The sequence below is a fragment of the Acinetobacter sp. 251-1 genome, from assembly GCF_030329305.1.
Lineage (GTDB): Bacteria > Pseudomonadota > Gammaproteobacteria > Pseudomonadales > Moraxellaceae > Acinetobacter > Acinetobacter piscicola_A.
On record NZ_JACANS010000001.1, the window covers coordinates 139139 to 254481 of the forward strand.

Consider the following 115343-nt stretch of genomic DNA (forward strand, 5'->3'; position numbering starts at 1 on the left):
AACTGCTTCAACTGCTTCAACTGCTTCAACTGCTTCAACTGCTTCAACTGCTTCAACTGCTTCAACTGCTTCAACTGCTTCAACTGTTGTACGACTTTCATTTAACAAACGCAATTTAGCAAGCGTAGATTTACGACTCATACGCTTAGACTGAACATGCTGTTCTTCTATCAATTGTGAAGTATAAGAGGTTTTTGTATGTTGTACTTTTTGAGTCGCATTTTTAATATCTAAACGTACAATACAATTGGCGCTCAATTGATCAGCACTTTCTAAAACCGCACATTTAATTCGTTCATTTAACTGAGGCGGAATGTCTGAATTTGGGAAATCAGACAAATGAAAATGAATGATGCGTTGATCTTGAACGAGTTCAATAAAACCCTTCTGTTCTTCAACATCATATTGAACCACGATCCCCTTATAGAACATAAATCAATTCTCTAATTTTTATAATAATTTCCGACAAAAAAGGAAGCTATAAAGCTTCCTTTTTATATTACTAAATTTTAGTCTTTTTGCACACTACCAAAAATTTTATCGCCTGCATCACCTAGACCAGGAACAATATAACCATTTTCATTTAGACCTTTATCAATTGAAGCTGTAAAAATAGTCACATCAGGATGTGCTTCAGTAACTCGTTTTATTCCTTCAGGTGCAGCAACAAGTACCATGACGCGAATATCTTTACAACCACTGGCTTTAAGCACATCAATTGCAGCGACTAAAGATGATCCCGTTGCAAGCATTGGATCAATAATCATCGCCAAACGATTTTGTACATCAGGCACTAGTTTTTTATAGTAAGTGCGTGCTTCCAAAGTTTCTTCATCACGCTCTAAACCGAGTACAGAGACTTTTGCACTTGGAATTAGATTAAGAAAACCATCTAACATGCCAATCCCTGCACGTAAAATAGGGACAACTGTAATTTTTTTACCTGCAATACGATCTACAGTCACTTTACCATTCCAACCATCAATTTCATGATCACATACAGGTAAATCTTTAGTTGCTTCATAAGTAAGCAGCATTGTGACTTCTTGCGCTAATTCACGGAAATTCTTAGTACTAATATCTGCACGACGTAATAAACCTAATTTATGACGAATAAGTGGATGGCGAATTTCTTGAATAGACACGGGAGTACACCTAAAAGGATAAAAGTAAATATTCACTATTATAAATGTTTTTTATATAAGATATAAGAAAAGCCCCCAATGTTTGAGGGCTTTTTTTGTTAAAACAAATCGTATTGATAGATTATTGCTGTTGGCTTAGCATCATATGAATAGGTGATAAAATTTCAGATTTAAGCGCTAAGTCAATCAATGGGTCTGGATAAACACCAATGATCAACACTAAAGCAGCAGCACCTAAAACCATAAGACCACCGACTTTTTGGCCCCAATGATCAACCGCATCAATACGAGGATTTTCAGGTGGGGTCATATACATCACAACCATCACACGTAAATAGTAATATAAACCAATACCACTACCCACAATAATCATTGCAGCTAAGAACCAGTTTTGAGCTGTCACAGCAGACATCACCACAAGGAACTTACCAATGAAGCCCGCAGTTAATGGAATACCTGCAAGAGATAACATCATCACAGTTAAAGTTGCAGTCAATACTGGACGGCGCCAGAATAAACCACGATAGTCTGCAAGTGATTCAGCTTCATCAACATTGTTATATGGGCTGGACATCAAAGCAACTGCACCAAAAGCACCAATCGTTGTTAATGTATAAGTCGCAATATAAACCGTTACACTGCCTAAGCTTGCATAGGTTGTGCTGACTAAAGCAATCAATAAATAACCAAAATGTGCAATCGAAGAATAACCTAAAATACGTTTTAAGTTCACTTGACGTACAGCAAGGAAGTTACCGACCAAGATTGAAAGTACTGCAATTACAGTAATGATTGTCACAATTGAAGGGACTAAAATTGCACCCGAAGTCAAAATGTAACGTACCAATAAACCAATCGTTGCAACTTTTGCCACAGTCGCCAAGAATGTTGCGATTGGCGCAGGTGCACCTTGATAAACATCAGGTGTCCATTTGTGAAATGGTGCAAGAGAAAGCTTAAAGCCAATTGCAAAGATAATGAGACCTAGACCTAAGATCACCATTGGTTGTTGAATGACTTGGAACAATGCAGGTACAGCATCATAGAATGCTAAAGAACCTGTATATGCATAGATATATGCCATACCCATCAACAACATTGCAGACGCAGTTGCAGAAAGAACTAAATATTTAATTCCCGCTTCTAACGATTTTGAACGTTGATGTGTATAAGCCACCAAACCATACATCGGAATCGACATTAACTCTAAGCTAATAAAGAACGATGCAAAGTGCGAACTTGCTACCATTAACATCGCCCCTGCAACAGAGATCAACATCAAGATATAAAGTTCTTCACGATGGTCTTTATAAGTTTCAATATATGCATGTGACAAAGTACAACATGCTAACGCAGCAACAATCGCAAGCAATTGATAGAACAATGTAAATGGGTCAACCATAAACATGCCCATCACATTTGATGGTGCGAACGCACCACCAAACATCATGATTATCAAATCAAGCGCCGCAAGGTTTAAACCAACCACTGAAGCTGTTGCAATCAAATTATGATTACGTTTGATTGCCGTTAAGATCATCACCACGACTGCAGTCAAAGCTACAATCATGACAGGTGCCAAAGGCATGAGATCCGAAAATGACATTGTAAAATTCATGACTATTGGATCCCCGCATTTTGTTGAGAAACAACTTGCTGCGTTGCTTCAACGGCTTCTTGAACAGGAATATAGCTATTTGCAATCCACGCCATGCTTGAGTTTGAAACATCTAAGAATGTTTGTGGATGCATACCTAACCATACCAAACCGATTACACAGATCATCAAAAGACCGATTTCACGTGCGCCAAGATCTTTTAACGGAGCTGTATAATGCTGTTTTTGTGCTTCATTTGGCGTACCAAATAATGCTTTGTGGATCAGGATTAAACCATAAAGACCCGCAAATACTAAACTGATCGCTGCAATGATGGTAAACATTGGGAATTTACCAAATGAACCCATCAAAATCAGGAACTCACCAATAAAGTTACCTAAACCAGGAATACCGACCAATGCAGCAATAAAGAACATTAAGAAGAATGGTAAATATTGGAATTGACCACGAATACCACCCATCAAACGTAAATCACGTGTATGTAAACGCTCATACACTTGACCACACATAATGAACAATGCAGCAGAAGATAAACCATGCGCCAACATCATGATCATCAAACCTTGGAAGGTCAAAATATTACCCGCATAAAGTGCAAGTAACACGAAGCCCATGTGCGAAATAGATGTGTACGCAAGTAAGCGTTTCATATCTGTTTGTTGGAATGCACACCAAGCACCGTAGAAGATACCAATTAAACCAAAGATGATTGCAATATCTGCAAATTGTGCCGATGCTGCAGGGAAGAACGGAATGACGAAACGTAATAAACCGTAAGCCGCAGTTTTAATCAAGATACCCGCTAAGTCGACAGAACCTGCTGTAGGTGCTTGCGCGTGGGCATCGGGTAACCAACCATGTAATGGAAAAACAGGAAGTTTTACCGCAAAACCGATGAACATACAGATCATCAATGCATAAGCAATATGTGGTGCTTGAGCATCTAATGTACGTGCAACAGCCATTAAGTAATAATAGTTGAAGCTGATATTGCCAGACATCATGTAGCCATAGATCACTAGACCTAGGATACCCACAAGCATGATCAGACCTGCAACTTGTGTATAAATGAAGAACTTGGTTGCAGCATATACGCGTGATTTACCATCCGCGCCTTTATGCCCCCAGAGTGCAATCAAGAAATAGATTGGTACAAGCATCATCTCCCAGAAGAAGAAGAACAAGAACAAATCAATTGCAAGGAATACACCAATCACCCCACCTAAAGACCATAAAAGGTTTAAGTGGAAGAAACCAACATTCTTTTGAATTTCACCCCATGAACAACCGACTGCAAGTACACCGAGTAATGCAGTTAAGCCGACCATCAAAAGTGAAAGACCATCTATCGCTAAATGGATATTAATCCCTAAAGATTTAATCCATTCAACTTGAAATTGTGCAGCCCAAGCTGGGACTTGTTGTCCCAACTCATAGGTAAAACCACCTTGACTCCAAAGCACACCTGTTAAGCCCAAAGTAATGAGCATCCCCACGAGTGCAATATAGCGAGGCAAATGTTCATCGAGCTTATCGACTAACCAGCAAATAAAACCTGCAATGAAAGGTACAAGAATTAATGCGGGTAAAATCCAGTTATTTGCTTCCATCTTATTTCCCCACTACCTGAATCACGATCAAGATCATCAGCAATACCACTACACCGAGTGACATACTTGATGCATATTCACGTAATGAACCTGTTTGACGGGTACTTGTAAACTTATTACCACCTTTCACAATCGCAGGTAACATGAGCCATAAACCATCAATTGGGTCACGACCTAAGATTTTTGCAATCAATAAATAAGGTTGAATAAATACAATGTTATATAACGAATCGAAACCAAATGCATTACGGCAGATATTGGCAAGACCTGTACCAAATGATGTTGCAGCAAAGCCTTTTACCGCTTGGTAAGCAAATGCGAACAACACAACACCCACAACTAAACCTGCAAGTGCAATACCGACTGCTGTATATTCAGCAGAATGCATACCGTGCATCAATTCTTCAGTTGGTACATTGAATACAGGAATTTGCGCAGCAGTCAGTGCTTTTTCCACTGGTGCTTTTAAGAAATAAGCCAAACCTGTTGACAGTACAGCAAGGATACCTAAAGGTAACCAATACGTTGCACCTTTGATTTCGTGATAAGGCGTATTTTCTTTGCCAAAGAATACAACCCAGATTAAACGGAATGTATAAATAGACGTTAAGAATGCACCTGCAACACCCACCCAGTACAACCAACCAAATGCTGCATTTGCTTGACCTTGTACCCAAACTGCGCCCAAGATCGCATCTTTAGAGAAGAAGCCAATTGTTACGAATGGAATCGCTGCAAGCGCACCACCACCGATGGCGAAACATGCAAACAAGAATTTGTTTTTGTAGAACAAGCCACCCATTTTGAAGATGTTTTGTTCGTGATGGTAAGCCAAAATCACCGCACCTGAAGACAAGAATAATAATGCCTTGAAGAATGCGTGAGAAAGCATATGGAATAGGCCAGCTTGATAAGCTTCGGCACCCACCGCCATAAACATATAACCGAGCTGACTCATGGTTGAGTAAGCCAAAATACGTTTGATGTCGGTTTGCACCAATGCTGCAAAACCAGCCACCAATAATGTTACTGCGCCTGTAATCGCAATGAATTGCATAATTTCAGGTGTCATTTCAAACACAGTGAACATACGGCAGCACAGGTAAACACCTGCGGTTACCATTGTTGCAGCGTGGATCAATGCAGATACTGGTGTAGGACCAGCCATCGCATCTGCCAACCATGTTTGTAATGGAATTTGTGCAGATTTACCCGCAGCACCTAAGAACAACATGAGTGAAGTCCAAAGCGCAAGGTTATGATCAAGTGCTAAAACTTGTGGTGCATTGGCAACGATTGTACCGATATGCAAAGTACCAAATTGTTGATAAAGCAAGAACATCGCAATGAGTAAGAAAATATCACCCACACGTGTTACGGTAAATGCTTTGATCGCAGCCATACCATTTGACGGGTTTTGATAGTAGTAACCAATCAATAGATAAGAACACAGACCTACGCCTTCCCAACCTAAGAATAACAACGCTAAGTTGTCACCCAATACAAGCACGAGCATGCTTGCTACGAACAGGTTGAAATAAGAGAAGAAACGTGCGAAATCCTCTTCACCACGCATATACCATGTTGCGAAGATATGAATCAGAAAACCTACGCCCGTGATCATGCCCATCATTAACAATGACAAGCCATCTAAACTTAAAGTAATACCTGGCGCAAAACCACCAACGTTAAACCATGTCCATAAATTTTGAACAAATACAGTTTCACCGCTGTTGATAAATGCCATACCGCTGATCAACGCAAACAATGCTGAAAGACCAACTGAACCCGCACCAATAATCGCAGCGACATTTTCAGGAAGTTTATTACGTCCTGCCGCTAAAAGGATAAAACCAATAAGCGGAAATAAAATCGTTAAATATAAAGTACTCATCCGCGCATCTCACTAGCAGCATCTACATCCAAGTGATGGAAGCGATGATAGAACTGAAGGACGATCGCAAGACCGATACACGCCTCTGCTGCTGCAAGCGTCAAAATTAAGATAAACATAATTTGACCGTCTGGTTGTACCCATGCACTACCTGCAACAACGAATGCTAGCGCAGCAGCATTCATCATGATTTCAAGGCTCATTAACATAAATAAAATATTGCGTCGTACCATTACACCGTAAAAACCGAGTGCAAAAAGGATAGATGCAACAATTAAACCATGCTCTAAAGGGATATTGCCCATTATTGTTTATCCTCTTCTGCACTTGGTTCACGTTTGCCTAAGTGGAATGCTGCAACCAATGCTGCAAGCAATAACATCGCGGCTACTTCAACCAATAATAAGTAGTGTGTAAAGAGTGCTTGACCAACTTCTTTAGGACCGACCATTTGTGTCCCTAAAACATGTTGTGTTTGCGTATAGTCTGAACCTAACATCCAAACCAAACACAAACCCATCAAGAAACTCATCAATGCTGGATAAGCCCAAGCATCAGAAGTCAACCATTTACGCTCTTGATCAACAGTATGTTGACCAAGATTGAGCATCATCACCACGAAGACGAACAACACCATGATTGCACCTGCATAGACAATAATTTCTAATGCAGCAGCAAAGGGTGCGCCAATGGTTAAAAAAATCCCTGCAACGGCAAGCAGTGACACGATTAAGCTTAAAAGTGCATGTACAGGATTCGCATTGGTCACAACACGAACTGTAGAAACAATGGCCACGAGAGCCATTAAATAAAATGGCCACATCATGGTAATAAGCTCCGTACGTCAACAGGTGCGCTTTCACGTTGCGCTTGACCTTTTTCTTTACCGTCAATTGCCATACCCGTTACACGATAGAAGTTGTAATCAGGGTATTTACCAGGACCCGAAATGAGTAAGTTTTCTTTCTCATAAACAAGGTCTTGACGTACATATTCACCCAACTCGAAGTCTGGTGTTAACTGAATTGCAGTTGTTGGGCACGCTTCTTCACACATCCCACAGAAGATACAACGTGAGAAGTTAATGCGGAAAAACTCTGGATACCAACGTCCATCTTCTTTTTCAGCTTTCTGTAATGAGATACAGCCCACAGGACATGCAACCGCACATAAGTTACACGCAACACAACGCTCTTCGCCATCAGGATCACGTGTTAATACGATACGACCACGGTAGCGTGGAGGTACGATTTGTTCGGCTGGAACTTCAGGATATAAAATCGTATCACGTGGACGAGTGGCATGGGTAAATACCATCCATAACGAACGAACGATTGATCCTACGCCAGCTAGAATTTTATACATTTTGTACTCCCTGCTGTCCTAGGCTTGATTCATCAGAATCACAGCACCAGTCACCAAAAGGTTAACCAATGCAAGTGGTAAACATACTTTCCAACCAAAGTTCATCACTTGGTCATAACGAGGACGCATTAACGAACCACGTGCCAAGACAAACATCATCACAAAGAATGCTGTTTTTGCAATGAACCAGAACGCATCTGGAATGAATGGAATGTTTAAGTTAAATGGTGCTAACCATCCACCAAAGAATAAAGTCACGATCAAGGCAGAAATTAAGATGATGTTGACGTATTCAGCAACGAAGAACATCCCCCATTTCATACCACCGTACTCGACATGGTAACCTTCTGCCAATTCTTGTTCAGCTTCTGGTTGGTCAAATGGATGACGATGCGTTACCGCAACACCGGCAACCACGAAGATCATGAAACCAATGAATTGTGGAATCACAAACCAAACATCACGTTGTGCTTCTACGATTTCACGTAAGTTGAATGAGCCTGCTATTGCAACTACACCCATCAATGAAATACCCAAGAACACTTCATAAGAAATGGTTTGTGCAGCAGAACGTAAACCACCTAATAATGCATATTTGTTATTTGATGACCAACCACCGAATAACACGGCATACACTGCAATACCCGCCATTGCCATAAAGAACAATAAGCCAATGCTCATGTCTGCAACACCTAAATAAGGTGAAACAGGAATAACCATGAATGACAGTACCGCAGTTGCCATTGCAACTGCTGGTGCTAAACGGAAAGTCAGTTTATCAACAAACTTTGGTGTCCAGTCTTCCTTGAACATGATTTTCAACATGTCGGCAACAATCTGGAACATACCGCCCGGACCTACACGGTTCGGACCATAACGGTCTTGCCATAAACCGAGCAAACGGCGTTCAATGAACGACATTAGTGCTGCAAGCAACACCACAACCAACAAGATCACAATCGCTTGAATCACGCTATATGCGATTGGCCAATCTTGTGCCCATGTCGGGAGGGCGCGTAAAGTTTCGTTCATGAATTACACTCCTACCGCCACAGATACAGGCTCTGCAAGAGAAACGGTCGGCGCTTGTCCAACTGGATATCCGATATAACCTGTAGGTAAATACTCAATCACTTGAACTGGAAGACTGATTGAAGTCTCACCTGCTTTCACAGTAATTTTCTGACCATCTTGTACGTTCAAGCGTGCTGCATCTTGCTCACCCACAGCAAACATTGCTTCAGGAATACGAGATTCCATTGCAGGTGTTTTCACGGTGAATTCACCAGAAGCAAAAATATGGTGCATTGGCACTAAACGGAAGCTATCTGGGTTTGCCACAACTGCTGCTGGTGCAACATAACTCCGTGCTGGACGTTTAGGTAAACGATCGAATAGACGAACGCCAGAATCACCACCTTTTAAGTGACCACCCACTTCATCTTGGTATTTGTTCCAAGACTGTGGAGAGTTCCAACCTGGTGCCCATGCAAATGGAACCAATGCTGCAGGTGTCTGATTCCCCACATAACCTTCCATAGAGAACGTTAATGCTGAGTCGACATCGACTGGTTGTTTTGGCTCATGAACATTAAGTGGCGCACGCATCGCAGTACGACCTGAATAACGACGTGGTTCACGCGCAATTTTCAAACCATGTACACGATAGCCTGCATCAGGTGCAACATCTTGAATCGCTTCAAGTGCAGGTACATTATTCACAACGCTTTCAATTACGTCATCAAGTAATGTCCAAGAAATCGCTTTGCCTTTCACACCGGTTTCAATGGCATGTAACCAGCGCCATGATTCTTTGATTGCAAGTTCTGGTTTGTAGTAGCTTGGGTCATACACTTGATAGAAACGTTGTGCACGTCCTTCTTGTGAAACCACTGTACCATCACCTTCAGCGAAACTCGCAGCAGATAAAACAACATCCGCAGCTTTTACAGTTTCAGTTTCAGAATGGTCGAGTACAATCACGCTTTGCGCTTTATTAAGCGCGGCTTGAACTTGTGCAGCAGGTAAACGACGGAATAAGTCATTTTCCATGATGATGATTGAGTCATAATCTTGTGCAAATGCTTGTTCTAAGCTTAAACCACCAAACAATGCCAAGCCCATTGAATTCACTTCAGGAACAGTCAATGTTAAGCCTGCTGTTGAACCAAGATTCTGTGCAACTTGTGCAGCAGCTTCCATGATGGCAGCATCTTGTAAACTTGTACCCGAGATAATGAGTGGTTTTTTCGCAGCTTTTAATGTGTCAGCAATGGTTTGTGCAAATGCTTTTGCATCGTCATCTAAACCAAGAATCGCTTCACCTTTTACACCCGCAGCAATCGCAAAACCTAAACGCGCAATGTCGTTTGGAGAAGCAACCACTTCACCTGTCGCAACATCAGCAAGACGTGTTTGCGTCGCAGCTAAGATGTAAATTGGAGATTTGGCATCTTGACCAATACGTTTAACAGGCTCTGCTAACCAATCTTGTGTACGACGTTCTGCTGCCATTTCTTTGGCTTTGTTTTTCGCAGCTTGGCGAACAGACAATGCCATACGTGGTGCAGTTTGCGTTAAGTCTTCACCTAAGATCAATACTGCATCGTAGCTTTCAATTTCACGCATACCTGGGTTATAAACACCTTCGGTTTGCATAATAGAAGCAGCCAATTCAACCAGATTTTGTTCTTTCTGAGAAAGACCTGTTGAATAGTGCTCTTGACCCACCAACTCACGTAATGCGAAGTTTGACTCAAGTGATGCACGTGGCGAACCAATACCCAAGACTTTTTTGCCTTGAACATTTGCAATCACAGAATCCAACGCCATATCTACAGAAATTGTTTCTACAGCAGTCCCTTTACGGAATTGTGGTTGACGAGGACGATCTTCACGGTTGACATAACCTGTACCGAAACGACCTTTATCACAGAGGAAATATTGATTTACTTCGCCATTGAAACGGTTTTCTACACGACGTAGTTCACCATAACGTTCACCCGGAGAGATGTTACAACCTGAAGAACAGCCTTGGCATACGCTCGGTGCGTATTGCATGTCCCATTTACGGTTATAACGTGCTGAGTGAGTTTTATCGGTAAATACACCTGTTGGACAGACTTCAGTCAAGTTACCCGAGAATTCAGACTCTAAAGTCCCTGACTCAGGACGACCAAAGTAAACACGTGACGCATTGGCATATACACCAAAGTCAGTACCGCCCGCATAGTCGTTATAGTAACGAACACAACGGTAACATGCGATACAACGGTTCATTTCATGTGCAATGAACGAACCTAATTCTTGGTTGTGATGTGTACGTTTAGTAAAACGATAACGACGACGATCGTGTTGTGTCATCACAGTCATATCTTGTAAATGACAATGACCACCCTCTTCACAGACTGGACAGTCGTGTGGGTGGTTGGTCATCAAGAACTCAACGATCGATTCACGAAACGATGTCGCTTCTTTATCTTCAATTGAGATATAGGTATTGTCAGATGCAGGCGTCATACATGACATGACTAAACGCCCACGCGTATCTTCAGGATTCGCGTATTGCGTCACAGCACATTGACGGCAAGAACCGACAGAACCTAAAGCTGGATGCCAACAAAAATATGGGATGTCGATGCCTAGACTCAAACATGCTTGTAGCAAGTTTTCCGAGCCATTGACTTCATACGATTTTCCATCGACATGAATTGTAGCCATAGTCGAATTCCTTAAGCTTGTTCTACGTTGCGGGTTTGAGCAGCTGCATTGACAACTTTCGCTTCAAACTCGCCACGGAAATGTTTGAGTGCGCCCATAAGTGGTTCCATCGCACCTGGAGCATGGGCACAGAAAGTTTTACCAATCCATAATTTACGGGTCAATTCCTGTAAATGATCGATATCTTCCTGTTTACCTTCACCATTCTCAAGTGCTTTAAGCGCTTTAACCGCCCAAGGTAAACCATCACGGCAAGGTGTACACCAACCACATGACTCACGCGCAAAGAACTCTTCCAAGTTACGTGTAGCTGAAACCATACATTGAGTTTCATCAACCACCATCAGCAAACACGTACCTAAACGTGAACCTGCTTTCATGATGCTTTCAGCATCCATAGGAAGGTCGATATGTTCAGCAGCCAAGAAGTCAGTCGATGCGCCACCTGGTAACCATGCTTTAAGTTTCAAGCCATCACGCATACCACCGGCATGATCTTCAATGACTTCACGTGCAGTTGTACCAAATGGTAATTCCCATAAACCAGGGAATTTCACTTTACCTGATGCACCGTAGATTTTCGTACCTGGATCTTTAGACTTGCCCGCAGACAAACCAATATACCACTCAGGTCCACGCAACATGATTGCGGGTAAGTTGTTGTACGTTTCTACGTTGTTTACAATCGTAGGACGACCCCAAGCCCCTGCAACTTGCGGGAATGGCGGTTTAGTACGTGGATTTGCACGACGACCTTCAAGTGAGTTAATCAATGCGGTTTCTTCACCACAGATATAACGACCTGCACCAGTATGTACGTGTAAATCAAAGCTCCATCCTGAATCCAAGATATTGTCACCCAAATAACCTTTAGCACGAATTTGTTCTAAAGCTTCATTTAAGTATTGTGCAGCTTCGATATACTCACCACGAATGAAGATATAACCTTGCGTTGCTTCAAGGGTATAACCAGCAATCAACATCCCTTCGATCAATTGATGTGGAAGTTTTTCCATCAACAAACGGTCTTTAAATGTACCTGGTTCCATTTCATCGGCATTACAAATCAGGTAACGCGGACCACCATCATTTGGTGCCATCAATGACCATTTAATCCCTGCTGGGAAACCTGCACCACCACGACCCTTTACGGTAGCAGCTTTGATCACTTCAAGCACATCTTTCGGCGGCATAGAAAGTGCTTTTTTAAAGCCTGCATAACCTTCAAGTGCTTCGTAATCATCTGCACTACGAACAGACTCTTGCTTACTCAAACGCCAAGTTAATGGGTGAGTTTCTGGGTTACCGTCGCCATAAATTGGTTTTGGTTCAGTATTCATACATACTTCTCCAATAACTGTTTAATTGATGTCACTTCAACCAAGCCGTGAGTATCTTCATCAATCATCAAGGTAGGACCTTTGTCACAATTTCCTAAGCAGCAAATCGGCAATAAAGTGAAACGACCATCAGCTGTCGTTTGACCATATTGAATACCCAATTCACGCTGGAATGCTTCTGCCAAAGTTTCCGCACCCATCAAGAAACATGCAATTGAATCACATAATAAAATTACGTGACGCCCCACAGGTTGACGGTAAATACGGTTATAGAACGTCGCTACACCTTCCAAATCAGCAACACTAATTGTCAATAATTGAGCAATTGCATGCAACTGTGCATCATCCACCCAACCATTACGGCATTGTACGCACTTTAAGGCATCCAAAGATGCAGCACGTGGGTATGGATAATGACCAATGTGATGTTCAATTTCGTGGATTTCTTCCGCAGTCAAAATCCCTTCAACATTCACACGTGGCTTTTTATCAGTCAAAATCATCATAATGCGTTTACCCCTTAGCGATCCACGTCAGCCATAACGACATCAATCGTCGCTAAATAAATGATCAAGTCAGATACAAGACTGCCGTTAATCACGGAAGGAATTTGCTGTAAATGCGTGAAGGTTGGTGTACGAATACGGGTACGGTAACTCATGGTTGACTTATCAGAAGTCAAATAGTAGTTCGATGCACCTTTTACCACTTCAGCCATCACAGATGCTTCACCTGCAGGCATTACAGGACCCCATGACACGCTCAAGAAGTGCGTAATCAAAGTTTCAATATCTTGTAAAGTCTTGTCTTTTGGTGGTGGAACTGCCAAAGGATGATCCGCTTTATAAGGACCAGATGGCATATTATCCAAGCACTGTTTTATGATTTTTAATGATTCTTCGATTTCACGATAGTGAACCATCACACGCGCATACGCATCGCCTTCATACTCAACAGGAATTTCGAAGTCATAATTTTCGTAACCACTGTATGGACGATATTTACGTACATCGAAATCAATCCCTGTCGCACGTAGACCAGTACCTGTTACACCCCAAGCCAATGCAGATTTCGCATCGTATTGTGCAACATTACGAGTACGACCAATGAACACTGAGTTTTTCAATGCAGCAGTATGGTATTCCTTCAAACGTTTTGGCATCCATTCGAGAATTTCACGAATCAGTTTTTGCCAGTTGTTTGGAAGATCATGCGCTGTACCACCGATACGGAACCATGCTGGGTGCATACGGAAACCTGTGATCGCTTCAATCGCGTCATAGATTTTTTGACGGTCAGCAAACATATAGAATACTGGGGTCATACCACCCGCATCCTGAATCGCAGTACCGATATACAACAAGTGGTTATTGATACGGAACAGTTCAGACATCATGACACGGATACATTGTGCACGGTCAGGAACAGTGATTCCCGCCATTTGCTCCACACCCATCACATAAGGCATGTTTTGCGCACAACCACCTAAGTAGTCCACACGGTCTGTATAGGGAATGAATGAATGCCAAGTTTGACGCTCAGCCATCTTTTCCACACCACGGTGGTGATAACCAATATCAGGCACACAATCTTTCACTTCTTCACCGTCCAACTGCAAGATCACACGGAACGCACCATGTGCAGATGGATGGTTAGGACCCAAGTTCAAGAACATGAAATCTTCGTCGTCATTACCACGAGTTAGACCCCAATCTTCAGGTACAAAACGAAGATGTTCTTGTTCGAAATCTTGTTTAGCCTTGTCTTGCATGTACGGCGTATATTCAGTCGCACGTGCAGAATATTCTTTACGTAATGGATGACCTTCCCAATACGTTGGTAACAAAATACGACGGAGCATTGGATGCCCTTCGAAATTGATCCCAAACATATCGTAAGCTTCACGTTCGTACCAGTTGGCATTCGGCCAAATATTGGTCGCTGTTGGAATGTTAATATCATTCTCATTCAACGCAACTTTAATACGAATATCACTATTGCGTTCTAACGATAACAAGTGGTAAAACACTGTAAAGTCAGATGCAGGCAATCCATCACGGTGTGTACGTAAACGCTCATCTACTGCAGACAAGTCAAATAGCATCACGTATGGACGTGATACTGTACGCAAGTACATTAAAACTTCTTGTACACGTGCGCGCTCAACCCAGACCGTTGGAAAATCTTCAAACGTTGGTTGCACGTAAAAGTTCTCACCAAATTTGGTTTTGAGATCTTCTACAATCGCAAATGCTGGGCGTGAATCAACAGGAGTCGATTCTGGCATAGCAATTTCAGTTTCAGCCATTGGCTTGGCTTCCTATTTAATACAAATTCTGTCAAATTTCCCGATGATCACAGCCTTCAGCTATGTCAAACATTCATCAGAAAAAATTACTCAATTTCATCCATAGAGCGTAAGTTTTTCACTGCAATACGTTCAGCGTTCTTACGGTCGCGTTCTGGCATCATCTTTGGCTTATACACTGGCTGAAGATCATCACCGATTACCGCTGAAAGCGGACGACGTTCTAATTGAATTTGGTCTTGCAATAACATCAGCGCTTGAATCAATGCTTCTGGACGCGGTGGGCAACCTGGCACATAAACGTCGACAGGAATGATCTTATCCACACCTTGTACAACTGAATAGATATCGTACATACCACCAGAGTTTGCACATGCACCCATTGAGATCACCCATTTAGGTTCAAGCATTTGCTCGTACAAACGCTGAATTACAGGTGCCATTTTAACAAAGCATGTTCCTGCAACGATCATCAAGTCTGCCTGACGTGGTGAAGCACGAATAACCTCAGCACCGAAACGTGACAAGTCGTGCACACCTGTTAAGGTAGTTGCATACTCTACATAACAGCAAGAAGTACCAAAGTTAAAAGGCCATAATGAATTTTTACGGCCCCAGTTCACAGCTGTATGTGCCAAATCCTCTAAACGAGTCATAAACACATTTTTATTCACTTCTTCTTCAAGCGGATCTGTAACAATCTGACGATCTTGAAGTGGATATTGATCAGCTTCTGGATTCGCACGGGTTAATGTATATTTCATTCCCGACTTACTCCTTATTCAGTGACATAGTCGGTGTTTTCGATTTAACACGACCAGATGATTGAGCTGGAATCGTACCAGTAGGATCAACAACCAACTCTTCAATAGAATTGAAGCGTGTGATTTCAGCAAGATCCATATTTGGCGAACCTATCTTAGCTTTAATTCCTGCTGCCTTGCGCTTATCAGAAGGTGACCAATTTAAAGCCCCTGTAGATAATTCATAAATCAAACCAACAAGTAAAACTAAAATAAACACAGCAGCCGCTGCAAATCCTATCCAACCTACTTCACGAACAGAGTTTGCCCATGCATATAGATAAAGTGCTTCTAAGTCGAACACGACAAAGAAGATTGCAACCAAATAGAATTTTGCAGATAAGCGGATACGTGCACCACCAGCACCTACCACACCTGATTCAAATTGCTCTTGCTTCGCACGCCCCCATGCTTTACCCCCAAGGAGTAAAGGGACTGTGAGCATAAAGACACATAGAAATGTAACGCCGATCACGAAGGCAATGATTGCCCAATCGTATGGAGTAATGGCACTCATGCGGGGATAACTCCTGGCAGGCCTATTATTAACAAAGAATGTATGTATTGGCCTAAAAATACACCAAACACAAAATAAATCTGAACAATTGTACCCGATTGGTATCATCTCTTGCTAGTTTATAACTATAAGTCTTTTGGATGATTTTTTAGTCTTTTGGGGTATTGACATATATTTCAGACTCATACAATGCCTAATAATCGTATTATTAAATCAACAATACAAAAATAATAAGTTTTTCCAAACACATACCCTTTTTTTTGATTTTTTATCTTAAATCATTTACTTAATTTTAAACTCTATCTAATTTTTATGTCTAATTTTCCATATTTTCACAATTTCATGCGTTTTTTATAGCAAAAATTAACCACAAAGATATTTAAAATATTTTGTTACATTCTTCAAAAAAAACCAAATGCAAAACCAATTAAAAATCTTAAAATTATCAAATAAAGATAATATATATAAAATTAAATACAAATCATTAAATTAAAAACCATTAAATTATCAAAAATATTTTACAATCGACACAGCTGACCAACACTTTACGATTACATAAAGAAATATTGCCTACTTCTCACCTACCTTAAGGACAACGCACCACAAAAGACACGACTCAAAAATGATAAAATTTAAGCAAGTTTTATTTTTCAATTCAATAACAACCCATTAATAAAGTTTATACAATTCATTAAGTTGTTCTGTGTATGCTAGAAAATAATAATAAGGAGTACAACACATGAGCATGAACTTTGCACACAAACCCAATTATTTTTTATTTGCTCAATTATTAGTTCGTCATATTGAGGGGTATATCAAAAAACATCCCGATGCCAATAATGCAATCTTCGATTTACGTGATATTTATGAGCTTTTTCGTCAAGATTTAGCATCAACCACCACCAATTTAGAGGGTATTTTAAATATTGCAGACGAATATACGATTGACACCCTAAATGGTGATCAAAAAATTATTAGCGAATATAAAATTGATGCTGAACAAAATAGTTTATTGATTGATTTTAATCCTGATGCGCTACAAGCTTTACGTGCTGGTAAACCGATCATTGCACCTGATGCAACCTTACACCAATAAGTTAAATGCCTCTCAATGAAAAACTCGCAATGAAAACTAAAAAAGCACCGAAATCGGTGCTTTTTTACAACAGGACTTAAACAAGCCCTATCACTAATTACTTCACTTTAAGTTTATTTCTATGCGCAGGCCAAGACATTTTAAAACGTGCACCACCTAAACTTGGGCTTCCATCGACCTCAATCGTCCCACCAAACCAATAGGCGATTCGACTGACAATTGACAACCCTAAACCATAACCACCAGAAGCACGTGTACGACTGTCATCTAAACGAGCAAAGGCTTCAAAAATACGTTTACGATCTTCCTCAGGAATGCCCGGTCCATCATCTTCAACACAAACATAAGCCATACCTGTATCCGCATCGATACCACCACTAATATAAATACGATCATCGCAATAACGAATCGCATTACCGACTAAGTTTTGTACCACACGATGTAAATAACGGCGTTCTGCTTCCACGACTACATCATTAGACAATGGAACAAGATGTATTTCTTTTTGAGTTTTCAAGGCTTCTGTTTCAACAGCAACCTGATCTAACACATCGACCAAAATAATTTTTTCAAAATTAAGAGATGGCGTACCCTGCTCAAGCTTAGCATAGGTCATGATTTCATCAATTAACGTATTTAAAGCTTCAATATCTTTATCAATCATTTCCATCTGTTGCAAACGATATTCATAATCGTCTTCGTCTGCCAACATTTCCATACCAAAACGGATTCGAGCAACAGGGGTTCGCAATTCATGCGAAACTGCACGCATCAACTCCCTTTGTGCTTCGATCAAGCGTTGAATGTGGTCTGACATACTATTATAGCTTGTGGCTAAGCTTGCTAACTCATCATGCCCTTCTACAGGCACCCGTTGTGACATATCACCTGTCTTCATGACATCCAAGGCATCATTCACCTGTTTCAGTTTACGTTGCATTGGCACAATCAAGCCATAAACCCCCAGACACAGTAAAAACATACTGAGCAAGGTGATACCTGCAGCAAGTTTTACTGGCATCCAATTAAACATGGGTACTGGACCGATCACGAGCGCATCAGTTGGAGAGCTTGGCAAAGGAGAAACTATAGATATAGTTGTACCACGTACGGTTGCACTGTCGCGCCATAAAATAACAGGCTGATCTGAACGCAAACGTCCAAGTTGCTCAGGATCTAAATTAAGCCCCGAAACCTTTTCCACACCCACATGGTAGTAAAAATGTTGCTGAATTTTTTTCAGATACTCCTGCTCTTGTCCTGGATAGTAGACCAAATAATCCATAATAAAGACAGGAAGAGCTTTCATTTGTCGCTCTGCAAACTGATCGACTTTAATATATAAATAATGTTTAGGATCATTACGAATGCCTAAAACTAAATACGCAATACCATGTTCAGCATCATAACGTACAACAGCTTTTTGACTTTCTATACGTTTATTTTCAGTGCGAGAAAGTTCAACTTTACTGGCATCAACATAATGAATAGGAAGTTCTAATAAGTCGGAAGCATCTGAAATCCAATCTATTCTTTGTTGTTCAGTCTGTTGACGTGCCACCCCCTCACTGATGACATAAGAAATACCATCCGTTAGAGATTCACGATATTCTTGCGCACGTTGATAATTAATAATCTGAACAAGCAAATAGCCAAATAAAGCAACTAAGACGACAAGAATAACTAATCCTGCGTAAATACGCAGGAATATGCTGTGTTTGGACACGAAAACAACCTTATATAGAGCTAAATCCCTAACTAGAAAATAGCATTACATCCCATTTGTTTCTTTAACAAATAAGTACCCTTTACTACGTACAGTTTTAATGCGTTTTGGATTTTCAGGATCATCACCAATTTTTGGACGAATACGTGAAATACGCACATCAATCGAACGGTCTTGACCATCATATTCAATCCCACGCAGACGTTCAAAAATATCTTCACGTGACAAAATTCGTCCAGCATTAGATGCCAACAACCATAAAAGGTCATATTCTGCACTGGTGAAATCGACTAGCTCGCCGTTTAAAGTTACAGAACGACCACCGTTATCAATCACAAGATCATCAAACTCAATACGTTGTACTACTTCATCTTCTGGCGCTTTGTCTGTACGACGCAGTAAGGCACGAATACGCGCTAAAAGCACACGAGGTTGTACAGGTTTAGCAACATAGTCATCTGCACCCATTTCCAAACCAAGCACTTGATCCATATCTTCCGTACGAGCAGTCAACATCAAAATCGGTTGATGATAATGTGGACGAACTTCACGACAAACGGTTAAACCATCTGCACCTGGTAGCATCACATCTAGCACCACCATATCAGGTTGTTCAGCAATAATACGACGAATTGCACGGTTGCCGTCTGGCTCTACCCCAACCTCTAGCCCATTACGGATTAAATACTCTTGTGTTAAACGGGCTAAACGCTCATCATCTTCTACAATTAAAATTTTTGGTAACTTTTCTTCTTGGCTCATCTATTTGCCCCTGTATTTGACTTTGTGTCTGCTACAAATCTCGCAGATTCAACACACTATGCTTTGCAATATACACACGTTTACATTGTAAACAAGACCCTATTCACCAAACTGATACATGACAGTAGCATTTTGTTATATTTTATTAACTATTGAATTGTAGATAGTTTTCTCTCACACCTTTGATGTTTTTTAAATTTATTCTATTTTTTACTACGCTAAGGCACGTTTTTTATACAATTTATTTCATTGTACACATTCTGTCTTTTTAAACGCACTGTTTTTAGTTATCCACAAGGTTATCTATAAGCAGCTTTTACAGAGTTTGCTATGCTATGCCCTTGTCTAATAAGGCATATATAAAAACTCCACAAGAGACCCTAAATATTGCAATTTTTTTTCAACTTTTTCAGAAAGAAAATTATCGAAATGTCAATATTGATCTCCCCTAATTTTTACCGTATCTTGTGTCCTAATTTACATTAAACCACTAAGTATTGTGTTTAGTCCTCAAACATCTCGACAACATATTTCTTCTATGTTGCTGCGATTCAAATGGTCCATAAACATAACAATGATGACAATGGAGCTACGCTGACAATGAACGCCATTACAACCCCAGGTCTACTTCAAGTGATTAAACGCACTGGTGATGTAGCCGCTTTTGATGCAGATAAAATTTCTGTAGCAATTGGTAAAGCTTTTTTGGCTGTAGAGGGTCAACAAAGTGCAGATTCAAGCCGTATTCATGATCGCATCACTCAGCTCACTGAGATGGTAATGAATACTTTTAATCGTCGTTTACCTTCAGGCGGAACAATTCACATTGAAGAGATTCAAGACCAAGTTGAATTGGCGCTTATGCGTACTGGCGAACAAAAAGTTGCTCGTGCTTATGTGATCTATCGTGAACAACGTTCTGAAGCACGTAAACAAACAGGTGCACATCACCACCCTACTTTACAAATCACAGATGCGAATGGTCAGCTTCAGCCTCTAGATTTGGGCAAACTTCAAGCCACGATTGAAAAAGCAAGTGAAGGCTTAGAAGGCATCAATGTTCAAGCCATTGTCGATGAAACAGTTAAAAATTTATATAACGGTGTAAAACAGTCAGACATCTCAACCACGATGATGATGGCAACACGTACACGTATTGAACAAGAACCAAACTATACTTATGTGACTGCACGTTTACTCCGTGATGATTTGGTTGCAACAGGTCTTAAATTTTTAGGTCTTTCTGAAGAGACCTTAGAAAATGATGCTTTAGAAACATACTTAAACAAAGGTGTTGAGTTAGAGCTGTTATCTGCTGACTTATTGAACTTTGACCTTAAAAAATTGGCAGCAGCGATCAAACCTGAGCGTTCAAACCAATTTACCTATTTAGGCCTGCAAACTTTATTTGACCGTTACTTCATTCACTCAGACGGCGTGCGTTTTGAACTTCCACAATTGTTCTTCATGCGTGTTTCAATGGGACTTGCGTTAAACGAAGAGAATAAAGAACAACGTGCAATCGAATTCTATGACTTATTGTCTAGTTTCGACTATATGGCATCTACACCAACATTATTTAACTCTGGTACTTTACGTCCACAGTTGTCGAGTTGCTACCTCACAACAATCCAAGATGACCTATATGACATCTATGGTGCGATGCGTGACAATGCCCTTCTTTCTAAATGGGCAGGTGGTTTAGGCAATGACTGGACACCAGTACGTGCTTTAAACTCCTACATCAAAGGAACAAATGGTAAATCTCAAGGTGTAGTGCCTTTCCTTAAAGTTGCCAACGATACTGCGGTTGCAGTCAACCAAGGTGGTAAACGTAAAGGTGCGGTATGTGCATACCTTGAAACTTGGCACTTGGACATTGAAGAATTCCTAGAGCTTCGTAAAAACACAGGTGATGACCGTCGTCGTACACACGATATGAATACTGCGAACTGGGTTCCAGACTTGTTCATGCAACGTGTCTTTGAAGATGCTGAATGGACTTTATTCACACCATCTGAAACACCTGACTTACATGATTTGACTGGTGCAGAATTCGCTGAACGCTATGCGTACTACGAAGGCATTGCCAAAGAAAAAAACATGCTTCATAAGAAAATCCGTGCGAAAGACTTATGGCGCAAAATGTTGTCAATGTTGTTTGAAACTGGTCACCCTTGGATCACATTCAAAGACGTATGTAACCTACGTTCACCACAACAACACGTGGGTGTAGTGCATTCATCTAACTTATGTACAGAAATCACTTTAAATACCAATAAAGATGAAATCGCAGTATGTAACTTAGGTTCGATCAACCTTGTTCAACACGTACAAGGTGGCAAACTCGACCGTGAAAAACTAGCACGTACAGTTAAAACTGCGGTTCGCATGTTGGATAACGTAATTGACATCAACTACTACGCAGTTGAACAAGCACGTAATTCAAACTTGAAACACCGTCCAGTGGGTATGGGGATCATGGGCTTCCAAGATGCTTTATATGAAATGAAGCTTGCTTATGGTTCTGATGAAGCTGTCGATTTTGCAGATGAATCGATGGAAGTCATCAGCTACTACGCAATTGAAACTTCAAGCAACTTGGCTGTTGAACGTGGTGTTTATTCAACATTTAAAGGTTCATTGTGGGATCAAGGGATTCTACCAATCGACTCTTTAGACATCGTTGCTAAATCACGTCCTGAACGCATGTTCGAAGTTGACCGTACAACTCGTTTGGATTGGGACACTTTACGTGCCAAAGTTCAAAAAGACGGTATGCGTAACTCAAATGTGATGGCGATTGCACCAACTGCGACTATTTCAAATATTTGTGGTGTATCTCAGTCTATCGAGCCAACATTCCAAAACCTTTATGTAAAATCTAACCTTTCTGGTGAATTTACAGTGATCAACCCGTACTTAGTACGTGCGTTAAAAGATCGTGGTCTTTGGGACTCTGTGATGGTCAATGACTTGAAACATTTCGAAGGTTCAGTACAAAAAATTGCACGTATTCCTGAAGAATTAAAAGCCATTTTTGCCACTGCATTTGAAGTTGAACCACGTTGGATCGTTGATGCTGCGTCACGTCGTCAAAAATGGATCGACCAAGCGCAATCGCTTAACCTTTACATCTCAGGTGCAAATGGTAAGAAACTCGACCTAACTTATAAGATGGCTTGGTTACGCGGTCTTAAAACGACTTACTATCTCCGTGCATTGGGTGCAACTTCTGCTGAAAAATCTACCATCAATACGGGTGCATTGAACGCAGTTAAGCCAACTACGGTTGCAGCTCCTGTTGCTGAAGCTAAACCTGTTGCTCCTGCTGAGGAAGAAGGTTTCGCAAACGCTGCACCTGTGCCGCAAGCATGTTCAATCGATAATCCTGATTGCGAAGCTTGTCAGTAATTTAATTTACCTCCCCTAACCCCTCCTGAAAGGAGGGGGATTTATCGCGATATTTATTTAAGTGCTAAGTTCCCTCTCATCTCAGGAGAGGGTTAGGGAGAGGTCTCTAAAGAGTCCAAGATCATGCTCCATTTAAGTCATAACTATGAGTTAGGCATAATTGTCCTGATCTTAGCCTTTTTAGTTTTTTATGTACCAATGGCATACGCATTCTTTGCCATTCGTAAGCAACAAAAACGTAAGCAAAATAAGTAGTTTAGAAACAGAATTACTTCTTTTGATTATGTAGTAATACAAAATCAAACCTAAGTAGAAGATTACGAAAGATAGAAAGTAATTAGATATTTAGAAAGGATTTGAGAAAAATGTTGGGGATATTGGCGTATCCCCTCCATCAATCTCAGATAACCGAGAATACGGTTGGCTGACAACTTTCGACAAAGAAAGTAACGAAATCTTCGTTCACTTTTGGTTGTTAGTCAACTGTTAATTCACAATTTCAAACTAAGACATTGTTTTTAGGAGTCTTAAAAATGAAATCAGTTTTTCAGTTTTCTCAACTTAAAGCTAAAGGAGCTTTCTATGCACTATATGTGTCTAAGTTACGATCTAAAAAATAAACCACGTTCAAATTATTCTAAGATTTATCAAACTCTTGGATTATATGAACATCAAAGATTACAAAAGTCGATATGGTTATTAAATACAACCAAATCTTCTGATGAAATCATGAATGACTTTAGGCATTGCGTTGATAATGATGACCGTTTTGCGGTTTTCCCAATTGACCAAAATTTGTTAAACATATTAAAGGAGTAAATACCCCAACCATTTATTAATCATAATAAATGGTTTTGAAATAGAGAGAGGTTTATAATCTTTACTCTATTTCAAAATGGGGTTCATTGCTTTTTAAATAAAGTGAGGAGAATCCCATGTCTATCCTAAGTTGGGACGATTTCGAAGATGATGAACCGAAACAAGCTGCACAAGCTCACCAGCCTGCGCCCGTCGAACCGAAAAAAACGACTGATTCGCAAGTGGTATCTGATGCACAGCACGCATCGTCGACTGTGGCAGCTACACAACCCGCTCGAACCTATTCAGCAGGAACAACAAATTCAGCCGATCCATTGGCAAGAGCATCTAACGCTCTAGAAACCTTAGACGTTGCACCAGGCTTAGAAGAGCTTGAAATGGGTGCGCAACGTGTTCAAGTTGATGATAAAGCGATGATCAACTGTCGTGCTGACTTAAATCAACTTGTACCATTCAAATACGAATGGGCTTGGCAAAAATATCTTGACGGATGTGCAAACCACTGGATGCCTCAAGAAGTCAACATGAACCACGACATCGCACTTTGGAAGTCTGAAAATGGCTTAACTGAAGATGAGCGTACCATTGTTATGCGTTCTTTAGGTTTCTTCTCGACTGCTGACTCTTTGGTAGCAAACAACTTAGTATTAGCGATTTACCGTCATATTACTAACCCAGAATGCCGTCAATACATTTTGCGTCAAGCATTTGAAGAAGCAATTCATACCCATGCTTACCAATACTGTATCGAATCTTTAGGTATGGATGAAGGCGAAGTCTTCAACATGTACCGTGAAGTTCCATCAGTAGCGCGTAAAGCAGCTTGGGGCTTGAAATATACGCAGTCTTTAAGTGATCCTACGTTCAAAACAGGCACACCTGAAAATGATCAAATCTTACTTCGTAACTTGATCGCATTCTATTGTGTACTTGAAGGTATTTTCTTCTACTGTGGTTTCAGCCAAATCTTGTCGATGGGTCGTCGTAACAAGATGAATGGTGTTGCTGAGCAATTCCAATACATCTTACGTGATGAGTCTATGCACTTGAATTTTGGTATCGACATGATCAACCAAATCAAGATCGAAAATCCAAACTTATGGACAGCTGAGTTCCAAGAAGAAATTATTCAAATGATTCTTGAAGGTACGATGCTTGAGATTGAATACGCACGTGACACCATGCCACGCGGTGTATTAGGCATGAATGCAGCAATGATGGAAGAATATTTAAAATTCATTGCAAACCGTCGTTTAGCTCAATTAGGCTTACCTGAACAATTCACTGGTGTGAATAACCCATTCCAATGGATGTCTGAAATGATGGACTTACGTAAAGAGAAGAATTTCTTCGAAACACGTGTAACAGACTATCAGACTGGTGGTGCGTTGAGCTGGTAAGCTCGTGCCTCCGTATTCTCATCAATAAAAAAAGGCGCTTTCTAGCGCCTTTTCTTTTACTCAAATATTATGCAGGAATACGTAATACTTGACCTGGAAAAATATCATCCGCATTTTTTAACAATGGACGATTAGCTTCAAAAATTTTGTTGTACTGATTCGCATCACCATAAAATTCTTTCGAAATTTTAGATAAGTTATCACCAGATTTAACTGTATAAAACTTGCTTTCCGGTTCTGGGGTCGCTACGGTCAACTGATCATCTACCTGTGCAACATGGTCGATGTTTCCAACAGCCAAAATAATCTTTTCTTTGTCTGCCTGAGTTTGCACTTGCCCTTTTACGGTTGCCAAATCTGAAGCACCATTATAAGTCACAGATAAACCCGCTACAGGCAAGCCTAATGCTTTGATATGACCCAATAATTTATTTGCAATTTCTTGTGCAGATGGTTCAGCAGGAGTTGCTGGTGCTGCCTGTGGTTCAGCAGGTGCTGTATTTTTTTTACCGATACCTTTTACAAAATCAAAAAGACCCATTATGTTTCTCCGTATAAATTTAAGTTTTATTTAATCAAGGATTATAAAAATTTGTACTCCATTTTTATAACTAAAAAATATACTGAAATCGGTTGTCATTGGTGACAGAAACGTAACGATATGTAAACAATGTTTTTGATTTATAAATAAAAAAGCCACCGTAATGGTGGCTTAATCGCTGATGATGACTCATCAAGCATTCAACAGATTAACCAAGTTTTTTAGTTACATAGTCAATAGCTGATTGAACAGTTGTGATTTCATTTGAATCTTCATCAGGAATCGTGATGTCGAAGTCATTTTCGAAAGACATTACAAGCTCAACTAAGTCTAAAGAGTCAGCACCTAAGTCATCCATGAAAGATGCTTCGTTTTTGATCTCTTCAGCTTTCATACCTAATTGTTCTGCAACAGCTTGTTTAATGCGTTGTTCGATATCGCTCACAGGAATTCTCCTCATTGCTTGTGGCGGCGTTTAATTGCCTATAGTTTAATTGAATATTGAATTTTTTCAAAGTTAATACATGACATTAAGCCATGTATAAACCACCATTTACGTGTAATACTGTACCTGTGATGTAACTTGCACGTTCCGAAGCCAAAAAACTGACCGCATTTGCGATGTCTTGTGGCTCACCAAAACGATTTAACGCTACTTGATCACTCATTTTTTTGCGAATGTCTTCACTCAACTGCTCAGTCATTTCTGTTGCAATAAAGCCTGGTGCAATGCAATTTACAGTGATTTGACGGCTACCCATCTCTTTTGCAAGGCTACGGCTAAATGCTTCAATACCTGCTTTAGCAGCAGAATAGTTTGCCTGCCCCGGATTTGCAAAGTGTGCAACCACAGAACTGATATTAATAATGCGACCAAAACGCGCTTTAGTCATGCCTTTCAGCACACGTTTAGACAAACGGAAAACCGCTTTTAAATGAATATTTAAAATATCATCCCAATCTGCTTCCGACATACGCAGTAACAAATTATCTTTAGTAATCCCTGCATTATTCACCAATACCATCACTGAACCATATTTTTGTTCAATATCTGATACCAATGCATCAATAGCATCGCCATCGCGCACATCTAAAACCGCACCTGCACCATTTTCTGCAAATGTTGCTGTTAATTGTGTCGCGCCTGCTTCAGAAGTCGCCGTACCTACTACAAAATAACCGTCTAAGATAAGTTGCTGAGCAATGGCTGCGCCAATCCCTCTACTTGCGCCTGTCACTAATGCGACTTTGCGTTCTTGTGTCATGCAATTTTTCCTTCTGCCACTAAAATGGCATTCAGCGCATCTTCCATACGACTTTGCGTGTCAATTGGAAATGCTTTTTCAATGTTCGGCAAACGTTTTGCAAGATTCGCTAAGACATTACCTGGACCACATTCAACAACATATTGAATACCTTGGTCTTGCAGATATTGCATGGTGTTCGTCCACTGTACAGACTGATACAATTGTGCCGTCAATGCTTGGCGTAAAGCCGTCACATCACTTGCAATCGCTGCGTTGACATTTTGTATTACAGGAATAGTCGGTAGCTCAATGGCAGTTTGTTCCAAAGCTTGTGCGAACTGCTCTGCCGCAGGCTTCATCAATGAACAATGCGAAGGAACGGATACAGGAAGTGCAATTGCTTTACCTGATTGCTCTTTGGCTTGTGCCATAACGTCTTGCACCAATGCCGCAGACCCTGCGATGACCACCTGACCATTTGCATTGTAGTTTGCAGCTTCGACTGAGCCTTCAGCTGCTTGTGAAGCAGCTTGACACAATGCGACCACTTGGGCATCTTCTAGCCCCAAAATCGCAGCCATTGCACCTGCACCTTGTGGTACAGCAGATTGCATCAATTGACCACGTAAATGCACCAATTTCACAGCATCGACCAATGAAATTGCATTTCCTGCCACCAATGCGCTGTATTCTCCGAGTGAATGCCCTGCAAGGTATTTAGGTGCAACACCACCCAAATCTAACCATACACGCCACATCGCAATACTTGCTGTTAACAAAACAGGCTGAGTATTTTCTGTTTGATTTAAACCTTCACCGCTTTGGGCAATATTCCATAAGTCAAAACCAACAGCCTCTGAAGCTTCTGCAAATGTTTCTGTCACTACAGTAAACTGTTCTGCAAGTTCAGCAAGCATGCCTACTTTTTGTGAGCCTTGACCAGGAAACAAAAATGCAGTTTTCGTTGCTTGAGCTGCTTGCTCCAGTTGTTTAGTAGACATATAAAAGTCCTTTCTTCATACCTAGCTCGTTTCCGATGCGGCAATTTAACACTAAAAAAATAAAAAATTAATTGCTAAATACAACAAAAATTCAAGACAAAAAAAAGGGAGCGAAATGCTCCCAATTTTTTTCACTAAGCTTTCGCTTAATGCATCAACAATTATTCAGCATCAGCTGCTTTAGCGAATAATTGACGACCACGGTAGAAACCATCTTTAGTCACGTGGTGACGACGATGAGTTTCACCTGTAGTTTGGTCTACAGTTAATGCATTCTCGGTTAAAGCGTCATGTGAACGGCGCATGTCACGGCGAGAGCGACTTTTACGGTTTTGCTGAACGGCCATGATGGCTCCTTACAAAGATCGAAAAAATGGATCAGAACAATTCGGTTGTCTTAACTAAACATTATAACACAAAAATTAGTTAAGTTTACCCTTTAAACCTGCTAAAACATCAAACGGATTATCCCGTTTTTCTTCAACAGCGTCCTGATCGACTGGCTGATGTTTATGTTCACAAGCATTATGCTTAGGAGACATTGGCATCAACGTTATCAATTCATCTTCTATTAGAGAAAGTAAATCCGCAGTCGCAGGAGTATTACTTGCATAATCACCCTGTTTTGTGGCTTCACTTTCGCCTAAGACGATGTAATCAGCATCCTCATCCAAGCGCTCTATCAGTGACTCATCATCGATCAAGGCTATATGAAAATCTGAAACAAGTTCAATTTCAACAGGCTCCAAACAACGTTGGCATTCCATTGGAACTTTTGTTTCAGCATGTCCATCTAACCATACGATGCGATGATAGGCATCCATTGATAGTGTACAGTCTATATTGACCAATTGATTATCAATTGATCCAACAGCTTCACGAGCAATACGAACACAGCGAGACAATGGCAGTGTACCTGACCATGTAAAGCCCTGTTCAGCCCATTTAAACGGCTCAATCTGTGCCGGAAAGGTTTTTGCTGACATAATTAAGGCGGCAATTCTACAAATTCATCGGTACTCTGTCAAAGATTAAGATACAATTTTGTACTTATTTAGACAGATCATTTGGGTAATTTAAGTTATGCATCAGTTGCAGCCGCAACCTGAAGTCACCACTTCATTACAGTTAAACACTGATTTAACTTCAATTTCTTCTAAAAAATCAAGCCTTGTGCAACGTTTACAATGGTGTGATTTACAAACTGAAGTTCAACAGGTCGATTGGCTTATCTTACACTTTAATCTTTGGTTTTCCCACTTAAATGTACAACTTGTTCGTGGAGACTTTGAACCTGAGTATTTTCCTGCGACGGCAGACCACCCTGCTCGCATCCAATTTGCCCATGGTTATTTTAATAGTGCGCTACATGAAATTAGCCATTGGACGATTGCAGGCGAACAGCGCCGCTTATTACCCGACTTAGGTTATTGGTATGCGCCTGATGGTCGTACTGCTGAACAACAAGCACTATTTGAACAAGTCGAAGTGAAGCCACAAGCGATTGAATGGTTATTTGCTCAAGCTTTTGGACGAAAATTTCGTGTGTCTTTAGACAATCTCACCGGCGAAGGTGGCGATGGCGCAACATTTAAAGACCGTGTTTTCGCCCAAGTGCAGTGTTATTTTTCAGGAGAAACCGTACTGCCACGAGATGCAAAACGATTTATAGAATGTATCTGCTCTTGCACACGAGGTGGCAAAACATTACAAAGTCACGAGTTTCAACGTGAAATGCTTGATTAATTTACATAAATCAACATAGTAACATTGCAACTGTGCGTTTAAGCAAGTGATAATGAATGAAAAATATTCAGGAGAGAAAAATATGCTGCATTTAAGAGTTCATCCTGACAATCCTCAGCCACGTTTGATTAGCCAAGCGGTAGAACGCATTCGTGCAGGAGATGTGGTGGTCTATCCAACCGATGCGGCTTATGCGATTGGCTGTCAGATTGGGAATAAAAATGCCATGGAACGTATTGCACAAATTCGTGGCTTAGGTCCAAAGCATCAATATGCCATTATCTGTGCAGATTTATCTGACATTGCCACCTATGCCAAAGTCGACAATGCGATGTATCGCCTTCTGAAAGCCAATACCCCTGCGGTAACCACTTATATTTTACCCGCAACCAGTGAGGTACCTCGTCGTTTGATGCATACAAAAAAGAAAACCATTGGTTTACGTGTACCTAGTAATGCAGTATGTCAAATGTTATTGAAAGAATTAGGTGAGCCACTTTTGACTAGTACTTTGATTTTACCGAATCAGGATCAACCTTTGGATGACCCTTTTGATATTGAACAACAGCTCGAAAAGCGTATAGATGTGTTTATCGACAGTGGTTTAGGGACACTAACCACAACCAGTATTGTTGATTTATCAGGGGCAAATCCTGAAATCATCCGTCGTGGTGTGGGGGATGTCAGTGCTTTTGAATAAGCTGTTTTAAGAAATAGTAAGTCTATGGCTTTGTTTTGATCTGAGCCGTTTTAATCTTAGCTAATATTCAAGACTTTCCTGAAGATACAATGATTTACACTGAACAACCTTAGTGTTTACACTCAAATACTAAGGTTATTTAGGATGAAAAAATATTGTCTTCAAATAAAAAATTGAATATTTTAGAAGCGGCTCAAATGGAAGCCTCCTGCTTTTTCAGCCCATATCATTATGCAAGATGATCTAAATTTACCCTCACTTTTATTTGTTATGAAATTTAAGATGCTTTAAATCTAAAGATCTAGATCATTCTCTAGTTTGCAAACGCTTTTTTTGCTGACCTTTTGCATCAAAATTTTCAGGATTGAGCCAATTTTCATAAGCTTTTTGAATACTTTGCCATTCCTCATCAAGCATCGAAAACCAAGCCGTATTACGATTATTGCCTTTAGAAATACGATCTTGACGAAAAATTCCCTCAAATTGAAAGCCAAAACGTAATGCTGCTTGTCTTGAGGGTTCATTTAAGTCATCACATTTCCACTCAACACGTCTAAATCCTTGCTCAAAACACGCTTTTAATAATAAATAGATCGTTTCAGTTGCAGCAGCACTACGTTTCATTTGATGTGAAAAATATACATTACCAATCTCAATGACTGCATGTTCAGAACGTTCATTCATCAATGCAATCCAACCTAAAATCTTTCCGTCAACTTCAATCAAAAAATGTCTTGCCTCTGTAAAACCAAAATTTTTTTCAATGCTTGTTCTAACTGGACTTGAAAACTAAATGTTGAGTACGGCAAATATGTCCAACAAGCGTGATCTGGTTCGCTTTCTATAGCTTTCCAAAGCGCTGAAAAAGCAGATGTTTGTAAAATGTCATTGTGAATAGGAAATAAGCGCACATAGTTTCCTACTAGAATATCTTCTTGAATTTTTTTTGGCTTTTCTCGCACTACAGTTTTACCAATTTTTTGCCCAAATTCATTAATTTGGTATTTTTGATAATTCAGCATTTTGAGTATTTATAGACAGACATGAAGAATAATATGCCTGTTTTTTGCTGTTTTCTCTAGTAAAACACCGCTTATTTGTTAGACAAAAAATTGACCATTATCACGCAAGAAAATATTCCCTATTTATTTTCAGGTTTTTTTCACATTTCTGCATAATAACAATTTATTCCCATCGCATTTTAATTTAGAATATAAGCACTTCTATATTCAATGCAATTCGACTATCACTTCACCTCTCCTATTCTTGAAAAGTGATCTCCCGAATCGCCTAACATGCCTTTGAAAATTCGCGTGGCTAAAAACGGTAATGACTCAATCAGTCCATAACTCAATGGAAAGCATTCCACAAATTCGAGTACTCGATGAGTGGCAAGATTCGATCCCTGAGGATTTATACATTCCACCTGCTGCATTCGAAATTTTGCTTGATCATTTCGAAGGCCCACTCGACTTCCTGATTTACCTGATTCAAAAAAATGGTTTTGATTTACTTCAATTAGACATTGCACCCATTGCAAGTCAGTATCTATCCTATATGGATAACATGAAATCTTTAAATATCGAGCTCACTGCCGATTATATGGTGATGGCTGCACTGTTAGCAGATTTAAAATCTCGTTTATTATTGCCAAAACCAAAATCAGTTACGCTAGAAAAAGACCCTAAACAAGCGTTGATTGATCGATTAGAAACCTATTTAAGAATTAAACAAGCTGCCGAACGTTTGGGGCAAATGCCTGTGTTTGAACGTGATATTTTCCCTACCCATGTTTCTCTTGGACAAACAGCAACTGTATATGAAGGCTATGCAGCTGAAATGCTGCGTGACGCTTTATATTGCATTTTTAATCGTCCTGAGCCTGTCATTCATAAGATTGAACATGAGCCTGTTTTGCTTGAGGAACGTATTGCATATATTGAAAATATGATCACCTCTGGACAGGTTTTAAGCTTTGAAAGTCTGCTTTTGCCCACTCAAGGTCGTATGGGCATGGTTGTTACGTTTATGGCAGTATTAGAACTCACCCGCCAACAAAAAATACAGATTATTTCTAGTGGACTTGATGCGCCGCTTGCAATTCAAGGAGCTGCCGCATGACCATAGATCAAAATAATGTATTCAATGTTGATGAGTTGCATCATGAAGTTTTAATGCAAATAGAAGCCATCATTTTTGCTAGTGATGCACCTGTTTCTCTTGCTCGCTTAAAAGAAGCATTTCAAAATCAATATTCGAAACAACAGTTGCAAAATTATTTACAGCAATTGTCAGTTTTACAACACGGTCGTTCAATTGAATTGGTCGAAGTTGCACAGGGCTTTCGTTTTCAAGTCCGTGCCAAATATCGCAATATCATTAGTCAAGTTTGGCCTGAACGTCCAACTAAATTATCCCCGTCACTGTTAGAAACTATTTCAGTGATTGCTTATCATCAGCCCGTAACCCGAGCTGATATTGAGCAAATTCGTGGAGTGACAAATAATAGTCAGCTACTCCGTACTTTATTTGAATGGAACTGGATTAAAGAATCTGGTTTTCGCGAACTCCCAGGAAGACCTGCGTTGTTAGTTACAACGCCACAATTTTTAAATGCTTTTGGTCTAGCGTCTTTAGATCAATTGCCTCCCCTACAGGATGCCAAGGAAGCTTTTATGGCATTGGATGCGCAAGCACCAAAGTCGTGAATAGGTACACTGTTGATTATTATTTCTAAGGTTATGCTGTCATGAGTGAAAAGTTGCAAAAGGTACTCGCACGAGTAGGATTAGGCTCCCGCCGTTATATGGAAGAAGTCATTGCTGCTGGTCGTGTGAGTGTCAACGGTCAAGTTGCTCAAGTGGGTGAACGTATCGAACCAACCGATGAGCTTCGCATTGATGGTCGTAAAGTTCAGTTCCAAATTGAAGATGAAATTCGTCGTCGCGTGTTGATTTATTACAAACCAGAAGGCGAAATTTGTTCACGTAACGACCCTGAATCACGACCTACTGTATTTGAACATCTACCGCCAATTGCCAATGATCGTTGGGTTATGGTTGGTCGTTTGGACATTAACTCAACAGGTCTATTGTTATTTACCAATGATGGTGAACTTGCAAACCGATTGATGCACCCTTCCAATGAAATTGAACGTGAATATGCTGTACGTGTGATGGGTGAAGTAACGCCTGAATTACGTAAAAACATGCTCAATGGTGTGGTTTTAGATGATGGTCCTGCGAAATTTGAATCATTTACTGAAATTGGTGGCGAAGGAATCAACCGTTGGTATCAAGTGGTGGTGAAAGAAGGTCGTAACCGTGAGGTACGTCGTATTTTTGAATCACAAGGTCTAAAAGTCAGCCGCTTATTACGTACACGTTATGGTACCGTGATTTTACCACGTGAGCTACGTACAGGTCGTTGGGTAGAATTAGATAAACAAGACATCGATAACTTAGCGAAAATTGTTGAGTTAAAACCGCGTCAAGGTACGGGTTTATTTGGTATGGCAAAACGCCGTAACGAACGTATGCAAGACAAACCAATGGCTGCACGCCGTGGTGGTTATCTACGTCAACAACGCCGTGATAGTGATGATGAGCAAGGTCATCATAATCATCACCGTCAGGACAATCGTCAAGATCGTGCTGGTTACGGTAACCGTGATCGCAATGATTTCCGCTCTGAACGTCCTGCACCTGCACGTTTTGAAGGTAATCGCGACCGTAATAGTAATAACTTTAACAGCCAAAACCGTGATGAAAATAAATTTTCACAACGTAAACCATTTGGCTTAAAAAAAGGTTTTAACAAACCCTAATTTAGTTATATAGAACCTTTATTTTATATCCCCATAAGTTAAACACAATTTATGGGGTTTTATTTTTCTTTAAAGCCAACTAATTTTGAGCATCTTGCCAAAGCTGATATAAATGAAAAGGCAGATTCACTTGTCTTTGAGTATAAGATAAGCCTTGTTGCTCATGCGGAGCATCTCTTAAAATTTCCGCAATCTTCGCTGTAGATAAACCAAAAGGTTCGGCATCAGTATTAGAATAGGCATAGACAACTTTTTCGATACCTGCCATCCGTAATGCAGCCAAACACATTGGACATGGTTGTCCGCTCGCATAAACCACGCAGTCTTTCAGCGATGTACTTTTTAGATTTTGTGCAGCCTGACGCAACGCATTAAGTTCTGCGTGTGAGGTTGGATCACCTGTAGTCAAAATTTGATTTACCCCTGTGCTGACGACAACATCATTTTTCACAATGACAGCACCAAATGGACGACCACCTTGCTCAATATTTGCTTTGGCAAGTTGTACAGCTTGGTTCAGGAAATCCATATCATTCATCTATATCAACCATTTTCATCATATTGAATACATTATTCTAATACAGGAATCTCAACCCACTGACAGTGAGGAAAATGTTTTGCCAGATAATTTTTTAAATAGTCAGCAGTATCTTTGGAAATCAGTTCATCTTGCGATTGATCATTTAAATTATAGGCCAAGGCATACAGCTCTAAACCACGACTTTTGAGTGCTTCTAGACTTAAAATGGTATGATTAATACTCCCCAAACGCCCTGAAGTGACCAAAATCACAGGCAGTTTTTTTGCAGCGACATAATCGATCGTCAGTAAATCTGTGGTGAGTGGTACCATCAAACCACCTGCACCTTCGAGCAAGACAATTTCATATTTTTCTGCAAGTTGTGCTGTGGCATTTTCAATTTTCTGAAAATCAATCTCACGACCATCTAGTTTGGTCGCTAAATGTGGCGATGCAGGATAAGTAAAAATTTCAGGCATAGTCAGCTTGCTTTCATCTTCAGGAAACCAGCCCATGCCCATAATCTGACGATGCTGTTCAATATCTTCCGAAATGTCTACATTGCCCGTTTGGATGAGTTTTTGCGTGATGGTTTTCTTGCCTTGTTCATTCCAAAGCCTCGCCAAATAGCCAGTAGTATAGGTTTTGCCAATGCCTGTATCGATTCCACTGATAAAGTAAACTGAACCTGTCATGGCATTCTCCGTGCAATACAATAAATCGGATGATAGGTTAATGGATATAGCATTTGACCTGATTCATCACTGAATAAAAATTGTTGATAATCCTGATAAAAGTTCTGCAAACTTTGCTTTGTCCAACGAAAATTGGAAGCCGTTGCAGTCACTCCTGTGGCTTTTAAATGCTGTAAAACTTGTTTGGGATGCTGAAAATTTAAAGCGGTGATCTGCTCAGAAAGATGTAATATTTCAAAACCATTGTTCTGTAATTTATCCTGAAGATGTTCAAGACTTAAATAATCCAAACCTTGCCCAGTTAAGGCTTTTATTTCCTGTAGATTTTTTTCACCAAAACTCGAAAATGCCAAATAAGCTTGCGGATTTAAACTTTGACAGGCTTTTAAGAAAATATCATCTAAATTCTGTACCCATTGCAAAGCTGAACTTGAGGTAATTAAGTCTAAATGCTGTGGAAACTCAAGCTGTTCAATATCACCTATGAGGTAATCGGTTTTAAAATTGGCTTGAAAATGTTGCTGAATTTCAGGGTACAGGTCATTTAAAATCAAATGATCAATCTGCATATTTTTAAGCAATAAATGACTTAAATTGCCTGAGCCACAACCGATTTCTAAAACATTTTCTACAGCATTTTTAAATAGTTCAGGACAATATTGTTGAGTTAAATCAAATAAATGCTGTGCAATCTGTTTTTGAACAATTGCATGTTCGACATAGCTTTGCCCTGCCTGTGCAAAACGCAAAGCCACTTGTGATTTATCTATTTTTGAATGATTCACGTTATTCATCACATGCTATTTACAATAAATCTATCAACTGACTAAGATCAGTCTGCTGAATTTGTGCGGTCAATGAAATACGCAAACGGGAACTGTTTTGTGGCACAGTCGGTGGGCGTACAGGCATAATATAAAAGCCTGCATTTTGTAAAGCTTTAGCTTTCCCCACAGTTTTTGTAGATTCACCAATAATCACAGGCACAATATGCGAGGTCGAAGGACAATCAAAACCTTTAGCTTGAACAGCTTGCTGTAAATATTGACTAAGCTGTTGTAAATGCTGACGCTCCGCATTTAAATGCAGGACTTTTTTAAATATAAAATCTGTCCATGCCATACAAATCGGTGGTTGTGCAGTACTAAAAATCAGCGGACGCATCGAATTGATCAGATAATCCCGAATGACTTGATGACAAATCAAATAACCGCCAATCGACGCCATTGCCTTGCCAAACGTGCCAACTAAAAAGTCAATCTCATCCACCACGCCATATTGTTCAGCACAGCCTAAACCGTGCTCGCCACGTACACCAATCGCATGCGCTTCATCGACATAGAGCATAACTTTAGAAAATTGCTTTTTAATCCGCACCAACTCAGCCAAATCGGTTTCATTACCATCCATGCTAAAAATGGATTCTGTGACAATGATGATCCGTTCAAATGCATCATCTGCATGATATTTCTGTAAAAGCTGAGTTAAATGTATCAAGTCATTATGACGATAACGCACATATTTCGCAGTCGATAAACGGATGCCATCAATCATACTGGCATGAATCAGTTTATCAGTAAGAATCAAAGTTTTACTGTCTGCAAGCGCAGGTAAAATCCCAATATTCATGTGATAACCACTGTTAAATAACAGCGCAGAGCGACCATGAAATGCCTGACTTAAACTCGCTTCGAGCTGTTCATATTCAGCGAAATTTCCTGTCAATAAACGTGAAGAAGATGAGCTCATCCAACGTGCTGTATTTGGGGTTTCATCAAAAAACTGTTCACGTAGATGAATGTTGGATCCTAAACCCAAATAGTCATTTGAAGCTAAATTCAACATCTTTTGATCATGAATGATGATATAACGATCTTGCTGAATATTGGATGTGAACTGTCGTAGATTGCCTTGTTGCTTTAAAACATCCAATTGCGTTGAAAAATGATCGAGCAGACTCATTGCGGTTGCTCCATATTTTGCACCACTTCGACCAATTGTTCTAATAAAGTTGTTAATTCAACTTCGGAAATAACATAAGGTGGCATCACATAAACCAGTTTTCCAAATGGGCGAATCCAAATGCCACGGCGCACAAACTCCTGTTGTAAGGTTTTCATATCCACATTAAAGCTGAGTTCTACTACACCAATTGCACCGAGTACACGCACATCTTTCACATAATCAAGCTGTGCAAGTGGCTGTAAATGTGTAATGAGCTGCTGTTGAATGCATTGAATATTAGCTTGCCAATCCTGTGAAATCAGCAGTTCGGTACTTTTGGCTGCAACCGCACAGGCAAGCGGATTTGCCATAAAAGTTGGACCATGCATAAACACGCCTGCCTCACCCTGACTGATGGTTTCAGCAATTTTTTGGGTTGTAAGTGTTGCCGACAAGGTCATATAACCGCCTGTCAGACCTTTGCCGATGCACATAATATCAGGCTCAATGCCCGCCCACTCCCATGCAAAGAGCTTGCCTGTACGTCCAAAACCTGTGGCAATTTCATCAAAAATCAGCAGGATATTGTATTTTTCACACAGTAACTTGGCTTGACGTAAATATTCAGGATGGTAAAAGCGCATTCCCCCTGCACCTTGCACAATCGGCTCAAGAATCAATCCTGCAATATTTTCATGCTGTTCTGCCAACGTTTTTTCGAGTTCGGCAATATCAGTTTGATCCCATTCATCATAAAAGCCAACTTGTGGCGCAGGAACAAAGATTCGATTGGGTAAACTTGAACCAAAAATCTGATGCATCCCTGTAACAGGATCACACACGGACATCGCATTCCATGTATCGCCATGATAGCCCGAACGTGGTGTGACAAAATTGTTTTTTGCAGAATGACCCAAAGCAGTCCAATACTGCACCGCCATTTTTAAAGCCACTTCGACTGCAACTGAGCCCGAGTCTGCATAGAAAATTTTATCCAGACTGGGTGGGGTGATTTTTAATAGTAATTTTCCAAGTTGAATCGCAGGATCATGGGTAAAACCACCGAACATAATATGCGACATATTTTGCAGTTGATCCATCACCGCCTCATTCAGTTCAGGATGGTTATAACCATGAATGGCACACCACCAAGACGACATACCATCAATCAACTGACGCCCATCGGCAAGTTCAATGATCGCACCTTGTGCCCTTTTGACTTTAAAGGTCGGCAATGGGTTCGTCATGGATGTATAAGGATGCCAAAGATGTTGTAGATCAAACTGTTGATCTGTTAATTCACTCAATGAATTAGCCAATGCATCGGTCATCCTAAACTCCATTCCATTCGGTACAGCAAAAATCTAATTTACAGATCTTAAACCTGTGCGGTTTAAATTGAAATTGCGATTTTCGCCAGTCATCCTGCAAATTATTCTATTTTTTGTAAATATTGGCAGATTTTGTCAGTTATATCTTCATAATGAAATACAGGACAGCCGTGAGAGCCATTAATCAGCTCTGCTTTTAAAAACTTCGCATCTAATTTTTGCAGATTTTCGCAGACTTTGTAACTAACTAAGTAATCTTGCTTTGCGAGTAAATGATATTGCTTTCCTGTATAATTTTTCAGGATACTGACAAGATTTAATTGTTCCAAAAGTTTTAAACCCGCTTCAAGCAATTCGATTTTTTGTGCTTGAAGCAAACTTTGCAACATGATGAAATCTGCTTTGGCAGTTTCTACACCCTGACAGACCATAAAACCAAATTTTTTTAAAGTCGCAATTGCATTGTGTTCAAAAGACTGCTTAAAGCTTTGAAATGTCGTTTGTGGCATTGCCGTGTGCCATTGTTCATTTTCTACAAAGCAAGGATTGGAGGCTAAAGTGATCAACACTTTTTGTTCTGAATATTGTTTTTCAATACCCTCGACCAACAAAGTTGCCAGTTGTCCACCCAAAGACCAGCCCATGATCACATCAAAATCTTTGGCTTTTTCGACATGCTGTTGCAAAACATACTGATCTAAAGCATTAAAAATATTAATTAATTCAACTGCATGACCTTTATTTTCTAAAGCCTGTTGAAGTGAATTGAGCAGTTTAGTACCACCGCCCCAGCCTGTAATGAGTAGAATTCGTTGGTTCAATTTAACAGCCAAAATAATATTGATACTTCATTAGACCATGCTTAAAATTCAAGGACAATCATCATCACAAAATCTAAATGACTATCGCTTTAATTATTCACAATCCAATCAATGAATTAGAAGAAAGATCAATCCCCATTTCAACTGAATCATTTTTTACTGATGCTTGGCAACCTCTTGCGAAAGTCTTGAATTTAGAATGGATTCCTCTATTTCAAACAGGTGTTTTTATTACGAATGAGGATCAAGATGAAATCTTGGACGAATTAATTTTATTAATCAATAATCTAAACCTTATTCAACTCACCCAAATGGAAACTGATTACTTTAAAACACGATTAGATCTATTAATAAAAGAAATATCTGAGATTTTTGCATTAAGAGATAGAATTACGATTTATATTGGATAATATTATTTTGACTACCTTTCCAAATCGACCAACAAAGTTGCTTTATAACCTCTTTCCCAATTTTGTTTAAAAGCTTTATGCATGGCATCAATGGCAAACTGACTTTCACGTCCAATGTGCTGTGCTTTGGCAATATCTTCGGCACGCATATAAGCAATCAAATAATTCTGACCTTCTAATTCCACATGAAACCACGACTCAGCCACCCCCCTTCTGCTTTTAAGGTTGCAATGGCTTCAGTTTTTCGGGCATTCACCTCTATTTGCCATGCTTCAACATTGTGCATGATATTGGCTTTTAATTTAATCAGTACTGCGCCTACATCTGTCATTTTCAATCTACTTATTGTTTTCACGATTTTAGAGCCGTCATCTTAAAATAAATACCGTCAAACCCCCATTTTTTTACTGAGATAAACATATAATTTTGCTAAGATCAAAATTCGGCTTCTTTTAGGACAGGCATAATGAAAACTGCTCAATATGTTGCAATCACCATACTCGCAAGCTTGTCCATTTTTACAATCCATAGCCAAACCTATGCACAAAGTTCTATCTTTTCATCAACTGAACAAAAACAATGGGTTGGGAAACCTGCGCCTGCATTTAAGCTACAAGATCAAAATGCTAAATGGCACGAACTTAAACAATATAAAGGCAAATGGGTCGTACTGTATTTTTACCCGAAAGATAACTCGCCTGGTTGTACCCAAGAAGCTAATGAATTCAAATCTCTATATCCGCAATTTATTAAAAATAATGCCGTGGTTTTAGGGGTAAGTTTAGATGATGTGCAATCACATCAAAAATTCTCTGAAAAATTAGGCTTAAACTTTCCAATTTTAGCCGATGAAAATCATCAACTTGCTAACCAACTAGGTATTGTGCGTAATCTTGGAATTGTTAAAATAGCGAAAAGAGAAACTTTTTTAATTGATCCGCAAGGTATTGTGACTTATCACTATAGTAGTGTAAATACCCAAACCCATGCAGGGCAAGTTTTAGCGGATATTCAAAAGTTTGCTCAGAAATAATTAGAATGGATAACTTATTAGCAATTTCAGAAAATTATAAGATCATAAACGCACATGAGACCGTCTATTTAATAACACCGAAAAATCCTCATTCTCCTTATGACATCATCATCGGTGATTTTTATGGCAATCCTGAAGTTGCAATCATTGATCACAATGAAAATTGGTGTATATCCGCAGGTTGTGGTTTTATCCTCTATTATTTGAATGAGCCTTTTAAATCATACAGCTACAATACATTCAACAATCAATATGATGAATATTATCGTGATCCACCGAATATGTGGTGGATTGAAAATTTACAACAGATTTCTGATTCTGAAATTTTAATTACCAAAGAATTTGGTGAGCAATATATTTTCAATATACAAACCAAACAGTTTACAGTTCAAAATGGTGAATAAAAAAGCCCTTATACATTCATATAAAGGCTTTTAATATTAATTCATTAAATACGTAGATTTAACTCACATTTGCGATTGAATATAGTTTGGTAAACCAATTAACTGAATTAGACGCATTTGTTTTTCTAGCCAATAAGTATGGTCTTCTTCGGTGTCGGACATTTGCTGACGAAGCATATCACGAGTGACATAATCGCCCTTTTCTTCACACAATTTTACGCCTTGCGCTAATTTTTCACGTACATGATACTCAAGTGCTAAATCAGCTTTTAAACAGGTTATAACATCCGTACCAACTTCAATCTCATCACGGTTCATGTTTGGTGTGCCTTCAAGGAACAAAACACGGCGGATTAACGCATCGGCATGTGCGCCTTCTTCTTGGCTTTCATGATCGATCCGTTCAAAGATTTTACTTAAACCCCAATCTTCATACATACGGGAATGAATTAAATATTGATCACGTGCAGCCAGTTCACCACCGATCAACATGTTTAGATAGTCTATAACTTCTGGATTGCCACGCATTTCAATTACTCCATACCTTTTTCCACATTATGGACAAGTTTCTCTTACAATGCAAAAGATAAAATGTGTAAGTTTATGATTTTTATAAAATTAAAATGAGAAACATACGCATTTACAGTCACATTCATAATTTTTTCAGATAAAAAATAAGCCTTTGCAACATTTTCATAAATAAAAAAATGATAAATTTGAGCCAATAATTCAATTTTAAAATTTGTAACGATTCGCAATAGCACTGATTTGCATAGTGACCAGTGAGAATATTCATCTTTCGTTGATTAAGATGTTATAAACAGGTTTAGCATGGTTTTATTTTATGCTGTGCATTTAATAAAAAATAAAACCCATTTCTCAATATGAAAAATGGGCTGTCTTGCAATTTATGCTAGACCAGATATGACGTAGTAAAGTTTAAATTTTTCATTTAAAAGTCAAAAGTTATTCCTGCTTTATAGGTACGAGCACCACCCACTAAAGCATAATTTTCATTAAACATGCCTTCCCAGTATTTCTGATCTGAGACATTGTCAACATTTACGAGGAAAGTCGTATCTACACCGCCCAATTTTGTCTTATAACGTGCACCTACATCCACAATGGTAAAATCAGGAAGTTCTAAGGTATTGGCATTATTCATATATTGCTTACCTACATAATTGACACGTGTGTTGACATTTAAACCATCAATAAACGGAATGGCATAGTCTAAACCAAGTGATGCAGTCCATTCAGGCACACCAAAGACGCTCTTGCCTTGGTTCGTTACCCCTTTGCTAATACCTGCTTTGGTTAATTCAGCATCGTTATAGGCGACATTAGCCAATAGATTTAAACCGTGGACAACTTCACCTGAAATCGCCCACTCGACACCACGTGAACGCGTTTCAGCATCATCCGTTGTGATCTGATTAATGTCCTTATTGGTTGCACTTGAATACGGCATCACCATGGTACTTGGCTTTTCAATTTGATACAGAGCTAAAGTATTCAACCACTTACCTGATTGATATTTTGCACCCACTTCATATTGCTTCGTTTGAAATGGTGCAAATGTCACACCTGCATTAGCATCATTGCTTAATGTACTATCAACAGTTGACCCTTCTGATAATCCTTCCACATAACTTGCGTATAGAGATAGATTTTTACCAAAAGGTTTCACCACAATGCCTAGGCTAGGTGAAAGTTTGTCCTCACTATAGGCGGTATGTTTCTGTAAGTTTTTCGTGTCAATCTCTTGATAACGTGCACCTAAAATCAGTTGTAAACGGTCATCTAACATTGAGAGCTGATCAGTTAAAGTATAACTCACATAGTGATTATCCCCCATTGGAACAATTTCAGGTCTTAGCAAAGGCATATGACCTTCATTCGATGGCTGATAAATATTGGTGTTAAAGGGTACAGCCGTTGCACCTTGTCCTTTATGCTGATCAAATTTACGATTTAAATAATCTGCTCTTAAACCTAAAGTATGTTTGATTGAACCTGTTTCGAATTTTGCCTCAAAGCCTGCATTGGCTGAAGTATTTTGCTCTTGTGAGCCAACACGATAATATTGTGAAGTTGCATCACCTTGCGCATTTTGCAAAATCATACGTGTACCAAACAAATGCCCTGCATATTGTTTTTCAATATAGCCCACGCCCGCAAAAGCTTTTAGATCTGGAGTAAATTTATACTCCCCAGATAACCCCACAAAATTACTTTCTGTATACCCTTTTAAGTGTGGAAAGTAATTAGAGTCTCCTGCGGGTGCTTTAACAACATGGTCAAGTTTTTGCATGGAGATCATGGCAGGTGAGCCCCCTTTTCGGTCATCCCGCACAGCATAGGAGTCAAAGTTAATTTTGACTTTGTCTGTGGTATAGTCCGCAGCAATTGCACCTGAAATGTGACGATCATCCATTCCATCAATCGTATGTTCACCCTGACCATAAGTACCATTTACCCGTATACCAAACTCTTGGTTTGCACCCAAACGGCGTGAAATATCAAAACCTGATGTGTAAAACCCTTCATCTTCAAAAGCGCCCGACACTTGCGTAACTTCTTTGTCAGCACGTTTAGAGTTCGCAATCACTACGCCGCCAACACTACCTGTCGGTGCGACTCCTGAAACCAAGGCATTTGGGCCTTTCAACACCGTTACACTGTCTAAGAACTCAGTGGGCACACGACCATAAGGTGCCATTCCAAACAGACCGTTAAAGGACATATCTTCATGGTTTAAATCAAAACCACGAATTTTAAAGTTTTCGTTTAAATGCCCTTGGTTACTGGTAATACGGATACCTGGATCATTTTTTAGAACATCCCCAATGGTTGATGCTTGTTGTTCTTCAATCAGTTGTTTGCTGTATGAAGTAAGGCTAAATGGCGTATCAATAATTTTTTTATTTCCTAATGGACCTAAATGGGTCTGTTGTTTGAGTTGGCCATTGGCAAAAGTCTCATTATTTTTTTGTTTTTGTGCTTGTAACACCACCTCAGGTAATGTGGTCACTTCATCTTCTGCTGATACACTTGCGCTAAAAGTGCTGGTAAGCATGGCAAGTCCAATCGAACTGACTAATATTTTTTTTGAAAACATAGAAATAAACACACTATTGATAATGAGAATTATTATTATATTCATAATCAGTTTGTTTAATAATTGTAAAAATTAATCCTAATTTAAGTTTTCATTCAAATAAACAATAATAAATACCATTCTCATTTATATTGTAAGAGTGATTGAAAATTCAACCGAATGATTAAATTTCAATGACGTCTATCGTGCCCTACAGATTTAATATTCAACCTATGAACATTAAAAAGCGAAAGACTGCATAAAATGATTTATTTTTATTTGCGCATATAAAAGGAGAGCCTAAACTCTCCATCATATCACTCAAAACTTATTGATATTGTTGAATAAATGCTAAAAATTCTTGCTCAGTCATTACGGGTACACCCGCTTTTTGTGCTTTTTCTAACTTAGAACCTGCTTTTTCACCCGCAACCACACATTTAGTTTTACTCGAAACACTCCCACTGACGCGTGCCCCTAAAGCTTGTAGCATTTGCGTTGCATCATCACGTCCCATGGTTGCCAATGTTCCCGTAATCACCCAACTTTCACCATTTAAAGGCTGACGGGTCGGTGCTGTTGGTGCATCCCAATGGATGCCTGCTGCCAATAAACGATCAATCACCTCAAGATTATGTGGTGCTTGGAAGAAATCCGCGATCCATTCTGCAGTAATGTCACCTACATCAGGGGTTTTTTTCAATGCATCTACATCCGCTTGACGTAAAGCTTCAAACGTTTGGAATGTCTGTGCCAACATTCTTGACGTATTTTCCCCAACACCACGAATCCCTAAAGCATAAATAAATGCAAATAATGTGGTTTTCTTACTATTTTCAATCGCATCAAATAAATTTTGAACAGATTTCTCACCCATTTTTTCAATGCTAAGCAACTTTTCACGGTGTTCATGTAAATGGTAAATATCTGCAACATCATTCAATAGGTTCAGATGCAATAAAGACTCCACCCAACGCTCGCCCAAACCTTCAATATCCATAGCTTTACGTGAAACAAAGTGGCGAATCGCTTCAATACGCTGTGCTGCACAATACAAACCACCTGAACAACGTGCCAAAGCCTCGCCTTCAGGCATGACCACAGGTGAAGCACAGACAGGACAATTTTCAGGTAAATGTACTTCAACCACGTCATTTGGACGGAATTCTAACCAAACTTTTTCGACCTTTGGAATCACATCACCACTACGATAAACGCTGACCGTATCGCCAACCCGCACATCTAAACGATGAATTTCGCCAATATTATGTAAAGTCACATTAGATACGGTTACACCACCCACTGCCACAGGATTTAAACGTGCTACAGGAGTGAGCGTGCCCGTACGCCCAACTTGCCAATCAATTTGATCAACGGTCGTCAGCGCTGCCACCGCAGGGAATTTATAAGCCGTTGCCCAACGGGGTTCACGACTTAAAAAACCCAGTTGTTGTTGCTGTTTTAGTGAATCAACTTTGACCACCATACCATCGATTTCGACAGATAGATTTGGACGTTGTTGATTGATTTGTTCGTATTTTTCTTGAACTTCTTGAATGCTGCTACAAACAAAATGCTGTTCACCAATAGCAAAACCAAAATTGGTCAACCATTCCAAACTTTCTGACATTTTTTCTAAGCCATGATGCGGTTCACATTGTGCAATGCCATACGCATAAAATGCCAAAGGACGTGCGGCTGCAATATTTGGGTCAAGTTGGCGTAAACTTCCTGCTGCCGCATTACGTGGATTAGCAAAAGTTTTTTCACCTTTGGCTTCATTTTCCGCATTGAGTTTTTCAAAACCTGCTTTCGGCATCAACACTTCACCACGCACTTCGAGTAAGCGCGGTATTGCAACTTTGTCTGATGAAAGCACTTTCGGTAAGTTGCGAATGGTTTTCACATTTTGGGTAATGACCTCACCTGTTTCACCATCCCCACGAGTGACACCACGAACCAAGACGCCATCTTCATACCACAGTGAAATCGCCAAACCGTCAAATTTCAGTTCGACATCATATTCAATTTTTTGATTCGGTAAGCGCTCTTCCACACGTTTTGCAAAAGAAAATAATTCTTCTTTATCAAAGACATTGCCCAAAGATAGCATCGGTACTGTATGGGTAATGCTTTCAAATTTAGACAATGCCTTGCCGCCTACTTTATGGGTCGGGGTATCTGCTTGAACAAGGTCAGGATACTGCTCTTCCAACGCTTTTAATTGGTGAAAGAGTTGATCATATTCACTATCAGCAATGCTCGGTTGATCCATCACATAATAGGCATGATTATGTGTTGCCAAAATTTGAATCAATTGACGCATTTGAGAAATGACGGCAGTGTTATCCATATTGTTTTCACCCTATAAATAGGCGAAAAGTCCGCCCTAATGAAGTTTGATGGCAATTATAAAGGAATTTTGTGGCAGGATATAAGTCAATGCTTTGTGCTTTACGACAAAAATTGTCGTACTTATCTTTCAATAGATGGTATGCGCTATTTGAGTTTTTTATATTTTCCCATCAAAACATTTAAATCGGCATGCATAAAAATAACCCCGTGATCTTGATCACGGGGTTATGCTTCAATTGAGTCTTTTCTTTAAGCTTCTTGTTCAGAGCGATAATCAATCGCTTTATGACGCCAATGCTCTTTTAATTGTGGCGTAAACTCCAAATTATTTTCATCATAGACCGTACCATCCACTTCACGTGCAATCAAACCTGCAATACTTGCCATGGTGTCAAAGCCTTTTTGTACGTTGCTATGTGGTAAAGCGAGGAAAAATGCTAAACCTTTCACTTGCTCAGTTGACAGCGTTTCTAAATCAAAACCAACAGGACCTTCATCCGTCAAACGTAATACAGAGAACATGAGTGGGCTTGGCTCATCGATATTTTCATAACGATGGAAACAAGACAATTCACCATAACGTAAACCATATTTCAGCAACACTTTTAAGGTTTTATCGCCTGACAATGCTTTACGTGGATTTGGATAAACATTCAGTGCAATAATACTTTGCGCATTGGCTAGCGTACTTTCATCATCAAAACGTTGTTGTTCATGCAAATGCACATCCAAAATACTGCTTTCTTCATCAAATTCTTTGATTTCAGCCGTTTCAATATTGGGATTTAAGCTAAATTCATCTACAGGTTTTTCTTCTTTTGCACCAGCAATGGCATCTTTTTGCTCAGGCTCTACATGTGTTGCGGTTTCAGCTGCTGACTGTTCAAGTTCATCAACTTTTGCAACATTTGCTGTTTCAACCACTTTTTCAGCGATCGCGTCTTTATTTTCTACCGACTCAGGCGCAACTTCAGTGCTAACAGCATTTGTTTTGTGTTCAACATTTGCTTCTTCTGTGACCTGTGTCTTCTCTAAAGGATTTAAATCAGGCTCTACACGTACTACTTCTTTGGAACTATCGGCTTGGAGTTGATCACGAACATGACGTGGAATAACAGGCTGATTACTTTCTGAGTTAATGTGTAACTCAGATTCTAAAGAAGGTGCTGCATCATCTGATTTGCGTAAAACCATTCTTAAACCAATAAGAATAATAATGACTGCAACAACAATCCCAACGATTGTGGTGATTTCCATACTATGACTCCGCGGCTAAACCGTATTCTTTTGCCTCTTCCAAATTTACAGTGACGAGTTTTGATGTTCCCGGTTCGGGCATCGTCACACCCAGCAAATCGGTTGCCATCGTCATTGCAACTTTATTATGCGTAATGTAAATGAATTGGACTTGTTCAGAAAGCTCTTTTACCAAATTACAAAATCTTCCTACATTCGCATCATCTAATGGCGCGTCAACCTCATCTAATACACAGAAAGGTGCAGGATTTAATCTAAAAATAGAAAAGACCAAGGCTAATGCAGTGAGTGCTTTTTCCCCCCCTGACAACAGCGCCAATGAACTATTACGTTTTCCTGGTGGACGAGCCATCAATTTAACACCCGATTGCCAGTCATCTTCAAGACTTAAACTCGCCTCGCCACCATTAAATACTTTCGGGAAGAGCTCTTTGAGTTCAGCATTTACTCGATCAAAAGTCGTCATGAAGAGTTTTTTGGTTTCTTGATCAATACTTTTCATGGCATTTTTCAGTTGCTCAACCGTATTTTCCAAGTCTTGCATCTGATGGGTCAGTTCTTCATGGCGTTTTGACACTTCTAAATATTCTTCTGAAGCAGCCAAGTTCACTGCACCTAATTTTTCAAACCGACGTTGCGCTTGTTCTAAGTTCTGTTGATGGCTGAGCAAATCAATAGTTAAACCTTGTTTAACTTTGGCATTTAAATCATTGAGCTGATCTGAATAATGTTGCAAATCAGATTTTGCCACTTGCCAAGCCAAACGCTTTTCTTCTAACTGGGTACGTAACTTTTCATCATTTTGCTGATGTAAATGACGCATTTCCGTCAAAGTTTGCTGCTTAGACTGTACACTATTTAGCTCAACTTGCCAGTCTGCCCACGTTTTCTGTAATTTTTCAGTCAATTGTGATTGTTCAGCATATTGGCTTTGTAGACTTGGTAATTCAAGTTGGATCGGCTCGACAAATTTCTTTGCCTGATCCATTTGCACAATAATTTGTTGGTATTGTACTTTTGAAAATGTTAAATCTTTTTCAAGCAATTCAATTTGTTGCTTATTCTGTTCTGCTAAACGGCGTGTGCCTTCAAAATCTTGCTGTTTGAGTTGCAACTGTTGCTGTTGTTGCTCAACCTGTTCATTTAACTCATCGAGTTTATATTGCAACGTTTTATATTCAGGAAGATTTTGTTCAAGCTTGAGTAAGAGCGAATGTATATCGATTTCAAGGTCATCTTTCTGCATTGCATCTTCTTCAAGTTGCTCATCCAATTGTTGTAATTGACTGTTTAACTGAACTTTTTGCAGTGCAAATGCTTGTGACGTACTTTGCTGTTTGGCAATTTGTACATCAAACTGTTGTACTAACTTTTGCTGATTTTTGAGTGTGTCTTGATCAGCTTGAAGCTGTTTTTGAATATTGCTCATTTGCTGAGTTAAGGTTGGCAAGACACTTTCAGCTTCTAGCAACTTAGGCTGTAAATCTGTCAATAGATTTTCAATTTCTTCGAATCGGATACGATGACTTAATGCACCTTGCGCAGCTTGGCTCGATTCATCATAAAATAAGCCAATCACCCAATCTTGCCCAATATGATAACCATCCAAGCTCAGTAGACTTTGCCCCGTTGTGAGTTGTGCTTGAAGGCTCAAAGCCTGTGCAAGATTTTCGACCATCGCGACTTGATGCCACAAAGAATATTGTGGTGATTCAATCCAATCGGCTAAACAAGGCAAGCCATTGAGTTGAATTTTATCACGTGAATTTGATGCTTTCAGCTGACGGGCTATGCTTTCGCTAAATGTTGAATTTGAATCAATAACCTGCGCAGAAAGCCATTTCGCTAAAAACTTCTCGACCAATGCTGCATGCGCTTTGCCATGTTCATTTAACCTTAATACTTGCATCAATTGCACTGTATGTGCATCGGTTTTGATTGCACTTTTTGCCATCAATTGATTTAAGTTTTTCTGTTCTGACTGCAATACTTGCACTTCAGACTTTAAGCTCGAAATCTGCGTTTTTTGCTGATTGATCTGTTCTTGCAGCTGCTCTAACTGAACCTTCGATTGTGTAATGTTATTTTCCAACAACACAATCTGTTTTTGAGCCGTTGCTTGATCTTGCTCAAGTTGTTGTACATCTTCAGTCTGAAATTGACTTTGTATTTGAATCGCTTGGCTTTTTAAGGTGTCTTTTTGCTGTTCAATTCGAGCGACATTCTTCGCAAGTTGTTCAATCTGTGCCTGCATCTGCGCTTTTTGCTGTTGCTGCTTTTCAACTTGGTTTTTGATCTGCTCAAATTGTTTTTGTGCTTCACCTTGCTGTGCTTTTAAACTTTCACGACTTTGCTGACTCAGCAACATTTCAGACTCTAATGCTTGTAGAGTTTGACCTTGTTCATCGACTTGAGTCAACAAGCCATCAAGTTGTAGTTCAAGCAATTGAATACGTTCTTTGGTTTGGACTTTTTGTTGTTCTAATTGTCTGAGCATGTCCGAATTTTGTTGGAATAAACCTTGCTTTTGCTCTAAGGTCATCTTTAATTCAGACAATTTTTTCTCTGCCTGTTGCCACTCAAGTTGCAATGGCGAGGACTGTTGAATCAAACGCTGGAATAATTCACTCGTCGCAGCAAGGTCATGCTCCAACGTAGTCATATCTGAGCGAACCAATTTAAAATGTTCGCCCAATTCATTCATTTCAACAGAATATTGTTCTTGTAAGCGTGAGCTTTGCTCGCACTGGAACGACAAAATTTCAACTTTTAAAGTACGAATTTGTGTTTCTAAAGTTTTATATTGAACAGCAGACTCAGACTGGCGTTTCAGTGTTTTTAACTGCGCTTGTAATTCACTGGAAATGTCTTCTAAACGTTCTAAGTTTTGTGTGGTGTGTTCTAAATGTTGCAGTGTTTCTTTACGGCGCGCTTGGTAACGAGAAACCCCTGCGGCTTCTTCAATAAAAACACGCATTTCTTCAGGTTTAGCATCGACCAAGCGGTTAATCATACCCTGTTCAATGATTGCATATGAACGTGGGCCTAAACCTGTCCCTAAAAAAATATCGGTAATGTCACGGCGACGGCACTTGGTGCCATTGAGAAAATATTCTGATTTTCCATCTCGGTTCACTTGGCGACGAACTGCTAATTCGGAATAGGCATTATATGCACCACCAAGTTTGCCATAGGTATTTTCAAAACGCAGCTCTACACTTGCCATACCTACAGGTTTACGTTTGCTCGTCCCTGTAAAAATAACATCCTGCATACTGCCGCCGCGTAATTGACGTGCACTTGACTCCCCCATCACCCAACGAATGGCATCAATCACATTGGATTTACCACAACCATTGGGTCCGACTACAGCAGTACGGTTTGCTTTGAATTGTAATGTTGCACTATCGGCAAAAGATTTAAAGCCTGAAAGTTTTAAGCTGCTTAAACGCATAATGTCCTAGTTACTTAGCAACGCCTCTTAGCGACGCGATCGCCTCGCCCATGCGAGTTCAATTTGTTTCATACGTGCCAGCGATTCCAACACGAGATTACGCAAGTGTCGACAAAAATCTTCCATAAATAAAGTAGCTTGTTGTGATTTTCGGATTAAAATTGCATCAATCACGAGTTTTATGAGTTCTAAAGCCTCTTGTAGCTCGCGTCTTGAAGTATTTAAGGTTAAAAAATAACTTCGACGTAAAGATGGAAGTAATTCTTTATAAAACTTCATCAAATAAGGATTTCCAACCATATCTTGCTGTTCTGAAAGAAATTGGAATATGCCATCGTAGAATTTTTCAGTATTGCCTTGTTTCACCTGCTCAATCAGGTGAGTCAGCATTTTTTGCATTGCTTCGGCTTCATGGTTACGCCATGTTTCACTCATACGAGAAACGATTTGCCCAAGCAATAAGGCACTGGTGTCAAATAATGCACGAACTTGTTGCGCTGACATTTCAGACACAATCGCGCCACGACGTGGATAGATTTCGATGAGATGTGTTCTTTCAAGCAACAAAAGTGCTTCACGTACAGAACCTCGACTGACATCGAGTTCTTTGGCGATCCGTAGCTCCTGTATACGCTCACCTTCAACCAATTCACCACTGATAATTTGCTCACTGATGTGCTTGGCAATTTGCTCTGAAAGGCTATCCACTTCTTCCAATTGCATATAAATCCTATCTTTAATTTTTTATTTTTCGACAAGGTTCTAACAATTTCAATTGTCTATATTTTAGTTTTACCTTATTCAACCTGTTTTAAACATGACATTGTCAGACAATATTCATGCATTTTAGGTCAACTTTGTTTTGGGAAAAAGCGCCTTTGGTCGGAAATGAATTTAAACCAGCATGGTCATTTACCGATATTGCACAATAACATTTGATGACAACTGTGACTCACCTCAAGTAATTCAAACCCATTGAATTAAGGAATCTCTCGTTTCAAGATTGATCAAATACATTAAATATAAATCATGTAAAAATGATGATCTTTCTTCACCCTCTAAAAGCGATAAAAGTAATTTAAAATCTACTGCATTCAACTTTTCTAAAATTTCATTCTGCAATCGCATAAATCACAAATTCAATAATAATTTGTTCGACCTTTGAAAACTTTGTTCATAATCGTAGATGAGATGTCCTATAACTGTTTCGAATTCAGCATCACTTTGATGTCCATGATCAATCATTTCTTCATAAAACTCATGTAAAACACCAAGTTTCAGCTTAAATAAATAATAGCCATCAGTGCTTCTCACCTACTTTCAGTCATGAATAACTATTAAAAAAATGGCATTACACCTTTAAAGATAAAGTAACAACCAATCACCGTGAGCAATCCCGCAAAACACTTTTTCAACATTGCTGGTGAAAGCGCATGTGCAACTTTCGCACCAAATTTTGCCGTAATAAAACTCATGATACTAATGCCAATAAAAGCATAAATATGCACAAAACCAATGGTATTCGGCACATTGATTTGCGCTTTAGCTCCAAAGAACATAAAACCGAGTGCACCAGCAATTGCAATGGGTAAACCACATGCTGCTGAAGTCCCGACAGCTTTTTGCATGACCACACCATTTTTATTGAGATACGGTACAGTCAAACTTCCCCCACCAATACCAAAAATTGCAGAAGCAACACCAATACCACCGCCTGCCAAAAGCTGCATGGTGCTTGAAGGTAATTGCTTGGTTTCATCTACTTTGACATTTGCCCCTTTAAACATTTTATAAGCCACCCAAATGGCAAATAGCCCAATAATCAGTTGTAAATTTGCACCCGATAGTAAGCCTGCAACGCCTGCCCCTAAAAATGAGCCTAAAACTAAGCCAGGTGCAAGATTTTTCACAACATTCCAAAGTACCGCACCATTTTTATGATGCGCCATCAATGAACTGATCGAAGTCACCATAATCGTTGCCAATGATGTCCCCAAAGCAAGGTGCATAATCACCGCAGGGTCATAGCCCATTTGGGTAAAAACAATATAAAGAATAGGAACAATAATTAAACCACCGCCCACACCAAATAGCCCTGCAGCAAAACCAGCGATTGCGCCAATCCCTAAATATATGATTAACTCCATAAATATTTTTCCATTCTCTTCTATTCAACATGGACTTAGAAACACGTCATCTACGCGAACTGCTGAGCAACGCACAGCAACTCCCTGAAATTTTGCTGTTAAAACATAGTACTACATCAACCAATGATGATGTACGCGACATCGCATTAAAAGGAATTAAAACGGTATTGGTGTGTAGTGAAATACAGACTCAAGGTCGAGGACAGCATCAACGCGAGTGGGTTTCTCCGATTGGGAATATTTATTTAAGCACATTGCTACAAACGCAAACAACAATAGATGGTCGTTTAGCTTTAGAAATTGCGTTAAATATCTTACAAATGCCAAGTCTTAAAAATTTGCCGCATTTGCAAATCAAATGGCCAAATGATTTATATAGCTCACAAGGGAAATGGGGCGGGATCTTAGTTGAACCCATTTCACCCAATGAAGCCATTGTCGGTGTAGGGATTAACTTACTGCCTTTACCACAAGCGCAACTTGACCAACAAGCCACATCTATTGTGCAGTTGGGCGTAGAATTTCCAAATCGTATTCAAATGATCAGTGAACTTTATCTTGCTATTCATCAAGCAGGACAATGGTTTGACCATGGCTGCTACAACCTTGCTGCTCGCTTCAATCACTATGCTGCATTTATGGATAAGAATGTATATTTTGAACAAATTAAAGGCAATATCGAAGGTACTTTTAAAGGTATCAGTGATGATGGATCTGTTCATTTACAAACAGCACAAGGTTTAATCAATGTCTACCAAGGACGTTTACGTCTCGCAAATCAAGGTGAACTATGAATACTCACGATAAAAAACTTTGGTTAGACATTGGCAATACACGTTTAAAGTATTGGGTCACAGAAGCAGATCAAATCGTTGAACATGCTGCTGAGTTACATCTACAATCTCCTGCTGACTTACTTTTAGGTCTCATTCAACACTTTAAAAATTTAGCCATTACTCGGGTTGGAATCTCTTCTGTTCAAGATAAAAAAAATAATCAACGCATTGAAAAAATTTTAAAGCTTCTTGAGGTCCCTATCCATTTTGCCAAAGTTCATTATGACTATGCTGGGCTCAAATGTGGTTATGATGACCCCAAACAACTTGGAATAGACCGTTGGCTCCAAGTACTCGCTGTGGCAAATCAAGATGAAGATTTATGTGTGATTAGTTGTGGTACTGCTTTAACCATTGACCTCACACAAGGTAAACAACACTTAGGCGGCTATATTGTTCCAAATTTATATTTACAACGTGACTCACTGATTCAAAATACCAAAGGTATTAAAATTCCAGATGCTGCGTTTAATGAACTCTCTCCTGGACGCAATACCATTGATGCTGTACATCACGGGATTTTCTTAGGTCTACTCAGTACTATTCAGCACGTGCTACAACAATCCCCACGCAAATTGATTTTAACAGGTGGTGATGCCCCCTTATTTGCTCAATTTTTAGCAAAATATTCACCTCATGTTGAAGCTGATTTACTGCTCAAAGGTTTACAAATTTATATTGAGTATCAAGCAAAATAAAGCAATAGAATGTCTAGAAAATAAAAATTTAATGCTCAAGCCAATGCAAAAAACAAGGATATTTACATGTCTCAGCTAAAACCATTTTTCAGTGTGAGCTTGGTCAGTATCATACTGATCGGATGTGCCAACTCAGCCCATATGGCACAACAAAAACCACTTGAAATCAATACTCTTAAAATGGAACAGCCGCTCGAACACAAACAAAAAGATCAACCGATTATTGCCTATTTTTCACCCAAAGCTGCCGAAGCATCAGATTTTGAAAATACCACTCACTTAGATACAGTGGGTGCGGGCTACTCTACCACTCCTGTAGAAAATGGTTACTATCGTAAACTGTTAGATCGTGATCAATATGGACGTTACTTGGTGCAAGACTTTTTCCAAAACAGCCATAAAAAACAAACCGATCCTTATTGGATCAAAGAAGTCTCAGCATTAAAAAGTTTTGATGGTATATCTTCTGATGGACTCATGGTGGCTTATTATGAAAATGGCAATATACATATCAAACATCATTATAAAGACTTTAAAAAAGTCGGAAAAAATGAGTATTACTATGAAAATGGGCAACTTGCTTTTGCAGAAGAGATTGTCAGTGATGAATTGATTTTACAAAAAATCTGGTATGACAATGGCAAACTCGCTGCCGATCTAAAAATAAATCCAGCGGATAACAACTGTATTTTTGACAGCAAGGTTTGGGATGAAAAGGGACACTTGGTAACAGACAGTGAAAAAATTGACACGATTTTGGCAAAATTAAATTCGTATTTTTAATGTGTACCCAACCATCCCTCACAATACTGCTTCATATTTACAAATTTATATTGAAAATCAATGATGATGCTGCAAAATAACAGTGCAGCGAATACTCAGCTTTATGTTTAATCTGTTAAAGCATATTTATAACAAGTGTAAAATAAGTGAACTTTATGATGCCAAATTTCAAACAACTTTTTTTGATCAGCCTACTTGGACTTTCAATTACAGGGTGTAGTCAATTACAGACCAATAACTCCACTGCTATTTCTAATGAAATTAAACAACAACTGCAAACAGAAGAACCTATTGTGGCATATTTTGATAAAGATGCCAGTTTAGGTGAAGAATATGACTCAGGTTATTCAGCAACGCCATTAAAAGATGGTTACTACCGTAAGCTTTTGGGACGCGACAAAGATGGACGTTTCTTAGTACAAGATTTTTATCAAAATAGTCATAAAAAACAAACAGCTCCTTTTTGGATCAAAGAACCTTTAGCTTTACGTAGCTTTGATATTATTTTCACGGATGGCCCAATTACCACTTATTTTGAAAATGGGCAAATTGCATCCACAGCAAACTATAATGAAGGTATGGAAGTTGGTCTTTCCAAAACCTTTTATCACAATGGGCAACAAGCTTATGAATATGAAATCGCAGACCCTGACCTTCATTCATACAAAATTAAATTTTGGTATGAAAATGGCAAACCTGCTGTTGAAGGTTTTGCTGCCTATGAAGACGATAAACCCACTTATAATGCAAAAGCATGGGATGAACAAGGACAGCTTGTGACAGACAATACCGAGATCAACAATATTGTTGAAAGTATTTATGAAAAAACCAATGAATAACTATTTTAATCACTAAAATACAAAATTTCGGGCGGTAAATATTCGACTGCCTGATTTTTATCTTGATATTTTCAATATTAGATTGAATTTTACTTGTTTATATTCTGTGGTATCGCAATCAATGGGCTTAATTTGTCCCATAACTGAGGAAATTCAGTAAAGCCATTGTACTGCATAAAATGCCCAGCAGATGGTACTTCAACCAATTGCGCATGGATCGCTTGCCCTAAACGAATACTCAACTGTGCAGCAACATAAGGATCATTATTCGATAAAAATACAAAGCGTTTCTGAATTGCAGTATGAATGACAAATTCATCTATTTTGGCTTGTTGAATAAATTCATTTAATTCAGGCAATGCAGGTAATAATGCTTTAAAAGGTGCTATTAAAAAAATTGCCTTAATTTTCTTCGTTTTGAGTGCTTCTGATAAAAAATCTAAACTACTCAAACAACCTAAACTATGCGCAATCACAATACTATTTTCATCCAAAGGGGAAATTTGCATGTGTAAGCATTCTTTCCACACGGCGTAATTCGGTGCATCTGCATCTTCTAAATGAACAATCTCACACGTAGCCCCAACAGATTGGATTTTCTGTGCAAGCCAAGGAAACCAATGATTTTCTGGTGCTGCACGATAGCCGTGGACAACAAAAACAGTATTCATATTAGATAGTTCTTCTTATCAATTGTTTTAGCAAATATAGCATAATTTAAGTTTAAATTTTTTAAAATATTATCCACAAAAAAGAGCGCTTAAAGCGCTCTTTTCAGATTATCGGTTTGGATTATTTTTTAGGTTCATTATTACCAAATAATGGCCCCATACCACCACCGCCACCAAATTGTTTTTGTAAGCCACTTAATGAACGCATCATTTTTGCCATCCCTGATGGATTGGCAAATTTTTTCATCATTTTGGCCATTTGTGCATGTTGTTTGATCAGTTTATTCACTTCAACAACATCCATACCACAACCCGCTGCAATACGTTTTTTACGGCTTGGATTCATCAAATCTGGATTACGACGCTCTTTGATGGTCATCGACTGGATAATCGCTTCCATCTTTTTCACTTGCTTTTCAGGGTTCGCTTGCGCGATTGCATCTTGAATTCCTGAATTGCTCATGCCAGGCAACTTATCCAAGAAGCCCATCATACCGCCCATCTTATTCATTTGTTCAAATTGCATCAGCATATCTTCAAAGTTGAAGCTGCCGCCTTTTTGCAATTTTTTCGCCATTTTTTCGGCTTTTTCTTTGTCGATTTTACGTTCAACTTCTTCGACTAAAGAAAGTACGTCACCCATACCTAAGATACGTTGTGCAACACGCTCAGGATGGAATGGCTCTAAGGCATCAAGTTTTTCACCCATACCTAAAAATTTGATTGGCTTACCTGTGATTGCACGGACTGAAAGTGCCGCACCACCACGCGCATCACCATCGGTCTTGGTCAGGATCACGCCTGTCAAAGGTAATGCATCGTTGAATGCCTTGGCTGTATTGGCTGCATCCTGCCCCGTCATCGCATCAACGACAAACAAGGTTTCAGTTGGATTGATCGATGCATGTAATGCTTTGATTTCATCCATCATGTCATCATCGACATGTAAACGCCCCGCAGTATCGACAATCAAGACATCATTGAAATTGATCTTCGCTTGTCCAATCGCACGTTGTGCAATTTTGATTGGATCTTCGGATGCTTCAGACTCAATAAAGTCCACACCGACTTCAGCTGCAACAGTTTGCAACTGTTTAATTGCCGCAGGACGATAAACGTCAGCAGAGACCATTGCCACTTTTTTCTTTTGACGTTCTTTTAAGAAACGTGCAAGTTTTGCAGCAGTTGTAGTTTTACCCGCACCTTGCAAACCTGCAAGTAAAATCACCACAGGTGGTTTTGCAGCCAAATCTAAGGTTTCGTTGGCCTCACCCATCATTTTGGTGAGTTCGTCATAGACAATTTTAACGAAAGCTTGACCTGGTGAAAGCTGTGTCATCACTTCCTGACCCAATGCCTCTTCCTTAACTTTCGCGATAAACTCACGAGTTACAGGCAGAGCAACATCGGCCTCGAGCAGTGCCATACGCACTTCACGTAAAGTGTCTTTAATATTGTCTTCGGTCAGTTGTCCTGAGCCAGTAACATTTCTGAGACTCTGCGTGAGTCGTTCTGTTAAGGTATCAAACATTGCGAAATCCGCTTAAAATAGTTGTTGCAAAAAAACTTTCTGAAAAATAGAACTTTTATGCATAAGATGCTATAGGATACTTGAGTTCATATCGAATTTATATCTTATAACATGAATATTTATCATCCCGAAAAAGGTTTGACATGATTAGCCTCCCCTTGGTGTATACCATTTTAGCATTAATTGCCTATACCACATCATTTTGGTATTTATTTATGCATCTAATGTCTAAACGTACGCCAAACCATTGGTTTATTGGCGTTGTCTTAGGCTTAGGGCTATTGTTACATGCCGCTGTACTGTATAACAATATGATCACCCCGTCGGGGATCAATTATGATGTATTTAATTTAATGTCTTTTACATCAGGTTTAATGTTGTTACTGAGTGTATTGTTTAGCACCTATCGACCTGTCATTGCGCTAAATCTATTAGGCATCCCTGTAGCAGCTTTAGGTCTAATCTTAGGCTTTGCTTTTAGTGTCCCTCGTCAGTTTATTGAAATGCATTCTTTAGGTTTAGATACGCATATCATTTTATCTTTATCTGCTTATGCCGTGTTATTGATGGCAACCATCCAAGCTGTACTGATGTGGTTACAAAATAGGGAACTCAAGAAAAAACAAAAAAAACGTGTTTGGGTCAACTTATTACCCCCCTTGCAAGTCATGGAATCCTTGCTGTTCGATATGTTGATCACGGGTTTTGCTTTATTAACGGTCGCACTGGGTTTTGGTTTCTTTACCGTTGAAAACTTCTTTGCACAACATTTAGCACATAAAACAGCGTTTAGTATTATTTCTTGGTTTGTCTATGGCGCATTATTGCTTGGGCATTATAAATTTGGTTGGCGTGGTCAAAAAGCGATTCGCTTTACCATTATTGGATTTTTCTTATTAGCCATTGGTTTTATTGGTTCTAAATTTATTTTGGAAATGATTTTGCATCGTTAAACCTTCATACAAAGACGCAAGAGAGAAAACCGATTCTCTCACTTTTTTGATCCAATATTTGCGCTGAATATCAGAAATAAAAATAAAATCTCACCTTTATGACTTGCGTAAATATACGATTGGATCTAATCTCTTAAAAAAACTATGTGTATATATTTCACCCAAAAGGATTTTAAAATGACAATACCAACACATCCACCATTAGAACAACTCAATACGATGACACCTGAAAGATGTCAACAATGTGATCAAATCTTTTTATTTAAAGATGCAGATCTCAATGATGATGGCGTAGTCTCTACCATTGATGACGACAGCTATTGCACATTTTCATGCGTTACCGAGAAAAAATAGTACGAGATGAGAAAATGTTTTATTTATAGTCAATCTATAAATGAACGTGGTGAATTCAATATCTATATAACTTGATCATGCGCCTTATAAAGTTATAAAGAGGAATCGCTTTGCATTTTGATCATTGGGTACTCGTCTAATTGAATATGCTTAAAATGAATAATTTGACTTTCAAATGACCAAGGAGATTGGCTTTGTTGTACGATCTGTTGCAGCATGGCTAAATCTTCTCCTGCAAGCCCCGATAATTCGCGGCGTTCAGACCATTCTCCTTTGTGCAGATCATTCCTATGATAAAAAACCAAGCCTTCTTTTTGAATTTTTCTGGGCTAATTCATTCTGATTCATTTTAGAATATTCATAGCAATTTGAATCTTCATTAAAGACTCTTTTCAGCTGAGGCGATGTTAAAGGCTGATTTCCCCCTAAGTAAAATGTATCAGGTAAGTTTGAATCAAAGTGAATGATTAATTGCTTTAACTTAGGCTGCATCCGATCTTGATAATCTACCTGGGATAAATCTGAAAATTCTTGAATAATAAATTTGGGATATTTTCACTTGTCCAATGAAATTGAAGCGTATTAGCTTGAATTTCATAGTTTCCAGCTAGAGCAGTAGCATAAGCAATCACCGCAAATTGTCGATGAGGTAATATATAAAGTGCACCGCCTTGTAAAGCATATTCACCTTCAAGCTGTGGGTTTGCCCAAACCATAGGTGTGCTACATAACAAACTGATGAACAGCATTTTATTTTTTTTCATTTTAATTGTCCGATCCGTATAAATTTATATGTACGTTGAAATACTTAATCGTCTGTATGTTTATTCACAGCTTACATTGCTAGACAATCATCTCAAAAAACCGTATAACGCTCCTGTTTAGATTTCGCATTTAGGTAATTCATTGAAACTCGTTCTTGCACCCATGGAAGGCTTAACTGACCCAATTATGCGTGATGTTTTGACATCGGTTGGCAGCTTTGACTGGTGTGTAACTGAGTTTATCCGAGTAACAGACTCTGTATTGCCTGATCATATTTACCACAGCTATTGTCCTGAATTAAATAATGACGGTAAAACAGCGGCAGGTACACCTGTCCATGTACAGTTTTTGGGAAATAATCCTGACATGCTTGCAGCCAATGCAGTGCGAGCTGTTGAACTAGGTGCGCCTGCGATTGATCTAAACTTTGGCTGTCCTGCAAAAACGGTAAATCGTCACCGAGGTGGTTCCGTACTCTTAGATGAACCTGAAGTGGTGCATGAGTTGGTTAAAGCTGTACGTGATGCTGTACCAACACATATTCCTGTCTCAGCAAAAATGCGTTTGGGTTATATGGATCGTAACTTCACTATGGAAAATGCGCATGCCATTGAAGACGCAGGCGCAGCATGGGTAACGGTACATGCGCGTACCAAAGCTGATGGCTATACCCCACCTGCTTTTTGGGATCTTCTTCACCCTATCCGTGAATCACTCAACATCAATGTCATTGCCAATGGTGAAATTTGGACCAATGCCGATGCAAAACAGTGTCAACTTGAATCAGGCTGTGAAGATTTAATGATTGGTCGTGGTGCAGTGACCACACCTGACTTAACCCAATGTATTCGCAAAAATACTGATGAAGCCTTGATTACATGGAACGAATTACTTGGTTTACAGATTCGGTTTTTAAATGGCAGCTATAAAAAAGAAATGAATATGGTTGGGCGTTATAAACAATGGCTCGGCATGATGTCAAAACATTATCCTGAAGCCAAAGCCTTGTGGGATGAAGTCAAGCGTTTGAAAAAAATTGATGAAGTGGTTGAAAAACTTAACCTTTCCCAAAATTGATGAGGTACATTCACACCCTTACTGTTTTAAACCTTTCACCTCTACAATGACCGTCGGCAAACTCCATGCACCCCCTGCAAAACCTTTGCACATGCCTGTCGTTGAGTCTAGGGTTTGTACATAACGCTGACCATTCCACGTCCATTCAGTCTGAGACCAACAATCACCTATACCACGACCTTTATGATTTTCAAAAAGTTGATTGTCTGACTCATCACTGATGGATGTACTGACCAATTGTTTGACTTGTGTCAGTTTTTTATTCATGACCCAAACGCCTGTACCAAAATTATATGCACCTGACCAACAAGGATGATGTACGATGCTTAATTCCGAAGTAATTGGTGTAATGACCACGCGATCTGACTCAAAATAATCTGATTCACCAAATAAAGTCGGGCAATCATCTGTGTTGGTGGTCGGCTTCAACAAGCGAATAATTTTTAATGCTTGTTCGCTTTTTGGCAAAAGTTGGGTTTCTTTGCCTTGCATCACGTCTTGTGCCACCACAATCGGCTTAGCTTCAGCTTGCAGTACATGTTGATTTGTATTTTGCCCTTTTCTAATCAATGCAGAAGATGTTCCAAGCCTTTTTTGAAACTCATCCATTTTCAATAAAACAGCACTCATGCCTTGTCCTGACAATCTAAAATTTTGCTTGCCTGCTTCAAAGATCACCGTTGCATCACGTTGTGCCGTGGCTAATAAGGCTTTAATTTGACTGGGATTGAGCGTACTCGATTCAGTGCTATTATTCACCCAACCATAAGATTTGCCATTTATTTTAAGCTCATATTGAGCATGTACATTTGGGTTATCTTCATTTTCACCAAACTGTACTTCAGCAACTACAGGCATATTTTCACCTGCTTTTCGAGTCAACAATACACTGACAGGAGACTCAAAATCCTCATCAGACTGATACCCTGCTGCGCGGCATGTTCCTGTATTATCACAGCTTAATTCCCAATCTTTATGTTCAAAACTCATTCCTTGTATGGCTGCAAAACTTGTACCATTAAAGAATACAAACAAAATCCCTAAGCTTATTTTTTTAGGTAAATGCGGTGTCATATCAGCATCCTATTTTTTAAATTTGAGTTATATTTAAATCTTATCTTAAACACATCTATTGTTATCTTGTGGAACGATAGACTTGTTAAAATGCCCGACTGTGTACCGTTCCATTAAAATTTAAACAATCTTCGATCCGCACTTTTTGCACAACTGAAAGCTCATCCAAAGTAAACCAACGGTATGCTGAATGCTCAGCACTGAGTTGAATTTCGGCACATCGATCTAACTGACATTTAAAAATAAAAGCATGGGAGTTCACGGCTGAATGAAAATACACACCTGATAAATACTCGATCTGTATCTCACAGCCAATTTCCTCACGACATTCTCGTATTAAAGCCTCATGAATAGTTTCACCAACATCGAGACCACCCCCAGGTAAGCCCCATGCATGATCGGCATAGGTGGCTTTCAACAATAAAATTTGCTGCTGTGCATTACAAATGACAGCATGTGAACTCATTCGGTAAAAATCATGAAAACCCATGGCTTTATTTCCTTAACGCGCCAAATAACATTTTGAAAAAATCAAACGTAATGCATAGACGATTGCCATGATAAAAACGGCATAACCAATCTCTGGCACCACATAAGGAATACTAAGCACAATGATTGTCGTCAATGGATAGAGCCATTTTTTCATGCCCTGTAAATGATGTGCTTCGTGTAATAGCCATAAACTTGCGCTATACATAACCAAAGGAATCGCCACCAACCATCCCCCCCATTGTGCCGAAATTTCGGCTTGATGGGTGCTGATATCTACAGCAGCCGCTAGACTTGCACCCAGCGCCGCAATACTAATAAAAATAAAGAAATGCCCATATCCCCAAGAAAATGCACGTTTACGGCTATTTAGACGATCCGCAATTTCATGATCAAAATATGCCCACCAGATTGTAAACATCATGATCAAACCGCCGATCATTAAGAAAATAAGCTCAGTACTGACATGTTGATGTGCCAATGCGTCACTGATCGCAGCATAACTTCCCACAATCGACTCGCCTAATACAATAATCGTCAGCAGCGAATAACGCTCTGCAATATGATGTGGATGCCACGGTGTCATATTGGCAGATTCTGCCCAAATCGGCACACATAATTCAGCGATGACCAAGATTGCAAAAAGATAAACACTAAAATGAATCGGGCTAAAGTGAAAAAATAACCATCCGATTTGCACAACAACAATCCCACATGCATAACGTAAAGCTGTAGTTTTTCGTGCAGGATCACTGATGGCAACCCGTAACCATTGACTCACTAAAGCAAAGCGCATAATGGCATAACCAATGATAATCACATCAAAGTCTTGCTGTTGAAATGCACTCGGAATACCTGCTGCCAACACCAAAGAACCAATGATTTGGACAAAAGTCATGACGCGATATAAGGCATCATCATTGTCATAGGCAGACGCAAACCAACTAAAGTTCATCCATGCCCACCACAAAGCAAAAAACACCATGCAATACAGTAATATTCCATGTGCAAGATGATTTTCAACAATGGCATGATGGAGTTGCTGCCCTGCTGTTGCAATGGCCACCACAAAAATCAGGTCAAATAATAATTCTAAAGAAGTGGCAACCCGATGTTTTTCATGTGGATCACGAGGAGACAATGGTTTTAACCATTCATACTTTGCAAAAAATGAATTTGACATAGATCAATTTTTCTAAATATTTTGCACTATTTTAGCGAGAAATATGCCAATTTTCTGTTCTATATTTTGCTTTTTTTTCGATATTTCTTCTTTTATCATGCCATCCAAAAGCTGACATATTCCATGTCAATATGCTCATTTATCACTCTTGATCTATAACAGCATGATATTAAAACACTAAAGTTATACCACTAACTTCAATTTTGGTTTAACCTTCAAATCAATTGCTTTTTTCGTCAGTATATTAACGGGGATAGAGATATGTTGATGCAATAAAATCCATTGTTCATCTTTCTTTTGTAAACATAATGTTGTACGACACCACGGCATTTGTAATATTGAACTCAATTGTGGATTTTCCACTTTGGTATAACAATATAAAAATGCAAAATCACCTGAGACATGAATTTTAATATCACGTCTACGAATATCCATACTCGAGGTAAAATATGGACTAACTTTTTCTAATTCTGTTTTGTATTGCTCAAGCCCATTTAGCTGTGAACTCACATCAAATAAACTGATGTCATCGGCATAGTGCTGAGTCATTTTTTCTAAATCATTATTTTTTAGTGCATCGTCCCATTTTTGTATTTGTGTCAGAATGTTTTTTGCAGTAATAGGATCACCATCCACCTCATATTTCATATAATTATTCTCACTAAATATCAATAAGTGTGATTAATTTTACATTTTTAAAAGTAAACCACAATATTAGTTTGATTATTTTTTTAATTATTTTATGTAAAAACAGCAAATTAATTAAAGATATAATTTAAATATACTTAATAAAAAATAGAATCAAATCAAATAAATTCCAACTAATTGCCATTTTATATAATGGCGTTGAAAAATAAATTGAGTTTTACCTTGCGAAAATGTTGGCACAATCACTTGAAAAGTATTTAAAGAAATATACTGTGCTTCAACTTTATTTGGATGGATTGTTATGACATGCTGCTTATCTTTTTCAGATAACCACTGATTTGAGACTTGCTGATTAAGTGGTTTGGTTTCTTGTATCATAACGGCGGTTACATGAGGTATTTTGAGTTGAATCACTTCTTTGAGTGCCTTGCCCTTCATTAAAACCATAATGCTTTCGGGGGTTACAAGTGTCTGTACGACTTGCCTTGTAAGTTGATCACTCACACGCTCACTAAAACGCCCGAACCAAGTATGATTATTTTCCAAACCTAAACGACTGATTATTTTTTGTTGAATTTGTGGTTCTAAACTTGCTTGTACACGAGGATAATCAATGTATTGAGAAATCTTCGCGGCTTGATTATGTTGTATCGCTTGATTGATTTGGTACAACATCCAATAGGGTGAAGCAAACCAAAGAACAAGAGACAACATTACAGAAAAACTCAAAAAATAAGATACTTTTCTCATATGCTGTCTCTTGAATCATATTCTGATTTTTTAATCAGAATATGATGGAATATTTATGCCTTTTTCACAAATTCAGATTTGAGTTTCATACTCCCCACACCCTCAATTTTACAGTCAATATCATGACCATCACTCGCATCGGGCAATAAACGAATATTTTTAACTTTAGTACCGACTTTAACTACAGCAGATGAACCTTTAATTTTTAAATCTTTGACAACCGTAACTGTATCCCCATCATTCAAAATATTGCCAAAGGCATCTTTAATCATATGCTGTTCATCTTGTACGGCCTGCTCTCCTTGTGTCCACTCGTGTGCGCATTCAGGACAAATCAGTAGATCACCATCTTGATAAGTGTACTCAGAACTGCATTTTGGGCAATGGGGTAAAGACATAACAACCTCAAAATAAAGAAAAAATAATGTCCACTATAGCGTAAAAATCATATAAAACCTAAAATCCCATATTTAAACTATGGTTTAATCTGTATCTCCCCTTGTAAAACCTCGCACAGAACCACCACATGATTATGGGTTCGATTTTTTGCAGCCGTTAGCAATGTGATCGTATCATGTTGCGCCAACTGACGACATTCATCAATTTTTGACTGAAACTGAGCTAATTCAATTAAATAACGCTGTTGAAATTGCTCCCAACGCTGCGACATATCTTCGTGATACCATTTTCTGAGTTCATTTGAAGGCGTCAGTTCTTTCGCCCATAGATCAAGTTTTGCTTCTTCCTTTTTCATTCCTCTTGGCCAAAGTCGATCAACCAATATTCTTTTACCATCTGTATTTTCGATAGGATCATAAATTCGTTTTATTTGAATATTCATCTTATTTTCACTTTTGTCTAAATAGACATTTACTGATCAGAAATACTTGGGTTAACCAACAAAGACAGTAACTGCAAAGATTCTTGCCATCCTAAATAGCAGGCTTCCACAGGGATCACATCAGGAATGCCTGATTGGGTAATCGTAACTTCAGTACCCACGATCACCGCTTTGATTTCAATCAGCATTTCAATTTCACCTTGTAAATTTGGATCATCAAATTGGTCGATATAACGGATGCGTTGATTTGGAATCAGTTCTTGATAAGTCCCACCAAACGCATGACAAGTATCTGTCGAAAAGTTGGTAAAAGACATTTTATATGTTCCACCAACACGTGCGTCTAAATGCTGTACATGTGCAGTAAATCCATGTGGTGCCATCCACTTTACTAAGGCACTTGGGTCTAAAAAAGCTTTGTATACTCGTTCAGGTGGTGCACTAAAAATCCGATGTAACTGAATCGTATTTCCCATCTTTGGCATTCCTTGCTGTTATTCTTGTTGATTGAGTGTACTGCTAAGTACGGTCAGATCTGTATTTCTTTAGTATATGCAAACTTAAAAATTCTACTCGTTCAATAAAAAAAAGCATACTGTTGGTATGCTTTTTATTGGATATGTCACTGAAATTTATTTTAATTCACCTAATTCTTCTTCAGTAAAGTCATCTTCATCAAATGCATCATCAAAGACATAAGTAGTACATCCCCAACCATCATATTCACCATTAAATTCTGTCGCAATTTTATTGAACCATTCTTCAAGATCAACAATATCGGTATATTCAGGAAGTAAATTGACAAAAACAGTAATTACCCATTCATTGGGCTCAATTTCTTCATCAAGATACATTGAGACTTTTTGTTCTTCTAGTAATAAATGTAATGCACATTTTTCAGCAAGTGCTTGGGTTTTAAAATACATTGAAAATTCAATTTCATGTACTTCATCTAAATCATCACCATCTTCTTGCATTTGCCACAATAAATTGCCGTTATCATCATCAGGGAATTGTTCAAAATCGCGTGTCATTTTGGTGTCCTTGTTCTGTTTGCCATTTTTCTAGATTTAGATTAACTGAGTTTTATTGCAATTTGGCGATTAAAGTTTTACTGAATATGAAATGAGCAAATAAATTTAAAATTGATTTCCCACATTCAACTCCTGCCACGAACAGCCTTGACCCTTTAGATTAGATCCCTTTTTCAATTAATTTTTCTATATATTTTCGATCTTTAATACTGATTTGTGGTTGCATTTTGATATTTTGAATCGTGAATAATAAATCTTGGTTATTCTCTCGTTTTGCCTGCTCTAAATACTGATTTATCTTTTCTAAATCTTGAGCATCAGCGGGAGTAAAATCATAAATCATGACAATCGCACCCATCATCAGCAAAATATACAACATAAATCTTCGATTTTCCTTTGTAACTTCATAGGGTGACAAACCTTTAATGGTGATATAAATCAACCAAAAAATGATTCCACCCCATGATAAAACTAACAATACAATTAAAATTATTTGAGCAATTGCAGGCTGTATCATTTTATTATTTTCCAATGTTATAAAGAGTGAGATTTATAAAAAATAATGAAAATTCTAATGAATCTTAAAAAGGTACATCTCCCTGAATGATAACTTTTTCACCATTTAAAGGTTGTATAAACTCTAAATAACTTGCATGTAAAGCCATACGTTTTAAAGGGCTTTGCTTTGGATCAGGATGATAAATTTTATCGCCTGTAATCGGATGTCCAATATGCATCATATGCACTCTTAATTGATGTGAACGTCCTGTAATGGGTGTGAGTAAAACCCGTGTAATATCTTGCTGCTCATCATAATTTAAAGCTTGATACAGTGTTTGGGCTGATTTACCTAGCTCAAAATGCACCATTTGACGAGGACGATTTTCCCAATCTGTGATGAGTGGAACATCTACACTGCCCTCACCGTCTAATTTTCCCTGCACCAAAGCAATATAATTTTTCTTCACAGTACGCGCCTGAAACATTTTACTGATCGCGACTTCCGCATCTCTATGTTTCGCAAACATTAAAATTCCAGAGGTTGCCATATCTAAACGGTGGGTGATTTTAGCATTGGGAAATTGCTCTAAGACACGAAAATAAGCACTATCATGATGTTCAGGTAAACGCCCCGGAACGGACAATAATTCTGCAGGCTTATCAATGACGACCAAGTCTGCATCTTCATAGAGGATAGCAAGGGGGTCTTGGGGAGGCATATATACAAAGGTTTGATCTAAAGGCATGTCAAAAAAATCAAAAAAATTGTGAAGATTTTAAGTTTTACAGTACTAAATCGCCAGTAAAAATTAATATACTCATTCAGAGACTCAATTTTATACTCTGATTTATTTTACCTCACCTTAATTCATGATATTTCAGACTAAAAACTCCCGTATTATTGAGCAAATTTAAGCTATATTTCATTGCTATTATCATAAAAAGCAAAATTTTAAATTTAATTTTTACCTTATCCAACGCCTCAACCCTATTTTCAAACTGTCATTATGACTATGCTAGGAGTACATAAAATCATGCATGATTGATAAATCTTTGTACAATACAATGACTCAGTATTGGGATTCAAAGGGTTAAATAAATATGAAATTTCTACATTTAGGATGTATTTTATGCTTCGCAGGATGTACTACAGTAATAGAGCAAACACCTAAACAAACTAATCCTTCCACACAGCACGCCTTACAACAAAGCGTATATCAATACACTCAAGACCAAACCCAATATTTATCAGCTTTTCATGATTTAAATCAAGATGGTCAACCTGATGCTCTAGTATTACTACAAGGTTTAGACTGGTGCGGCTCTGGTGGATGTACCTTATTGATTTATCAAGGTTTACCTAATCAGAAATTTAAATTAATCAATAAAACCACGGTTATAAACCCACCTATTTATGTCAGTCAACAACAAAGTCATGGTTGGAAAAATTTAGTGGTGCAATCTCGCAATCAAGGTGCAGTGCAATTAGCTTATAATGGAATGGCTTATCCAAGTAATCCATCCCTACTTCCTCCCCTAACCACACAACAACAAGCTCAAAAGATGCAGCTTTTAATTGCAAGCAAATAATGCTGCATCGTCTCATTTATTATATCAAGACAGATTATACTGCCTTGATATACCTATTTTTGTTACTGTGCTGCATACCAAGCATTAATATCCTGCTTTTCAATGGCTTTTGCCATCAATTCAGGAAATTGATCGGGGGTACACGCAAAAGTGGGAATGCCTAATGCCGCAAACTTTTGTGCATTTTCACGGTCATAATAAGGTGTGCCCTCATCTGACAGTGCCAATAAAGTAATAATTTGTACACCACTATTGAGCATCTCAGCCACTTGTTTAAAGAGCTGTTGCTCACTGCCCCCTTCACATAAATCTGTGACCAACACAAAAATTGTTTCTTCAGGGCGGGTGATTTTACTACGACAATATTTAATCGCTTTAGCAATGTCCGTACCACCACCGAGTTGCGTTCCAAATAACACATCTACAGGGTCTTCAAGCAATGGCGTTAAATCAACAATTTGCGTATCAAACACCACCATTTGTGTGGTCACAGCCCGAATACTTGCCATCACCGCAGCAAAAATACTCGAATACACCACCGAGGGTGCCATCGAACCGCTCTGATCCACACACAGTACAATATCTTTTAAGGAACTGCGCTGGCGTGGATGTCCATGCAGTTGTTCAGGAATAATAGTTTTGTATTCTTCTTGCCAATGTTTTAAGTTGGCTTGAATGGTGCGGTGCCAATTAATATCTTGAATACGTTTTGGACGGCGCGTATGGGCTGAACGGTTGACTGAACCTTGAATGGCTTGCTCTAAACTTTGTTTTAAACGTCGCTCAATTTCCTCAACTAATTTACGTACCACAATACGGGCAGTTTCTTTGGTTTGATCAGGCATCAAGTGATTTAAGCCAATCAAAGTCGAAACCAAATGAATATCAACTTCGATATTTTCTAATAATTCAGGCTCTAGCAACATTTGTTGCAAGTTCAAACGTTCAAGCGCATCTTTTTGAATGATTTGCACCACAGAACTTGGGAAATACTGACGAATATCGCCCAGCCATTTGGCAATACGTGGACTAGAACGCCCTAAACCACCACGTTGTTGCTGTTGCGTGTTATATAACACATCTAAACACTGGAACATATTTTCATCATCACTCGACCAATACTCAGGTGATGACTGCTCAGGACGTTGACCTAAAATTAAGCGCCAACGTCGTTCTTGTTCTTGGGTATTTTGATTAATTTGTGACATCAGAACCCTCTTTTAAATCAGCTTTTTCAGCGCCATCTACACATGCAAGTTGAGGATGAAGTAAATTTCTTAAATTCAATAAAGTGTTATAACCACGCTCAAGATTAAATTGATGAGGCAGTTGCGCAATATGTACTGTCACCCCTGATGCTGCTTTTTCTGCAATTTTCGCAGATTCACTTGGACTAAAATCACTGGTTGAACGACGTAAAATAGGCAGAATATTGATAAATTGTTCTTCGGGTAAATCGCCTAGCCATGCATTCACCAAGTTCCATAAATTATCTTCATGTAACAATAATAACGCTTGATCACTGATAAAGCCTTCGAACCAACCTGCACTATAATCAACGGTTTGCCCAACCGATAAAGCTTGTGATAAATAATGTTCTATTTCATCTAAATCAAGCAATTGCTGCTGTTTTGCTAACTTGGTAACAGAGCCATGCAAATAACCATTCATATAGGTTTGTTGCAATAATTTGAGTATTAAGTCTTGCCAATATTGATTGAGCGTTGCATTGTCTAAACGCTGTAACAACAAATAAAGGCTATTTAACTGCTGTGCAGTTTGTTTTGCCATATCATCATTAATGGACTGACAATACTGTGGTAATGACAACATTAAACGTATGCTGAGCTGTTGAATAATTTGAAATAATTCATGCTCAGAAAATTGACGGACGCTACCATAACGCAAAGCTGTGACCAAAGGTGTTAAAGTCGCAAGCAATACATCAGGATCTTGGTGCAAGGTTGATAAAGATTGTAAACGCTGTAAAGCCACAGGCAAACTACGGTCTAAACCTGCCAGCAATATTTGCTCAATATATTTAGCAACAGTTGATAGATCATCACTATGCTCAATTTTATCTTGAATATAACTTGCGGCTGCATCAGCAATGGTATAGCCCCAAAGTGACATTTCATTGAGGTATAAACTGCTTTCAGGTTGCCATGACAATTGCCAGTTTTCTTTATAATTTCCTCGACCTGATGAGTAATTTTGTAATTCTGCCCATGCCAAACCCAGCAAATTTACCCGATGAAAAAACTGACTTTTACTTAAATCAAAAGGCTGACGCAAGTCCAGTTCAACCCCACGATGTACCGCTTCAAGCTTTAAACGCAACGACTTACATTGTTTTAAAAAGTCTTGTTGTATTGGTAATTCTGAATAATCTTCAGGTAAATGCCCCAGTTTTTCTGCCAATAGCATCTGATTCATGATCGGCTCAGGCAAATCATAACCATGATGCAGCACACTGCGAATCGCTTCTGTTAAATCATCAAGATCAGGAATACGGCGCTCACGCAATTGTAATAAAGACTGAATTAGTTGCGTTGCATCAATAATTTGCGCACTTGAGGCATCATGTCCTGCCTCACGCAAAGCATTGGCAAACTGACTGAGCCAATCAATACTAATTTTTTCAGCATCGACTTTGCCTGCAAGAGCTTGCTGATAATGCTTCCATAAATGTGCATACCAACCCACCGCTTGAATACCTGCACCATAACCACTATCACGATGTAAACGTCCATGTGTCCATGCAATCCAAGCGGATTCAATCTTGGTTTTTGGCAAACCTTTTAACAGTTGATTATCATCTTTTAAGCTTGTTTTTAAATCCACTAAAACAGGTGCATGCCATGCACCACAAATCACCACGATACGTTCAAAGCCCTGCTTCTGTGCTTGGCGAATGATTTTTCGCATAGACGCTTCGCGGTATTGTTCTATCAACTGATCATCATCAAGTTCAGTATTCGGATTTAAACTGTTTAAATAATCGCGAATTTCAGCCATTGCTTCATTGATCGACTGAAACATATCACCCGCATGGGGTTGCTGTTCAACCAAGTGTTCCCAAAAACGTTCGCTGTCCTGATAACCTGCTTGATGGGCTAAAAGTGCGATGGGATCATGACGATATTGCAAAAATTTGCGTTCTTCATCTGAGATTTCAAACGCATCTTCTTCATCTTCATCAATGCTTTCATTGTTAGCAGCTGATTCATCAGAAGCAGCATCAGCAAGCGTTTCATCAACATGCTCATCTTCAGATTTTTCTTCTTCTGAATCTGTCTGTTGCTCAGCTTCAAGCGCTTGTCGTACCTCTTCAGCCTGTTTTTCCAGTGCAAAACGATGCTGACAGGCTAAATCCATAAATTCAGTATGGATTTGATGTTTTAAAGCAAATTGTAATGCTTGCCATTCGGGTGAAAATTCTGCAAAAGGATAAAATATCGCACGTGGTCGTTCATCTTTTTGTACAGGCGTGTTGATGAGTAATGCAATCGGTGGCTCAATTTCAGCATGGCTGAGCTGTGCAATACGATCATTCGCATCAGGTGGTCCTTCAATGAGAATACAGTCAGGTTGCAACTGCTCTAGTGCATTTAAAACACTTCGAGCAGAGCCAGGACCATGATGACGTACCCCTAAAATATAATGCATGGGCAAATCCTTTGACTGTAATTATTCTAAATCTCGGCAAGCTTGGTAAATCTCATTCCAACCTTCACGTTGTTTAATGACGGTTTCGACATATTCTTTCCAAGGCACCACATCTTGCACAGGGTCTTTGACAATCGCACCTTGTAAACCTGCAACTAAATCATGGGCATTTAAACTGCCATCACCAAAATGCCCTGACATTGCCCAACTATGGCTCATCACTGAAATCGCTTCGGCTGTGGATAATGTCCCTGTAGTGCTTTTCAGTTTTTGCTTACCATCTACTGTTTTACCTTCACGTAATTCACGGAAAATGGTCACAAGGGTTTTAATGTGTTGATCGAGTGGTTGAATTTCAGGTAAAGATAAGCTACGACCAAGCGAGGCAACACGTTGTTGCACAATTTCAATTTCTTCAGCAATAGTGGCAGGTGGTGGTAAAATCACGGTATTAAAACGACGTTTAAGTGCCGATGAAAGTTCATTGACGCCTTTATCACGGTTGTTGGCAGTCGCAATCACACTAAAACCTTGTACCGCTTGATATTCAATGCCTAACTCAGGTACAGGTAGATTTTTTTCAGATAACAATGTAATCAAAGTATCCTGTACATCAGCAGGAATACGGGTCAACTCTTCAATACGAGCAATTTTTCCTGTACGCATCGCACGTAACATTGGGCTTTGTACCAAGGCGTCTTCTGTAGGACCTTTGGCAAGTAACTGTGCATAGTTCCAGCTATAACGTAAAGTATCTTCACTGGTGCCTGCTGTCCCTTGAATGAGCAAAGTACTGTTACCACTAATGGCTGCAGCTAAATGCTCAGAGACCCAAGATTTTGCTGTTCCTGGTACACCAAGTAACAATAAAGCACGGTCAGTGGCTAAAGTTGCAACCGCAATTTCCATCAAACGACGATTACCAATATATTTTGCTGAAATTTCAGTCCCATCAGGTAGCGTCGTCCCCATTAAATAATCGACGACAGCATTTGGTGATAACTCCCATTGTGCAGGACGTTGTTTTTTATCGTGTTCTTTTAAGGCTGTGAGTTCATGGGCATATTGTTGTTCTGCTTTGGCGCGTAAAACTTGACTCATGTCAGTATCCTTTTTTATCTAAAATGAAAGTGAGGTTTATTGTTTATTGAGGATCGCCACTTTTTGTTTGGCAATGCTATTTAAAATATCAAAACGACTAGAATCTAAATCTTTTAATGGGCTAATTTCAGTTGGATAGCCATAGACCACAAGCCATTCATACAATGGATGCAATAAATAGGCATATTCCTGCTCTTCCTGTAGATAGATTTCCGCCAATAAACGCTCAGTCAGTTCTTTGGATAAAACACCTATCTCTGACGCAGGCAATGGTAAGCGTTTCCAAACATCCAATAAAAAATCAGGTTCATGACGTTTACGGGCTTGGCGTAAATGCTGCACCATCAAATGATCACGTTTTTCGATGCTCAGTAGCGGATACAGATATTGCATATTGGAAGCAAAACGGATGCTTTCGAGTTCTTCTTGATCATTTTCATAGAGCCACGTTGCTAAATCGGCACGTTGCTCATGAAAACAACGAAAACAAAATGCATCTAAAATGTGATTTCGCTGATTTTTATATTTCAGCTTCAGTAAACTCTCCCAGGTTGGGAAAATCTGTTGCCAATAGGACAAAGGCATCGCTTTTAAAATAAAATATAAATAGTCTTCAGCTTTACTCGATTGTGAGAATTTTATTAAATTTTCTTCAATATCCAGCTCTTTAATGACCTTACGTTCATTGCCATTTGCAGTGTAATCAATGATATTGAGTTGTTGTAATTGTTCATCCAATTCAATGCTCATTCGCACGATCATACAGCGATTTTTAGCATCAAATTCAATGACATTTTCCAGTAATTGCAGCATTTTTTGCGTATAAGTATGTTCAGAATCATGCAAAAACAAATAGTGTAAACCTTGCCCTAAAGCTTGTTCAGGTTTCTTTTGATGCAATGCAGTTAAATATGCAACATGCGGGGCAAAAAATGAAAATGGCGTATTTTCAATCCAGTCTTTACGCTGTTCTTTATCGATACGTTTCCATAAGGCTTCAAAATTTTGATGAATAAAATCGGCATGTTCAAGTGCAAGGTTTTGAAGTAAACGCTCAGCAGGACCTTTACTTAAACTGGCAAATTTTGCATCTTCTTCATCAATGGGTTGTTGCAAAATCAATGTCTGATGTAAAATTTTAGCCACTTTTAAACGATTATCCTGACGCAAATCCTGCAATTTATAGCTTCGTTCAGGCAATGTTGCCGCTAATAGCACATCATTATTGGCAACATTCAGTACATCTAAAACCAAATGTGGCGCAATCGCCTGTTTCTGCAAACGAATGAGATGCAAGAGATAATTCATCCAAACAGGCTTATCATACTGAAAATTATATTGATTAAGTTGAACAATACTTTTAATTAGGCTATTCATACCCCGTTTACTAGGTGTAAATGGCGTTTCATCGTCAGCTAAGCGAGCAAGTTGTTGCGCTGAACAAGGATAAGCTTGTTGTGCAGACACTTGAAAAAGTGTCCATTGCAGATTTAAATCCAATACATCCTGTTCATCACTGACAAACTCAGAAATGGGCTCAGGTACATGAATCGGTTGTTGATAATGCTGCCCAAGGGTGAGTTTAAGTTCAAGTTGCTTGGTAAATTGTTCTAAAGGTGAGCTTATAGACATTGGTAATGCGCTCCTTGCCAAAGACTAATCAGTTGCAGTTCTAAACCATTCCACTCTAAACCTGCATAAAAAGGTTGATTACTCACCATCATCCATAACGAAGTAAATTGATCAGTACTGAGTGCAATTGGCATCATATGATGTGTCGAATCAATCAAATAATAACGCTCATCTTTTTGACTTAAACGCACAGGATTCATCCACCAAAAACTGGTCAGATGCATCGGATTATGACTGAGCTTTTCTGCATGTTTGGCTAAAGCATCTTCAAAACACACAAAACCTTGCGGCGGTTTATTTTCAATTTTAATAGCGTCAATATCGTTGAGTGTGACTTGCTCTGCAAGTTTCAAACGTTGTTGTTCTACCCCAGGATAACGCTGTGCTTTGAGTTTAAAATGATGCTGACTTGGTAGGGTTAAGCCATAACGTGTATGCGGTGCAATATCAAAATCTAAAATTAAATAATCTGTACATGTTTTCTCGTCCCATAACCATTGACGACGAAAATTCCCTTTGGACTGTTGTAATGCTTGTGTACGAGAAGCAAGTACACTTAACTGTAGCTCTTCTGTACTTTGGCTTGACCAAAAATCATTGGCAAGGTTAATGCCCATCAACTGACGTAATTCTTGCTGTAAATCTAGAGAAAGTTGTGCTCTTTTTTGCCATAGTTCAGCAATCAGATATAAACGCGCAAGCCAAAAAGCACTGTGCTGTTGCCAATTTGGCTGATACAACGCACTTGAAAATTCATCAATCCAAATATTGATTCCCGCAGCCTGACCATCTACCAAACGACTGGTAATTTCATGAAAAAATTGTCGTCCATTTTGTGAACGCACTTCACCTAAGCCTAAATTGACTACATCTTTCAGCCACAGTTGCAAAGCATCAATGGCTTGATCAATTTTTTTATCACGTGATTCTTGACGCTTAGCACGTGCTGCTTCATCAACAGGTTTATTGGCTTTTTCGGCTTTTTTCTCGGTACTTTGCGTGAGTTTGTCACGCCATTTTGTGACCCGTTCAGGAAATTGTGTTTCATCTTCCTGAATTTGAAACTCGGCGGGATGTTCTTGATACACCATCAGTAAAGCAAGCGCATGTTTACAAGGACGTTTAAAACTTGGACAACTACATTCACATTTTAGTTGGGGTAAAAAAATAGCACTTTGATAAATCGCACTCCCTTTGATTTCTGCCCAAACCCATTGATCTGTAGAAGCACCTTTATTATTCCAGTCATTGACTTTAGCCAATTTTTTAGCCGCTTTCTCTGAATTTGCATCAGGAATAATTTGTTGTATTTGGTCTGGCTGAATCGTCAGCAACATAAAAAGTCCTTATGTTATTTTTTCATTTTAAATTTCATTTGCTCAATCAATGTATATTTTTCATTTTAATAATTCAACGGAAAAAATCAGCTAAACGACAAAATTTGTCGTTAATGTTTAAGTCAAAATATCGGTAAAATTTTAGAAAAATTGGAATGCTCATACAACTTTTATGGTTTTGGATTTAAATTTATTTTTATTTGATTGTTTAAAATTTTTTAGGGTATTGGGAAAACATCGTATGGTTTACTTCAACTATTAAAACTTGGTAAGTTCTAACCCTATTGCCTATAAACTTTTGGTCTATAGCGTCCTAAGCCGAATCGAGATCTTTTGGATTTGTACTACACTCACGTTATACGCAACTGGTAGCAGGCTACTCTTTTCGATCCCATCACACCCTTTAGATTTATAGTAACCAAATGGCTACGGGATTAATTTCCTAAGATCAGGCAATTTTGCATAAATTTGAAAATATTTTTCACGATTTTCTGAATATTAATAATTTTTCCCATTCAAGCCAAATTTGTGCATTTTTTTACGTTATTTATGGTTAAAAATGAGATATTTTTCTTTGCTTAAATCTCATTTTGTATTTATACGGGAAAAGACTGGATTTTGAATAGTGTGTTAATGTGAGATTCAAATAACCACTGAATGCGCTGTGAGCGCTGCATTCAAAATATAATGCCGAGTGATACTTTAAAATCTGCGAAAAGCTCAATTTAAAAAAGCATAAATCACCATGAATCATGCAGAGGGTAAAAATATAGATATTGTGTTTTCAAGCGAAGATCTGACTGATCTAGAGAGGGACTTTTTTGATTATATATTGTTATGCTAAAAATTTTTTAGGGTATTTGGGAAAACGTTGTATGGTTTACTTCAACTATTAAAACTTGGTAAGTTCTAATCCTATTGCCTATAAACTTTTGGTCTATAGCGTCCTAAGCCGAATCGAGATCTTTTGGATTTGTACTACACTCACGTTGTACGCAACTGGTAGCAGGCTACTCTTTTCGATCCCATCACACCCTTGAGATTTATAGTAGCCAAATGACTACGGGATTAATTTCCTAAGATCAGGCAATTTTGCATAAATTTAAAAATATTTTTCATAAAAACTCGATTAATTCCAATTTTTTTCCTTTTATTCGAAAATTACTCATTTTTTACAGCGTAAAATCTCAATTCAGCAGAATTTTTATCTATCTTCTACAGTTCTCTTTCTTCAAAATTTATAGATGAAGCGCCAATTTAGACTGGCTGTCCTTATAAAATTGCTCTAGCTGTTGTAATTCAGCATTTAAAAAACACAGTAGATACTGCCTTGCCGTAGCAAAGTCTAATTTTTTGAAAAAATATAATCTTTGGTTTTACGGGTAATCAGTCCAAATACATCTTTTTGTGGCACGATAATGGCAACATCACTTTCAATTTTAAACTCTAAATCATCTAATTTTGAAAACGCGTTTAAAGTGAATCGAAGGCTTTGTTGGCTTTGCAGATCTGTAATCGTAAAACTCGCATTTTCACTATTAAATTGTAATTGCCGTACCAAAAGCTGCCGCCAAGCAATACTGTCAAATTTGATCAAAGCCTGAATGGCTGTGAATTTTTCTAAAAACTCATCGCCACCTTCTTGTAAATTTTTCGGTGTATGTACCACTAAGTCGAATGTTTTCATTGTTATTTTCCTATTAAACAAGTGGATTTTAACAACTTATCTTATATTATCGTTTTTATTTCCGATAAAAGAACATTTTAAAAATCGATCATTTTCAGCATGATTTCTTCAGTTTTGGCAGCATTTTGGACATGCTTGTATTTTTTCTTTAGGCCAATTCATGCGTGCACGTTTATGTGCTAATTCTACATCAGCAAAATAACCAATTAAAATTTGATGATAATTTTTTGGCAAATCTTCACATCCTTGCGTTGCATTATGTAACTGATAGACGCCATTACTGAGTGGATTTTCATCTATGATAAATTTAAGCATGTCCATTCCATCACCTCTGAACTATGATTTTATTTTCAATAATCCCATAAAAAAATTATGGATATATATTTATCTAAAAATTATGCTGTTTTTAGATAAAAATCAAATGTTTTTCGAGATCAATATCATGCAATATTTTTCAAAATATGTTGACCAACTCTTTATTGGTATTGGCAATTTATAATGGTGCTGAGGCTATCTTATTTTTCTTTTTTAAACGAATCCAACGTACCACCCAAATCATGGCAATAATACCCACAATGACCACGAGAATAGGAACAAGGAAGGACAAAATTGAAACCACTAATGCACTGATCCATTCACCTGTTGACACTACAGGATTAGCAATTCCTCCTGTAGTTGCAGTGGACAAGCCACGTACTGCAACTGTGCTCAGTTGTACTGCTGACGCTGTCCCGCCCCCAACAATAATTGCTGCTGCCCAACTGGCAAAGGGTGACATTTCTCCTGTGCTCACCGCCATCGTGGTCAGTGTGCCTGCAACCATTGCCGCAGGTGTAGAAATGGTGTCCAACGCATTGTCCACCCAAGGAATGTAATAAGCTCCAATTTCACAGACTGTAGCGACTGCAAGCCCAATACAAACCGATGGCATTGCCAACCATTCAAAGCCTTTCATCGGCTCAAACCATCCTGTTAAGGATGCTACACTCATCACAAGTAATGGGACAAATACACGAAAACCACAGGCAGCGCTTAATCCAATGCCAATGCACAAGCTAAGTATTGTTTCGATCATCATGCGTCTACCTGTATTTTTTATGGATGAATGGATAAGGTAGCAAAAAGCCCTATTGAGTAATAGGGCTTTTTTTTAAAACAGGGAGTAGCTGTTTTGCTTGTGCTGCTTAGGCATTCTTGTTGTTGAATTGATTGCCAAGGCATTTGGTACACGGTGGTAAACGATCTGTACCAATTTCTAAGTAGGTGCGGTGTCCGCAGTTGACACAAAAATAGAAGCCTGTTCCAGGTTTTTGACCAGCCATTACCATTTTTGTTCTCCATAGGTTTTTAGAAATGGTGAATAAAGTATAGGCTGTTTTTTGTGTTTGTCTATTGGTCATTTCGACAAATGATGATGGCATTTGAGCAAAAAATACTTAAGCCGTTTTTTTTATCAACTCTCGCTCAATTTGTGACATATTTTACAATGTTTGCTGTTTTGTTCGCTTAAAAAGACTCAAATGAATTGAATTTCCTATGTAGTCAAATATGTTTCAAGTTATTTCTGCATCAATATTGGCATTCCGTCCTCGTCAAAGGATACGCCTCGCTCAATTAATTTTTCATACGCTGCGTGATGAACCACGCCTCGTTTACTCACTTTAGCTTCGAGTAGTCTGCATAAAGTCGCTTCGCTGACATTAGGATGATTCACCACTTCTATGCGTACACCCCAAAATTTGTCATTGGCAAAGCGGTCGAGGATTTCAGCATCCGCATCGGGATTCATGGCGGCAACAACACGGATTGCCTGATTCGGGTCTGTTAAAAATGGTTCAAGTTCGGCTGTATTGGAAGCACCACACGCTAAAATATAGCGACGTTCTTCTTCGGCTTTTTGTTCGGGGGATTTTTTGGGCATGGGTTGTTCGCTTTGAATTCTTGTCTTTATTTTAGTAATTCACCTCTTTTACATCTACAAAAAAAATTTGTAGGTATGAATTCCATTGGAGCCATAACTTATTATTCAGTACCTCCTTTCCACACAAAGGGACTCATAGCAAGTATCTAAAAATTCGGTCTCTGAAACTTTGAATTAAACTCCTCAGAAAGATAAATATATTAACTCTCTCCAATCATGAAAGGTTTTATTTCAGGCATTACCTTCCTCTAATGGTCCCAATTTAATCCTCGAAAACTTTTGTTTCATTATTGATCAAAATAATTTGCTCAATATGAGCATCAATATTCTCATAAATTTTTTGAAAAATCACAGGTAAATATTGAATAATATCATTCATAGTCACTTCGTTTTTTTCAAATCGGTGGTAGGTCTTTAGATAATGAATTATTTCTTCTTTTTGCTCATTTTCAATCATAATCACGGGATCAAGATCTTGATATAAATGTTTATTTGATAAATGTATCAAACCGCACCCAAACTTATAAACAATCTGTTCCCAACCACCTTGTTTGATCATTTCCTTATCATTTACTTTCTGCATTTTCTGATTAGCATTCAAAAATCTCCACTCACCAAATTCAACACTATTTTTGACTAAATCCAAAGCATTCGACCTTAACTGAAAACCGCTATTATGGTCTACTAAGTAAGAAACACGTAATAAACTATCTAGTTCTTGCCTTATAATCCCAATGCAAACTCCATAACAATACGCATCATATAGCAAGTTAAAAGATTTTAAATTTTCAGCTGACCTAGCTCTAACCTGCTTAAGAAATTTATCTAATACATGCATTATTTCCGCCAATAAAAAACTCACTTAACAGAGAATATTTTCTAATAATATCAAATACTTTTAGCTTTAAATTTCAAACATATTTCCCTTCTATGAAACCTTATCAAGTTAACATTATCAAATCAATGTAAAGCTGAAGTTACTTCCTTCAATATGTTGTGAATATACGAAATCTAGATTAATTTCCCTAAACTTATTTTCATTTACAAGCCTAGTTAAATATGCATCATCTTGTGGCTTAGGATGAACACCTAAACACCATAAAAACCGATCAGTAGATATCTTAGATCCTTTGATTTTTTCATATTTTTCCATATCTTTAAGCATGTAACGAATACAGTGAGAAATATTTTGATGCTGTTTGATTTCTAAAGGAATTGAACTTTGCTTATATTTTTGACGAATCATGAAATCAATTGAGCAGATATCTTTTTCTTTGGATATACGCTTATCAAATTCAAACCGTACCTCTCTTTCAACAACAGAAATCTTCTCATGTTTATACATAAATATTGCAAATTCAACTTGCAACCAAATTTCCCATCCTTTGATTTCAAATTTTTCAAATTCTATAAGCTTATTAACGATTTTTTCTTGTTGAAAAAACTCATTCGATATGTCCTTTAAAAATTTAAAGTCTTCTTTTAATTGCTTCAACTTATTTACTCTATAATAAAACGACCCCACATCAATGTAGGGTCTTTTTACAACAATATCAAATACTTTTAGCTTAAATTATCAAGCCACATTCCCTTCCAAGAAATCCTGTGCAAAGCGTTGCAATACACCACCCGCTTCATACACATGCACTTCTTCTTCAGTATCCAAACGGCAGGTTACAGGCACTTTAATGATTTCATTTTGACCATTCTCAGTCGAACGCTCAATCACCAAAGTCAAATCAGAACGCGGTGCAATATTACCGATCACACTATACAACTCAGTACCGTCCAACTTTAACGTTTTACGATCCGTTCCAGCTTTAAACTCAAGCGGTAACACGCCCATACCCACCAAGTTAGTACGGTGAATACGCTCAAAACCTTCCGCAACAATCACTTCAACACCAGCAAGACGCACACCTTTCGCAGCCCAGTCACGGCTAGAACCTTGGCCATAGTCCTTACCTGCAACAATGATGAGCGGTTGCTTACGATTCATATAGGTTTCAATCGCTTCCCACATACGCATTACTTCGCCTTCAGGCTCAACACGCGCCTTAGAACCCTGCTTGATCGTACCGTCAGAACGAACCACCATCTCATTGAACAATTTCGGATTGGCAAATGTTGCACGTTGAGCAGTCAAGTGATCCCCACGGTGCGTTGCGTATGAGTTAAAGTCTTCCTCAGGCACGCCCATTTTATGTAGGTATTCACCTGCTGCCGAATCCATCATGATTGCATTTGATGGTGATAAATGATCCGTGGTGATGTTGTCACCCAAAATCGCAAGCGGACGCATATTTGCCAAAGTACGTGGCGCAGCCAAAGCCCCTTCCCAATACGGCGGACGACGAATATAGGTACTTTGCGGACGCCAGTCATATAACGGACTTGCTGCCTGAACACGTTCACCCAAATCAAACATCGGGATATACACTTTTTTGAATTGCTCAGGTTTCACTGCTTCCTTCACCAATGCATCAATTTCAGCATCAGACGGCCAAATGTCTTTCAGGTAAATTGGGTTGCCGTCTTTGTCATTACCCAACGCATCTGTTTCGATGTCAAAACGAATCGTACCTGCAATCGCATACGCCACAACTAAAGGTGGAGAAGCCAAGAACGCTTGTTTTGCGTATGGATGGATACGACCATCGAAGTTACGGTTACCTGAAAGAACTGCGGTTGCATACAAGTCACGGTCAATGATTTCTTGTTGAATCACTGGATCTAACGCACCTGACATACCATTACAAGTTGTACATGCATATGCCACGATACCAAAACCCAATTTTTCTAAATCGTGCAATACACCTGCTTCTTCCAAATACAACGCAGCCGCTTTAGAACCCGGTGCAAAAGAAGTTTTCACCCAAGGTTTACGTACTAAGCCAAGCTCATTTGCTTTACGTGCAAGTAAGCCTGCTGCAACAGTATTACGTGGGTTAGAAGTGTTTGTACATGAGGTGATTGCTGCAATGATGATTGCGCCATCAGGCATTAAGCCTTCAGCTTCTTGAGCTTTAGCCGCTTCTAAATTACCTGCAATACCTTTGGCTTTAAGGTCAGCTGTTGATACACGTGCATGTGGGTTTGATGGTCCTGCGATGTTACGCGTTACAGTAGAAAGGTCGAAACGAAGTACACGTGGGTATTCCGCTTGCTTCATATCAGAAGCCCAAAGACCAATTTCTTTGGCATAAGTTTCAACCAATTTGACTTGTTCAGATTCACGACCTGTTAGGGTTAAATAATCAATCGTGTTTTGGTCGATGTAGAACATCGCTGCTGTCGCACCGTACTCTGGTGTCATGTTCGAAATCGTTGCACGATCACCCACTGACATGCTGTCTGCGCCTTCACCGAAGAATTCTAAATACGCACCAACCACACGTTCTTTACGCAAGAATTCAGTGAGTGCCAAAACGATATCGGTTGCGGTAATGCCTGCTTGACGCTGACCAACAAGCTCGACCCCGATAATGTCAGGTAGACGCATCCAAGAAGCACGACCCAGCATTACATTTTCTGCTTCTAAACCACCCACACCGATTGAAATCACACCCAATGCATCGGTATGTGGTGTGTGTGAGTCTGTACCCACACAGGTATCAGGGAATGCAATACCACCACGGTTTTGAATCACTGGAGACATTTTCTCCAAGTTGATTTGGTGCATGATGCCGTTACCCGCAGGGATCACGTCGACATTTTCAAATGCTGTTTTGGTCCATTCGATGAAGTGGAAGCGGTCTTCATTACGACGGTCTTCAATCGCACGGTTTTTCTCAAAGGCATCTGGGTCAAAACCACCATATTCTACAGCCAGTGAATGGTCTACAATCAACTGAGTCGGAACGACTGGATTGACTTTAGATGGGTCACCGCCTTGGTCTGCAATCGCATCACGCAAACCTGCAAGGTCTACAAGTGCTGTTTGTCCGAGAATGTCATGACATACCACACGTGCAGGGTACCAAGGAAAATCGTGGTCTTGTTTACGGTTGATGAGTTCTTTTAAAGATTGTTCGAGAATGGCTGGGTCACAACGGCGTACCAATTGCTCTGCCAAGACTTTAGATGTGTATGGAAGTTTTGCGTATGCGCCTGGCTGAATATCTTCTACGGCTTGACGCACGTCATAATATTCGAGCTGGGTACCTTGCAGGGGTTTGCGGTAGTTGTTATTCATTACGTGTGCCTCTTGCATCATTTTGTACTGCGTTCTAATGGCTGAATAGTACACTGTCGAAAAGCCATTTCCCAAATCTTTTATATTTCATATAGTTATATATAAAAATAGGGGTTTTAGAAATATTTGGTAACATATTGCTCGATTTATTTTTCTGAAATGTGCATTTTTTATAAAAATAGCGGAAAATAAGCTTAATTCTTTAGTATTAGATTTAAGATAAGTGAGCAATTCATGAGCAATTTAGCTTTCTCCTCGTTTACTTTAATTGGTGTCGATGCACTGAAATTCTTACAAGGACAAGTCACTGTCAATGTTGAAGCTTTGGCTGAAAATGTAAACCAGTACACAGCAATTTGTGATTTGAAAGGTCGTATTCACTTTGGTTTATGGCTTAAAAAACGTAATCCTGAAGAGTTTGAGATCGTAACGACGCAAGATCAGGCTGAGGAATTTGCCAAACATATTAAAAAATATGGTGCTTTTTCTAAGATGAAACTTGAACAAGTTGGACATGTTTTTCCAACAGTGAATGGCACGACAACTCACTTTTCTGACGTTGAAACTGATATCTCTGCATGGAAAATTGCTGCGATTCAAACAGGTCAAGCTTATATTGATCAAACGATTGAAGGTGTTTTTCAACCACAAGAACTCCGTTTACATCAACGTGGTGGTGTCAATTATGACAAGGGCTGTTATTTGGGTCAGGAAGTGATTGCCCGTCTTTGGTTTAAAGCAAAACCGAAAGCATGGTTACATGTGATTCAAGGTTCAGGTGCTGCTCCTGCTCAAGCTGAGCAACTGAATAAAGGCGTTCAAGTGGTCAATAGCACTGCTTTTGAAAATGGTTTTATTGCGCTTGTGGTGGCTCGACCTGAAGCTTTGGCTGAGCTTGAAGTGACTGTTTTAGACTTACCTGAAAGTTTAAGTGGTGATGTGGCTCGTCCTGTTTAAAAAACATAGATCACGTGAAAAAAAGCGTGATCTTCTTTTCCAAAGTAGATGATCATTATGAAATGTGCGCCTGCTGATTTATCTTTTTTATTTCAATTACCTTATTTAACATTAGCTCGTCATCAAACAGCTCTTCCATTTTTATTACATCATGTTCAACTCGCTGATGAACTAAGCAATATTTTAACTGCTTATCCAAATTTAAAATATCAACCTTTAGATTTTTATTATATTTTACATAAATCTCTGAGCATTATTGATGAAGATGTCATAACTGACTTAATGTCAAAATATGGATGGCAAGGAAAAATCATTGCCGCCTTTTTATGTTTTTTAGCACCTGATCCAAGCTACAAAAATACGATCAACAATGCTATACAACATACTCCTAAAAGGAATCAATGGTTATTGCATCTCGCTTTATCTGAGTTCTGCTCAGACAATACCACCCCATATTTTTCAAATGAAATCTATACGTGTTTTAAAAATTTCCGAAAGAATTTAATACCCATCCGTCAAGCAAGATCAATCCGTAAAATCCCATATGAAAATTTAGAAACAGTAGAACAGCAACAAAAACTTTTGCTAAAAGAAATTTACAACTCCAAAGGCAAGGAAGCTGCTCATCAATTCATGAGGAATTCGATTTTTTATAATCTATTTTTTAGTTTCAAATAGAGCAATTATGAAAGTCATTTTCAAATCAAAATTAAGAGTTCTACGAGTATATTTTAACAAGCATCTAATATGTAATTGAAAATAGACAAAAATAGCCTCTAAAATTGATGACTAATCTTTCTTCCTCACATAATAAACCACCCCACCCCGATCATCGGAAAAATAAAATGAATTTGCATCAATTTTATAAATATCAGCAGGTCGACCATTTACTTTTTTACCCACTAAAAAACCATCCATAAAGGTTTCAAGTTTTTGCCCTTTACGCATCATCACAATTTTATAACCATGACCAATCTTTGCATCGGTTGAACCGTGTAATACGACTAAAAAAGCATTTTTAATCGTGTCATCCGTGTTCGGATCATCAAAATAATCAAAACCTAAGGCAGAAGAATGCGATGGGAAATAGGCATAAGGCGATGGCACATTTTTACAGCCTGAGGCACGTTTAAACTTAGGGTCTGCAAAAACTTTTCCACCCGCTGAATAACAAGATGGCCAACCATAATCAGTATTCGCTTTTAGTGCATAAAATGTTTCATCAGGTTTATTTTTCCCTAAATGATCTGAGCCTTGATTGGTGGCAAATAAAAAGTTGCCAATCCATTTCAAACCCACTGCATTACGTAAACCTGAAGCATAAATTTTCTGCTCTGAACCATCAGGGTTCATTTCCAAAACAGTTGCCCGAACTTGTTCTTTCTCTACACAGGCATTGCAACTTGAACCGACTGAAACATAAATTTTACCATTGCCACCAACTGCTATCGTTCGTGTCAGATGCCAACCGCCATATTTATAACTTAAGCCATAATCAGGAAAAGTCGCCAGAACTTCAGACTTAGCCGAAGGTTTTATTTCACCTTGCGTGAATTTACGACGGGTGAGTTGATGGGTTTCTGCAATATAGATCCAATCCTGCCCGCCCGCATCTGTATAAAATTGTACTGAGTTTGGATTTTTTAAACCTGTCAGATAAGGTGTGATTTTGCTGAACTTTCCTGTTTGTGGATTCCATTCATCTAAAATATAAATACTGCCTTTATTATTATCAGACAGGTCATACATATCGGTGACAAACATTCTACCGTCTGGAGATTTAGCAAAAAAACGTACACGTTTTAAGCCTTCCGCAGCAGGAATAATCTCGTAATTTGCAGGTAAATTTAAGGAAAATTGCTGACCATTTTTCAGGTGAATTGGATGTGGAACCAATTTTGGTTGCTCAGCGAAAATGCTTGTTGAACACATTAAGCTGATGAGTAATATTGACCCTATTTTTATCATTATTGCATTCATCTAATTCAATATGAATTTTTATAATATAAACTGAATAAACAACAGATCACAAGATTCTTTTAAAAAAGAAAAAATCAAGCTATATGATTGTTTTATATAATTTTAAAATAAATTAAAAATCAAGTTTACAATTTTAAAGCATGCATCTACATCAGTGTGCCATATCTCGATTTAAAGTCAGTGAGCCGCAAAGCTTACTTTACTGCTCAACTCAATGATTTAACTCAGTTAAAGTAAATATTCTTGTCTTAAAAACCATGAAACAGCTTATTCATATCTTTACAAACATAGTCTTTAAAATGATAGGCACGGGCATGTTTTGCATCAAATTTTGCCGTCAAATCGCCTTTTTGAAAAATATAAACCCGATCTTCTTTACTGATCAGATATTCACTGCCCAATTTCATCAATAAAGCATCAATTTTATCTGCATCTGCAATACTTTCATCTTCAAACACTTTTGAATAATTGCGCTTAATGGTTTTAATAAACATGCTCTACTCTACAGTTCAATTGAATAGGAGAATTTAAACAAAATCTACAGCAAAAACCTATTTGAAAATGCAACAAAAGCGGTCATTCCTCTATTTCAATCTTGTCTAAAGCGAAGGATGCCGATAAAATTGCCACATCATGTGTTATCGCGGCTGCTGAACCCGATCAACTCATGAGTTTTAAAATAATGGACACTCACTATTTAGTTTTAGAGCAAACCAAAGCACCACCACACACCCCAAAACGTAACCGAGCATGGCGACGTAAAAACAAATATACTCATCTACGACGGGATGCTCGACATCATCCCTCAATGTTTAAGCCTGAAAAGAAATTTAAGTTCATGGCAGGACGACCATTTAAACTAAAAAGAGCCATGCGCTTAGGCTTTGAATATCCACGAATTTCCAACCAACAACGACGGCTCAATGCTCAACATGAATATTGGAATTCCATCAATTGAATATTCTTTTTATTTGTAGTCGTAACCAATGGCGTAGTCCCACCGCAGAGCATGTTTTTGCCGTGGGCTATGGCATTAAAACTCGCTCGGCAGGTACCAGTCGTCACGCGAAACATACCCTGTCATCCAAAGATATTGCTTGGGCAGAACTTATTTTTGTCATGGAACAAAAGCATAAGCAAAATATCAAAGAAAAGTTTCCCAAACAGTTACAACATAAAAAAGTCATTGTGCTTGATATCACTGATGACTATCACTATATGGATGCCGCGCTAGTTGAAATTTTACAAGATGTTGTTCCACCCTACTTAGATGATTTTGCATAAATTTTAATAATTTTTCTCAATAAAATAATTACAGGAATAGACTATATTTTTTTAAATAGCTAGCCCAATATCAAGCCAATATTTTTTCGAGATTGATTATGAAAACGTGGTTCACTGCGCTGAGTCTGAGCTTTTTTGCCATGACTGCAAGTCATGCAGACATTAAAACCGTAGAAAAAAATCTTAAACAAAATTTTCCAGATATTCCTGTTAAATCTGTCAGAACATCTGCTGTGAAAGATATCTATGAAGTCTATATGGGTGGGCGCATTGTCTATACCACCGATGATGCAAAATACTTTTTTGTCGGTAATCTCATTGATTTAAAACAGCAAAAAAACTTAACAGAAGAAAGTATGCAAGTTTTAAGTAAAATAGACATTGCACAACTTCCACTGAACCAAGCCATTAAAAAAGTCAAAGGTAAAGGTGAACGTGTCATCTATTTATTTAGTGATCCTGACTGTCCATATTGTCAAAAATTTGAGCATGAACTCCAAAAAATTGACAACTTGACTGTGTATTTATTCTTGTATCCAATTCCAACTTTGCATCCTAATGCAGTGAATATTGCTAACCAAATTTGGTGTTCAAAAAACCCATATCAAGCATGGCTCGACTATACACTTGAGAAAAAACAACCCTCAAATCATAAAGTATGTGCTACACCCATCACGAAAATCGCAGACTTAGGCAAACAACTTGAAGTTGAGGGTACACCGACCTTTTTCTTAAAAGATGGTACTCGTATTTCAGGTATTCGTAGTGCAGAAGACTTAGAAAAAATTCTAAAATAAAACTATCAGGATGGTGACGATTCACCTACGCTTCACCATCCTTTTTTACAATCACAATATCATTTTCGAAACTTATTTTTTCAGTTATATTTAACCTCTGACACCTGTGAAATTATTTTCATACATTCATACTTTTATTGATTATTTTCGCTGTAAAAAAACATCATAAACCTTTATTTTTAAGAACTTAAAACGATGAAAAAAAATCTAATCACCTGCGTAATCTTAAGCCTAACACCATTGACTTTTTCGACTGCCAAAGACGTAGTGATAGAGCCTCGTATTGCTACCTCACCCGTTGAAATCATGCCACGCCCCATTCAAATTATCACAGCAAAAAATGAAACAGCAATTCAACTGAAAAGTGTCAAAACACAAGTGGAAATCATCAATGGTTTAGCTGAAACAACCGTGGAAATGCAATTATATAATCCGAATACGCGACCACTAGAAGGAAATTTAGAGTTCCCATTGCAAGAAGGTCAACAAATTACGGCGCTGGCTTTGGACATCAATGGTGAAATGCGTGATGCTGTACCTGTGCCCAAAGCCAAAGGACAGCAAGTGTTTGAAGCCATTGAACGGCGTAATGTAGACCCTGCTTTGCTTGAACAGACTCAAGGCAATAATTTTAAGCTGCGAGTCTACCCGATTCCTGCACAAGGTACGCGCACGGTTCGTATTCGTTACCAAGAAGCGTTAAGCCAGAGTTCACAAGATAAACGCTATCGCTTACCCTTACAATTTGCCAATCAAGTGCAAAATTATCAGCTTGAGATCAGCATAAAAGGTGTTGAAAATATACCTAAAAGTGAGCAGTTAACCTTTACTCGCAACGCAAAAAATGAATATCGTGCAACGCTTAAAAATCCAAAACTCACCGATCTCAAACACATCGATATTTTGATTCCTACTAGTCAACAAGCCCAACTATTTACACAACATTTTAAAAATGCTGATTATTTTTATGCCGAAATTCCTGTCGTGGATATGTCACAAGCACGTCCGCTACCAGAAAATATTGGCATTTTATGGGATGCGTCTTTGTCTGCTCGACAACGTGATCTACAAAGTGAACTTGCCTTACTCGATGCATATTTTCAAAAGATACAAAATGCGACCGTTGAATTAACTCTGTTACGTTATAAAGCCTCTGCACCACAAAGCTTTAAAATTAAAAATGGAGATTGGTCAGCACTGAAAAAGTTCTTGGAAAATGTAGTATACGATGGGGCAACGCATCTTTCTGACTGGAAAAACAACAGCAATATTCAAGAATATTTATTGTTTAGTGATGGCTTAGACAACTATGGTCTGCAACAAAACATTCAACTCAGTGACAAGCAACGTTTATATACGATTCAAGGCAATGCCCTGAACTTAGATCATCAACAATTACGTCAACTTGCCGAAAAAAATCATGGGCAATATCTATTTTGGCAAAATACAAATGAGTTTAAACAAGCACAACATGCCCTACTCCATGATCAAAGCCGTTTAATTCAAGTCGATGGTAATGGCATCAGTGAATTATATATTCCATCGTATTTTCCTGAAAATGGAATTGTGCGCGTGTTTGGCAAATATTCACCTCTGGTCGGGGATCAAGCCGCCTTAAAGCTAAAATTAAACAATGGCGAGCAACAACAAACTTTACAATTGCCCTTTAACAGCAGTTTGAACAGTCAACAAGTCGCAGCACTTTGGGCAAAACAAAAAGTCGCACAACTACTGCCACAAGCAACGCTGAATGAACAAGCCATTCAAAGCCTTGCACAAGACTTTAACCTTGTGACGCCTAACACCTCTTTGATTGTCTTAGAAAATTTAGATGATTATGTGCAATATAAAATTCAACCACCTGCAAGCTTAAAAGCGGAGTATGAACAACGCATCACTGCTCAACAACAAAGTATGCAGCAAAAACAGCAGCAAGCTCTTGCCCGCAGTATTGATGAATATAAAGAACATCAACATTGGTGGGAAAAAGATTTTCCAAAACAAAAAATCAAGCCAAGTCATGCCGAAAAAATGGCCAATGCACCTGTAGTTGAAGTTGCACCTGCTCCTCAAATGCCCGCACCTGTCTCTGCTGAATATGCAGCAGATGCAATTGCGACAGATTCAGTTGCGGCTACAACCGAAACAAGAGAAGTTTTACAAAGCCGCAGTCAAAAGGCACAGCAACGCAGCAGCAATACACCACAAAATATTACGATTGAGATTCAGCCGTGGAAAGATGACGCACCCTATGTCGCACGTTTAGAAAAAGCATCGAAACAACAAGCGTACCAAATCTATTTAGATGAACGTGAAAATAACTTAAACAATCCATCATTTTATTTAACTGTTGCGGAGATTTTTAAGCAAAAAGGCTTACATGATGAAGCCGTTTTGGTCATTTCAAATTTAGCTGAATTAAACCTGGAAAATCGTCATGTTCTACGATTATTGGGTCAGCAGCTCATGTTGCTCCAACAATATGAGGATGCGATTGTGATTTATCAAAAAGTTTTAAACATGGCAGAAGAAGAGCCACAATCTTGGCGTGATCTTGCTTTGGCCTATGCAGAAAACAAACAATATGATGATGCAATTCGCACCATGTACCATGTGGTAAGTCATGAATGGGATCAGCGTTTTGGTGGTATTCATTTAATTGCTGTAGATGAATTAAACAACTTTATTGCCAAAGCACCAAACAGCCCTGCGATCAAAGACATCGACAAAAAATTAATTCGTAATCTACCTGTGGGAATTCGTGTGGTACTGACATGGGACAGTGATAATTCAGATATGGATTTGTGGGTGATCGACCCGAATCAGGAAAAAACCTATTACTCAAATCGTCATAGTGCACAAGGCGGTAAAATTTCCAATGATTTCACAGGGGGTTATGGTCCTGAAGCATTTTGGTTAAGGCAACCCATGAAAGGTGAATACAGCATCAAAGCACATTATTATGGTGACCGTCAGCAAATCGTGACTGGACCGACGACTGCATTTGTGCGCTTAATTCGTGATTGGGGAACCTCAAAACAAAGCGAAGAAATTTTACGAGTGAAAATGACCAAAGATCGACTGCAAACAGGTGAAGATGGTGCAGTATTGATTGGTAAATTTAAGGTGAATTAAGAAGCCATTGTGAAGTACAACATCTGTTTAATAATCACTTTTTTGAATAGATGTTGTCACCTACACAATATATTCTTATAAATAACATTAAATAACAAATATTTAAAAACAAAATATTTTGTATACATTTTCACACCTATTCATCTGTTTGCCTCACAATACCATACAAAAATTAAAGAAAAACACGCCTTTTAAGGCTTTACATCTTATTTTTAGAGCACTTATGATGAAGCCACGAAAACTACAAAATTTCTTTCAGGAAGAAATGCTTCAATAAGGTTATGTATCAATGAAAAAAATTCTACTCTCTGCATTACTCAGTTTTTCTTGTGTAACTGCTTTTGCAGCACCACAAGCCTCATCTGTCGATCCCAAATTTGCAAAAGTTGAACAACTGATTCAAAAGAAAGATTTTAACGCAGCCTATAAAGAACTTGAAAGCATTGCTAAAACAGGTGATGCACAAGCTTTATATAATTTGGCATTTTTAACTCAAGCAGGTCAAGGTACTACAGTTGACACTAAAAAAGCCTTGCAATACTACCAACAAGCGTCTGACAAAGGTTATTCTGTTGCAAGTTATGCACTTGCCAAAGCCTATCAAACAGGTGAATTAGGCGTTCAAGTCGATCAAAACAAAGTTCGCCAATACTTAGAGAAGTCCTCAAAACAAGGTTATGACGATGCCACTGTCGAATATGCTGTACAACTTTTCTCTGAAGACAAAGCAGAATCAGACAAATTGGCACTGCAAAAGTTAGATCCTTTAATTAAAAAAGGGAATATGCAAGCGATCCACGCTAAAGCACTGTATGACATTAGCCAAGGATTTAAAAATAAGAAAATCGAATCTGTACAGCAAGGCATCAAGTCCATCCAAACACTTGCACAAAAAGGCTATATTCCTGCTTTGTTAGCAATGGCAAATATGATGGTAAAAGGCGAAATCATTGAACAGAATTTACCTGAAGCAAAAAGAATTTATGAAGCTTTAGCCAAACAAAATGTGCCTACAGCCAAAGAAGCTGTTGAAGCGATCAATAAAATGATTACCAATAAAGCTGCGAATCCTGCAAAAAAATAGATATCCCCATATCATATAGACTTAAATCTTTTAAAATGGCAGTCAAATTGACTGCCATTTTTTCTTGATAATACATTGTAAAATAAAAATTATTTAAAAATCCATTCTCGTATTTCACAACTTCCCCACTCAATATCTGTAATCTTTTGTAAATTAATCTTGCTAAATAAATAGTCTTTGTGACACTATATTTATATAGGCCATAAGCCACCATATAGAGATGTAAAGATGTCTATTCAAATTAAAGATTCAAATAACAAAATAATTGCTGTGAAGACCAGACAATTTTCAGGCGGAGAACGTCACGTACAGTTCGAAGCAGATGAACTCACGCAACGTCAAGGTCAGGTTTATATTCAAGCCAAAATCAAGAATAGTCAGGATTTGATGGATTATTTGTTGATTGAAAATGTATTGATGAATCAAGGTTTAACAATCAATTTGGAAATTCCGTATTTTCCTTATGCACGTCAAGATCGTATTTGTGCAACAGGTCAGGCATTTTCACTCGACATTATGACCAAACTTTTGAATATCAATACTGAGCAATTTCCAAAGCAACGTCATTCCATCAAAGTTTGGGATGTGCATAGTGTGGTATCTGAAAAACTATTGGGCGAAAACACATTATTTAATAAAGTGATTAATGTTCAACCTAGTGAAATTATTTTAAAAAGCCAAGCCTTAACAGATATTTTAACAGCTCAAGATACAGTATTGATTTGCCCTGACGCAGGTGCAAAACAGCGTACTCAAGGCATTGCGGATGTAATCAATGCTCATCGAGCAAGCAATATTGAAATTGTATATTGCGAGAAAAACCGTGATCCAGTCACAGGTAAAATTCAAAACTCACATGTGAATGCGACTGATTTATCAGGCAAAACAGCAGTCATTACAGATGACATCTGTGATGGTGGTGCAACCTTTATTGGTATAGCCGAAGAATTGAAAAAGTTAAATTGTCAACATGTGGTGCTCTATGTCACACATGGCATTTTCAGTAAAGGTTTGGCTGTATTTGATGGAAAAGTTGATCGGATTTTTACAACAGACAGTTTCCCTCAAATCGCCAATGAAAAACTATCAGTGATTCATTTTGACAGCAACAATTGATTGCAATACCCCAAAACAGAAAACAACTCAACCCAATGAATGAAAAGATTTACAGCGGAGAATAACAATGAGCTTAAAATTAAATCCATTGAATGCAATCGACTTTTATAAAGCAGACCACAGACGCCAATACCCTGCTGGCACTGAATATGTCTATGCCAATTTCACACCACGTTCTTCACGTTTGGCGAAAATGTTGCCCGATTTTGATGACAAAATCGTATTCTTTGGCTTGCAAGGTTTTATTAAACACTTTTTGATTGATACTTGGAATGAAGGCTTTTTCCAACAAGATAAAAACAAAGTGGTTAACGCCTATAAACGTCGTATGGACAATGCTTTGGGGGATGGTGCTGTTCCCGTCGATCACATTGAAGCTTTACATGATTTAGGTTATTTGCCTATTCGCATTAAAGCCTTAGAAGAAGGCAGCCGTGTCAATATGAAAGTGCCTGTATTAACTATTATGAATACTCTGCCTGAATTCTTTTGGTTGACGAATTATTTGGAAACAGTACTGAGTGCTGAATTATGGAAAAGCTGTACCACTGCAACCATTGCTTTTGAATACAAACGTTTATTGACTGAATATGCAATTAAAACAGGTGCACCTTTGGATTTTGTTCCAATTCAAGGACATGATTTTAGTAGCCGTGGCATGAGTGGTATTTATGATGCAACCCAGTCAGGTGTAGGTCACCTAACCAGTTTTATCGGGACAGATGCGGTGTCTGCGATTGATTATGCTGAGGAATATTACAATGCTGACGGTGTCATCGGTGTTTCTGTCCCTGCAACTGAGCACAGTGTCATGTGTATGGGCAGTGAAGACAATGAAATTGAAACGTTTCGTCGGTTAATCACTGAACTGTATCCTTCTGGTGTGGTCAGTATTGTGTCGGATACTTGGGATTTTTGGCGAGTGATCACTGAGTTTACGGTGGAGTTAAAAGCTGAAATTCTTGGTCGCCAACCAAATGCAATGGGTTTAGCAAAACTGGTGTTCCGTCCTGACTCAGGCGACCCTGTTAAAATTTTGTGTGGTGACCCTGATGCAAAAATCGATAGCCCTGCGTATAAAGGCGCTGTGGAATGCTTATGGGAAATCTTTGGTGGTACAACAACAGATAAAGGCTATAAAGTTTTAAATGAACGTGTCGGTTTAATCTATGGTGATTCGATTACTTTAGAACGTGCTTCAAACATTCTTCAACAATTGGAAGCCAAAGGCTTTGCATCGAATAACGTGGTGTTTGGAATTGGGAGTTATACTTATAATTACATGACTCGTGATACTTTTGGTTTTGCTGTCAAAGCCACTTGGGGACAGGTCAATGGCGTTGCTCGGGAGTTGTTTAAAGACCCGATCACTGACTCAGGGATTAAAAAATCGGCAAAAGGTTTACTGCGCGTTGAAAAATCAGCAAATGGTTTTGAGTTATTTGATCAGCAATCTGTCGAACAAGAGCAACAAGGCGAGTTAAAAACAGTGTTTGAAAATGGTCAGTTGATTCGTGAATGTCGCTTGGATGAGATTCGAGCTAGATTAGCTTCAAACTTATAAATATGCGAATGCTCTCCTTGTAACAAAATTGGTTTCAAGGAGAGTAAATTTATCCATAAGAAATTTTAGCAATCATCTACCCACAATTCATAATGGTCTAGATGATTATTTTTAAAATAAAATGTAATTGATTTATATTCGTCTTGTTCTGATGAAGCACTGAAACGATTTGGATTTCCTTCATCTGACGTAATCTTGCCTTTAAAGATTTTTTGAAAATTGGCTTTGGTCATCGAGCTATCTATTCTTTTACCATAGAAAATTACGGCATTATTTTTAGCCATGCGAACGGTTTGAATTCGATTATTGTCATTGACCGTAAATGATCCAAAATCATGTTCATCTGGAAAATTTCCACCATTACATTCATCTGGCTCACCTTTAATCACTTTTATGGGCTTTGGTAGTGTTTTTAGATTCAAATCAAATGAATGATATGTTTTACCATTGATCACAGGTTGAATGGTTTTATCTGCAAAGGTTAAAGTCGAAACGCAACATAATACTGAGATAAATAACGTTTTAGTGCTCATTGTCTGTTCTTATTAAATTTATCTATGAATCGACATCATAAAGACTCGGTTTCAAACAAACAAGTTGGAAAATACTTGGCGAATATCCCCCTACCCTGTAATAATCCGAATACTCATCCACGTTAAAAATAAAGCGAGCCAGACCGTGATGTTTACATCTGAACAGGATTTTTTATACAACTATAATAAAAAAGACTTTGATGCACCTTTGTTCACGGTGGATATGGCAATTTTTTCTGTTGATGCAGGTCAACTGCAAGTGTTGCTGATCAAACGTTCTAACTTTCCTCAAAAAGATCAATGGGCTTTGCCGGGTGGTTTTGTCGATTTGTCGAAAGATACCGATTTGATGGCTTCTGCTCATCGTAAATTGGTGGAAAAAACAGGACTTCAGTCACCACATTTGGAACAAGTCGCGACTGTTGGCAATGCTACACGTGACCCACGGGGGTGGGCAGTGACATCTTTGTATTTTGCGCTGATTGATTTTAAAGCCTTTCAACGCGTTGCCAATGAACAGACCGAGCAAAAGCAAACCGAGTATAGTGAATGGTTTTCTATTGCCGATGCTAAAAAATTGGATTTAGCCTTTGATCATTTACAGCTTTTGGATTTGGCGGTAGAGCGTCTAAGCAGTAAAGCTCGTTATACAGCACTGCCTGCGAGTTTAATGCCTGAACTCTTTACCCTGACTGAATTACAGCAGATTTATGAAATCATTTTAGGGCAAAGTTTGGAGAAAAAATCCTTTAGACGTCGTATGATTGAAGCGGGTGCGGTTGAAGAAACAGATCAATCCAAAATTGCAGGCAAACGCCCTGCGCAGTTATACAAATATGCTTTGGACAATTTTGATTTTCATTTTCCACGCATTTTGGAATATCCGAGGGAAAATCACACTGAAAAGTAATCATTAGAGTATAAAATGCATTTAGAACTTAAACTTTTTTTTTGGATGGGTACAAATCAATCCAAATGTAGGATCAATTTTAAATCTTTAATTTAAACGATCAAAGCTGTGGCATATAAAATATTGGCAAACTCGACTCATAGAAAACATGCTAAATTATATATAGCATTTCAAACACTTGAATTCACATGACTGTACGCTTTCTTCATACTTCCGACTGGCATTTGGGACAATTTTTCTATAACCATTCCCGTCACTATGAACATGAGCAATTTTTGGCATGGTTACTTGAGCAAATCAAAGAAAAACAACCGCATGCTTTACTCATTGCAGGTGATATTTTCGATGTCATCAACCCCGCATCTGCTGCACAAAAACAACTTTATCAATTCCTCGCCGATGCACATGACCTCGCCCCACACATACAAACCTTGATGATTGCAGGGAATCATGATTCGGGTTATCGCATTGAACAAGTTGAACCTTTACTTGAAAAATACAATGCTAAAACTGTCGGTGTGATCCACAAAAATAATGAAGGTTCAATTGATTTAGACCGTTTACTTATTCCTATTTATGATACAAAAAATGATGAAAATAAAAAAATTGTTGCTTGGTGCTTAGCTCTACCCTTTTTACGTCCTGCTGAAATTACAGGTTTCAATGAGCAAACCACCAACAACCAAAACGCAATTGCTTATTTACATCAACAGATTATTGCCGAAGCAATCAAACGAAAAACAGCTGATCAAGCCTTGATTTTGATGTCACATGCACACATGCAAGGTGGCGAAACGTCGGACTCAGAACGCCCAATTATTATTGGCAATGAAGAGGCACTTTCCACTGCCCTGTTTGATGATGTGATCGACTATGTTGCGCTTGGGCATTTGCATAAACCGCAAAAAGTGGGCAAAGATCATATCCGTTATAGTGGTTCTCCGATTCCACTTTCATTTAGTGAAATCAACTATAAACATCAAATCGTTGAAGTCACCATTGATCCGAAAAAAACGGATGAATCTCGTTTTAAATATGAACCGATTTTTATTCCTCGCAGTGTGCAACTGCATAAAATCAAAGGGGAATTAACCGAAGTTTTTGTTAAACTCAAAGCCTTGCCAAGTGGTGAAATTGACAATATTGACCATCGTGAATATGTCGATATTGAGTATCATACCGCTGTGCCACCACAACCGAATTTAAGACAACAATTTGAAGATGCTTTACCAAAAGATCGCTACCGCTTAGTGCGAATTTCTCGACAATATTTAGCTTCTGAAAAATCGGGCAATGAACAATCTCAAATTAGTTTAGAACCACCAACGCCAAAAAAACTCTTTGAACAAATTTGGCAAAAGCAAGGTTATGCCACTGATGATGCTGTGCTAAAAGACTTTCTAAGCTTGGTACAAGAAGCCGAAAAATCACTTGAAAATGAGCATGAAGGTTAAGGATTTGCCATGAAAATTTTATCTATTCGTATAAAAAATTTGGCATCTCTTGCAGGTGAGCATTTTATTGATTTTGAATCCGAACCTTTAGCTTCCGCAGGCTTAGTAGCAATCGTCGGGAAAACTGGTGCAGGAAAATCGACCATTTTAGATGCCATGTGCCTTGCGCTGTTTAATAAAATTCCACGTTTAAAAGACAGTGATGGTAAGTTGCAAGATGTTGATGGCACAGAACTTTTAACCAATTCTCCTCTAACCGTATTACGACGTGGCACGGCGCATGGTTTTGCTGAACTGACCTTTGTCGCTCAGGATCAAAAACATTATCTTGCCCGTTGGGAACTGAAACGTTCACGTGAAAAAGCAGATGGAAAACTGCAAAGCGTACAACGTTATCTAAAATGTATAACCGATGGTGTGGTCGTTGCAGACAAAGCCAAAGCCGTGGATACAAGCATTTTCAAAATCACACAATTGAGCTTTGAACAATTCACCCGTGCCGTCTTACTCGCACAATCAGAAGTCACCGCATTTTTAAAAGCCCGTGATAATGAACGTGGTGAATTACTTGAATATTTAACTAATTCTTCAATCTTTGGCAAAATTGGTCAATTGGCTTTTGAGCGCACCAAAGCTGTTGCAGTCAAACGCAAAGAACTTAAAAATTTACTGGGTCATATTGAAATTTTATCTGATGATGAAGTGGCTGAATTATCAAATCAATATCAACAGGTTGAGGCAGAATATAAAAAATTTGAGTCTGAAAAAACGCGACTCACTGCACAACAACAATGGTTTGAACGCAAGCAACAACTTGAAAGTGAAATTTTGGTTAAGCAACAGTTTGTTGATACACAACTCAAAGCACAACAAGATTTAGCACCTGAACGTGAGCGTTTGCATCGTTTAGAAATCTTTTCTGAAATTCGCTCAACCGTATTTCAACAGCAACAATTACTCAAAGCTGAACAACAACTTGCACCAAAAATTCAAAAGCAACAGCATTTATTTAATGAGTTAAAAAATCAGTTTGATATACAAAAAACTGCGTTTGTTCAGGCTGAAACTGCATTAAATGAATTACAAAATTTTGAAAGTGTTCATTTTGAATCCATCAATCAAGTCCGTCATTGTAATACTGAGCGTGATCGAATCGGAGTTGAATTTAAGAAAACTCAAACGAAACTGAATGAATTAGAAAGTAATCAGCAACCTTTATTTGAACAGAAAAAAAACCTTGAACGACAGATTCAGCAGATTACTGAACAGCAAAGTTTAGTGAATAAAAACCTTGCTGAAACACAAAAATTTTCGAGTTTAGATCAGGGGTTAAATGCGCATCTACAACAACTCAATCAATTTATTCAGCAATATCAGAATATTGAAAATCAGTTCGGAAATTTAACACAAGCTGAACAGCAATTATCTGTTCAAAAAACTCAGCATAAGCAAACCATTGAACAAAACGGAACGATTGAGCAATTAGAGCTTCAAATTGAGCAAGCTCGTCAGCAACGTGAGCAAAAAATTCAGCAACGTAATCAACTGGATTTAATTCAGCAAAAATTAACGCATTTTTTTGAATTAAAAACTGAATCGCAATGCTTGAATGATCAATTGCAAACTGCATCAACGCAACTTGAGCAATCTGAAAAAGAAGCATTACAAGCTGAGCAAGACTTTCAAGCTGCAAAAACCGAACGTCAAAAATTACAGGAGATTTTGCAACAGCAACGTCTATTACATGCTGAAAATATTGAACATTTACGTGCTGAGTTGCAAGATGGTGAACCTTGCTTAGTTTGTGGTAGTACCTCACACCCTTATAAAGTGGATGATGCTGCTGTATCTAAAGCCTTATTCGAACTGCAACAGCAACAAGAACAGCAAGCCATTATCAAAGAACAAGAAGTATTTAAAATTTGGCAAAATTCTCAGCAAGTATTCACCAAATTTAAAACGGAACGAGAACAACTCGATTCATCTATTCAAAGTAATGCTAATAAAGTTGCTGTTGCTCAAAATACGCTACTTGCACAAGTTGATGCTATTAAAATCAAATTGAATTTAACTCAATCTCAAGTTGAAATTTCGGCTGAAATCAAACAACTTTTTGAACAATATCAGGCTGATATTCAGCAGATTGAAATGCAATCGAATCAATGGATTCAAAGTATTAAAACTCAGCAACAGCTCAATCAAAATATCCAACACGCTGAAAATTTATTGGATAAAGCAACTCAATTACAACATCAGGTTCAGCATATTGTCAGCGCATTATCCGATGCTGAAAAACATACATGGCAACAACACAGTACGGCGACAGCACAACAGATTTTTAATCAACTCAATCAACGCTTAAGAAATTTAGAACAAGCTGCAAAACTGCTCAAAGATTTTGATCAATTTAACCAACAATTGCATGCGTTGACTTTGAATATTGAACATATTTCGAAGCAAGTAACGGATACGAAACAAGCATTGGATGAAATCAAAGCCAAAGGCTTGCAAAATACAGAAACGGCGAAACAACTGATTTTGCACATGACAGGTTTAAGTGATGTAAAACCGAATGAGTGGCTCATTCAGCATGATCAAAAACGCCTGCAAATACAAAATCAGTATCAACAACTCAAACAAAGCTTTGAACAGTTGCGCGTTCAATTTGAGCAAGAGAAAAGTCAACTTGATCAACTCAATGCACAATTACAGCAGAATCAGAACAATGCTCATGCAGTGAATATTGAGATTCAAAATTGGTCGAATCATCATTCTGATTTTCAAACGACAGATTTGACCGAACTCTTACAGATCAGCCCTGTTCAAGAACAGCAAATCCGTCAGCAAGTTCAAAATGCTGAACGTTTGTTAAATGAAGCCAATTCCGCATTTAAAACCATGCAAGAACAATTGACTGAACATGCCAAACATCAGCCTGAAAATGAGCTGATACAACTACAGCAATTGATTGCAGAAAATGCTGAAAGTTTAAAATCACAATTGGACGTTCGAGACCAACTCAAACTCAAACTTGAATTGCATCAACAGAATGTAGCGAAGCAAAAACAATTTGCGGATCAAATCCAAGAAGTACAACAAGAGGAACACCGCTGGGGCAAAATTTCAGGCTTAATGGGCGATGCCACAGGTAAAAAATTCCGTGATTATGCACAGCAATATAATTTGGATATTTTACTTGAACACGCCAACCAACAATTGGCGATGCTCTCGCAGCGTTATACCTTAAAACGTTTGGACAACTCACTAAGTCTAGCCATTATTGACCATGATATGGATGGAGAAACCCGTTCTGTGGCTTCACTGTCAGGAGGTGAGTCATTCTTGACAGCGCTTGCACTATCACTTGCAATTGCCAATATGGCATCAGGTTCAATGAAAATAGAATCGCTGTTTATTGATGAAGGTTTTGGGACACTCGATGCTTCATCTCTACATATGGTCATGAATGCACTCGATCAACTGCAAAATCAGGGGCGTAAAGTTGTGCTGATTTCACATATACAGGACATGCATGAACGGATTCCAGTGCAGATTCAGGTCAAGCCTTTAGGTGCAGGCGCAAGTACCATTGAAGTGGTCAGTTAAAAAATAGCAACCTGTTGGTTGCCATTTTTGAATCATATGATTTATATATGCCTAACTTTCATCAGGTTTGACATTCCAACCTTCAATTTTTTTCTAATGCATCTAAAGTCACGTCATAATTGCTAAGAAATTCTTCTGCTGTTGCTTGTGTTACAATAAGATTTTTCAATGAATCTTCATGACCATGCGCAAATACAATTGTCGTATTTAAAAAAATAATCCCAAAACCAACGTGATTATTTCTTCATAACATTATGTTTTATTAAAGGTATTTTCTACTTAAAAAAAACACCTTAACTCTCGTGTCTTTTCAATCACGATCTGCTGGGAATGCATTCGGTGGCGGTGCATATTTATTGGTCTGTTTCTGCTCTTCCTCTGGTGCTTTTAACTCATAGACCACTGTACCAATGATCCCTGTATTTTGAATTGAACCATTGTCCGAGTTTGCTGCATACGATTCTTCAGGTTTTCCAAATGTAAATGAAGCCACTGCATCAGCACTTTTACGGAAGCCTTCAATGGTTAAAGTATCATGGGCATGTAAGACATAACCTGAATTACTGATTGATGCTGTACTACCATCAATCACATCCACACCATCCACACTCGTCACGATCTCAAATGTTTTACTGGTATTATTTTCATAATGGAGTTGATAGCTTTGTCCTTCACGTCCTGCCAAAAAGTAATTGCTACCTACGCGATACAAAGGAATATTCTCCCCACGATCATCAATAATCGTCAGGCTAATTTTACCCCCTGCAATTGAGATTCCTTGAATCGGTTTGCCTTGGTATTGTTTATCGGCATAACGGACTAAGGTTTCTGCAATCGGAGAATCTGACTTACGTTTTAAATCGACTTCGGTCACGGAGGAGTCAATTTCATCGCCCCATTTGGTTCCGAGTTTTTCATCACTTGCAACATCATTATTGGCATCAGTCGCAGCAGCTTCTGCACTGGTTGTTTCACTACGTGTTGAGGGCTGTGTGCTATTTTCTTCTGTTTTCTTCGCACATGCAGCAAGAAATACACACATCAGTAAACATAAAAAATAATTTATAATTTTCATTATGATGACCTTTTTTCAAAGATGACTGGGCATCTATTCGAAATTGATTATTTTCAATTGAATAGTCATTTTTAAGGCACTCGGATTATTATCAAGCTGAGCATAACCTGAATATTTCATTTTCTCTAATGCTTATTTTTTGTATTTATGTAACATTATAACATTATAAAAACTAGTCCGCAGGGAATGCATTTGGTGCAGGTGCATAACCATCATTTTGGTCTGATCGTTCAGCTTTTGGTACTTTTAATTCATAAACCACTGTACCAATGATCCCAGTATTTTGAATTGAACCATAGGTACTATTTGCTGCATAAGATTGTTGTGGTGCACTAAAAGTAAATGATGCCACAGCACGATTACTTTTCCTAAATCCCTCAATCGATATTGAACTATAAGGTCTTAATACATAGCCACTTTTTTGTCGAGATGCCTGACGACCATCCAGTACATCTAAACCATCTACACTTGCAACAATTTCAAATGTTTGTGCACTGCTATTGTTATAATGCAATTGGTAACTTTGCCCATTTTGACCTGATAAAAAATAACGCTGTCCTTCTCTATATAATGCTAATGTTCTTCCATGATCATCCAATATCGAAAAACTAATTTTTCCAGATGCCAATGAAATACTGTTAATACGACGTCCTGAAAATTGTTGATCTGCATAGCGAACTTGCGTTTCATCTACGGGCTGATTCGCCCCTCTTTTTAAGTTGACGTGTTGCACATAAGAACTGACATCATCACCCCATTTTGTGCCTAGCTGTTGACTCGCATCAATAAGATTGCTGCTACTCTCGGTTTGAATGGCTTTGGCTGAGTATTCTGCATGGCTGTTTGGCTGCTGCTGAACAGGTTGTGATGTACATGCCGCAAGTAATCCAACCCAAAGCAAAGACAATAAATAATATGGCTTCATCATCTGTCATCCTGTTATTCAATTATTTTATGTAAAAAATGATTTAACTTCATATAAACAGATGTGAAACCAGTAATCTGTAGTCATTTGTAGGATAATTTTTATCCTATTGGCTAAGATTTAAAAATCTTTCAACGACGTTTTTATAATGGTCGTAATGTCAAAATTTGCTCACTACGTCCAAATGGTCCATGTATGTCGTGCAATACGGAACTGGTTAAGCCAATTCCATCCTCACCATACTGTTGCACTGTTTCTAAACCTAACCATCTACCTTGGGGTAAACGATATAAATGAATTTGTAAGTCTAGATTTGGAAAGCCCCATGTAAATGGAGGGCTTTGTCGTGCAACAATCCCATTTGCGGTGTCAACCATACCCATCAATTTGACAAATGCTGTGGTTTCTTGACCTTCCACCATATCTAATTCATTACTTAACCACACGATGCCTGCACCTTGACGGCGCTGTTCTGTACGCGCCTCAATAGATTTGATATAGCCTCCCGGCCACTGACGGATGTCATGCCAAATGGGTAAGTTGTCTGGCGTTCCAATTTTTTGATCTTCTAAACCTGCAACATCTTGGCTGTTATTGGTCATCATGCGCCATGTTCTTGCCACGATACAGACTTTGCCTTGAGCTACCATTTCAGATTCAACCAATTCAATGGTTTTTCCACCTCGAATGACTTTAGTGGTGATGCTAAATTCACCCCCTGCAATGAGTCCAAAAATATCTAAACTGATTCGTCCAATACGCACATCATCTCGTGGAGAGAATTGTTCTAGTTCAGCACAGATAATTCCTGTCGCAGGTGCCATATGCTGTTCATGTTCATTCCATGCACCTTGTGCATGAAGCGTAGATTGGTAATGTGCAGTGACCACGCCTTGTTCATCGACTGAACGTTTTAATAACTGATAATAACTCGACATCTTCTTCCCTGCAGCTTGATCTTTAAAATATTTTTACAGCAATTTATACAATTAAATCGCTATATTTTTGTACTCAATTTAGCAAGAAATGTCCAATTTTCAGCAAAATACTGAACCCTATAGTTCAGTATTTTCATATACTTTTATCACGTTTCTATCACAGTTTTGAATAATCTCGTGCACCAAACAAAGCCGTTCCCACGCGTACCATCGTTGAACCTGCTGCAATAGCAGCTTGCATATCCCCTGACATTCCCATACTTAAAGTGTCCCAATCTTCAGGATGCGCATGTTGTAATTTGACTTGCTCAAACAATTGTTTTGCATCAACAAATGCCTGTGTATTATTCGGTGCAGGAATCACCATTAAGCCCCGTAGTTTTAAGTGCGGAAGTTGACTGATGTGCTGTACCAATTCTTCAACTTCACTCGGTTGGCAACCATCTTTACTGTCTTGATTATCGATATTAACTTGAAGACAAATATTGAGTGGTGCTTGCGCCACTGTTCTTTGACTCGACAAACGTTCCGCGATCATTAAACGGTCAACGCCATGCACCCATGCAAATTTCTCTGCCAGATGTTTGGTTTTATTGCGTTGTACATGACCAATAAAATGCCACTCAATATCTAAGTCTTGTAATTGTTCAATTTTATCTAACGCTTCTTGTAAATAATTTTCACCAAATGCACGCTGCCCCATCTCATACATTGTTTTTAACATTTCACTTGGATGTGTTTTCGACACCGCCAATAATTGCACCTCATCCACATCACGTTGAGCAATGTGACAAGCATGTTCAATCTGTTCAAGGACAATCTTATAGGCTTGTGTTAAATCATTCATGGGCAGTGGTCTCATTTAAAAAAATTTCAGCTTTCTTGTTCATCAAATGTTGGTTATGCTGAACGAAAGCCTTATCATTCTACAAAATAATTAAGTAAATAGGTTTTACTTTGGGGACATTATGGACATTACAGAACTACTAGCATTTTCCGTTAAAAATGGTGCATCAGATTTACACTTATCAGCAGGTATGCCACCCATGATTCGTGTCGATGGTGAAGTGCGCCGTATTAACTTACCTGCATTTGAGCATAAAGATGTACACCGTCTTGTTTATGACATTATGAATGATAAACAACGCCGTGATTATGAAGAACAACTCGAAACTGACTTTTCCTTTGAAGTCCCAGGGGTGGCACGTTTTCGTGTCAACGCATTTAACCAAAATCGCGGTGCAGGTGCGGTATTTCGTACCATTCCATCTAAAGTTTTGACTATGGAAGACTTAGGTCTTGGGCAAATCTTTAAAGACATTTGTGATTATCCAAGAGGAATCGTGTTGGTCACAGGTCCTACGGGTTCAGGTAAATCAACTACCCTCGCTGCGATGCTCGATTATATCAATGACAACCGCTATGATCATATTTTAACGGTAGAAGACCCGATCGAGTTTGTACACCAGTCTAAAAAATGCTTGATCAATCAACGTGAAGTCCATCGTGATACACACGGCTTTAATGAAGCACTACGCTCAGCACTGCGTGAAGACCCTGACATTATCTTGGTCGGTGAGATGCGTGACCTTGAGACCATTCGTTTAGCCTTAACTGCTGCTGAAACAGGTCACTTGGTCTTTGGTACGCTCCATACCACTTCTGCGGCAAAAACCATTGACCGTGTGATTGACGTATTCCCTGCTGAAGAAAAAGACATGGTCCGTGCCATGTTATCTGAATCTTTACAAGCCGTGATTTCACAAACCCTACTGAAGAAAAATGGCGGTGGGCGTGTGGCTGCACATGAAATTATGATCGGTGTACCTGCGATTCGTAACTTGATCCGTGAAAATAAAGTCGCACAAATGTATTCTGCGATTCAAACAGGTGCCAACTACGGTATGACCACACTCGACCAAAGTTTAAAAACATTGGTCTCTAAAGGCACGATCAGCGCACAAGTGGCACGTACTGCGGCAAAACAGCCAGAATCATTCTTATAAGAAAAAGTAAATTTGGGGAATTAGAATGGATTTTAATGATTTGCTTAATATGATGATTGAGCAAAAGGCATCGGACTTGTTTATTACTGCCGATGTTGAACCATCAATGAAGATTAACGGTCAAATTGTTCCTGTGGTCAAAACTAAATTGACTGGAGAATTGGTCGGGCAAATTATTCACTCAATCATGAGTGATAAACAACGTAAAGAATTTGCCGAAACGCGTGAGTGCAACTTTGCCATTGTCAACAAAGATAAAACTGCACGTTTTCGTGTCAGTGCATTTCAGCAACGTGATCAACCAGGGATGATTTTACGTCGAATCGAAACCACGATTCCAACCATGGAAGATTTAAAGCTACCACCAATCTTAAAAGATCTCGCCATGACCAAGCGTGGCATTATCATTTTTGTAGGAGCAACAGGTACAGGTAAATCGACCTCTTTGGCATCATTGATCGGTTACCGAAATCAAAACTCTAAAGGTCATATTATTACCATCGAAGACCCAATCGAGTTCGTACATGAACATGCAGGCTGTATTATCACCCAACGCGAAGTAGGTATTGATACAGACTCTTTTGAAGTCGCACTGAAAAATACTTTACGTCAAGCACCTGACGTCATTTTGATTGGTGAGATTCGTTCTCGTGAAACCATGGATTATGCGATTGCCTTTGCTGAAACAGGTCACTTGGTCTTTGCAACCCTGCATGCCAATAACGCCAACCAAGCCATCGATCGTATTATTCACTTCTTTGAATCAGACCGTCATAGTCAATTGTTTATGGACTTGTCCTTAAACCTCAAAGCCATGATTGCGCAGCAACTCATCCCAACCCCAGATGGCAATTCACGCCGTGCGGCAATTGAGATTCTCATTAACTCGCCATTGATTTCAGATTTGATCCGTAAAGGTGATGTACATGAAATCAAAGACTTAATGAAACGCTCACGTGAATTGGGTATGCAAACCTTTGACCAAGCTTTATTTGATCTTTATAAAGCAGGTCAAATTACCTATAAAGATGCGCTAAAACATGCAGACTCACCAAATGACTTACGTCTACAGATTAAGCTTGATGAAGAAGGTGGTGCACAGTTATTGAATGCCAACAACAAACTAACCTTTGACGGTCAATAATCATTTTTTAAAAGCGTGTAAAAAGGGAGCTAAACCACTAGCTCCCTTTTTTAATTTGTTGTATTTATGTGATTTTATTTCTTACGAAATGCTTCTTGGCATTCTTGTTCATCACAATAACCATAGAGGTTTAATGAATGTCCTGTAAGATTAAAACCGTATTGCTCAGCAACTTTATGCTGCTCATGTTCAATAATATCATTTGTAAATTCAATTACTTTATTACAGTTTTGGCACACAAGGTGATCGTGGTGATCCTCTTGCATGATTTCAAAAACAGAGTGATTATTTTCAAAATGATGGCGCTGAATAATTCCAGCTGCCTCAAATTGTGTTAACACACGATATACGGTCGCAAGACCCACATCTTCACCTTGTTCAAGTAATGTTTTATAAATGTCTTCCGCGCTCAAGTGATGTTGTCTTGAATTTTCTAATAATTCCAAAATCTTGATTCGTGGTAGGGTAACTTTAAGTCCAGCTTTGCGTAAATCCTGATTTGAAATAGGCATATAAAAGGGTCTCTCAACAAATTTTAAGTTGGAATATGCAACAGTCTTGAGATGCAGTATGATCTATCCATAGATCAATTGCATCATAATTAATTTGGGATAGTGTAGCAAAATGCAAAAAATCATGCTGACGTTATTCGTCGCTTCTTTACTTGGTGGATGTTCAGTATTCGGTGTCTATAAGGTAGACATTCCACAAGGAACACCACTCACCCAAGCCCAAGCCTCAAAAGTTCAAGTCGGTATGAGTTATCAACAAGTCCGCTTTTTGCTAGGCAGTCCAACTGTAACAGATCCATTAAATCCACTACGTTGGGACTACATTTACAACTACATCCCTGGAACTTACGCGAAAAAAGCAAAAATTCCAGCAGCACATGGGCAACACTTAAAAATATATTTTAATGAGTCAGGAATTGTGTCTAATATTGAAGGATTAGAGACGATCCCAGAATCTCAACCTGGTTTGCCTGCTTCCAAAGAAGCAATTTTGAATGCGCCTCCACTATAGTCAATTTAGAATAAAAAGAAACCCCTTAGCTAGGGGTTTTTTATTATCAAGTAGATAGTTTTAAGCGATCAACAAAATAAAGCACTATTTGGATAATAATTGGCGATAACGATTGCCACGACAATAGCGTCCAACAGGATTTGCCTTGGCGCGATTACGGCGAATATCTTTCGGATTGATGGTCAATGCACGATAAATTTCCACCCGATCCCCTGCTTGGAGCAACTGGTGTTCATCCGCGATCTTTAGCCCAAAAATACCCAACTGATATTTCTCAGGTAACTCAATCTGCGCTTGGATGCCACTTTGTACAATTGCATCCAAAGCCGTCATACCCTCTTGAAAAGCAACAGCGATATGAAACTGCTGCGTTTGAGTAGCATATGCCACCCAAACTTTAGATGTTCGATCCAGCGTTGTCATTAGAACAATTGTCCCACTAAAGCAATGATTGCAAGCACAATCGCTAAAGGTGACACAATACGCACCGCGATACGCCAAATATTATAAAATGCCTCATTGCTGAAATTCATTGCTTTACGCAAATGACTGATCTTCATGATCCAACCCACAAAAATTGCATAGATTAAACAAATCACTAACCCCCATAACATCAAGATTGGATTGAAAATCACAGCTATATTTGGAATTGCCCATACCAACAATGCCACCAACACAATCACAAACTGTAAAACAGGTGCAATTTGACGTTGGCTTAACTGCTCTTTTGCCAATTGTAATAACAAGGCTGCACTTGCTATTGCGGCAAAACATACCGTATATGCAGGGATTTGTGCGGATACAGCAAAGAAACCAAAAGCAATCACAGCAATTAACTGTGCCAACCAAATTGGCAGTACAACACCCGTTGCAGCACTTTCTTTTGCATGCAAGGTGTTCGTCTGCCAATACAAACCTAGTCCTAAGCCACTCGCAACCAATGCCAAAATCGCTGCATTACCCCACTCCTTAAATTCAATAGCGGTGACATGCCAAGGCTGTAAGGCTGTACCAAATACATTTGCTACAATCAAAGAAGCAATCACAGCCAATGTCGTCAACACGACTAAAATCTGACGAGATAAAAATGACAATGCAAATGCCACCACCGCACAGATCACAAAGAATACATTGGCCTGTAAACTTAACTGTACACTTTGCAAAGCATTCACAGTGATATTAGATACAATTGCGCCTGCAAGAAATGGAATAAATACGACGGAAAGCCACCCCACAATGCGCCATTTTTGTGAAGCATCAGCATCACGTGTCAAAGCAGCCAAAGCGGCAAGCGGACTTTGTTTCGAACGTTTTGCAAGTGCAATTTCTAAATAGGTGATTGGCAATGCTAAAAGCAGCATAGTTGCTAACCACAATAACCAAAAATCAATTTGTCGATCAAACTGAATATCGAGACTTGGCGCTAAGCCAACAATAATCATAAATGAAAGACAAAATGCCATGAGCGGCGATAACCATCGTGACATAGAATAATCCTGCATGAGGTGTTTCGTAATAAAGTGCTGCTATTTTGCCTTTGTCCTCAGTGAAAATCAAAGTTTAGGCATAAAAAAAGCAAACCAAAACCTCTGGTTTGCTGCGCTAATAAGAATCTTATTCATTTTATTTCAGTTTTTATTATCTCAGTTAATAGAGTTAAGAGAAAAAGCGTTGAAACCAGTTTTTGCCTTTTTTCTTTTCATTTTCACGAATAATTCCCATCATATTATGTTTTACTGCCCCAACATAATCTGCATCATCGTGTTGAATATGGTTAATCAACCATTTTGCTAAGACTTCACTTAACTCATTTTCAATCGATTTACCGTCTTGAAAATCTTGGCGATAACCCTCGATACGCTTAATAAATAAATCATGTACGCGTTTATGGGGTACACGATATTTATAATTTGCTTCTTCTTGCAAACTTTCTTCAAATGTAAAATGTGATTGCGTATAATCAATAATATTATCTAAAACTTCTTTAACTTGTGCACGATCAGAGACAATATCAACATTTTGCAAATCATTAATATAATCTAAAATGCGTTTATGTTGATCATCGATAACCTCTATCCCTGTATTATATTCAGGAAGCCATTTCATCTTCATCGCATTGCCCCACACAAGTTAAAATATTTTCACAATCATTCAGCCACATCATAAACCTTTAAAAAACAAATAAAAATCAATCAGATTAGTCGGGATTCACTATTTTTTATACAAAAAAACATAAATTACTGTTTTGTATTAATATTTAATATAATGCCAAGTAAAACAATAAAGTATTTTTTAACCAATCTATAGTTTGATTTTAATATTATATATAAAATATGATTTCTTAAAATAAGCTAATAAATCAAGAAAAAGTTAAATAAATATCAGTGATAATATTTATTTAAGCAGAAACAATATCAGAATATATTGAAGAAAAAATAATACACCCCCTATGATAGTATTATTTAATTAATATTGATCCGCTTTCGTAACACGTTTTAAACTTGGATCTTTCGCTTCACGCTGCAAACGTTCAACGACAGTCAGTGCTTGTTTAATCGGTTGTCCATTTTGAAATAAAATCATTTCACCCGCTTGATATGCATGCCACACTTCATTATTGGTTAAAGGTTCAGTGGTAATCACTGCAACCCGATCCTCAGGTGTCGTGACTTTACTAAAATCAACTTCAACATCAAGATCAATCAGACTTGCGGGTTGGAACGGATATTCACGCACAATCCAATGCAGTTTTGTAGTCGCATAGCTAAAAAGAGCCTGCCCATTCGACAAACAAAAATTAAACGTGCCGTGTTCGGCAATTTTTGGTGAAATTTCAAGAAGTACTGCAAAAATCTCATTTAAAGAGGGTTCATGATAACCAAATTTTTCTACCAAATTATCCAATAAATAACAAAAGGATAATTCACTGTCCGTATTGCCCACAGGTGTAAAACGCCCCGAAAGTCTTGGATTAAAATGATGTAAATCACCATTATGAGCAAAAATCCACTGCCTCCCCCACAACTCACGGACAAAAGGATGTGAGTTTTCTAAAGTGATTTTGCCTTGTGTTGCTTTACGGATATGTGCAATCACGTTACGTGACTTGATCGGATAATTACGAACCAACTCTGCAATCGGAGATTCAACTGCAGATTGATTATCCACAAATAAACGACAGGCTTTGTCTTCAAAAAAGGCAATGCCAAAACCATCTGAATGATCAGATGTTATTCCTGCTCGTTGAGAAAACCCACGAAAGGAAAACGTAATATCTGTTGGTGTTGCACAGTTCATTCCGAGTAATTGGCACATAATCTTTTATTTGAACATGATCATTATGTGAATATTGTGCATGAGTCACACTTCGCTTGCAAATCTGAATGTTTACAAACGAAATGTGCTTTTCTTATATTATGAACGATTGACCATTTTATTGAGCACAAAATGCTTGGCAATTTCATTGACATCTAAAAAGACAAAATAATCTAAACAATTAAATTGTTCATCATGATAAGCCTGTTGTGACAAACGGGCTTTCATTTTTAAATACACATCGAATAATTTTGGAATACGTTCATCTT

General features: G+C 38.5%; 112 protein-coding genes and 3 pseudogenes (1 of these 115 cut by a window edge). 36 read left to right on the forward strand and 79 right to left on the reverse strand.

What is annotated here, in order from left to right; all coding sequences use genetic code 11:
• From HX129_RS00690 to ndhC, 15 genes and pseudogenes are all read right to left on the reverse strand, one after another.
• Positions 1-432 (reverse strand): annotated as a pseudogene (locus HX129_RS00690) (hypothetical protein); the annotation flags it as partial.
• 77 nt (positions 433-509) lie between these two features.
• A complete protein-coding gene (gene upp / locus HX129_RS00695; protein ID WP_130073921.1) occupies positions 510-1145 on the reverse strand; it encodes a uracil phosphoribosyltransferase in 636 nt (211 codons plus the stop codon).
• Between the two features lie 121 nt (positions 1146-1266).
• On the reverse strand, positions 1267-2763 hold the full coding sequence (gene nuoN, locus HX129_RS00700; RefSeq protein WP_130073922.1) for an NADH-quinone oxidoreductase subunit NuoN: 1497 nt from the start codon (positions 2761-2763) through the stop codon (positions 1267-1269).
• A gap of 2 nt (positions 2764-2765) precedes the next feature.
• Positions 2766-4373 carry an NADH-quinone oxidoreductase subunit M gene (gene nuoM, locus HX129_RS00705; RefSeq protein WP_174493161.1) on the reverse strand — a complete coding sequence of 536 codons (1608 nt, stop codon included), beginning with the start codon at positions 4371-4373 and terminating at the stop codon, positions 2766-2768.
• A gap of 1 nt (position 4374) precedes the next feature.
• On the reverse strand, positions 4375-6267 hold the full coding sequence (gene nuoL / locus HX129_RS00710) for an NADH-quinone oxidoreductase subunit L (RefSeq protein ID WP_286435946.1): 1893 nt from the start codon (positions 6265-6267) through the stop codon (positions 4375-4377).
• Entirely contained in the window at positions 6264-6572 is a 309-nt protein-coding gene (nuoK, locus tag HX129_RS00715; protein ID WP_111860838.1) for an NADH-quinone oxidoreductase subunit NuoK, read from the reverse strand. Before nuoK ends, nuoL begins: the two co-directional genes overlap by 4 nt.
• Complete coding sequence (nuoJ, locus tag HX129_RS00720) at positions 6572-7090, reverse strand: NADH-quinone oxidoreductase subunit J (protein ID WP_171457477.1); 519 nt, start codon at positions 7088-7090, stop codon at positions 6572-6574. The genes nuoK and nuoJ overlap by 1 nt, the downstream gene beginning before the upstream one ends.
• A complete protein-coding gene (gene nuoI / locus HX129_RS00725; RefSeq protein ID WP_130073926.1) occupies positions 7090-7632 on the reverse strand; it encodes an NADH-quinone oxidoreductase subunit NuoI in 543 nt (180 codons plus the stop codon). Before nuoI ends, nuoJ begins: the two co-directional genes overlap by 1 nt.
• Before the next feature lie 18 nt (positions 7633-7650).
• The gene (nuoH, locus tag HX129_RS00730) at positions 7651-8664 is read right to left on the reverse strand and encodes an NADH-quinone oxidoreductase subunit NuoH (protein ID WP_130073927.1); all 1014 of its coding nucleotides are present in this window, start codon (positions 8662-8664) and stop codon (positions 7651-7653) included.
• A 3-nt stretch (positions 8665-8667) separates the two neighbouring features.
• Positions 8668-11352, reverse strand: coding sequence for an NADH-quinone oxidoreductase subunit NuoG (gene nuoG, locus HX129_RS00735; protein ID WP_286433157.1), 2685 nt, complete (start codon positions 11350-11352; stop codon positions 8668-8670).
• Between the two features lie 11 nt (positions 11353-11363).
• Entirely contained in the window at positions 11364-12692 is a 1329-nt protein-coding gene (nuoF, locus tag HX129_RS00740) for an NADH-quinone oxidoreductase subunit NuoF (RefSeq protein ID WP_130073929.1), read from the reverse strand.
• Entirely contained in the window at positions 12689-13198 is a 510-nt protein-coding gene (gene nuoE / locus HX129_RS00745; RefSeq protein ID WP_286435947.1) for an NADH-quinone oxidoreductase subunit NuoE, read from the reverse strand. Before nuoE ends, nuoF begins: the two co-directional genes overlap by 4 nt.
• Positions 13199-13212: 14 nt before the next feature.
• Positions 13213-15000, reverse strand: coding sequence for an NADH-quinone oxidoreductase subunit C/D (gene nuoC / locus HX129_RS00750; protein WP_174493164.1), 1788 nt, complete (start codon positions 14998-15000; stop codon positions 13213-13215).
• Positions 15001-15086: 86 nt separating this feature from the next.
• Complete coding sequence (locus HX129_RS00755; protein WP_130073932.1) at positions 15087-15764, reverse strand: NuoB/complex I 20 kDa subunit family protein; 678 nt, start codon at positions 15762-15764, stop codon at positions 15087-15089.
• Between the two features lie 7 nt (positions 15765-15771).
• Positions 15772-16320 (reverse strand): NADH-quinone oxidoreductase subunit A, encoded by a 549-nt coding sequence (gene ndhC, locus HX129_RS00760; RefSeq protein WP_130073933.1) that lies wholly within the window; start codon positions 16318-16320, stop codon positions 15772-15774.
• Between the two features lie 739 nt (positions 16321-17059).
• Here ndhC and HX129_RS00765 point away from each other — a divergent pair.
• Positions 17060-17416: a hypothetical protein gene (locus tag HX129_RS00765; RefSeq protein WP_174493165.1), complete on the forward strand. Its 357-nt coding sequence runs from the start codon at positions 17060-17062 to the stop codon at positions 17414-17416.
• 97 nt (positions 17417-17513) lie between these two features.
• Here HX129_RS00765 and bfmS read toward each other — a convergent pair whose 3' ends face one another.
• Both bfmS and bfmR read right to left on the reverse strand, forming a co-directional pair.
• Positions 17514-19142: a sensor histidine kinase BfmS gene (gene bfmS, locus HX129_RS00770; protein ID WP_286435948.1), complete on the reverse strand. Its 1629-nt coding sequence runs from the start codon at positions 19140-19142 to the stop codon at positions 17514-17516.
• A 45-nt stretch (positions 19143-19187) separates the two neighbouring features.
• On the reverse strand, positions 19188-19904 hold the full coding sequence (bfmR, locus tag HX129_RS00775) for a response regulator transcription factor BfmR (protein ID WP_130073936.1): 717 nt from the start codon (positions 19902-19904) through the stop codon (positions 19188-19190).
• A 555-nt stretch (positions 19905-20459) separates the two neighbouring features.
• Here bfmR and HX129_RS00780 point away from each other — a divergent pair.
• The 4 genes from HX129_RS00780 (at position 20460) to HX129_RS00795 (ending at position 25537) form a co-directional block, all read left to right on the forward strand.
• Complete coding sequence (locus HX129_RS00780) at positions 20460-23318, forward strand: ribonucleoside-diphosphate reductase subunit alpha (RefSeq protein ID WP_130073937.1); 2859 nt, start codon at positions 20460-20462, stop codon at positions 23316-23318.
• Positions 23319-23441: 123 nt separating this feature from the next.
• The gene (locus HX129_RS00785; protein WP_130073938.1) at positions 23442-23573 is read left to right on the forward strand and encodes a preprotein translocase subunit YajC; all 132 of its coding nucleotides are present in this window, start codon (positions 23442-23444) and stop codon (positions 23571-23573) included.
• 336 nt (positions 23574-23909) lie between these two features.
• Entirely contained in the window at positions 23910-24137 is a 228-nt protein-coding gene (locus HX129_RS00790) for a CRISPR-associated protein Cas2 (RefSeq protein WP_286435957.1), read from the forward strand.
• 116 nt (positions 24138-24253) lie between these two features.
• Complete coding sequence (locus tag HX129_RS00795) at positions 24254-25537, forward strand: ribonucleotide-diphosphate reductase subunit beta (protein WP_130073939.1); 1284 nt, start codon at positions 24254-24256, stop codon at positions 25535-25537.
• Between the two features lie 67 nt (positions 25538-25604).
• Here the strand turns inward: HX129_RS00795 and lysM are convergent, their stop codons facing one another.
• From lysM to HX129_RS00825, 6 genes are all read right to left on the reverse strand, one after another.
• Positions 25605-26078, reverse strand: coding sequence for a peptidoglycan-binding protein LysM (lysM, locus tag HX129_RS00800; RefSeq protein WP_130073949.1), 474 nt, complete (start codon positions 26076-26078; stop codon positions 25605-25607).
• 208 nt (positions 26079-26286) lie between these two features.
• The gene (gene acpP, locus HX129_RS00805) at positions 26287-26523 is read right to left on the reverse strand and encodes an acyl carrier protein (protein WP_065994154.1); all 237 of its coding nucleotides are present in this window, start codon (positions 26521-26523) and stop codon (positions 26287-26289) included.
• An 85-nt stretch (positions 26524-26608) separates the two neighbouring features.
• Positions 26609-27343 (reverse strand): 3-oxoacyl-ACP reductase FabG, encoded by a 735-nt coding sequence (gene fabG / locus HX129_RS00810; protein WP_286433161.1) that lies wholly within the window; start codon positions 27341-27343, stop codon positions 26609-26611.
• Positions 27340-28326, reverse strand: coding sequence for an ACP S-malonyltransferase (gene fabD / locus HX129_RS00815; protein ID WP_180045891.1), 987 nt, complete (start codon positions 28324-28326; stop codon positions 27340-27342). Before fabD ends, fabG begins: the two co-directional genes overlap by 4 nt.
• Positions 28327-28487: 161 nt before the next feature.
• Positions 28488-28673 (reverse strand): 50S ribosomal protein L32, encoded by a 186-nt coding sequence (rpmF, locus tag HX129_RS00820; RefSeq protein ID WP_004723964.1) that lies wholly within the window; start codon positions 28671-28673, stop codon positions 28488-28490.
• Between the two features lie 75 nt (positions 28674-28748).
• A complete protein-coding gene (locus HX129_RS00825) occupies positions 28749-29312 on the reverse strand; it encodes a YceD family protein (protein ID WP_180045893.1) in 564 nt (187 codons plus the stop codon).
• 97 nt (positions 29313-29409) lie between these two features.
• Between HX129_RS00825 and HX129_RS00830 the strand changes: the two genes are divergently transcribed.
• Entirely contained in the window at positions 29410-30072 is a 663-nt protein-coding gene (locus HX129_RS00830) for an elongation factor P hydroxylase (RefSeq protein ID WP_130073953.1), read from the forward strand.
• An 82-nt stretch (positions 30073-30154) separates the two neighbouring features.
• Positions 30155-30772: an L-threonylcarbamoyladenylate synthase gene (locus HX129_RS00835; RefSeq protein WP_286433162.1), complete on the forward strand. Its 618-nt coding sequence runs from the start codon at positions 30155-30157 to the stop codon at positions 30770-30772.
• Between the two features lie 306 nt (positions 30773-31078).
• Here HX129_RS00835 and HX129_RS00840 read toward each other — a convergent pair.
• Positions 31079-31794, reverse strand: a pseudogene (locus tag HX129_RS00840) (GNAT family N-acetyltransferase).
• Positions 31795-32101: 307 nt separating this feature from the next.
• Between HX129_RS00840 and HX129_RS00845 the strand changes: the two are divergent.
• Genes HX129_RS00845 through rluB form a run of 3 tightly spaced genes read left to right on the forward strand, consistent with a single transcriptional unit; the run spans position 32102 to position 34598 of the window.
• Positions 32102-32893, forward strand: coding sequence for a segregation and condensation protein A (locus HX129_RS00845; RefSeq protein ID WP_286433163.1), 792 nt, complete (start codon positions 32102-32104; stop codon positions 32891-32893).
• Positions 32890-33480 carry an SMC-Scp complex subunit ScpB gene (gene scpB, locus HX129_RS00850; protein WP_286433164.1) on the forward strand — a complete coding sequence of 197 codons (591 nt, stop codon included), beginning with the start codon at positions 32890-32892 and terminating at the stop codon, positions 33478-33480. Before HX129_RS00845 ends, scpB begins: the two co-directional genes overlap by 4 nt.
• Positions 33481-33521: 41 nt before the next feature.
• Entirely contained in the window at positions 33522-34598 is a 1077-nt protein-coding gene (rluB, locus tag HX129_RS00855; protein ID WP_130073958.1) for a 23S rRNA pseudouridine(2605) synthase RluB, read from the forward strand.
• Between the two features lie 79 nt (positions 34599-34677).
• Here rluB and HX129_RS00860 read toward each other — a convergent pair whose 3' ends face one another.
• The 6 genes from HX129_RS00860 to HX129_RS00885 form a co-directional block, all read right to left on the reverse strand.
• Positions 34678-35136, reverse strand: coding sequence for a nucleoside deaminase (locus HX129_RS00860; protein WP_130073959.1), 459 nt, complete (start codon positions 35134-35136; stop codon positions 34678-34680).
• 32 nt (positions 35137-35168) lie between these two features.
• Entirely contained in the window at positions 35169-35813 is a 645-nt protein-coding gene (gene bioD, locus HX129_RS00865; protein WP_286433165.1) for a dethiobiotin synthase, read from the reverse strand.
• Positions 35810-36598 (reverse strand): malonyl-ACP O-methyltransferase BioC, encoded by a 789-nt coding sequence (gene bioC, locus HX129_RS00870; RefSeq protein ID WP_286433166.1) that lies wholly within the window; start codon positions 36596-36598, stop codon positions 35810-35812. The genes bioD and bioC overlap by 4 nt, the downstream gene beginning before the upstream one ends.
• A gap of 19 nt (positions 36599-36617) precedes the next feature.
• On the reverse strand, positions 36618-37775 hold the full coding sequence (locus tag HX129_RS00875) for an 8-amino-7-oxononanoate synthase (protein WP_286433167.1): 1158 nt from the start codon (positions 37773-37775) through the stop codon (positions 36618-36620).
• Entirely contained in the window at positions 37772-39088 is a 1317-nt protein-coding gene (gene bioA, locus HX129_RS00880; RefSeq protein ID WP_286433168.1) for an adenosylmethionine--8-amino-7-oxononanoate transaminase, read from the reverse strand. The genes HX129_RS00875 and bioA overlap by 4 nt, the downstream gene beginning before the upstream one ends.
• 101 nt (positions 39089-39189) lie before the next feature.
• Positions 39190-39909 carry an alpha/beta hydrolase family protein gene (locus tag HX129_RS00885; protein ID WP_286433169.1) on the reverse strand — a complete coding sequence of 240 codons (720 nt, stop codon included), beginning with the start codon at positions 39907-39909 and terminating at the stop codon, positions 39190-39192.
• 77 nt (positions 39910-39986) lie between these two features.
• Between HX129_RS00885 and HX129_RS00890 the strand changes: the two genes are divergently transcribed.
• Positions 39987-40319 carry a hypothetical protein gene (locus HX129_RS00890; protein WP_286433170.1) on the forward strand — a complete coding sequence of 111 codons (333 nt, stop codon included), beginning with the start codon at positions 39987-39989 and terminating at the stop codon, positions 40317-40319.
• Positions 40320-40330: 11 nt separating this feature from the next.
• Here the strand turns inward: HX129_RS00890 and HX129_RS00895 are convergent.
• Positions 40331-40650, reverse strand: a pseudogene (locus tag HX129_RS00895) (DUF6176 family protein).
• A gap of 135 nt (positions 40651-40785) precedes the next feature.
• On the opposite strand from HX129_RS00895, the gene HX129_RS00900 reads away from it, so the two are divergent.
• On the forward strand, positions 40786-41352 hold the full coding sequence (locus HX129_RS00900) for a peroxiredoxin (protein WP_174493195.1): 567 nt from the start codon (positions 40786-40788) through the stop codon (positions 41350-41352).
• A gap of 5 nt (positions 41353-41357) precedes the next feature.
• Positions 41358-41756, forward strand: coding sequence for a hypothetical protein (locus HX129_RS00905; protein ID WP_180045914.1), 399 nt, complete (start codon positions 41358-41360; stop codon positions 41754-41756).
• A 63-nt stretch (positions 41757-41819) separates the two neighbouring features.
• Here HX129_RS00905 and ftn read toward each other — a convergent pair whose 3' ends face one another.
• The 7 genes from ftn to HX129_RS00940 form a co-directional block, all read right to left on the reverse strand.
• A complete protein-coding gene (gene ftn, locus HX129_RS00910; protein WP_286433171.1) occupies positions 41820-42284 on the reverse strand; it encodes a heteropolymeric bacterioferritin subunit Ftn in 465 nt (154 codons plus the stop codon).
• A 424-nt stretch (positions 42285-42708) separates the two neighbouring features.
• Entirely contained in the window at positions 42709-44835 is a 2127-nt protein-coding gene (locus tag HX129_RS00915; protein ID WP_502872620.1) for a TonB-dependent receptor, read from the reverse strand.
• Between the two features lie 349 nt (positions 44836-45184).
• Entirely contained in the window at positions 45185-47209 is a 2025-nt protein-coding gene (ligA, locus tag HX129_RS00920) for an NAD-dependent DNA ligase LigA (RefSeq protein WP_286433172.1), read from the reverse strand.
• A 251-nt stretch (positions 47210-47460) separates the two neighbouring features.
• The gene (locus HX129_RS00925) at positions 47461-48468 is read right to left on the reverse strand and encodes a cell division protein ZipA C-terminal FtsZ-binding domain-containing protein (protein WP_180045916.1); all 1008 of its coding nucleotides are present in this window, start codon (positions 48466-48468) and stop codon (positions 47461-47463) included.
• A 1-nt stretch (position 48469) separates the two neighbouring features.
• Complete coding sequence (smc, locus tag HX129_RS00930; RefSeq protein ID WP_286433173.1) at positions 48470-51922, reverse strand: chromosome segregation protein SMC; 3453 nt, start codon at positions 51920-51922, stop codon at positions 48470-48472.
• Between the two features lie 27 nt (positions 51923-51949).
• Positions 51950-52645 carry a GntR family transcriptional regulator gene (locus HX129_RS00935; protein ID WP_130073971.1) on the reverse strand — a complete coding sequence of 232 codons (696 nt, stop codon included), beginning with the start codon at positions 52643-52645 and terminating at the stop codon, positions 51950-51952.
• 614 nt (positions 52646-53259) lie between these two features.
• Positions 53260-54069, reverse strand: coding sequence for a sulfite exporter TauE/SafE family protein (locus tag HX129_RS00940; RefSeq protein WP_130073973.1), 810 nt, complete (start codon positions 54067-54069; stop codon positions 53260-53262).
• A 29-nt stretch (positions 54070-54098) separates the two neighbouring features.
• Between HX129_RS00940 and HX129_RS00945 the strand changes: the two genes are divergently transcribed.
• From HX129_RS00945 to HX129_RS00960, 4 genes are all read left to right on the forward strand, one after another.
• Complete coding sequence (locus HX129_RS00945) at positions 54099-54863, forward strand: biotin--[acetyl-CoA-carboxylase] ligase (RefSeq protein WP_180045920.1); 765 nt, start codon at positions 54099-54101, stop codon at positions 54861-54863.
• Entirely contained in the window at positions 54860-55603 is a 744-nt protein-coding gene (locus HX129_RS00950) for a type III pantothenate kinase (protein WP_180045922.1), read from the forward strand. Before HX129_RS00945 ends, HX129_RS00950 begins: the two co-directional genes overlap by 4 nt.
• 66 nt (positions 55604-55669) lie before the next feature.
• On the forward strand, positions 55670-56386 hold the full coding sequence (locus tag HX129_RS00955; protein WP_180045924.1) for a toxin-antitoxin system YwqK family antitoxin: 717 nt from the start codon (positions 55670-55672) through the stop codon (positions 56384-56386).
• A 155-nt stretch (positions 56387-56541) separates the two neighbouring features.
• The gene (locus tag HX129_RS00960; RefSeq protein ID WP_130073976.1) at positions 56542-57225 is read left to right on the forward strand and encodes a toxin-antitoxin system YwqK family antitoxin; all 684 of its coding nucleotides are present in this window, start codon (positions 56542-56544) and stop codon (positions 57223-57225) included.
• A gap of 89 nt (positions 57226-57314) precedes the next feature.
• Here the strand turns inward: HX129_RS00960 and HX129_RS00965 are convergent, their stop codons facing one another.
• Together HX129_RS00965 and ffh are read right to left on the reverse strand one after the other, a co-directional pair.
• Positions 57315-57896, reverse strand: coding sequence for an RBBP9/YdeN family alpha/beta hydrolase (locus HX129_RS00965; protein WP_180045926.1), 582 nt, complete (start codon positions 57894-57896; stop codon positions 57315-57317).
• Between the two features lie 121 nt (positions 57897-58017).
• Positions 58018-59427 (reverse strand): signal recognition particle protein, encoded by a 1410-nt coding sequence (ffh, locus tag HX129_RS00970; RefSeq protein ID WP_130073978.1) that lies wholly within the window; start codon positions 59425-59427, stop codon positions 58018-58020.
• Between the two features lie 143 nt (positions 59428-59570).
• Between ffh and HX129_RS00975 the strand changes: the two genes are divergently transcribed.
• On the forward strand, positions 59571-60380 hold the full coding sequence (locus HX129_RS00975; protein WP_286435949.1) for a cytochrome C assembly family protein: 810 nt from the start codon (positions 59571-59573) through the stop codon (positions 60378-60380).
• A 177-nt stretch (positions 60381-60557) separates the two neighbouring features.
• On the forward strand, positions 60558-60734 hold the full coding sequence (locus HX129_RS00980) for a hypothetical protein (RefSeq protein WP_286433174.1): 177 nt from the start codon (positions 60558-60560) through the stop codon (positions 60732-60734).
• Between the two features lie 92 nt (positions 60735-60826).
• Here the strand turns inward: HX129_RS00980 and HX129_RS00985 are convergent, their stop codons facing one another.
• Both HX129_RS00985 and HX129_RS00990 read right to left on the reverse strand, forming a co-directional pair.
• The gene (locus tag HX129_RS00985) at positions 60827-60952 is read right to left on the reverse strand and encodes a hypothetical protein (protein WP_265937133.1); all 126 of its coding nucleotides are present in this window, start codon (positions 60950-60952) and stop codon (positions 60827-60829) included.
• A gap of 288 nt (positions 60953-61240) precedes the next feature.
• A complete protein-coding gene (locus HX129_RS00990; protein WP_180046052.1) occupies positions 61241-61498 on the reverse strand; it encodes a hypothetical protein in 258 nt (85 codons plus the stop codon).
• A gap of 142 nt (positions 61499-61640) precedes the next feature.
• Between HX129_RS00990 and HX129_RS00995 the strand changes: the two genes are divergently transcribed.
• Positions 61641-62576, forward strand: coding sequence for a tRNA dihydrouridine synthase (locus HX129_RS00995; RefSeq protein WP_286433175.1), 936 nt, complete (start codon positions 61641-61643; stop codon positions 62574-62576).
• Positions 62577-62594: 18 nt separating this feature from the next.
• Here HX129_RS00995 and HX129_RS01000 read toward each other — a convergent pair whose 3' ends face one another.
• From HX129_RS01000 to HX129_RS01050, 11 genes are all read right to left on the reverse strand, one after another.
• Positions 62595-63650, reverse strand: coding sequence for a DUF1176 domain-containing protein (locus tag HX129_RS01000; RefSeq protein WP_174493206.1), 1056 nt, complete (start codon positions 63648-63650; stop codon positions 62595-62597).
• Positions 63651-63735: 85 nt separating this feature from the next.
• Positions 63736-64140 carry an NUDIX hydrolase gene (locus HX129_RS01005; RefSeq protein WP_286433176.1) on the reverse strand — a complete coding sequence of 135 codons (405 nt, stop codon included), beginning with the start codon at positions 64138-64140 and terminating at the stop codon, positions 63736-63738.
• A 12-nt stretch (positions 64141-64152) separates the two neighbouring features.
• Positions 64153-65322 (reverse strand): low temperature requirement protein A, encoded by a 1170-nt coding sequence (locus HX129_RS01010; protein WP_130073983.1) that lies wholly within the window; start codon positions 65320-65322, stop codon positions 64153-64155.
• A gap of 183 nt (positions 65323-65505) precedes the next feature.
• Positions 65506-65970 carry a YybH family protein gene (locus HX129_RS01015; protein WP_174493207.1) on the reverse strand — a complete coding sequence of 155 codons (465 nt, stop codon included), beginning with the start codon at positions 65968-65970 and terminating at the stop codon, positions 65506-65508.
• A 153-nt stretch (positions 65971-66123) separates the two neighbouring features.
• Entirely contained in the window at positions 66124-66720 is a 597-nt protein-coding gene (locus tag HX129_RS01020; protein ID WP_286433177.1) for a DUF2939 domain-containing protein, read from the reverse strand.
• A 53-nt stretch (positions 66721-66773) separates the two neighbouring features.
• The gene (locus HX129_RS01025) at positions 66774-67118 is read right to left on the reverse strand and encodes a zinc ribbon domain-containing protein YjdM (RefSeq protein WP_286433178.1); all 345 of its coding nucleotides are present in this window, start codon (positions 67116-67118) and stop codon (positions 66774-66776) included.
• A gap of 77 nt (positions 67119-67195) precedes the next feature.
• Complete coding sequence (locus HX129_RS01030; protein ID WP_130073987.1) at positions 67196-67561, reverse strand: DUF488 domain-containing protein; 366 nt, start codon at positions 67559-67561, stop codon at positions 67196-67198.
• Positions 67562-67590: 29 nt separating this feature from the next.
• Positions 67591-68037, reverse strand: a complete 447-nt coding sequence (locus HX129_RS01035) for an SRPBCC family protein (RefSeq protein WP_130073988.1) — start codon at positions 68035-68037, stop codon at positions 67591-67593.
• A 156-nt stretch (positions 68038-68193) separates the two neighbouring features.
• Complete coding sequence (locus tag HX129_RS01040; RefSeq protein WP_174493210.1) at positions 68194-68595, reverse strand: ribonuclease E inhibitor RraB; 402 nt, start codon at positions 68593-68595, stop codon at positions 68194-68196.
• Positions 68596-68755: 160 nt separating this feature from the next.
• On the reverse strand, positions 68756-69112 hold the full coding sequence (locus HX129_RS01045) for a hypothetical protein (RefSeq protein WP_174493211.1): 357 nt from the start codon (positions 69110-69112) through the stop codon (positions 68756-68758).
• Positions 69113-69176: 64 nt separating this feature from the next.
• Positions 69177-69842, reverse strand: coding sequence for an RluA family pseudouridine synthase (locus HX129_RS01050; protein ID WP_174493212.1), 666 nt, complete (start codon positions 69840-69842; stop codon positions 69177-69179).
• 355 nt (positions 69843-70197) lie between these two features.
• On the opposite strand from HX129_RS01050, the gene HX129_RS01055 reads away from it, so the two are divergent.
• Positions 70198-70686 carry a COG3650 family protein gene (locus HX129_RS01055; protein ID WP_180046067.1) on the forward strand — a complete coding sequence of 163 codons (489 nt, stop codon included), beginning with the start codon at positions 70198-70200 and terminating at the stop codon, positions 70684-70686.
• A gap of 62 nt (positions 70687-70748) precedes the next feature.
• Here the strand turns inward: HX129_RS01055 and HX129_RS01060 are convergent, their stop codons facing one another.
• From HX129_RS01060 to acnD, 13 genes are all read right to left on the reverse strand, one after another.
• On the reverse strand, positions 70749-71894 hold the full coding sequence (locus tag HX129_RS01060; RefSeq protein ID WP_286433179.1) for a VWA domain-containing protein: 1146 nt from the start codon (positions 71892-71894) through the stop codon (positions 70749-70751).
• Positions 71881-74355 (reverse strand): DUF5682 family protein, encoded by a 2475-nt coding sequence (locus tag HX129_RS01065; RefSeq protein WP_180046071.1) that lies wholly within the window; start codon positions 74353-74355, stop codon positions 71881-71883. Before HX129_RS01065 ends, HX129_RS01060 begins: the two co-directional genes overlap by 14 nt.
• Positions 74356-74376: 21 nt before the next feature.
• Positions 74377-75456 carry an ATP-binding protein gene (locus HX129_RS01070; protein WP_130073995.1) on the reverse strand — a complete coding sequence of 360 codons (1080 nt, stop codon included), beginning with the start codon at positions 75454-75456 and terminating at the stop codon, positions 74377-74379.
• A 36-nt stretch (positions 75457-75492) separates the two neighbouring features.
• Positions 75493-77088 (reverse strand): hypothetical protein, encoded by a 1596-nt coding sequence (locus HX129_RS01075; protein ID WP_286433180.1) that lies wholly within the window; start codon positions 77086-77088, stop codon positions 75493-75495.
• On the reverse strand, positions 77079-78425 hold the full coding sequence (locus HX129_RS01080; protein ID WP_286433181.1) for an SWIM zinc finger family protein: 1347 nt from the start codon (positions 78423-78425) through the stop codon (positions 77079-77081). Before HX129_RS01080 ends, HX129_RS01075 begins: the two co-directional genes overlap by 10 nt.
• A 1345-nt stretch (positions 78426-79770) precedes the next feature.
• Positions 79771-80112, reverse strand: coding sequence for a hypothetical protein (locus HX129_RS01085; RefSeq protein WP_174493219.1), 342 nt, complete (start codon positions 80110-80112; stop codon positions 79771-79773).
• A 108-nt stretch (positions 80113-80220) separates the two neighbouring features.
• On the reverse strand, positions 80221-80427 hold the full coding sequence (locus HX129_RS01090; RefSeq protein WP_130073999.1) for a hypothetical protein: 207 nt from the start codon (positions 80425-80427) through the stop codon (positions 80221-80223).
• 178 nt (positions 80428-80605) lie between these two features.
• Positions 80606-81184: a DUF4126 domain-containing protein gene (locus HX129_RS01095; protein ID WP_174493621.1), complete on the reverse strand. Its 579-nt coding sequence runs from the start codon at positions 81182-81184 to the stop codon at positions 80606-80608.
• Positions 81185-81296: 112 nt separating this feature from the next.
• Positions 81297-81533: a zinc ribbon-containing protein gene (locus tag HX129_RS01100; protein ID WP_174493220.1), complete on the reverse strand. Its 237-nt coding sequence runs from the start codon at positions 81531-81533 to the stop codon at positions 81297-81299.
• A gap of 137 nt (positions 81534-81670) precedes the next feature.
• Positions 81671-82033: a hypothetical protein gene (locus HX129_RS01105; protein WP_174493221.1), complete on the reverse strand. Its 363-nt coding sequence runs from the start codon at positions 82031-82033 to the stop codon at positions 81671-81673.
• Between the two features lie 262 nt (positions 82034-82295).
• Positions 82296-82871, reverse strand: a complete 576-nt coding sequence (locus HX129_RS01110; RefSeq protein ID WP_174493222.1) for a hypothetical protein — start codon at positions 82869-82871, stop codon at positions 82296-82298.
• A gap of 117 nt (positions 82872-82988) precedes the next feature.
• The gene (locus HX129_RS01115; protein ID WP_228721852.1) at positions 82989-83528 is read right to left on the reverse strand and encodes a hypothetical protein; all 540 of its coding nucleotides are present in this window, start codon (positions 83526-83528) and stop codon (positions 82989-82991) included.
• An 81-nt stretch (positions 83529-83609) separates the two neighbouring features.
• The gene (gene acnD, locus HX129_RS01120; protein ID WP_174493622.1) at positions 83610-86228 is read right to left on the reverse strand and encodes a Fe/S-dependent 2-methylisocitrate dehydratase AcnD; all 2619 of its coding nucleotides are present in this window, start codon (positions 86226-86228) and stop codon (positions 83610-83612) included.
• Between the two features lie 234 nt (positions 86229-86462).
• Between acnD and ygfZ the strand changes: the two genes are divergently transcribed.
• Positions 86463-87185, forward strand: coding sequence for a CAF17-like 4Fe-4S cluster assembly/insertion protein YgfZ (ygfZ, locus tag HX129_RS01125; RefSeq protein ID WP_174493224.1), 723 nt, complete (start codon positions 86463-86465; stop codon positions 87183-87185).
• 57 nt (positions 87186-87242) lie between these two features.
• A complete protein-coding gene (locus tag HX129_RS01130; protein WP_174493225.1) occupies positions 87243-87863 on the forward strand; it encodes a hypothetical protein in 621 nt (206 codons plus the stop codon).
• 111 nt (positions 87864-87974) lie between these two features.
• On the opposite strand, the gene HX129_RS01135 is transcribed toward HX129_RS01130, so the two are convergent.
• Positions 87975-89153 carry a PQQ-dependent sugar dehydrogenase gene (locus tag HX129_RS01135; RefSeq protein ID WP_286433182.1) on the reverse strand — a complete coding sequence of 393 codons (1179 nt, stop codon included), beginning with the start codon at positions 89151-89153 and terminating at the stop codon, positions 87975-87977.
• A gap of 260 nt (positions 89154-89413) precedes the next feature.
• Entirely contained in the window at positions 89414-89659 is a 246-nt protein-coding gene (locus tag HX129_RS01140; RefSeq protein ID WP_180046086.1) for a hypothetical protein, read from the reverse strand.
• Between the two features lie 188 nt (positions 89660-89847).
• Here HX129_RS01140 and HX129_RS01145 point away from each other — a divergent pair, with 188 nt between their 5' ends.
• The 7 genes from HX129_RS01145 (at position 89848) to HX129_RS01175 (ending at position 98145) form a co-directional block, all read left to right on the forward strand.
• A complete protein-coding gene (locus HX129_RS01145; protein WP_286433183.1) occupies positions 89848-90123 on the forward strand; it encodes a hypothetical protein in 276 nt (91 codons plus the stop codon).
• Positions 90120-90449, forward strand: a complete 330-nt coding sequence (locus HX129_RS01150) for a low molecular weight protein tyrosine phosphatase family protein (RefSeq protein WP_286433184.1) — start codon at positions 90120-90122, stop codon at positions 90447-90449. The genes HX129_RS01145 and HX129_RS01150 overlap by 4 nt, the downstream gene beginning before the upstream one ends.
• Before the next feature lie 98 nt (positions 90450-90547).
• Complete coding sequence (locus HX129_RS01155) at positions 90548-91246, forward strand: DsbC family protein (RefSeq protein WP_180046092.1); 699 nt, start codon at positions 90548-90550, stop codon at positions 91244-91246.
• 195 nt (positions 91247-91441) lie between these two features.
• Positions 91442-94381 carry a DUF2135 domain-containing protein gene (locus HX129_RS01160; protein ID WP_286433185.1) on the forward strand — a complete coding sequence of 980 codons (2940 nt, stop codon included), beginning with the start codon at positions 91442-91444 and terminating at the stop codon, positions 94379-94381.
• A gap of 289 nt (positions 94382-94670) precedes the next feature.
• Positions 94671-95465, forward strand: coding sequence for a tetratricopeptide repeat protein (locus HX129_RS01165; protein WP_130074011.1), 795 nt, complete (start codon positions 94671-94673; stop codon positions 95463-95465).
• A gap of 228 nt (positions 95466-95693) precedes the next feature.
• Positions 95694-96581, forward strand: a complete 888-nt coding sequence (locus HX129_RS01170; protein WP_286433186.1) for a phosphoribosyltransferase family protein — start codon at positions 95694-95696, stop codon at positions 96579-96581.
• Positions 96582-96648: 67 nt separating this feature from the next.
• A complete protein-coding gene (locus HX129_RS01175; protein WP_286433187.1) occupies positions 96649-98145 on the forward strand; it encodes a nicotinate phosphoribosyltransferase in 1497 nt (498 codons plus the stop codon).
• Between the two features lie 65 nt (positions 98146-98210).
• Here HX129_RS01175 and HX129_RS01180 read toward each other — a convergent pair whose 3' ends face one another.
• On the reverse strand, positions 98211-98678 hold the full coding sequence (locus HX129_RS01180; RefSeq protein ID WP_286433188.1) for a hypothetical protein: 468 nt from the start codon (positions 98676-98678) through the stop codon (positions 98211-98213).
• 148 nt (positions 98679-98826) lie between these two features.
• On the opposite strand from HX129_RS01180, the gene ntrR reads away from it, so the two are divergent.
• From ntrR to HX129_RS01195, 3 genes are all read left to right on the forward strand, one after another.
• Positions 98827-99588 carry an ADPR responsive transcriptional repressor NtrR gene (ntrR, locus tag HX129_RS01185; RefSeq protein ID WP_502872622.1) on the forward strand — a complete coding sequence of 254 codons (762 nt, stop codon included), beginning with the start codon at positions 98827-98829 and terminating at the stop codon, positions 99586-99588.
• Between the two features lie 188 nt (positions 99589-99776).
• Positions 99777-101042 (forward strand): exonuclease SbcCD subunit D, encoded by a 1266-nt coding sequence (locus tag HX129_RS01190; protein ID WP_286433190.1) that lies wholly within the window; start codon positions 99777-99779, stop codon positions 101040-101042.
• Between the two features lie 9 nt (positions 101043-101051).
• Complete coding sequence (locus HX129_RS01195) at positions 101052-104648, forward strand: AAA family ATPase (protein WP_286433191.1); 3597 nt, start codon at positions 101052-101054, stop codon at positions 104646-104648.
• Between the two features lie 310 nt (positions 104649-104958).
• Here the strand turns inward: HX129_RS01195 and HX129_RS01200 are convergent, their stop codons facing one another.
• The 4 genes from HX129_RS01200 to HX129_RS01215 all read right to left on the reverse strand — a co-directional run bounded on the left by HX129_RS01200 (position 104959) and on the right by HX129_RS01215 (position 108433).
• Positions 104959-105723 carry a hypothetical protein gene (locus tag HX129_RS01200; protein WP_286433192.1) on the reverse strand — a complete coding sequence of 255 codons (765 nt, stop codon included), beginning with the start codon at positions 105721-105723 and terminating at the stop codon, positions 104959-104961.
• A 172-nt stretch (positions 105724-105895) separates the two neighbouring features.
• Positions 105896-106651: a hypothetical protein gene (locus HX129_RS01205; RefSeq protein ID WP_286433193.1), complete on the reverse strand. Its 756-nt coding sequence runs from the start codon at positions 106649-106651 to the stop codon at positions 105896-105898.
• A 140-nt stretch (positions 106652-106791) separates the two neighbouring features.
• Complete coding sequence (locus HX129_RS01210; RefSeq protein ID WP_180046108.1) at positions 106792-107586, reverse strand: thioesterase family protein; 795 nt, start codon at positions 107584-107586, stop codon at positions 106792-106794.
• Between the two features lie 157 nt (positions 107587-107743).
• Positions 107744-108433 (reverse strand): YggS family pyridoxal phosphate-dependent enzyme, encoded by a 690-nt coding sequence (locus HX129_RS01215; RefSeq protein ID WP_286433194.1) that lies wholly within the window; start codon positions 108431-108433, stop codon positions 107744-107746.
• 121 nt (positions 108434-108554) lie between these two features.
• Here HX129_RS01215 and HX129_RS01220 point away from each other — a divergent pair, with 121 nt between their 5' ends.
• Positions 108555-109592: a type IV pilus twitching motility protein PilT gene (locus HX129_RS01220; RefSeq protein ID WP_130074021.1), complete on the forward strand. Its 1038-nt coding sequence runs from the start codon at positions 108555-108557 to the stop codon at positions 109590-109592.
• Between the two features lie 25 nt (positions 109593-109617).
• The gene (locus HX129_RS01225) at positions 109618-110736 is read left to right on the forward strand and encodes a PilT/PilU family type 4a pilus ATPase (protein WP_130074022.1); all 1119 of its coding nucleotides are present in this window, start codon (positions 109618-109620) and stop codon (positions 110734-110736) included.
• A gap of 74 nt (positions 110737-110810) precedes the next feature.
• Here the strand turns inward: HX129_RS01225 and fur are convergent, their stop codons facing one another.
• Positions 110811-111248, reverse strand: a complete 438-nt coding sequence (fur, locus tag HX129_RS01230) for a ferric iron uptake transcriptional regulator (protein ID WP_130074023.1) — start codon at positions 111246-111248, stop codon at positions 110811-110813.
• Positions 111249-111360: 112 nt separating this feature from the next.
• Between fur and HX129_RS01235 the strand changes: the two genes are divergently transcribed.
• Entirely contained in the window at positions 111361-111759 is a 399-nt protein-coding gene (locus HX129_RS01235; protein WP_130074024.1) for an outer membrane protein assembly factor BamE, read from the forward strand.
• Positions 111760-111843: 84 nt separating this feature from the next.
• Here the strand turns inward: HX129_RS01235 and HX129_RS01240 are convergent, their stop codons facing one another.
• From HX129_RS01240 to HX129_RS01260, 5 genes are all read right to left on the reverse strand, one after another.
• Positions 111844-112182, reverse strand: coding sequence for an RnfH family protein (locus HX129_RS01240; protein WP_130074025.1), 339 nt, complete (start codon positions 112180-112182; stop codon positions 111844-111846).
• Entirely contained in the window at positions 112182-113261 is a 1080-nt protein-coding gene (locus tag HX129_RS01245; RefSeq protein ID WP_174493241.1) for a hypothetical protein, read from the reverse strand. Before HX129_RS01245 ends, HX129_RS01240 begins: the two co-directional genes overlap by 1 nt.
• A gap of 154 nt (positions 113262-113415) precedes the next feature.
• A complete protein-coding gene (locus tag HX129_RS01250; RefSeq protein ID WP_130074027.1) occupies positions 113416-113871 on the reverse strand; it encodes a bacteriohemerythrin in 456 nt (151 codons plus the stop codon).
• A gap of 354 nt (positions 113872-114225) precedes the next feature.
• Entirely contained in the window at positions 114226-115074 is an 849-nt protein-coding gene (locus tag HX129_RS01255; protein WP_286433195.1) for a class II glutamine amidotransferase, read from the reverse strand.
• Positions 115075-115173: 99 nt separating this feature from the next.
• A protein-coding gene (locus HX129_RS01260; RefSeq protein WP_286433196.1) for a GNAT family N-acetyltransferase crosses the window boundary here: on the reverse strand, positions 115174-115343 show its end. It continues 610 nt past the right edge of the window; the window shows 170 of its 780 coding nt (coding positions 611-780); its start codon lies off the right edge, out of view; it ends in the stop codon at positions 115174-115176.

Bases quoted from the DNA above. Each gene is read 5' to 3' on its own strand.
- HX129_RS01240 (WP_130074025.1), bottom strand. From the start codon at position 112,182: ATGACAACGCTGGATCGAACATCTAAAGTTTGGGTGGCATATGCTACT.
- HX129_RS01015 (WP_174493207.1), bottom strand. From the start codon at position 65,970: ATGAAATATGAGGTGGATGGTGATCCTATTACTGCAAAAAACATTCTG.
- HX129_RS00785 (WP_130073938.1), top strand. From the start codon at position 23,442: ATGCTCCATTTAAGTCATAACTATGAGTTAGGCATAATTGTCCTGATC.
- HX129_RS00935 (WP_130073971.1), bottom strand. From the start codon at position 52,645: ATGCAATTGGAAGAAGTGGATAGCCTTTCAGAGCAAATTGCCAAGCAC.
- HX129_RS00765 (WP_174493165.1), top strand. From the start codon at position 17,060: ATGAGCATGAACTTTGCACACAAACCCAATTATTTTTTATTTGCTCAA.
- nuoF (WP_130073929.1), bottom strand. From the start codon at position 12,692: ATGAATACTGAACCAAAACCAATTTATGGCGACGGTAACCCAGAAACT.
- HX129_RS01085 (WP_174493219.1), bottom strand. From the start codon at position 80,112: ATGAAAACATTCGACTTAGTGGTACATACACCGAAAAATTTACAAGAA.
- HX129_RS01060 (WP_286433179.1), bottom strand. From the start codon at position 71,894: ATGTCACAAATTAATCAAAATACCCAAGAACAAGAACGACGTTGGCGC.
- HX129_RS01070 (WP_130073995.1), bottom strand. From the start codon at position 75,456: ATGAGTCAAGTTTTACGCGCCAAAGCAGAACAACAATATGCCCATGAA.
- HX129_RS01215 (WP_286433194.1), bottom strand. From the start codon at position 108,433: ATGAATGATTTAACACAAGCCTATAAGATTGTCCTTGAACAGATTGAA.
- HX129_RS01235 (WP_130074024.1), top strand. From the start codon at position 111,361: ATGCAAAAAATCATGCTGACGTTATTCGTCGCTTCTTTACTTGGTGGA.
- HX129_RS00965 (WP_180045926.1), bottom strand. From the start codon at position 57,896: ATGAATACTGTTTTTGTTGTCCACGGCTATCGTGCAGCACCAGAAAAT.
- HX129_RS01030 (WP_130073987.1), bottom strand. From the start codon at position 67,561: ATGAATATTCAAATAAAACGAATTTATGATCCTATCGAAAATACAGAT.
- HX129_RS00950 (WP_180045922.1), top strand. From the start codon at position 54,860: ATGAATACTCACGATAAAAAACTTTGGTTAGACATTGGCAATACACGT.
- HX129_RS01145 (WP_286433183.1), top strand. From the start codon at position 89,848: ATGGACACTCACTATTTAGTTTTAGAGCAAACCAAAGCACCACCACAC.
- fabG (WP_286433161.1), bottom strand. From the start codon at position 27,343: ATGACACAAGAACGCAAAGTCGCATTAGTGACAGGCGCAAGTAGAGGG.
- bioD (WP_286433165.1), bottom strand. From the start codon at position 35,813: ATGACAGGTTCAGTTTACTTTATCAGTGGAATCGATACAGGCATTGGC.
- ffh (WP_130073978.1), bottom strand. From the start codon at position 59,427: ATGTTTGATACCTTAACAGAACGACTCACGCAGAGTCTCAGAAATGTT.
- ygfZ (WP_174493224.1), top strand. From the start codon at position 86,463: ATGAGCAATTTAGCTTTCTCCTCGTTTACTTTAATTGGTGTCGATGCA.
- HX129_RS00755 (WP_130073932.1), bottom strand. From the start codon at position 15,764: ATGAAATATACATTAACCCGTGCGAATCCAGAAGCTGATCAATATCCA.
- acnD (WP_174493622.1), bottom strand. From the start codon at position 86,228: ATGAATAACAACTACCGCAAACCCCTGCAAGGTACCCAGCTCGAATAT.
- HX129_RS01190 (WP_286433190.1), top strand. From the start codon at position 99,777: ATGACTGTACGCTTTCTTCATACTTCCGACTGGCATTTGGGACAATTT.
- bfmR (WP_130073936.1), bottom strand. From the start codon at position 19,904: ATGAGCCAAGAAGAAAAGTTACCAAAAATTTTAATTGTAGAAGATGAT.
- HX129_RS01245 (WP_174493241.1), bottom strand. From the start codon at position 113,261: ATGCAGGATTATTCTATGTCACGATGGTTATCGCCGCTCATGGCATTT.
- HX129_RS01135 (WP_286433182.1), bottom strand. From the start codon at position 89,153: ATGATAAAAATAGGGTCAATATTACTCATCAGCTTAATGTGTTCAACA.
- HX129_RS01040 (WP_174493210.1), bottom strand. From the start codon at position 68,595: ATGACACGCGATTTTGAACAATTCCCTGATGATGATAACGGCAATTTA.
- HX129_RS00915 (WP_502872620.1), bottom strand. From the start codon at position 44,835: ATGCTTACCAGCACTTTTAGCGCAAGTGTATCAGCAGAAGATGAAGTG.
- HX129_RS01195 (WP_286433191.1), top strand. From the start codon at position 101,052: ATGAAAATTTTATCTATTCGTATAAAAAATTTGGCATCTCTTGCAGGT.
- HX129_RS01225 (WP_130074022.1), top strand. From the start codon at position 109,618: ATGGATTTTAATGATTTGCTTAATATGATGATTGAGCAAAAGGCATCG.
- HX129_RS01205 (WP_286433193.1), bottom strand. From the start codon at position 106,651: ATGATGAAGCCATATTATTTATTGTCTTTGCTTTGGGTTGGATTACTT.
- HX129_RS01105 (WP_174493221.1), bottom strand. From the start codon at position 82,033: ATGCCCAAAAAATCCCCCGAACAAAAAGCCGAAGAAGAACGTCGCTAT.
- HX129_RS01165 (WP_130074011.1), top strand. From the start codon at position 94,671: ATGAAAAAAATTCTACTCTCTGCATTACTCAGTTTTTCTTGTGTAACT.
- lysM (WP_130073949.1), bottom strand. From the start codon at position 26,078: ATGGGTCTTTTTGATTTTGTAAAAGGTATCGGTAAAAAAAATACAGCA.
- HX129_RS00790 (WP_286435957.1), top strand. From the start codon at position 23,910: ATGTGTCTAAGTTACGATCTAAAAAATAAACCACGTTCAAATTATTCT.
- smc (WP_286433173.1), bottom strand. From the start codon at position 51,922: ATGCGTTTAAGCAGCTTAAAACTTTCAGGCTTTAAATCTTTTGCCGAT.
- HX129_RS00825 (WP_180045893.1), bottom strand. From the start codon at position 29,312: ATGTCAGCAAAAACCTTTCCGGCACAGATTGAGCCGTTTAAATGGGCT.
- HX129_RS01080 (WP_286433181.1), bottom strand. From the start codon at position 78,425: ATGTTGCTGACGATTCAGCCAGACCAAATACAACAAATTATTCCTGAT.
- HX129_RS01000 (WP_174493206.1), bottom strand. From the start codon at position 63,650: ATGACACCGCATTTACCTAAAAAAATAAGCTTAGGGATTTTGTTTGTA.
- HX129_RS00980 (WP_286433174.1), top strand. From the start codon at position 60,558: ATGACAATACCAACACATCCACCATTAGAACAACTCAATACGATGACA.
- HX129_RS00975 (WP_286435949.1), top strand. From the start codon at position 59,571: ATGATTAGCCTCCCCTTGGTGTATACCATTTTAGCATTAATTGCCTAT.
- HX129_RS01175 (WP_286433187.1), top strand. From the start codon at position 96,649: ATGAGCTTAAAATTAAATCCATTGAATGCAATCGACTTTTATAAAGCA.
- HX129_RS00845 (WP_286433163.1), top strand. From the start codon at position 32,102: ATGACTCAATCAGTCCATAACTCAATGGAAAGCATTCCACAAATTCGA.
- ndhC (WP_130073933.1), bottom strand. From the start codon at position 16,320: ATGAGTGCCATTACTCCATACGATTGGGCAATCATTGCCTTCGTGATC.
- HX129_RS01010 (WP_130073983.1), bottom strand. From the start codon at position 65,322: ATGTCAAATTCATTTTTTGCAAAGTATGAATGGTTAAAACCATTGTCT.
- nuoM (WP_174493161.1), bottom strand. From the start codon at position 4,373: ATGGAAGCAAATAACTGGATTTTACCCGCATTAATTCTTGTACCTTTC.
- HX129_RS01025 (WP_286433178.1), bottom strand. From the start codon at position 67,118: ATGTCTTTACCCCATTGCCCAAAATGCAGTTCTGAGTACACTTATCAA.
- HX129_RS00875 (WP_286433167.1), bottom strand. From the start codon at position 37,775: ATGAGTCTGCTCGATCATTTTTCAACGCAATTGGATGTTTTAAAGCAA.
- HX129_RS00830 (WP_130073953.1), top strand. From the start codon at position 29,410: ATGCATCAGTTGCAGCCGCAACCTGAAGTCACCACTTCATTACAGTTA.
- HX129_RS01020 (WP_286433177.1), bottom strand. From the start codon at position 66,720: ATGAGAAAAGTATCTTATTTTTTGAGTTTTTCTGTAATGTTGTCTCTT.
- fabD (WP_180045891.1), bottom strand. From the start codon at position 28,326: ATGTCTACTAAACAACTGGAGCAAGCAGCTCAAGCAACGAAAACTGCA.
- nuoJ (WP_171457477.1), bottom strand. From the start codon at position 7,090: ATGTGGCCATTTTATTTAATGGCTCTCGTGGCCATTGTTTCTACAGTT.
- HX129_RS01140 (WP_180046086.1), bottom strand. From the start codon at position 89,659: ATGTTTATTAAAACCATTAAGCGCAATTATTCAAAAGTGTTTGAAGAT.
- HX129_RS01005 (WP_286433176.1), bottom strand. From the start codon at position 64,140: ATGGGTTTTCATGATTTTTACCGAATGAGTTCACATGCTGTCATTTGT.
- HX129_RS00890 (WP_286433170.1), top strand. From the start codon at position 39,987: ATGACTATCGCTTTAATTATTCACAATCCAATCAATGAATTAGAAGAA.
- nuoL (WP_286435946.1), bottom strand. From the start codon at position 6,267: ATGAGTACTTTATATTTAACGATTTTATTTCCGCTTATTGGTTTTATC.
- HX129_RS01035 (WP_130073988.1), bottom strand. From the start codon at position 68,037: ATGGGAAATACGATTCAGTTACATCGGATTTTTAGTGCACCACCTGAA.
- HX129_RS01055 (WP_180046067.1), top strand. From the start codon at position 70,198: ATGAAATTTCTACATTTAGGATGTATTTTATGCTTCGCAGGATGTACT.
- HX129_RS01160 (WP_286433185.1), top strand. From the start codon at position 91,442: ATGAAAAAAAATCTAATCACCTGCGTAATCTTAAGCCTAACACCATTG.
- scpB (WP_286433164.1), top strand. From the start codon at position 32,890: ATGACCATAGATCAAAATAATGTATTCAATGTTGATGAGTTGCATCAT.
- HX129_RS00990 (WP_180046052.1), bottom strand. From the start codon at position 61,498: ATGAAAAAAAATAAAATGCTGTTCATCAGTTTGTTATGTAGCACACCT.
- rpmF (WP_004723964.1), bottom strand. From the start codon at position 28,673: ATGGCCGTTCAGCAAAACCGTAAAAGTCGCTCTCGCCGTGACATGCGC.
- HX129_RS00940 (WP_130073973.1), bottom strand. From the start codon at position 54,069: ATGGAGTTAATCATATATTTAGGGATTGGCGCAATCGCTGGTTTTGCT.
- HX129_RS01255 (WP_286433195.1), bottom strand. From the start codon at position 115,074: ATGTGCCAATTACTCGGAATGAACTGTGCAACACCAACAGATATTACG.
- HX129_RS01170 (WP_286433186.1), top strand. From the start codon at position 95,694: ATGTCTATTCAAATTAAAGATTCAAATAACAAAATAATTGCTGTGAAG.
- HX129_RS00955 (WP_180045924.1), top strand. From the start codon at position 55,670: ATGTCTCAGCTAAAACCATTTTTCAGTGTGAGCTTGGTCAGTATCATA.
- HX129_RS01180 (WP_286433188.1), bottom strand. From the start codon at position 98,678: ATGAGCACTAAAACGTTATTTATCTCAGTATTATGTTGCGTTTCGACT.
- HX129_RS01050 (WP_174493212.1), bottom strand. From the start codon at position 69,842: ATGCCTTTAGATCAAACCTTTGTATATATGCCTCCCCAAGACCCCCTT.
- HX129_RS00905 (WP_180045914.1), top strand. From the start codon at position 41,358: ATGGATAACTTATTAGCAATTTCAGAAAATTATAAGATCATAAACGCA.
- HX129_RS01090 (WP_130073999.1), bottom strand. From the start codon at position 80,427: ATGCTTAAATTTATCATAGATGAAAATCCACTCAGTAATGGCGTCTAT.
- bioA (WP_286433168.1), bottom strand. From the start codon at position 39,088: ATGACCGATGCATTGGCTAATTCATTGAGTGAATTAACAGATCAACAG.
- HX129_RS01045 (WP_174493211.1), bottom strand. From the start codon at position 69,112: ATGATACAGCCTGCAATTGCTCAAATAATTTTAATTGTATTGTTAGTT.
- HX129_RS01100 (WP_174493220.1), bottom strand. From the start codon at position 81,533: ATGCCATCATCATTTGTCGAAATGACCAATAGACAAACACAAAAAACA.
- nuoN (WP_130073922.1), bottom strand. From the start codon at position 2,763: ATGAATTTTACAATGTCATTTTCGGATCTCATGCCTTTGGCACCTGTC.
- HX129_RS00945 (WP_180045920.1), top strand. From the start codon at position 54,099: ATGGACTTAGAAACACGTCATCTACGCGAACTGCTGAGCAACGCACAG.
- rluB (WP_130073958.1), top strand. From the start codon at position 33,522: ATGAGTGAAAAGTTGCAAAAGGTACTCGCACGAGTAGGATTAGGCTCC.
- HX129_RS01110 (WP_174493222.1), bottom strand. From the start codon at position 82,871: ATGCATGTATTAGATAAATTTCTTAAGCAGGTTAGAGCTAGGTCAGCT.
- HX129_RS01065 (WP_180046071.1), bottom strand. From the start codon at position 74,355: ATGCATTATATTTTAGGGGTACGTCATCATGGTCCTGGCTCTGCTCGA.
- nuoH (WP_130073927.1), bottom strand. From the start codon at position 8,664: ATGAACGAAACTTTACGCGCCCTCCCGACATGGGCACAAGATTGGCCA.
- HX129_RS00985 (WP_265937133.1), bottom strand. From the start codon at position 60,952: ATGCTGCAACAGATCGTACAACAAAGCCAATCTCCTTGGTCATTTGAA.
- nuoC (WP_174493164.1), bottom strand. From the start codon at position 15,000: ATGGCTGAAACTGAAATTGCTATGCCAGAATCGACTCCTGTTGATTCA.
- HX129_RS00860 (WP_130073959.1), bottom strand. From the start codon at position 35,136: ATGAATGATATGGATTTCCTGAACCAAGCTGTACAACTTGCCAAAGCA.
- nuoE (WP_286435947.1), bottom strand. From the start codon at position 13,198: ATGATGATTTTGACTGATAAAAAGCCACGTGTGAATGTTGAAGGGATT.
- ligA (WP_286433172.1), bottom strand. From the start codon at position 47,209: ATGGATAACACTGCCGTCATTTCTCAAATGCGTCAATTGATTCAAATT.
- nuoK (WP_111860838.1), bottom strand. From the start codon at position 6,572: ATGGGCAATATCCCTTTAGAGCATGGTTTAATTGTTGCATCTATCCTT.
- nuoG (WP_286433157.1), bottom strand. From the start codon at position 11,352: ATGGCTACAATTCATGTCGATGGAAAATCGTATGAAGTCAATGGCTCG.
- HX129_RS01210 (WP_180046108.1), bottom strand. From the start codon at position 107,586: ATGTCGAGTTATTATCAGTTATTAAAACGTTCAGTCGATGAACAAGGC.
- HX129_RS00835 (WP_286433162.1), top strand. From the start codon at position 30,155: ATGCTGCATTTAAGAGTTCATCCTGACAATCCTCAGCCACGTTTGATT.
- HX129_RS01075 (WP_286433180.1), bottom strand. From the start codon at position 77,088: ATGTCTATAAGCTCACCTTTAGAACAATTTACCAAGCAACTTGAACTT.
- HX129_RS00780 (WP_130073937.1), top strand. From the start codon at position 20,460: ATGGTCCATAAACATAACAATGATGACAATGGAGCTACGCTGACAATG.
- HX129_RS01200 (WP_286433192.1), bottom strand. From the start codon at position 105,723: ATGAAAATTATAAATTATTTTTTATGTTTACTGATGTGTGTATTTCTT.
- HX129_RS00960 (WP_130073976.1), top strand. From the start codon at position 56,542: ATGATGCCAAATTTCAAACAACTTTTTTTGATCAGCCTACTTGGACTT.
- ntrR (WP_502872622.1), top strand. From the start codon at position 98,827: ATGTTTACATCTGAACAGGATTTTTTATACAACTATAATAAAAAAGAC.
- fur (WP_130074023.1), bottom strand. From the start codon at position 111,248: ATGCCTATTTCAAATCAGGATTTACGCAAAGCTGGACTTAAAGTTACC.
- HX129_RS01220 (WP_130074021.1), top strand. From the start codon at position 108,555: ATGGACATTACAGAACTACTAGCATTTTCCGTTAAAAATGGTGCATCA.
- HX129_RS01250 (WP_130074027.1), bottom strand. From the start codon at position 113,871: ATGAAGATGAAATGGCTTCCTGAATATAATACAGGGATAGAGGTTATC.
- HX129_RS00925 (WP_180045916.1), bottom strand. From the start codon at position 48,468: ATGGAAATCACCACAATCGTTGGGATTGTTGTTGCAGTCATTATTATT.
- HX129_RS01155 (WP_180046092.1), top strand. From the start codon at position 90,548: ATGAAAACGTGGTTCACTGCGCTGAGTCTGAGCTTTTTTGCCATGACT.
- HX129_RS00795 (WP_130073939.1), top strand. From the start codon at position 24,254: ATGTCTATCCTAAGTTGGGACGATTTCGAAGATGATGAACCGAAACAA.
- HX129_RS00900 (WP_174493195.1), top strand. From the start codon at position 40,786: ATGAAAACTGCTCAATATGTTGCAATCACCATACTCGCAAGCTTGTCC.
- nuoI (WP_130073926.1), bottom strand. From the start codon at position 7,632: ATGTATAAAATTCTAGCTGGCGTAGGATCAATCGTTCGTTCGTTATGG.
- ftn (WP_286433171.1), bottom strand. From the start codon at position 42,284: ATGCGTGGCAATCCAGAAGTTATAGACTATCTAAACATGTTGATCGGT.
- HX129_RS01130 (WP_174493225.1), top strand. From the start codon at position 87,243: ATGAAATGTGCGCCTGCTGATTTATCTTTTTTATTTCAATTACCTTAT.